The organism is Janthinobacterium agaricidamnosum (assembly GCF_003667705.1).
In the GTDB taxonomy this organism is placed as follows: Bacteria; Pseudomonadota; Gammaproteobacteria; order Burkholderiales; family Burkholderiaceae_D; genus Janthinobacterium.
On record NZ_CP033019.1, the window covers coordinates 5211919 to 5324485 of the forward strand.

At 63.5% G+C, this 112567-nt stretch carries 105 protein-coding genes, 1 tRNA gene and 2 pseudogenes (2 of these 108 running past the window's edge); 54 read left to right on the plus strand and 54 right to left on the minus strand.

The genetic code is table 11. The features are described from left to right. The 8 genes from hutI to D9M09_RS23570 form a co-directional block, all read right to left on the minus strand. Positions 1-1153, minus strand: partial view of an imidazolonepropionase gene (gene hutI, locus D9M09_RS23535; RefSeq protein ID WP_121670517.1) — the 5' portion only. Its footprint begins 74 nt before the window's first position; 1153 of the gene's 1227 nt are visible here — the first part of the coding sequence; it begins with the start codon at positions 1151-1153; its stop codon lies beyond the left edge, outside the window. Positions 1154-1165: 12 nt separating this feature from the next. Then, positions 1166-1741 carry a HutD/Ves family protein gene (locus D9M09_RS23540; protein WP_121670518.1) on the minus strand — a complete coding sequence of 192 codons (576 nt, stop codon included), beginning with the start codon at positions 1739-1741 and terminating at the stop codon, positions 1166-1168. Next, positions 1741-3129 (minus strand): formimidoylglutamate deiminase, encoded by a 1389-nt coding sequence (locus D9M09_RS23545; protein WP_121670519.1) that lies wholly within the window; start codon positions 3127-3129, stop codon positions 1741-1743. Before D9M09_RS23545 ends, D9M09_RS23540 begins: the two co-directional genes overlap by 1 nt. Continuing rightward, entirely contained in the window at positions 3114-3917 is an 804-nt protein-coding gene (gene hutG / locus D9M09_RS23550) for an N-formylglutamate deformylase (RefSeq protein ID WP_121670520.1), read from the minus strand. Before hutG ends, D9M09_RS23545 begins: the two co-directional genes overlap by 16 nt. 20 nt (positions 3918-3937) lie before the next feature. Then, positions 3938-5497 (minus strand): histidine ammonia-lyase, encoded by a 1560-nt coding sequence (gene hutH / locus D9M09_RS23555; RefSeq protein ID WP_121670521.1) that lies wholly within the window; start codon positions 5495-5497, stop codon positions 3938-3940. A gap of 19 nt (positions 5498-5516) precedes the next feature. Continuing rightward, positions 5517-7220 carry a urocanate hydratase gene (hutU, locus tag D9M09_RS23560; RefSeq protein WP_121670522.1) on the minus strand — a complete coding sequence of 568 codons (1704 nt, stop codon included), beginning with the start codon at positions 7218-7220 and terminating at the stop codon, positions 5517-5519. Positions 7221-7347: 127 nt separating this feature from the next. Then, on the minus strand, positions 7348-9021 hold the full coding sequence (locus D9M09_RS23565) for an amidohydrolase (protein ID WP_121671214.1): 1674 nt from the start codon (positions 9019-9021) through the stop codon (positions 7348-7350). A 73-nt stretch (positions 9022-9094) separates the two neighbouring features. Continuing rightward, positions 9095-9709 (minus strand): GNAT family N-acetyltransferase, encoded by a 615-nt coding sequence (locus tag D9M09_RS23570; protein ID WP_070291005.1) that lies wholly within the window; start codon positions 9707-9709, stop codon positions 9095-9097. Between the two features lie 125 nt (positions 9710-9834). Between D9M09_RS23570 and D9M09_RS23575 the strand changes: the two genes are divergently transcribed. From D9M09_RS23575 to D9M09_RS23585, 5 genes are read left to right on the plus strand one after another with little or no spacing between them, the layout of a single operon-like run. Next, on the plus strand, positions 9835-10902 hold the full coding sequence (locus D9M09_RS23575) for a hypothetical protein (protein WP_121670523.1): 1068 nt from the start codon (positions 9835-9837) through the stop codon (positions 10900-10902). Next, complete coding sequence (locus D9M09_RS29235; protein WP_139143095.1) at positions 10820-11356, plus strand: hypothetical protein; 537 nt, start codon at positions 10820-10822, stop codon at positions 11354-11356. The genes D9M09_RS23575 and D9M09_RS29235 overlap by 83 nt, the downstream gene beginning before the upstream one ends. A 13-nt stretch (positions 11357-11369) precedes the next feature. Further along, positions 11370-11867 carry a hypothetical protein gene (locus D9M09_RS29240; protein WP_139143094.1) on the plus strand — a complete coding sequence of 166 codons (498 nt, stop codon included), beginning with the start codon at positions 11370-11372 and terminating at the stop codon, positions 11865-11867. Continuing rightward, on the plus strand, positions 11842-12366 hold the full coding sequence (locus tag D9M09_RS23580) for a hypothetical protein (protein WP_121670524.1): 525 nt from the start codon (positions 11842-11844) through the stop codon (positions 12364-12366). The genes D9M09_RS29240 and D9M09_RS23580 overlap by 26 nt, the downstream gene beginning before the upstream one ends. A 13-nt stretch (positions 12367-12379) precedes the next feature. Then, positions 12380-12883: a hypothetical protein gene (locus D9M09_RS23585; protein WP_121670525.1), complete on the plus strand. Its 504-nt coding sequence runs from the start codon at positions 12380-12382 to the stop codon at positions 12881-12883. Between the two features lie 42 nt (positions 12884-12925). Here D9M09_RS23585 and D9M09_RS23590 read toward each other — a convergent pair whose 3' ends face one another. The 3 genes from D9M09_RS23590 to ada all read right to left on the minus strand — a co-directional run bounded on the left by D9M09_RS23590 (position 12926) and on the right by ada (position 16418). After that, positions 12926-14602 carry a mechanosensitive ion channel family protein gene (locus tag D9M09_RS23590; protein ID WP_121670526.1) on the minus strand — a complete coding sequence of 559 codons (1677 nt, stop codon included), beginning with the start codon at positions 14600-14602 and terminating at the stop codon, positions 12926-12928. 74 nt (positions 14603-14676) lie between these two features. Further along, entirely contained in the window at positions 14677-15366 is a 690-nt protein-coding gene (locus D9M09_RS23595) for a 2OG-Fe(II) oxygenase (RefSeq protein ID WP_121670527.1), read from the minus strand. After that, positions 15363-16418, minus strand: coding sequence for a bifunctional DNA-binding transcriptional regulator/O6-methylguanine-DNA methyltransferase Ada (gene ada / locus D9M09_RS23600; RefSeq protein ID WP_070290999.1), 1056 nt, complete (start codon positions 16416-16418; stop codon positions 15363-15365). Before ada ends, D9M09_RS23595 begins: the two co-directional genes overlap by 4 nt. A gap of 181 nt (positions 16419-16599) precedes the next feature. Between ada and hutC the strand changes: the two genes are divergently transcribed. The 9 genes and pseudogenes from hutC to D9M09_RS30110 form a co-directional block, all read left to right on the plus strand. Beyond that, positions 16600-17319, plus strand: coding sequence for a histidine utilization repressor (gene hutC, locus D9M09_RS23605; RefSeq protein ID WP_070224202.1), 720 nt, complete (start codon positions 16600-16602; stop codon positions 17317-17319). A 451-nt stretch (positions 17320-17770) separates the two neighbouring features. Next, positions 17771-21094 carry a PAS domain-containing hybrid sensor histidine kinase/response regulator gene (locus tag D9M09_RS23610; protein ID WP_121671215.1) on the plus strand — a complete coding sequence of 1108 codons (3324 nt, stop codon included), beginning with the start codon at positions 17771-17773 and terminating at the stop codon, positions 21092-21094. A gap of 73 nt (positions 21095-21167) precedes the next feature. Continuing rightward, entirely contained in the window at positions 21168-21626 is a 459-nt protein-coding gene (locus tag D9M09_RS23615) for a response regulator (RefSeq protein ID WP_070224201.1), read from the plus strand. Between the two features lie 314 nt (positions 21627-21940). Beyond that, positions 21941-22267 carry a thioredoxin TrxA gene (gene trxA / locus D9M09_RS23620; protein WP_070224200.1) on the plus strand — a complete coding sequence of 109 codons (327 nt, stop codon included), beginning with the start codon at positions 21941-21943 and terminating at the stop codon, positions 22265-22267. Between the two features lie 155 nt (positions 22268-22422). Continuing rightward, positions 22423-23685 (plus strand): transcription termination factor Rho, encoded by a 1263-nt coding sequence (gene rho / locus D9M09_RS23625; RefSeq protein ID WP_034746249.1) that lies wholly within the window; start codon positions 22423-22425, stop codon positions 23683-23685. Positions 23686-23991: 306 nt separating this feature from the next. Next, positions 23992-24261, plus strand: coding sequence for a type B 50S ribosomal protein L31 (locus D9M09_RS23630; RefSeq protein ID WP_034746247.1), 270 nt, complete (start codon positions 23992-23994; stop codon positions 24259-24261). 152 nt (positions 24262-24413) lie between these two features. Continuing rightward, positions 24414-26138, plus strand: coding sequence for an ArnT family glycosyltransferase (locus D9M09_RS23635; protein ID WP_070311644.1), 1725 nt, complete (start codon positions 24414-24416; stop codon positions 26136-26138). A 198-nt stretch (positions 26139-26336) separates the two neighbouring features. Beyond that, positions 26337-27146 (plus strand): annotated as a pseudogene (locus D9M09_RS23640) (choice-of-anchor A family protein); the annotation flags it as partial. A 51-nt stretch (positions 27147-27197) separates the two neighbouring features. Next, positions 27198-27317, plus strand: a pseudogene (locus tag D9M09_RS30110) (PEP-CTERM sorting domain-containing protein); the annotation flags it as partial. A 74-nt stretch (positions 27318-27391) separates the two neighbouring features. Here the strand turns inward: D9M09_RS30110 and D9M09_RS23645 are convergent. Continuing rightward, positions 27392-29071, minus strand: a complete 1680-nt coding sequence (locus D9M09_RS23645; RefSeq protein WP_121670529.1) for an AMP-binding protein — start codon at positions 29069-29071, stop codon at positions 27392-27394. 133 nt (positions 29072-29204) lie between these two features. Here D9M09_RS23645 and D9M09_RS23650 point away from each other — a divergent pair, with 133 nt between their 5' ends. Both D9M09_RS23650 and D9M09_RS23655 read left to right on the plus strand, forming a co-directional pair. Continuing rightward, positions 29205-31568, plus strand: a complete 2364-nt coding sequence (locus D9M09_RS23650) for a DNA polymerase II (RefSeq protein ID WP_121670530.1) — start codon at positions 29205-29207, stop codon at positions 31566-31568. Positions 31569-31831: 263 nt separating this feature from the next. Next, entirely contained in the window at positions 31832-33148 is a 1317-nt protein-coding gene (locus D9M09_RS23655) for an enoyl ACP reductase FabMG family protein (protein ID WP_070290994.1), read from the plus strand. 67 nt (positions 33149-33215) lie between these two features. Here D9M09_RS23655 and D9M09_RS23660 read toward each other — a convergent pair whose 3' ends face one another. Next, complete coding sequence (locus tag D9M09_RS23660) at positions 33216-33980, minus strand: SDR family oxidoreductase (protein ID WP_121670531.1); 765 nt, start codon at positions 33978-33980, stop codon at positions 33216-33218. Between the two features lie 174 nt (positions 33981-34154). Here D9M09_RS23660 and D9M09_RS23665 point away from each other — a divergent pair. Next, a tRNA-Leu gene (locus D9M09_RS23665) sits at positions 34155-34241 on the plus strand. Between the two features lie 160 nt (positions 34242-34401). Here the strand turns inward: D9M09_RS23665 and D9M09_RS23670 are convergent. Beyond that, on the minus strand, positions 34402-34980 hold the full coding sequence (locus D9M09_RS23670; RefSeq protein ID WP_121670532.1) for an NnrU family protein: 579 nt from the start codon (positions 34978-34980) through the stop codon (positions 34402-34404). Positions 34981-35049: 69 nt separating this feature from the next. Continuing rightward, entirely contained in the window at positions 35050-35442 is a 393-nt protein-coding gene (locus D9M09_RS23675; RefSeq protein ID WP_070290944.1) for an Imm10 family immunity protein, read from the minus strand. A 147-nt stretch (positions 35443-35589) separates the two neighbouring features. On the opposite strand from D9M09_RS23675, the gene D9M09_RS23680 reads away from it, so the two are divergent. The 3 genes from D9M09_RS23680 to D9M09_RS23690 all read left to right on the plus strand — a co-directional run bounded on the left by D9M09_RS23680 (position 35590) and on the right by D9M09_RS23690 (position 37325). Continuing rightward, a complete protein-coding gene (locus tag D9M09_RS23680) occupies positions 35590-36006 on the plus strand; it encodes a GNAT family N-acetyltransferase (protein ID WP_070220730.1) in 417 nt (138 codons plus the stop codon). 7 nt (positions 36007-36013) lie between these two features. Beyond that, positions 36014-36760 carry a M56 family metallopeptidase gene (locus tag D9M09_RS23685; protein WP_121670533.1) on the plus strand — a complete coding sequence of 249 codons (747 nt, stop codon included), beginning with the start codon at positions 36014-36016 and terminating at the stop codon, positions 36758-36760. A 64-nt stretch (positions 36761-36824) separates the two neighbouring features. Then, the gene (locus tag D9M09_RS23690) at positions 36825-37325 is read left to right on the plus strand and encodes a hypothetical protein (RefSeq protein WP_070290942.1); all 501 of its coding nucleotides are present in this window, start codon (positions 36825-36827) and stop codon (positions 37323-37325) included. 6 nt (positions 37326-37331) lie between these two features. On the opposite strand, the gene D9M09_RS23695 is transcribed toward D9M09_RS23690, so the two are convergent. Continuing rightward, on the minus strand, positions 37332-38147 hold the full coding sequence (locus tag D9M09_RS23695) for a class I SAM-dependent methyltransferase (RefSeq protein ID WP_205602296.1): 816 nt from the start codon (positions 38145-38147) through the stop codon (positions 37332-37334). A gap of 411 nt (positions 38148-38558) precedes the next feature. Here D9M09_RS23695 and D9M09_RS23700 point away from each other — a divergent pair, with 411 nt between their 5' ends. Together D9M09_RS23700 and D9M09_RS23705 are read left to right on the plus strand one after the other, a co-directional pair. Beyond that, positions 38559-39395 carry a universal stress protein gene (locus D9M09_RS23700; RefSeq protein WP_121670534.1) on the plus strand — a complete coding sequence of 279 codons (837 nt, stop codon included), beginning with the start codon at positions 38559-38561 and terminating at the stop codon, positions 39393-39395. A gap of 69 nt (positions 39396-39464) precedes the next feature. Next, on the plus strand, positions 39465-40334 hold the full coding sequence (locus D9M09_RS23705) for a hypothetical protein (protein WP_121670535.1): 870 nt from the start codon (positions 39465-39467) through the stop codon (positions 40332-40334). A 51-nt stretch (positions 40335-40385) separates the two neighbouring features. On the opposite strand, the gene D9M09_RS23710 is transcribed toward D9M09_RS23705, so the two are convergent. The 4 genes from D9M09_RS23710 to D9M09_RS23725 form a co-directional block, all read right to left on the minus strand. After that, positions 40386-42704, minus strand: a complete 2319-nt coding sequence (locus D9M09_RS23710) for an NADP-dependent malic enzyme (RefSeq protein WP_070220307.1) — start codon at positions 42702-42704, stop codon at positions 40386-40388. A gap of 198 nt (positions 42705-42902) precedes the next feature. Continuing rightward, entirely contained in the window at positions 42903-43265 is a 363-nt protein-coding gene (locus D9M09_RS23715) for a hypothetical protein (protein ID WP_205602297.1), read from the minus strand. Then, positions 43249-43842, minus strand: a complete 594-nt coding sequence (locus D9M09_RS23720) for an SMI1/KNR4 family protein (protein WP_121670536.1) — start codon at positions 43840-43842, stop codon at positions 43249-43251. Before D9M09_RS23720 ends, D9M09_RS23715 begins: the two co-directional genes overlap by 17 nt. 44 nt (positions 43843-43886) lie before the next feature. Further along, on the minus strand, positions 43887-45089 hold the full coding sequence (locus D9M09_RS23725; RefSeq protein WP_121670537.1) for an MFS transporter: 1203 nt from the start codon (positions 45087-45089) through the stop codon (positions 43887-43889). A 122-nt stretch (positions 45090-45211) separates the two neighbouring features. On the opposite strand from D9M09_RS23725, the gene D9M09_RS23730 reads away from it, so the two are divergent. Beyond that, on the plus strand, positions 45212-45733 hold the full coding sequence (locus D9M09_RS23730; RefSeq protein ID WP_070220311.1) for a MarR family winged helix-turn-helix transcriptional regulator: 522 nt from the start codon (positions 45212-45214) through the stop codon (positions 45731-45733). Here D9M09_RS23730 and D9M09_RS23735 read toward each other — a convergent pair. After that, a complete protein-coding gene (locus tag D9M09_RS23735) occupies positions 45730-46338 on the minus strand; it encodes a hypothetical protein (RefSeq protein WP_121670538.1) in 609 nt (202 codons plus the stop codon). The two genes, D9M09_RS23730 and D9M09_RS23735, sit on opposite strands and share 4 nt — an antisense overlap. Positions 46339-46427: 89 nt before the next feature. Between D9M09_RS23735 and thiL the strand changes: the two genes are divergently transcribed. After that, positions 46428-47408, plus strand: a complete 981-nt coding sequence (thiL, locus tag D9M09_RS23740) for a thiamine-phosphate kinase (protein ID WP_121670539.1) — start codon at positions 46428-46430, stop codon at positions 47406-47408. A gap of 1 nt (position 47409) precedes the next feature. Here thiL and D9M09_RS23745 read toward each other — a convergent pair whose 3' ends face one another. Genes D9M09_RS23745 through D9M09_RS23755 form a run of 3 tightly spaced genes read right to left on the minus strand, consistent with a single transcriptional unit; the run spans position 47410 to position 52631 of the window. Next, positions 47410-49986, minus strand: coding sequence for an EAL domain-containing protein (locus D9M09_RS23745; protein WP_070290933.1), 2577 nt, complete (start codon positions 49984-49986; stop codon positions 47410-47412). Next, positions 49983-52013: an ATP-binding protein gene (locus tag D9M09_RS23750; protein WP_070220315.1), complete on the minus strand. Its 2031-nt coding sequence runs from the start codon at positions 52011-52013 to the stop codon at positions 49983-49985. The genes D9M09_RS23745 and D9M09_RS23750 overlap by 4 nt, the downstream gene beginning before the upstream one ends. Continuing rightward, positions 52014-52631, minus strand: a complete 618-nt coding sequence (locus D9M09_RS23755) for a YfiR family protein (RefSeq protein ID WP_162995783.1) — start codon at positions 52629-52631, stop codon at positions 52014-52016. Positions 52632-52854: 223 nt separating this feature from the next. Between D9M09_RS23755 and D9M09_RS23760 the strand changes: the two genes are divergently transcribed. Next, positions 52855-53337 (plus strand): CinA family protein, encoded by a 483-nt coding sequence (locus D9M09_RS23760; protein ID WP_121670541.1) that lies wholly within the window; start codon positions 52855-52857, stop codon positions 53335-53337. On the opposite strand, the gene D9M09_RS23765 is transcribed toward D9M09_RS23760, so the two are convergent. Further along, positions 53327-55099: a GGDEF domain-containing protein gene (locus D9M09_RS23765; RefSeq protein WP_240453457.1), complete on the minus strand. Its 1773-nt coding sequence runs from the start codon at positions 55097-55099 to the stop codon at positions 53327-53329. The two genes, D9M09_RS23760 and D9M09_RS23765, sit on opposite strands and share 11 nt — an antisense overlap. Positions 55100-55311: 212 nt before the next feature. Here D9M09_RS23765 and D9M09_RS23770 point away from each other — a divergent pair, with 212 nt between their 5' ends. The 3 genes from D9M09_RS23770 (at position 55312) to D9M09_RS23780 (ending at position 59286) form a co-directional block, all read left to right on the plus strand. Further along, entirely contained in the window at positions 55312-56040 is a 729-nt protein-coding gene (locus D9M09_RS23770; protein WP_101482913.1) for a hypothetical protein, read from the plus strand. Next, positions 56041-56394, plus strand: a complete 354-nt coding sequence (locus tag D9M09_RS23775; RefSeq protein WP_070220322.1) for a hypothetical protein — start codon at positions 56041-56043, stop codon at positions 56392-56394. It abuts the gene before it with no gap. A gap of 78 nt (positions 56395-56472) precedes the next feature. Then, positions 56473-59286, plus strand: a complete 2814-nt coding sequence (locus D9M09_RS23780; protein ID WP_070290931.1) for a M16 family metallopeptidase — start codon at positions 56473-56475, stop codon at positions 59284-59286. A gap of 2 nt (positions 59287-59288) precedes the next feature. Here the strand turns inward: D9M09_RS23780 and D9M09_RS23785 are convergent, their stop codons facing one another. Then, on the minus strand, positions 59289-59690 hold the full coding sequence (locus D9M09_RS23785) for a DUF2809 domain-containing protein (RefSeq protein ID WP_070290930.1): 402 nt from the start codon (positions 59688-59690) through the stop codon (positions 59289-59291). A gap of 89 nt (positions 59691-59779) precedes the next feature. Continuing rightward, positions 59780-60685 (minus strand): LysR family transcriptional regulator, encoded by a 906-nt coding sequence (locus tag D9M09_RS23790; protein ID WP_121670542.1) that lies wholly within the window; start codon positions 60683-60685, stop codon positions 59780-59782. 99 nt (positions 60686-60784) lie between these two features. Between D9M09_RS23790 and D9M09_RS23795 the strand changes: the two genes are divergently transcribed. Further along, positions 60785-62080, plus strand: coding sequence for an SGNH/GDSL hydrolase family protein (locus D9M09_RS23795; protein ID WP_121670543.1), 1296 nt, complete (start codon positions 60785-60787; stop codon positions 62078-62080). Here the strand turns inward: D9M09_RS23795 and cysK are convergent. Next, entirely contained in the window at positions 62041-62973 is a 933-nt protein-coding gene (gene cysK, locus D9M09_RS23800) for a cysteine synthase A (RefSeq protein WP_121670544.1), read from the minus strand. The genes D9M09_RS23795 and cysK overlap by 40 nt on opposite strands. 85 nt (positions 62974-63058) lie before the next feature. After that, positions 63059-63523: an FKBP-type peptidyl-prolyl cis-trans isomerase gene (locus D9M09_RS23805; protein ID WP_034780576.1), complete on the minus strand. Its 465-nt coding sequence runs from the start codon at positions 63521-63523 to the stop codon at positions 63059-63061. 112 nt (positions 63524-63635) lie between these two features. Here D9M09_RS23805 and thpR point away from each other — a divergent pair, with 112 nt between their 5' ends. Continuing rightward, positions 63636-64136, plus strand: a complete 501-nt coding sequence (gene thpR / locus D9M09_RS23810; RefSeq protein WP_121670545.1) for an RNA 2',3'-cyclic phosphodiesterase — start codon at positions 63636-63638, stop codon at positions 64134-64136. Between the two features lie 10 nt (positions 64137-64146). On the opposite strand, the gene tcdA is transcribed toward thpR, so the two are convergent. After that, positions 64147-65001: a tRNA cyclic N6-threonylcarbamoyladenosine(37) synthase TcdA gene (gene tcdA / locus D9M09_RS23815; protein ID WP_240453458.1), complete on the minus strand. Its 855-nt coding sequence runs from the start codon at positions 64999-65001 to the stop codon at positions 64147-64149. Positions 65002-65114: 113 nt separating this feature from the next. Between tcdA and pdxH the strand changes: the two genes are divergently transcribed. Both pdxH and D9M09_RS23825 read left to right on the plus strand, forming a co-directional pair. After that, a complete protein-coding gene (gene pdxH, locus D9M09_RS23820) occupies positions 65115-66323 on the plus strand; it encodes a pyridoxamine 5'-phosphate oxidase (RefSeq protein ID WP_121670547.1) in 1209 nt (402 codons plus the stop codon). A 127-nt stretch (positions 66324-66450) separates the two neighbouring features. Further along, the gene (locus D9M09_RS23825; RefSeq protein ID WP_121670548.1) at positions 66451-67686 is read left to right on the plus strand and encodes an SAM-dependent methyltransferase; all 1236 of its coding nucleotides are present in this window, start codon (positions 66451-66453) and stop codon (positions 67684-67686) included. Between the two features lie 22 nt (positions 67687-67708). Here D9M09_RS23825 and msrA read toward each other — a convergent pair whose 3' ends face one another. Then, positions 67709-68242, minus strand: a complete 534-nt coding sequence (gene msrA, locus D9M09_RS23830; protein WP_070290922.1) for a peptide-methionine (S)-S-oxide reductase MsrA — start codon at positions 68240-68242, stop codon at positions 67709-67711. Between the two features lie 177 nt (positions 68243-68419). Between msrA and D9M09_RS23835 the strand changes: the two genes are divergently transcribed. After that, positions 68420-68926, plus strand: coding sequence for a flavin reductase family protein (locus D9M09_RS23835; RefSeq protein WP_070290921.1), 507 nt, complete (start codon positions 68420-68422; stop codon positions 68924-68926). A gap of 39 nt (positions 68927-68965) precedes the next feature. Here the strand turns inward: D9M09_RS23835 and D9M09_RS23840 are convergent, their stop codons facing one another. From D9M09_RS23840 to D9M09_RS23890, 11 genes are all read right to left on the minus strand, one after another. Next, positions 68966-69652 (minus strand): OmpW/AlkL family protein, encoded by a 687-nt coding sequence (locus D9M09_RS23840; protein ID WP_070290920.1) that lies wholly within the window; start codon positions 69650-69652, stop codon positions 68966-68968. A 98-nt stretch (positions 69653-69750) separates the two neighbouring features. Continuing rightward, entirely contained in the window at positions 69751-71142 is a 1392-nt protein-coding gene (locus tag D9M09_RS23845) for an SGNH/GDSL hydrolase family protein (protein ID WP_070290919.1), read from the minus strand. 241 nt (positions 71143-71383) lie between these two features. Beyond that, positions 71384-72403, minus strand: a complete 1020-nt coding sequence (locus tag D9M09_RS23850; protein WP_070290918.1) for an L-threonylcarbamoyladenylate synthase — start codon at positions 72401-72403, stop codon at positions 71384-71386. Next, positions 72400-73596, minus strand: a complete 1197-nt coding sequence (locus tag D9M09_RS23855) for a 5-(carboxyamino)imidazole ribonucleotide synthase (RefSeq protein WP_121670549.1) — start codon at positions 73594-73596, stop codon at positions 72400-72402. Before D9M09_RS23855 ends, D9M09_RS23850 begins: the two co-directional genes overlap by 4 nt. A gap of 15 nt (positions 73597-73611) precedes the next feature. Next, positions 73612-74109, minus strand: coding sequence for a 5-(carboxyamino)imidazole ribonucleotide mutase (purE, locus tag D9M09_RS23860; protein ID WP_121670550.1), 498 nt, complete (start codon positions 74107-74109; stop codon positions 73612-73614). A 1-nt stretch (position 74110) separates the two neighbouring features. Then, on the minus strand, positions 74111-75004 hold the full coding sequence (locus tag D9M09_RS23865) for a phosphoribosylaminoimidazolesuccinocarboxamide synthase (RefSeq protein WP_070220356.1): 894 nt from the start codon (positions 75002-75004) through the stop codon (positions 74111-74113). 106 nt (positions 75005-75110) lie between these two features. Next, positions 75111-76175: a class II fructose-bisphosphate aldolase gene (fba, locus tag D9M09_RS23870; RefSeq protein WP_010401625.1), complete on the minus strand. Its 1065-nt coding sequence runs from the start codon at positions 76173-76175 to the stop codon at positions 75111-75113. 82 nt (positions 76176-76257) lie between these two features. Further along, a complete protein-coding gene (pyk, locus tag D9M09_RS23875) occupies positions 76258-77706 on the minus strand; it encodes a pyruvate kinase (RefSeq protein WP_070220360.1) in 1449 nt (482 codons plus the stop codon). Between the two features lie 113 nt (positions 77707-77819). Beyond that, positions 77820-79031, minus strand: a complete 1212-nt coding sequence (locus D9M09_RS23880; protein ID WP_070290916.1) for a phosphoglycerate kinase — start codon at positions 79029-79031, stop codon at positions 77820-77822. A gap of 77 nt (positions 79032-79108) precedes the next feature. Then, positions 79109-79459, minus strand: coding sequence for an AzlD domain-containing protein (locus D9M09_RS23885; protein ID WP_070220364.1), 351 nt, complete (start codon positions 79457-79459; stop codon positions 79109-79111). Further along, positions 79452-80198, minus strand: a complete 747-nt coding sequence (locus D9M09_RS23890; protein ID WP_162995784.1) for an AzlC family ABC transporter permease — start codon at positions 80196-80198, stop codon at positions 79452-79454. Before D9M09_RS23890 ends, D9M09_RS23885 begins: the two co-directional genes overlap by 8 nt. A 258-nt stretch (positions 80199-80456) precedes the next feature. On the opposite strand from D9M09_RS23890, the gene D9M09_RS23895 reads away from it, so the two are divergent. The 4 genes from D9M09_RS23895 to D9M09_RS23910 are packed head-to-tail and all read left to right on the plus strand — an operon-like array spanning position 80457 to position 82755. Then, positions 80457-80651 carry a zinc-finger domain-containing protein gene (locus D9M09_RS23895; RefSeq protein ID WP_070220739.1) on the plus strand — a complete coding sequence of 65 codons (195 nt, stop codon included), beginning with the start codon at positions 80457-80459 and terminating at the stop codon, positions 80649-80651. Positions 80652-80709: 58 nt separating this feature from the next. Next, positions 80710-81135: a YybH family protein gene (locus D9M09_RS23900; protein ID WP_070311672.1), complete on the plus strand. Its 426-nt coding sequence runs from the start codon at positions 80710-80712 to the stop codon at positions 81133-81135. Next, the gene (locus tag D9M09_RS23905) at positions 81135-82172 is read left to right on the plus strand and encodes a YheT family hydrolase (RefSeq protein ID WP_121670551.1); all 1038 of its coding nucleotides are present in this window, start codon (positions 81135-81137) and stop codon (positions 82170-82172) included. Before D9M09_RS23900 ends, D9M09_RS23905 begins: the two co-directional genes overlap by 1 nt. Next, complete coding sequence (locus D9M09_RS23910; RefSeq protein ID WP_070290913.1) at positions 82165-82755, plus strand: DUF2946 family protein; 591 nt, start codon at positions 82165-82167, stop codon at positions 82753-82755. Before D9M09_RS23905 ends, D9M09_RS23910 begins: the two co-directional genes overlap by 8 nt. A gap of 3 nt (positions 82756-82758) precedes the next feature. On the opposite strand, the gene D9M09_RS23915 is transcribed toward D9M09_RS23910, so the two are convergent. Beyond that, a complete protein-coding gene (locus D9M09_RS23915; protein WP_070220741.1) occupies positions 82759-84348 on the minus strand; it encodes a M48 family metalloprotease in 1590 nt (529 codons plus the stop codon). A 185-nt stretch (positions 84349-84533) separates the two neighbouring features. Here D9M09_RS23915 and moaC point away from each other — a divergent pair, with 185 nt between their 5' ends. Next, on the plus strand, positions 84534-85040 hold the full coding sequence (moaC, locus tag D9M09_RS23920; protein WP_070220374.1) for a cyclic pyranopterin monophosphate synthase MoaC: 507 nt from the start codon (positions 84534-84536) through the stop codon (positions 85038-85040). Here moaC and D9M09_RS23925 read toward each other — a convergent pair whose 3' ends face one another. Beyond that, positions 85041-85421 carry a DUF6713 family protein gene (locus D9M09_RS23925; protein WP_121670552.1) on the minus strand — a complete coding sequence of 127 codons (381 nt, stop codon included), beginning with the start codon at positions 85419-85421 and terminating at the stop codon, positions 85041-85043. 163 nt (positions 85422-85584) lie between these two features. On the opposite strand from D9M09_RS23925, the gene D9M09_RS23930 reads away from it, so the two are divergent. Further along, positions 85585-86307, plus strand: a complete 723-nt coding sequence (locus D9M09_RS23930) for a flagellar brake protein (RefSeq protein ID WP_070311676.1) — start codon at positions 85585-85587, stop codon at positions 86305-86307. A 21-nt stretch (positions 86308-86328) separates the two neighbouring features. On the opposite strand, the gene D9M09_RS23935 is transcribed toward D9M09_RS23930, so the two are convergent. The 7 genes from D9M09_RS23935 to recA all read right to left on the minus strand — a co-directional run bounded on the left by D9M09_RS23935 (position 86329) and on the right by recA (position 93469). Beyond that, positions 86329-86793, minus strand: a complete 465-nt coding sequence (locus D9M09_RS23935) for a pilin (protein ID WP_070220381.1) — start codon at positions 86791-86793, stop codon at positions 86329-86331. 216 nt (positions 86794-87009) lie between these two features. Further along, positions 87010-87891 carry a succinate--CoA ligase subunit alpha gene (gene sucD / locus D9M09_RS23940; RefSeq protein WP_034746085.1) on the minus strand — a complete coding sequence of 294 codons (882 nt, stop codon included), beginning with the start codon at positions 87889-87891 and terminating at the stop codon, positions 87010-87012. A 13-nt stretch (positions 87892-87904) separates the two neighbouring features. Beyond that, entirely contained in the window at positions 87905-89074 is a 1170-nt protein-coding gene (gene sucC / locus D9M09_RS23945; protein ID WP_070220383.1) for an ADP-forming succinate--CoA ligase subunit beta, read from the minus strand. 75 nt (positions 89075-89149) lie between these two features. Then, positions 89150-89710, minus strand: a complete 561-nt coding sequence (locus D9M09_RS23950; RefSeq protein WP_070220385.1) for a DUF2889 domain-containing protein — start codon at positions 89708-89710, stop codon at positions 89150-89152. 278 nt (positions 89711-89988) lie between these two features. Next, positions 89989-91527 carry a class I SAM-dependent methyltransferase gene (locus D9M09_RS23955; RefSeq protein WP_121670553.1) on the minus strand — a complete coding sequence of 513 codons (1539 nt, stop codon included), beginning with the start codon at positions 91525-91527 and terminating at the stop codon, positions 89989-89991. A 155-nt stretch (positions 91528-91682) separates the two neighbouring features. Next, positions 91683-92138 carry a recombination regulator RecX gene (recX, locus tag D9M09_RS23960; protein ID WP_034788658.1) on the minus strand — a complete coding sequence of 152 codons (456 nt, stop codon included), beginning with the start codon at positions 92136-92138 and terminating at the stop codon, positions 91683-91685. Positions 92139-92365: 227 nt separating this feature from the next. Beyond that, positions 92366-93469: a recombinase RecA gene (gene recA, locus D9M09_RS23965; RefSeq protein WP_070220389.1), complete on the minus strand. Its 1104-nt coding sequence runs from the start codon at positions 93467-93469 to the stop codon at positions 92366-92368. A 254-nt stretch (positions 93470-93723) separates the two neighbouring features. Between recA and D9M09_RS23970 the strand changes: the two genes are divergently transcribed. The 5 genes from D9M09_RS23970 to D9M09_RS23990 all read left to right on the plus strand — a co-directional run bounded on the left by D9M09_RS23970 (position 93724) and on the right by D9M09_RS23990 (position 99681). Then, a complete protein-coding gene (locus tag D9M09_RS23970; RefSeq protein WP_070220391.1) occupies positions 93724-94458 on the plus strand; it encodes a response regulator in 735 nt (244 codons plus the stop codon). Beyond that, positions 94455-95993 carry a sensor histidine kinase gene (locus D9M09_RS23975; protein WP_070220393.1) on the plus strand — a complete coding sequence of 513 codons (1539 nt, stop codon included), beginning with the start codon at positions 94455-94457 and terminating at the stop codon, positions 95991-95993. Before D9M09_RS23970 ends, D9M09_RS23975 begins: the two co-directional genes overlap by 4 nt. Beyond that, on the plus strand, positions 95986-96300 hold the full coding sequence (locus tag D9M09_RS23980; RefSeq protein ID WP_121670554.1) for a DUF4212 domain-containing protein: 315 nt from the start codon (positions 95986-95988) through the stop codon (positions 96298-96300). The genes D9M09_RS23975 and D9M09_RS23980 overlap by 8 nt, the downstream gene beginning before the upstream one ends. After that, a complete protein-coding gene (locus D9M09_RS23985) occupies positions 96297-98345 on the plus strand; it encodes a sodium:solute symporter family protein (protein ID WP_121670555.1) in 2049 nt (682 codons plus the stop codon). Before D9M09_RS23980 ends, D9M09_RS23985 begins: the two co-directional genes overlap by 4 nt. Positions 98346-98454: 109 nt before the next feature. Continuing rightward, complete coding sequence (locus D9M09_RS23990; protein WP_070290904.1) at positions 98455-99681, plus strand: 6-phosphofructokinase; 1227 nt, start codon at positions 98455-98457, stop codon at positions 99679-99681. A 123-nt stretch (positions 99682-99804) separates the two neighbouring features. Here D9M09_RS23990 and D9M09_RS23995 read toward each other — a convergent pair whose 3' ends face one another. After that, entirely contained in the window at positions 99805-100662 is an 858-nt protein-coding gene (locus D9M09_RS23995) for an IclR family transcriptional regulator (protein WP_121670556.1), read from the minus strand. Positions 100663-100825: 163 nt separating this feature from the next. On the opposite strand from D9M09_RS23995, the gene D9M09_RS24000 reads away from it, so the two are divergent. The 4 genes from D9M09_RS24000 (at position 100826) to D9M09_RS24015 (ending at position 105609) form a co-directional block, all read left to right on the plus strand. Next, a complete protein-coding gene (locus D9M09_RS24000) occupies positions 100826-102442 on the plus strand; it encodes a GMC family oxidoreductase (protein ID WP_121670557.1) in 1617 nt (538 codons plus the stop codon). A gap of 118 nt (positions 102443-102560) precedes the next feature. Next, positions 102561-103892 (plus strand): MFS transporter, encoded by a 1332-nt coding sequence (locus tag D9M09_RS24005; protein ID WP_121670558.1) that lies wholly within the window; start codon positions 102561-102563, stop codon positions 103890-103892. 335 nt (positions 103893-104227) lie between these two features. Next, complete coding sequence (locus tag D9M09_RS24010) at positions 104228-105046, plus strand: peptidoglycan-binding protein (RefSeq protein WP_070290901.1); 819 nt, start codon at positions 104228-104230, stop codon at positions 105044-105046. Positions 105047-105087: 41 nt separating this feature from the next. Next, positions 105088-105609, plus strand: coding sequence for a CHAP domain-containing protein (locus D9M09_RS24015; RefSeq protein WP_139143080.1), 522 nt, complete (start codon positions 105088-105090; stop codon positions 105607-105609). A gap of 114 nt (positions 105610-105723) precedes the next feature. Here D9M09_RS24015 and purM read toward each other — a convergent pair whose 3' ends face one another. Beyond that, entirely contained in the window at positions 105724-106767 is a 1044-nt protein-coding gene (purM, locus tag D9M09_RS24020) for a phosphoribosylformylglycinamidine cyclo-ligase (protein WP_070220403.1), read from the minus strand. Between the two features lie 188 nt (positions 106768-106955). Here purM and D9M09_RS24025 point away from each other — a divergent pair, with 188 nt between their 5' ends. The 6 genes from D9M09_RS24025 to panB all read left to right on the plus strand — a co-directional run bounded on the left by D9M09_RS24025 (position 106956) and on the right by panB (position 112277). Beyond that, a complete protein-coding gene (locus D9M09_RS24025) occupies positions 106956-108038 on the plus strand; it encodes an AI-2E family transporter (protein WP_121670559.1) in 1083 nt (360 codons plus the stop codon). A gap of 76 nt (positions 108039-108114) precedes the next feature. After that, positions 108115-108783 (plus strand): DnaA regulatory inactivator Hda, encoded by a 669-nt coding sequence (gene hda / locus D9M09_RS24030; protein ID WP_058048421.1) that lies wholly within the window; start codon positions 108115-108117, stop codon positions 108781-108783. Continuing rightward, positions 108783-109454, plus strand: coding sequence for an HAD family hydrolase (locus D9M09_RS24035; protein ID WP_070291061.1), 672 nt, complete (start codon positions 108783-108785; stop codon positions 109452-109454). Before hda ends, D9M09_RS24035 begins: the two co-directional genes overlap by 1 nt. Continuing rightward, positions 109447-110817 carry a polynucleotide adenylyltransferase PcnB gene (pcnB, locus tag D9M09_RS24040; protein ID WP_070311685.1) on the plus strand — a complete coding sequence of 457 codons (1371 nt, stop codon included), beginning with the start codon at positions 109447-109449 and terminating at the stop codon, positions 110815-110817. The genes D9M09_RS24035 and pcnB overlap by 8 nt, the downstream gene beginning before the upstream one ends. Continuing rightward, complete coding sequence (gene folK / locus D9M09_RS24045; RefSeq protein ID WP_070311686.1) at positions 110817-111293, plus strand: 2-amino-4-hydroxy-6-hydroxymethyldihydropteridine diphosphokinase; 477 nt, start codon at positions 110817-110819, stop codon at positions 111291-111293. Before pcnB ends, folK begins: the two co-directional genes overlap by 1 nt. A 108-nt stretch (positions 111294-111401) precedes the next feature. Continuing rightward, positions 111402-112277: a 3-methyl-2-oxobutanoate hydroxymethyltransferase gene (panB, locus tag D9M09_RS24050; protein ID WP_175445216.1), complete on the plus strand. Its 876-nt coding sequence runs from the start codon at positions 111402-111404 to the stop codon at positions 112275-112277. Positions 112278-112283: 6 nt separating this feature from the next. On the opposite strand, the gene D9M09_RS24055 is transcribed toward panB, so the two are convergent. Beyond that, positions 112284-112567 carry the 3' portion of a helix-turn-helix transcriptional regulator gene (locus tag D9M09_RS24055; RefSeq protein WP_070311687.1) on the minus strand. The gene runs 49 nt beyond the window's last position, so only the last 284 of its 333 coding nucleotides appear in the window; the start codon falls outside the window, past its right edge; it ends in the stop codon at positions 112284-112286.

Sequence of the window (112567 nt, forward strand, 5' to 3'; positions counted from 1 at the left end):
GTGCATACGCCAGGTCGGCCGGGCGCGCGATGCGCCACAGGGCGAAATCGGCGCGCTTGCCCACTGCCAGGCTGCCCGTTTCCTGCTGCAAGCCCAGCGCGCGCGCCGCATGGCACGTAACACCGGCCAGCGCTTCCTGCGGCGTCAAGCGCCACAAGGTGCACGCCATGTTCATCGCCAGCAGCAATGACGTCATCGGCGACGTGCCCGGATTGCAATCGGTGGACACGGCCATCGGCACGCCGGCCGCGCGCAAATCTGAGATGGGAGGTTGCTGTACTTCGCGCAAAAAATAATAGGCGCCCGGCAGCAGCACGGCCACCGTGCCATGCCGCGCCATGGCGGCGATGCCCTCGTCCGACAGGAATTCCAGGTGGTCGGCCGACAGGCCGCCGTAGCGGGCCACCAGCGCCGCCCCGCCCAAATCCGACAGCTGCTCCGCATGCAGTTTGACGGGCAGGCCCAGCGCCTGCGCCGCCTCGAACACCGTTTCGGTTTGCGCCGGCGTAAAGCCGATGCGCTCGCAAAAGGCGTCGACGGCGTCAACCAGTCCATCGCCGGCCAGCCGGGGCAGCATCTGCGCGCACAGCAGCTCGATATACGCATCGGCCTGTCCCGCGTATTCGGGCGGCAGCGCGTGCGCGCCAAGAAACGTGGTGCGCACGGATACGGGCAGCTGTTCGCCTATCCTGCGCGCCACGCGCAGCATCTTCGCCTCGCTGTCCGCATCGAGGCCGTAGCCGGACTTGATCTCCAGCGTGGTCATGCCTTCGGCCAGCAGCGCCAGCACGCGGGGCAGGCTTTGCCGCAGCAATTCATCGTCGCTGGCCGCGCGCGTGGCGCGCACGGTGGACATGATGCCGCCGCCGGCGCGGCTGATGTCTTCATAGCTGGCGCCATTCAGGCGCGCCTCGAATTCGTCGCTGCGGTTGCCCGCGTGGACGATGTGCGTATGGCAGTCGATCAGGCCGGGCGTCAGCCAGCAGCCCTGGCCGTCGTGCAGCACCGCGCCGCTGGCCGGCAGCTCGTCGCCGGGACCGAACCAGGCGATGCGGCCATCCTTGACGGCGATGGCCGCGTCGAGCAGTTCGCCATAGCCATGTTCCATGGTGGCCAGGTGGACGTTGTGGATGACCATATCCCAGTCTTGCATCGCTTTTCTCTCCTAGATGAACAGGTCGACGCGGAACACGGCCGTGCGCTGCAAGGCGTCGAGCCGCCAGTCCGGCGCGTCGTCGGCGTCCAGCAGCAGCGCGTCATGGCGGGCCAGCGCGAACTGCTGCTCGCCACCGCGCGCCAGCACGTGGCCTTCGCCGACGACAAACAGCAGGGTCGCCGCGCTGCGCCGCGCCAGCTTGCCCGGCGCCGTGATTTTTTCCAGCTGATGGCGGCAGCGGTCGCGCCGCGTCATCACATTGAAATCCGTCGTCGGCCCCTTGACCTGCGCAACCACGGCCGCTTCGCCGGGAAACCACAGCATCGGTTGTGCCGCATTCAAGGTTACCTTGCGCGTACCGTCGAGCGTCAGCTGCACGCTGTCGCCATCGACCAGCATCAGGCTGCGGTCAATGCCGGGAAAGCTGGAAAACGGCCCGCTGGCCGTGATCGTCGCCAGGCTGATACGCCAGTCAAAATCGTCGAAACCGGCGTCCGGCGGAGAAATGGCGATTTCCGTCGTGCTGCCGCCGCCGTTTTTCCACGGCGCGGCGCGCAAGTATTCCTGTGGGATGAAGGTCGCCATCAGAGCGCCCTCAGTTGCACCAGGGCGCGCTTGTAGGCGGTGGCGATCGCGTCCTGCGCCACGTGGCGCCCATCGCGCACCTGCCACTGGCCGCCGCACAGCACGTCGCGCACCAGCTTGTCGTTGCCGCAGAAGATAAAACTGCCCAGCACGTCGGCGATGTCCACGCCGCACAGGTTCACATGCGCGTCGTCGAGCACAAGCACATCGGCGCGGCAACCCGGCGCCAAAGCACCGAGCTTGCGTCCGGCCGCCTGCGCGCCGCCCCGCAAGGCTGCCTGCCACAGATAGTCGCCCACATGCCGCTGCTCCGGCGTGGCGGCCACATTGCGCTGCTGGCGCTGCAAGCGCTGGCCGTATTCGAGCCAGCGCAATTCTTCCACGGGCGACTGCGACACGTGGCTGTCGCTGCCGACGCCGAAACGCCCGCCAGCGGCGATGAATTCGGCCAGCGGGAACAGGCCATCGCCCAGGTTCGCTTCCGTCGTCGGGCACAGGCCCGCGACCGCGCCGCTGGCGGCCATCCGCGCCACCTCGTCGGGCTGCACATGCGTGGCATGCACGAGGCACCAGCGCGCATCGACGTCGACCTGGTCGTACAAATACTGCACCGGGCGCCGGCCGCTGTAGTCGAGGCACTGGCGCACCTCGCCCTGCTGCTCGGCGATGTGGATATGGATAGGGCGATCCACGGGCAGCGCTTGCGCCACTTCGCGGATCTGCGCCACACCGGCCGCGCGCAGCGAATGCGGTGCAAAGCCCACTTCCACCTGCCCGCCGCGCTGCGGCGCCAGCGCCTCGATGATGCTCAAGACATCGTCCGCACCGGTGCGGAAGCGCGCCTGCTCGGGTTTGAGGGGCTGCTCGCCGAAGCCCGCATGGCTGTACAGCACGGGCAGCATGGTCATGCCGATGCCGCTGACGCGCGCCGCCGCCAGCACCCGTTCTGCCGTTTCGGCGGGACGCGCATACAGGGCGCCAGCCGCATCGCGCTGCAGGTAGTGGAATTCGCAGACGGACGTGTAGCCATGGCGCAGGCATTCGGCAAACAGCTGCGCGGCGATGGCTTCCATCTGTTCCGGCGTGATGCGGCGCGCGAAGCGGTACATCAGCTCGCGCCAGGTCCAGAAGCTGTCCGCTACATGATTAACCTCGTCACCCGCAACCTCCGTCATGCCGCCCAGCGCGCGCTGGAAGGCATGCGAATGCAGGTTGACCATGCCGGGCAAGACATACTCGGCCACTTCCGCGCCGGGCGGCACTGTGGCGCCCTCCGTCACCGCCGTCAAGTCGCCGGCCGCATCCCATTCCAGCAGCACGTCGCGGCGCCAGCCTTGCGGCAGCAGCGCGTGGCGCGCGAACAGACAGGTACTCAATGCGCCACCCATGCCACGGCCGCTTCCATCATCTGGCGCAGCAGCGGCTGCACCCGGGCCGCCAGGTCGGGCCGGTAGCCGAAAGGCGCCGCCTCGTCCATGCCAGGTTCATTCATGTACAGGCACTGGCACATCTCCAGCTGGATCGCATGCACGCGGCTGGCCGGCTGGCCGTAATGGCGCGTGATATGCCCGCCTTTGAAGCGGCCATTCAAGGCCACGGTAAATGCATCCTGCGCGCGCGCGATATCGACCACGGCGGACGTCAGGCCCGCATCGCAGCTGGTGCCATCGGCCGTGCCGAAGTTCAGGTCGGGCAGCTTGCCGTCGAAGAAGCGCGGCACATGCGAGGCGATGGAATGGGCATCCCACAGCACCACGGCGCCATGCACGCGCAGCAGGCGGTCCAGTTCCGCGCGCAGCTGCGCATGATACGGCGCCCAGTAGCGCTGCAACCGGCGCTGCACGTCGGCCGCATCGGGCTCCTTGCCGGCCAGGTACAGCGGCTCGCGGTGGAAGGTATCGTTGGGCAGCAAGCCCGTCGTATCCTGCCCCGGATACAGATTCGTGTCTTCCTGCGGGCGGTTCAAGTCGATGGCGTAGCGCGACCAGCGCGCCGACAGCACGGACGCGTCCATCTCCTGCAAAAAGCCGTACAGCTCGCGCAAATGCCAGTCCGTGTCGGCCTTGATCAGGGCCTGCGGCGTCATGCGCGCGGCGATATAGTCCGGTATGTCGGTGCCCACGTGGGGCATCGACACGAGCAGCGGGATGCTGCCTTCGTTGAAACGGAAATCCATGCCTGTCTCCTTGCGCCCGCTCAAGCGTACAGCGGGGCGAACAAATTCTTGCAGGTGCTGCTCAATTCGCCCTGCAGCACCATCTGCTTGGCCGCCTCGATGTCGGGCGCAAAGAAGCGGTCGGCGTCGAAGAACGGCACCTTCTGGCGCAGCTGGTGGTGCACGTGTTCCAGGTGCGGCGAGGTTTTCAGCGGACGGTGGAAATCGATGCCCTGCGCGGCGGCCAGCAGCTCGATGCCGACGATGACGGCCGTGTTGTGCGCCATGTCGTCCAGGCGGCGCCCGGCGAACGTGGCCATGCTCACGTGGTCTTCCTGGTTCGCGGACGTGGGCAGGCTGTCGACGCTGGCTGGATGGGCGAGCGACTTGTTTTCCGACGCCAGCGCGGCCGCCGTCACGTGGGCGATCATGAAGCCGGAATTGACGCCCGGGTCGCGCACGAGAAACGGTGGCAGGCCGGACAACGTGGCGTCGATCAGCAGCGCGATGCGGCGCTCGGCCAGCGCGCCGATTTCGGCGATCGCCAGCGCCAGGGTGTCGGCGGCAAAGGCCACCGGCTCGGCATGGAAGTTCCCGCCCGAGACGATTTCCGCCTGCCCGTTGGGGCCATCCTGGAAGATCAGCGGATTGTCCGTGACGGCATTGGCTTCGATCAGCAGGGTACGGCCCACGTTGCCGATCAGATCGAGGCAAGCGCCCATGACTTGCGGCTGGCAGCGCAGGCTGTACGGGTCCTGCACGCGCTCGTCGCCTTCCAGGTGCGAAGCGCGGATCGCGCTGTTGGCTACCAGCTGGCGGTACATCTGCGCGGCCAGTATCTGCCCCGGCTGTCCCCGCACGGCGTGCACGCGCGCGTCGAACGGCGCATCGCTGCCCTTGGCCGCATCGAGCGACAGCGCGCCCGTGACCATGGCCGCTTCCAGCAGGCGCTCGGCCATGAACAGGCCATGCAGCGCCAGCGCGTTCGACACTTGCGTGCCGTTGATCAGGGCCAGGCCTTCTTTCGCCGCCAGCACGACGGGCGCGATGCCCGCCTGCGCCAAGGCATCGGGCGCCGCCATCAATTCGCCGTTGACGCGCACCTCGCCCACGCCCAGCATGGCCAGGGTCATGTGCGACAGCGGTGCCAGGTCGCCCGAGGCACCGACGGAGCCCTTGGCGGGAATGGCCGGCATGATGCCCGCGTTGTACAGAGCGATCAAGGTATCGACGATCAGCGGGCGCACGCCGGAAAAGCCGCGCGCCAGGCTGCCGATCTTCATCAGCATGATCAGGCGCACGACGGCGTCCGACAGCAGCTCTCCCGTGCCGACGGAGTGCGACAGGATCAGGTTGCGCTGCAATTGCTCGAGCTTTTCATCGGGGATGCGCGTCTTGGCGAGCAGGCCGAAGCCCGTGTTGATGCCGTAGGCCGCATCGCCCTTGGCGACGATGGCTTGCACGGCGGCCGCCGATGCCTCGATGACGGGATAGGCCTCGGCGGCGAGGATCAGTTTGGCGGGCGCGGCCCAGACGGCGCGCAGGTCGCCCAGGGTCATCGCGCCCGGTTTCAGGGTCCAACTTTTTGCATGCTGTGTCATAGTCATTCGCATCAAGGTCTCAAGGAAGCATTGGAAGAATCAGGCCGTTGCGCTTGGCGCAGGCGGCCGCGGTTTCATAACCGGCATCGGCATGGCGCATGACGCCCGAGCCGCTGTCGTTGACCAGCACCCGGGCCAGGCGTTTCGCCGCGCTGTCCGTGCCGTCGGCCACGATGACCATGCCCGCATGCTGAGAATACCCCATTCCCACGCCGCCGCCATGGTGCAGCGAGACCCAGGTGGCGCCGCCGGCCGTGTTCAGCATGGCGTTCAGCAGCGGCCAGTCGGAGACGGCGTCCGTGCCGTCCTTCATGCTTTCCGTCTCGCGGTTCGGGCTGGCGACGGAACCCGTGTCCAGGTGGTCGCGGCCGATGACGATGGGCGCTTTCAGTTCGCCCGTGCGCACCATCTCGTTGAAGGCCAGGCCGGCGATGTGGCGCTCGCCCAGTCCCAGCCAGCAGATGCGCGCCGGCAGGCCCTGGAAGGCGATGCGCTCGCGCGCCATGTCCAGCCAGTGGTGCACCTGCTTGTGGTGCGGGAACAGCTCCTTGATCTTCGCATCCGTTTTATAGATGTCTTCCGGGTCGCCCGACAGGGCCACCCAGCGGAACGGGCCACGTCCTTCGCAGAACTGCGGGCGGATATACGCGGGCACGAAACCGGGGAAGTCGAAGGCGTTCTGCACGCCCTGATCAAACGCCACCTGGCGGATGTTGTTGCCGTAATCGACAGTGTGCACGCCCATGGCGTGGAAATCGAGCATGGCCTGCACGTGGGCGGCGCAGGAATCGGCAGCGGCCACCGTCAGGCGCGCGTGGCGCTGCGGGTCCTGCTGCGCCGCCTTCCAGTCCGACACGCTCCAGCCGCGCGGCAGGTAGCCGTTGACCAGGTCGTGCGCGGACGTCTGGTCCGTCACCAGGTCCGGCACCAGGCCGCCCGCCTTGGCGCGGCGCACCAATTCCGGCAGCACTTCGGCCGCGTTGCCCAGGAGGCCAATCGAAATGGCTTCCTTGCGTTCGGTGTGATATTTCACTAGCGCCAAAGCTTCGTCCAGGCTCGCCGCCTGCTTGTCCAGGTAGCGCGTGCGCAGGCGGAAGTCGATGCTGCTTTGCTGGCATTCGATATTGAGCGAGACGGCGCCCGCCATGGTGGCGGCCAGCGGCTGCGCGCCGCCCATGCCGCCCAGGCCCGCCGTCAAGATCCAGCGCCCGCCCCAGTCGCCGCCGAAATGCTGGCGGCCCGCCTCGGCGAAGGTTTCATACGTGCCCTGCACGATGCCCTGCGTGCCGATGTAAATCCAGCTGCCGGCCGTCATCTGGCCGTACATGAACAGGCCTTGCCGATCGAGTTCGTTGAAGTGTTCCCAATTGGCCCATTTCGGCACCAGGTTGGAATTGGCGATCAGCACGCGCGGCGCGTCCGCGTGGGTCTGGAACACGCCCACCGGCTTGCCGGACTGGATCAGGAGGGTCTGGTCGTCTTCCAGTTCACGCAGCGAGGCGAGGATCTGGTCGAAACAGGCCCAGTTGCGGGCGGCGCGGCCGATGCCGCCGTAGACGACCAGGTGCTGCGGATTTTCCGCCACTTCCGGGTCCAGGTTGTTTTGCAACATGCGGTAGGCCGCCTCGGCCTGCCAACTCTTGCAAGCCATGACCGTGCCGCGCGGCGCGCGGATGGTACGGCTGGCATCAAAGCGTGGATCGGTGTCCATTGTGCTGTTCATGCTGTCTCCTCGTAGGGTGCGAGCGGGCGTATTTAGACCGCTCTGGTACTCCCAGCATAGGTTGTCTATACAACCAAGTCAACAGGTTTTCTTTTGGGGTCAGACCCGGCGGGTCAGACCCCGGCCCTCATTTTTTCTCGAACACGCGCTTGCCCGCCACCCACGTCTGCAGCACCTGCGTCTTGCCGATGGCCTTGGGCTCGACGGTGAACAGGTCCTGGTCGATGACGACGAAATCCGCCCATTTTCCCGCTTCCAGGGTGCCGATGACCTTTTCCTGGTGCGCCGCCCAGGCCGCGTCCAGGGTGAAGCAGCGCAGCGCTTGCGTCACCGTCATCGCCTGCTGCGGATACCAGCCGCCGGCCGGGAACCCCTCGCTGTTTTGCCGCGTGACGGCCGCGTGGATGCCCTCGAACGGGTTCGGCGACTCGATGGGGAAGTCCGAACCGCAGGCAATGCGCGAACCCTGCTTGAGGAAGGTGCGCCACGCATATGCGCCCTTGATGCGTTCGTGGCCGACGCGCTGCTCAGCCATGTTCTGGTCGGACGTCGCGTGCGTGGGCTGCATCGACGGCACGATGCCCAGCGCCTTGAAACGGGGGATGTCGGACAACTGCACCACCTGCGCGTGCTCCATGCGGTGGCGCAGGCCCGCGCTATGGTATTGCGCGATCAAGGCTTCATAGGCGTCGAGGATTTGATGGTTGCCCGCGTCGCCGATGGCGTGCACGTTCACCTGGTAGCCGGCGCGCATGGCTTTTTCCATTTTCGCGCGCATGGCGGCGTCCTTGTAGAACAGCAGGCCGCGGGTGGAAGGATCGTCGCTGTACGGCGCCAGCAGGGCCGCGCCGCGGCTGCCCAGGGCGCCGTCGGACAGCAGTTTGACGGCGCGCAAGGCGTACATGTCGCGCGCATAGCCTTTTAATGGGCCGCTTTTCGACAGCGCGTCAAAATCTTCCGTGGTATCGGCAATCATGCCGTAGACGCGCACCGTCAGCTTGCCGTGGTCCGCGTAGTCGCGGAACAGCCGGTCCTGCATCTGGCCGATGCCCGCATCGTGTACGCTGGTCAGGCCCGCCTGCGACAGCTGCGACAGCGCGCCATCGAGGGCGGCGCGGTTTTCCACGTCGCCCGGCTTGGGCAGCACGGCATCCATCAAGTCCATGGCGCTGTCGACCAGCACGCCGGTGGCGTTGCCGTCCGCATCGCGGACTATCTTGCCGCCGGCCGGGTCTTGCGTGGCGCGCGTGATGCCGGCCAGCGCCAGCGCGCGGCTGTTGGCCCAGCCCGCGTGGCCATCGACCCGGCGCAGCCACACTGGCCGCGCGCTTTCCACCGCATCGAGTTCCGCGGCCGTGGGAAAGCGGCCCAGCTTCCAGATTTCCTGGTTCCAGCCGCTGCCGACGACCCAGCTGCGCTCGGGATGCGCGCGGGCGAAGTCGCCCACGGCCTGCACGGCGGCCGGCAGCGACGACGAACCGTACAACATCACGCCGCTGGCGATCGTCCCCAGGCCGAACACGTGGCCGTGCGCGTCGATCAGGCCGGGGAGCACAGTCTTGCCCTGCACGTCGATGTGCAGGGCGCCCTTGGCCGCCTTGCGTTTCACCTGCGCGGCGCTGCCGACGGCGAGCAGCTTGCCCGCGTCGTCAAATGCCAGCGCCGTGAAGCGCACCACCTTGCCATGCGCGTCGAGCGTGTAGCCGTTCGCATTGTCGATGACGGTATCGGCATGGGCCTGGCCCAAGGTGCCCAGGCAGGCAAGAACGAGCAGGGTACGGCGCAGTGGCAGGGTCGGCATTTCCATCTCCAGGTCTTTTAATTTAAGTAAATGAGTGAAAAGACGAGTGTATAGAAATTGGCAAAATGGTCAATCAGGCAGCAGTGGGTTGCCGCAGCATCAGCCAGTAATCGCAGCCCGTGACGGCTTCCGCATAACGCCCTGCCACCACGAAGCCCATTCGGGCATAAAACGGCAGGCTGCGTTCATTGTAGGTCTCCAGGAAGCACGCGGCGCCGGCCGCATCGACGGCCGCCAGGCCCGGCGCCAGCACGGACGCGCCCAGTCCCCGCCCCTGTGCGTCCGGGGCGATGCCGGCGATCGACAGATACCACGCGTCCTGCAGACCATGCGGCGCCAGCGCGTGCTCCATGTTCCCGACGATGGCCGTGAAATGCGCGTAGCCCTGCTCTCCCAGCAGCACGCGCAAGGCTGCTTCGCGCTGCGCGTAGGCGGCCTGACGCTCGGCTGCCGGCGCATCCGTCGTCCAGATGGCGGCGCCATTGCCTACCGCATCGGCCAGGTCGACGCGCCCCGCCTGCTCGCCCTCGGTCAGCGCCAGCGCAAAATACGCTTCCAGCATGGCCAGCCGTGCCGTTTCGTCGTCGCCGCAGGCCACCGTGACCGCGCGGTAAAACGGGTCGCCGATCAGGGCGGCGGCCAGGCTGCGGGCGGCTTGCGATGCTTCAGTATGGGGTGCGCTGGACATGGTTCTCTTTCTGTTCGTTGTATCTTGCGACGCCCGGCATCTTAACGCAAGCGCCCAAGCCTTGCGCCCAGTCAATACCTCCCCGCCGCCGCTGGCCTACGCTGGCGTTTTATCGCGGAGGTTCCATGGCCAGGCACCATGTCATCAGCACCACCGCGTGCGACGTGTTCTTCAAGCTCGTGGCCCATCAAAAGAAAAGCCTGGGCGCGCGCTTCGACAGCATGATCGTCACCTTCAGCGCCGACGGCCAGCCCGTGCTGGGCGCCACCCTGCGCAACGCGACAAGCGGCTGCGAACTGCACCGCCTGGCCGGCCAGCCCGACGAATGCTGGTGCTGCGGCTACGACGAACAGCTGGAATTCGTCTCGCAAAACAAGGTGCCGCTGGCCCACGCCGACTACCGGCTCACCTTGAGCAATGGCGAAACGTGGACGGGCACGACGGATGCGAAGGGACGCACGGGGCGCATCGCCAGCAAGCGGGAAGAGCAAATAACGATGGTGGAGTTTTTCCCACAAGAAGACAGCCTTCCCTGCTGCTCCGCTGCACCTGCCCCTGTGGCGCCAACGGCGATCATACTTGAGCTACAAGACGTAAAAACAACCGACAAGGATATCGATACATCAGTAAAACAGGTAAAAATCGATAGCATTGCTCGCCCGCTTACCCAGGGTGAAATAGACATGGCATGGATGATTTTCGAGGATGCCGTCGACTATAGCAAAGTCAAAATTCACAAGAGGCCTTATCTATGGCTGTTCCAACCAAAAAACACTGCCATGACACCCAATGGGGAAATGTACTTTCATGAGTCGAGATTTCTGGACGATTTTTCCAATGCAGATAATACCGAGCGTCATTGGTTCATTCATGAAATGGTCCATGTTTGGCAATATCAACTGAAATATCCGGTGGCAATGCGTGGAGCATTCAGAATAGGACTGGACTACAAGTACGTTTTGTCGTCCCAAAAAAAATTAGCCGACTACAACATGGAGGCACAAGGAGACTTGTTAGCCGACTACTACGCATTGAAATACTTAAAGGATTCCTCCGCAATGCGCCAGGAGCAATATGCTAATGACCAAGCAGTTTATGAAGAGGTACTCAATGATTTTTTCATCAATAGAAAAAGTGAAAAGAATTTACCTGGCGGGTATATCGAGCGTACTCCTCTCGTCGACATACCTTGATGCGGGTGCAACATCACGCATCGCCGATGCTGAAATCAATTCAGTGAATGGCACGCCCTGCTTCACAATCTCACAAACGGAAGAGAAACGTAACGGTCAGCCACTCTTGGGGGCACTCAGTATTTCAGACCTGTCAGTAAAACCGGCTACCAAAGTATGGAGCTATGTGATGACCGGAGGAAGAAAAATTCCGCTTTCATCAAAAATCTGCCTTCTCTATGGCGATATTCCACAGGGCGTAAATGGCACGCCTGCCCCTGAACTGCAAACCGGGCGGGTTTACAGCGTCTTCTTGAATGGGCGTCCAGATGATCCTTCCGACCCGACCTATGGCTACAGAGGGAAATTCTGTATCGTTGCCACGCCCGCTGGTGAACGAAAAATCATCGCCATTGGCAGCGACACGCCCGCGTGGAAACAGGATAGTTGCCCGGAGCATTCGCTCATCAGATAGTGCGAGGATCGCCATGCCATATTGTCACACACTGTTATTTCTACTTGCCGCACTGGCGGCTATCGATGCCTCGGCGTGGTCGCGCATCGCTGATGCCCACATTCACTCTGTCAACGGCATGCCGTGCTTTTCCATTACAAAAAAAGAAGAGGCACGCAATGGCACACCAATGCTCGGGGCATTGATCGTTTCCGATCTGTCCGTTCAACCCGTCAAGAAGGTATGGTCTTTCTCTGCACCTCCAGATTGGCCTATTCCAATCCATGCAGATTCGTGCATTCGTTATGGAGATTTGCCCCCTACTGCTACAGGAATTAAACCAAAAATTCTTATTCCAGGACATTTCTATAGCGTATTTCTGAATGGCCGCCCTAAAGATCCGTCCGATCCAACCTATGGTTACCAAGGAAAATTCTGCGTGAGAACTACGGCTGCTGGCGGCCAGCAAATCATTCCCGTCAACAGCGACATGCAGGCCTGGATCGATGAAGTCTGCCCAACGCCCCGCTAGCATCAATCCAACGCTGTTCATACTGCTCGCGCTCTCAAGTATGAACGGCTACGCGCGCTCACGCATGGCCGATGCCGAAGTTACCTCGGTCAATGGCGTGCCCTGCTTTAGCATTTCCAAACAGGAAGAGAGGCGCAACGGCCAGCCCTTCCTCGGCGCCTTGAGCGTGTCCGACGTGACGGTCAAGCCAACGACGGAAATATGGGGGTTTCTCATGACGGACGATAAGAAAATTCCGCTGTCTTCAACAAATTGCATTCCCTACGGGAATATTCCGGCTCATGCCGACGCTGCGCCCGCGCCTGAATTGAAGACCGGCAGAGTGTACGAGGTATTTCTGAATGGCAGGCCAGCCGATCCTGCCGATCCTACCTATGGATATGTGGCAAAGTTCTGTCTCATACAGCAGGTCTCTGCCAAGCCACGCCTCGTCGTCATCAAAAGCGATACACAGGCCTGGATGGATGATACGTTCCCAGCCAGAAATTCTTCCCGATAACGCAAGGCATGCCATGAATCACCGCCACCTTATTCTTTGTCTGCTGGCGACCTTGACGAGCATCAATGCCTCGGCGTGGTCGCGCATGGGCACTGCCGCCGTCATGACGGAGGCTGGCCTTCCCTGCTTCAAAATTGCCAGCGAAGAGGAACGCTCAAGGGGGCCAGTCAGCCTGAAGATGCTGACGATCAGCACGCCTGGGCCGAATGGCTGGAAAGATGTATGGACGGTCATGTTTCCGAATGCCTCGTTTGGCGATCCCAGCTATCGTCTGCCAAACAAGGGATGCGTGCGCTATGGCAAGGCTCCCGAGGGGGCCGAGAGCAGCGCTGCCGCGCCGCTGGTGGCGGGAAAAGTGTATGGCGTATCCTTCCTGGGAAGGCCGCCATCCGCGTCCGATCCCACTTCGCGCTACTCGGCAGATTTCTGCCTGCTCGCGGCACCCGCCGGGGGATTCCAGGTGATTCAGCTGACAAATGGCAAGAATACCTGCGCTCCCGAGGAAAAACCAAGATAGCGCGTGCCATTGCATCCGTCACGCACAGACCACGCCTCGCGTTCAAGACTTGGGCGGAACCACCTCAATCGATTCCTCCCCCCGCTTCGCCGGCGCCCTGAACCATTCACCGGGCGGCACCACGTGCGACTCTTTCGGGTCGTCGATGTAGTGCGGCGAGGTGATCTGCACGTCGAATTCGTTGAAGACGTCGATGATGTTCTGGTGCAAGCGGTTCAGCACTTCGGCGCGTTGGCGGGGGACTTCGGCACTGGCGTAGGCGACGAGGCGGTATTGCACATAGTAATCCTGCAAGGCCAGCTGCATCACGTACGGTTTCGGCGTGGTCGACAGTTCCGTCGTGCGCGACGCTGCCAGTTCCAGCATGGCGTGCACTTGCCGCCACGGCGTGGCGTAGCCGATGGTGACGGTGGAGTCGAGCACGAAGCCGCCGCCGGGCTGGGCGCGCGAATAATTCTTGGTCGTTTGCGACATCACCCAGGCGTTCGGCAAGGCCACCTCCTCGCCCAGGCCCGTGCGCAGGCGCGTCTCGAACATGCCCAACTCGACCACCGTGCCCTCGCAGTCACCCACGCGCACATATTCGCCCTTGCGCAGGGCGCGCGTGTACATCAGGATCAGGCCGCTGGCGCCCTGGCCCACGATGCTCGACGCGCCGATCGACACCATCAAGCCCACCAGCACGGACAGCCCCTGGAAAGCGGCCGTGTGCGAACCGGGCAAATACGGATACGCCATGGCCAGCGCGAACAGCCAGATCACCACGCTGGCGATGCGGCGCGTGGGCAGGGCCGTGTCCTTGTCGAGCCAGCCGATCTGCAATTCGCCGCTTTCCACGCGCTTGAACAGCGAAGCGGCCGTGGCGGCGATCAGGCGCGCGATGGCGAAGATCACGCAGACCAGCACCAGCCCCGGCAAGGCGCCGATAATGGCGTGGAAGACGTCGGCCGCCACGTCGAACAGGTAGCCGCTCAGACTTTCGCCCCAGGAGCGCGTGTAAGGCAGGCGGCCCAGCACGAAGGCGGCCCACAGATACGTGGCCATCAGACGCAAGCCCCACAGCACGGCGCTGAGCAACTGATACGCGAAGGCGATGTAGTGTTCGGCGTCGAGCACGCGCACATTTTTCAGGCGCACGTCGCGCAGGCGCGAAGCGAGCAGGATGCCGCTGCGGCGCTTGGCCCAGCGGTACAGACGCGTCAAGCCCATCCACACCAGCCAGAACACGAGCGTGGCGGCCGCGCACACGGCGGCGGCGATCGCCAGGTAGCGCCAGCTGCCCTGTTCGCGATAGTCAAACACGGCCTTGCTCAGCTCCTCGGCCGCCGTTTTCGCCACGCTTTCCGTCGTGTCGCCGGCCAGCAAGTTGACGTCGCCAGGCACGACGACGAACAGCTGCACGCCGTCGAGCAGCACTTGCGTGCCTTCTGGAATCATGCGCGTGCTCGCCTGCAAGGGACCGTTTTTCGCCAGCACGCTTTCCAGGCGGCGCTGCGCGCCGATGGCCCGTTCATCGGGCGGATAGCCGGCCAGCGCGGCGCGGAAGACGAATACCTTGCGGTTGGCAAACATCAATGGCGCCGTCTTGACGGCGGCGGCCTGTGACGGCGCGATGGCGGTCGCGGCTTCCGCAACGAGCGAGGATGCGCCCTCGTCCGCGTGGGCTGCGGGCAGCAGGAAGATGGTCAACAGGCACAACAGGCGGAGCAACGCGGACATGGCAACAGTGAAAAGTGACAGGGAGTAGCCATCATGCCATGTAATTGCGGAAACTCAAGCGCCGCACCTAGCGTTCAGCTCGCATCATGAAAAATGATGCCCAGGGTGTGGCGCATGCCCGAGCGCAGGCGCGACACGCCATGGCGCATGTTGACGCGGTAACTGCCGCGCGCGCCGTTGACGGGGCGTCGCGCCACGGGAAAGATGACGGCGTCGCCCTGCGCCAGCGGCACCACTTCGGCACGCGACTGCATGCGCGGGCGCTGCTCCGTCAGCACGAATTCGCCGCCCGTGAAATCGTCCTGCGGGCGCGACAGCAGCACGGCCAGCTGCAGCGGAAACACGTGCTCGCCATACAGGTCCTGGTGCAGGCAGTTGTAATCGCCTTCGCGGTAGCGCAGCAGCAAGGGCGTGGGCCGCGTCTGCCCCGCCGCATGGCAGCGCGCGAGAAAATCGGCGTGGCTGGAGGGAAAGCGCGTCTCCAGGCCCATGCTGGCCTGCCAGCGGTTGGCAATCGCCGCCAGCGGCCCGTACAACTGTTCGCGCAAGGCGGCCACCACGTCGGGCAGCGGATGCGCCCAATACTGGTACTCGCCCTGTCCAAAGCCATGGCGCTGCATCACCACACGGCTGCGAAAGCGCGACGCATCGTCATACTGCGCCGCCAGCGCCGCGCACTGTGCGGGATTGAGCAAGCCCGGCACGACGGCATAGCCATGCGCATTCAGCTCATCCTCGATCTGCCGCCAATCGAGCGCCCTCACCGTTCGCCCTCGCGTTCCAGCAGCGCCTGCTTGCGTTCCACGCCCCAGCGGTAGCCGGACAAGGCGCCATCGTTGCGCACCACCCTGTGGCAGGGGATGGCGACGGCCAGGGCATTGGCGGCGCAGGCGCCCGCCACGGCGCGCGCACCTTTCGGCGCGCCGATGCGGCTGGCCAGCTCGGCATAGCTGACCGTGCTGCCGGCGGGAATTTCGCGCAAGGCTTGCCACACGCGCTGCTGGAACACGGTGCCGCGCACGTCGAGCGGCAAGTCCAGGCCGATCGCCGGCGCCTCGACCAGGCCCACCACCTGCGCCACCGTCTGTTCATAGTCAGGCTCGGCGCCGCGCAGCTCGGCTTGCGGAAAGCGGTCCTGCAAGTCGCGCAGCAGCATTTCCGGGTCGTCGTCGATCAGAATCGCGCAGATGCCCTTGTCCGTGCTGGCCACGAGGATGGCGCCCAGCGAGCAGGCGCCGATGGCAAAGCGGATCACGGCCCCGCTGCCGCCGGCGCGGAATGCGCCCGGCGTCATGCCCAGCAAGCCCGGCGTGGCGGCATACAGGCGGCCGCTGGAATTGAAGCCGGCCGCATATAACGTTTCCGTGACGTTCGCCGCCCCCTGCAAGCCGGCCTTGAGGCGCTCGCCGCGCCGCGCCGCCGCGTAGGCTTTCGGCGTGATGCCCGTGTGCGCCTTGAAGACGCGGTGGAAGTGAAAGCGGCTCATGCCGGCCGCCTGCGCCAGCGCGTCCAGGTCGGGCAGCTCGTCGCTGGCATCGATCAAACGGCAGATGTCGGCCACGATGGCCGCCTGGCGCTGGGCCAGGGGCGGCAAGTTCGGCTTGCAGCGCAGGCAGGGGCGAAAGCCGGCCGCCTCCGCCTGCTCGCACGTGGCGTGAAAAGCCACGTTGCGGCGCAGGGCGGGACGCGCCGCGCAGGAAGGGCGGCAATACACGCCCGTCGTGCGCACCGAGTAATAAAAGACGCCGTCGGCATCGGGCGCGCGCCGCTGCAGGGCGTCCCAGCGTTCATCGTCAGTCAGGTAAGCGTGTTCCATGGCGAACTCCGTGCAAATCAATAATAAGTCACCAGCATAGCCAGCACCCGCGCGCGCCACACTCCGGCGCTTGCTTTTGAATTCAAAAAAAGGCTGGCGGCAGGCATCGTGCTCGGTGCTAAAATCGGCCATCGCGCCTCCAGCCGGCGGCGCGCCCTGCCCGCGCCTCGGAGAAACCGCATTGGACGATCATACTACCCAGGAAAATACGCCCATTTTCCAGCGCATCAAGGATTTTCTGCTGGCCGGCATCGCCGCCGGACGCTGGAAGGAAGGCGACGTGATTCCCTCCGAGCAAGCCCTCGTGAAACAATTCGGCGTCTCGCGCATGACGGTCAACCGCGCCGTGCGCGAACTGACCAGCGAACAGGTGCTGACGCGGCGCCAGGGTTCCGGCACCTATGTGGCGCAGCAAAAATACCAGGCGACCTTGTTGGAAATCAAGAGTATCGCCGATGAAGTGCGGGCGCGCGGACATATCCACCGCAGCAGCCTGCAATTGCTGGAACGTACGAAAGCCTCGGATTTGCTGGCCAAGCAATTCGGCCTGCCGCCGGAACACCCGCTGTTCCACTCGCTGATCGTGCATTTTGAAAACGGCGTGCCGATCCAGGTGGAAGACCGCTGGGTCAACCCCGAGTGCGCACCAGACTACATGACGCAGGATTTTTCCAGCATCACGCCGAACGAATACCTGATGGCCGCCGCGCCCCTGCAAGGCGCCACCTACAGCATCGAAGCGCTGTCGGCACCGCGCGACATCGCGGAAATGCTGGCCATCGACACGAAACAGGCGTGCCTGGTCCTGCGCCGCCAGACGCGCTCGGGCGGCAAGATCGCCTCGATCGCCACCATGTGGCATCCCGGGCACCGATATCAGTTTGCCGGCAGTTTCACCTGAGAACACCTGAAAAAACCTACTGCGCGTCGCGCTTTGCGGCCTGTGATGCTCACCGTGCTCAAGCACGGTTGCGCTTCTCGGCCACAAATCGCTGCCGCTCGCTACGGTTTTATCAGGTGTTCTACAGATCGCTGATTCCGTAGCACGATTTCGCGCCGACTTTCTCTCAGATTCTCACCAAATCGCGAAAAAAACAGCCATTCCGGGGCAAAAAAAATCCCGTTTTGGCTGTTTCAGAACTTAAATACCCCGAGCAAATATTCGATGCTATAGTTGCCGCCAGAAAGCGCCGCAGGCGTTTATTTGAGCGCGCATCATGCACTGTCAGCCCAGTTCCATCATGCCCCAGAAAGGGATGCATTTGTCGTATTGCAGCCACACGAGTTTCAGCGCATCACGCCGACGGCGCCCTGCGCTGCGTCGTCTCGCTCATACGATGCTGGCGGCAGGCATGACGCTTTCCTTGCCGGTGCAGGCGGCGGTACACGGCATGGCGCCAACACTGCTATGGCCTTACGCTGCCGCCAGCGCCACCGCCCTGGCGGGAGTGGCTTGCTGGCAAGCCTGGCGGCTGCGGCAACAGTTGCGCCGCCTGCTGCTGCCCGCGCATGCCCTGGCCGAACAGGACGCCGGGCAAGCCTTGCGCGGCGCGGCCATGGCTGGCTGGACCTGGCGGCGACAGGCCGACCGGCTGCAGTTCGCGCCCCAGTACCAGGACGTGCTGGGCGACAAAAGCGCCAGGCTCGACCATGCACTGGACGAGTGGCTGGCCGAAGTGCACCGCGACGACCGCGCGCGCCTGAGCCTGGCCTTTCGCCAGCATCTGGATGGCCAGGCGCCCGGCACCTTCAATTGCGAATTCCGCTTGCGCCACAGCGACGGCCACTGGCGCTGGCTGCTGGCGCGCGGCGCCGTGCTGACACGCGCCTCGGATGGCGCCGCCACGCAGGCCAGCGGCATCGTCTGCGATATCAGCGAACGCAAACAGGATGAGCAATCGCGCATGCGCTCGATGCTGGAAGCGGCACCCGAAGCCATGCTGGTGGCCGACGTCGAAGGCAAGGTGCACTACGCCAACCAGATCGGCGCGCGCTGCTTCGGCTATCCGCTGGCCGAATTGACGGGCATGTCGTTGGAGCAATTGGTACCGGAAAGCACGGCCAGCAACTCCGTGGGCGACCCGCAAGCGCGGCACAGCCTGCCGGGCCGGGTGATGATGGCGCGCCGCCGCGACGGCACGCACTTCCCGGCCAAGGTCAGCCTGTCGCCGCTGCGCATGGCCGGGCAAGTATTTTCCATCGTCTCGCTGCGCGACATGACGCAGCGGCAACGCGCCGAGGAAGCGCTGCACGCCAGTTCCGAACGCTACCGCCTGATCGTGCAGACGGCCGCCGAAGGCATCTGGATGACGGATGCGGACGGCAAGACCACCTTCGTCAACCCGAAGATGGCGCACATGCTCGGCTACACGGTGCAGGAAATGCTGGGCCGTCCCCTGCTCGACTTCATGGACCGCGACAGCCAGCTGCTGATGCAGCGCCGCCTGGCCAGCCACGGCAGTGCCGCCAGCCAGCCGGACCAAGTCGATTTCCGCTTCTTCCGCAAGGATCAGTCGAGCCTGTGGGGCTTGCTGTCGAGCACCAGCATCCAGTCGGACAACGGCGAGCCGGGCGGCACCCTGGCGATGATCACCGACATCACGGAGCGGCGCCAGGCGTCGATCGCCCTGTCGAACTCGAGCCAGCGCATGGCGTCCGTGTTCGGCGCCGTGACGAACGGGCTGGTGGTGCAGGACAGCCACGGCCACATACTGGAAAGCAATGCCGCTGCCGAGCGCATGCTGGCGGCCAGTCCAGCCGGCAACAGCCTGTGGCAAGCGATCCACGAAGACGGTTCTCCCTTCGACCAGCGCAGCCATCCCGTGCACATCACCCTGTCGACGGGTGTCGCCATGCGCGACGTGCTGATGGGCGTGCAACAGCCCGACGGCAGCCTGTCGTGGCTGTCCGTAAATACCGAGGCCATCCGCGATGAATACGGCAAGGTGGGCATGGTGGTGGCCAGCCTGACGGACATCACGTATCACAAGCGCAGCGAGAGCGCCTTGCGCGAACTCAATGAACATCTGGAAGAGCGCGTGGCGCAGCGCACGGAGCAGCTGGACCAGGCCAAGCAGGTGGCCGAAGAAGCGAGCCTGGCGAAGGGGCAATTCCTGGCCAACATGAGCCATGAAATCCGCACGCCGATGAATGGCGTGATCGGTATGGCCTATCTGGCCCTGAAAACGGACCTGGAACCGCGCCAGCGCGATTACCTGGAAAAAATCCGTTTTGCCGGCGAACATCTGCTGGGCATCATCGACGACATTCTCGACATTTCGAAAATCGAGGCGGGCAAGCTGGAAATCGAGCGCGTCAACTTCAGTTTCGACCACGTCGTGCAAACGCTGATGACGGTAGTGGCGCCGCGCGCCGCCGGCAAGAACCTGGAGTTGCTGTTTGAAATCGACCCGCAATTGCCGGCCGTGCTCGTGGGCGACCCGCTGCGCCTGGGACAAGTGCTGATCAACTACGCCAATAACGCCATCAAGTTCAGCGAACAGGGCAGCATCACCGTGAAGGTGCGCAAGGTGGTGGCGGACGCCAGGCACTGCCTGGTGCGCTTCGAAGTATGCGACCACGGCATCGGCCTGTCGCAGGATGAAATGAGCAAGCTGTTCCAGTCCTTCCAGCAGGCCGACACGTCCACCACGCGCGAATATGGCGGCACGGGCCTGGGCCTGGCCATCTGCAAGCAGCTGGCGCAGCTGATGGGCGGCGACGTGGGCGTCGACAGCCGTCCCGGCGCCGGCAGCACCTTCTGGTTCACGGCCAACCTGGGCATTTCCGACCAGGCGGCGCCCGCCATGCTCGACAGCATGGTGCAGACGGCGGCGGCCATGCGCGCCAGCGCCGACGCGGCCCTGGTGATGCGCACGCTCAAGCATGCGCGCATCCTGCTGGTGGAAGACAACACGTTTAATCAGCAGGTGGCACTGGAATTGCTGGAAGAAGCGGGCGCCTCCGTCTGTCTGGCCAACAATGGCGAGGAAGCGCTCGACCTGCTGCGCCAGACCCAGTTCGACTGCGTGCTGATGGACGTGCAGATGCCGCTGATGGATGGCTTGCAGGCGACGCGCCACATCCGCGCCGACCCGCAGCTGGCACACCTGCGCGTGCTGGCCATGACGGCCACGGCCACCAGCGAAGACCGCGTGCGCTGCCTGGACGCGGGCATGGACGATTTCATTTCCAAGCCCATCCAGCCGGCCATGATGTACCAGACCATCGCCAGCTGGCTGCCGGCGCGCGACACGCCGCCGCCACCGGCACGCAGCCGCGCCGCACCCGCCTTCAAGACGACGCTGGCGGGCGACCCGCAGGTGATCGACCTGTCGATCCTGGCCAAGCTGCTCGGTTATAACCCGGAAAAGGTGCGCAAATTCGCCTTCAAGTTCCTGCAGACGACGCAGGACGGCTTTGGCGACATCGATGCGGCCCTGGCGCGCGGCGACGTGCACCAGGTGCGGGAACTGGGACACCGCATCAAGTCGTCGGCGCGCACCGTGGGCGCCCTGGGACTGGCCGAACTGTGCCACAACCTGGAAACCCTGGCGCCGGGCGAAGCGGCCGACGAGGCAGAACGGGCCCGGCACATCGTCGCGCGCCTGTGGCCCCTGCTGGAACAGATTACCGAACAAATCATGAATAACACCAGCTTTGCCAATGACGATTAGCTACCGCCAAATTCCGTTAAGGCAAGGTATCGGCATCGACAGCGATGCAGCATATCAATAGGAAGACAGGACGATGACTACTGTATCAAACCAAGCAAGCCGTGAACACAGCGAAGCAGGCCTGGCGCCATTGCGCGTATTGCTGCTGGACGACGACGTTTTCATGCTCGACGTGCTCAGCGACATGCTCGAGCAGATGGGCCCGTTCGACATCCGCTGCGAGTCGCACAGCGAACAGGCGCTGGCCACTCTGAAGCAGCACCAGCCCGACCTGCTGATCTGCGACCTGTCCATGCCCGACATCGACGGCATCGAATTTTTGCGCATGGCGGCTGAAAACGGTTTTCGCGGCGGCGTAGTCCTGCTGTCGGGACTGCATTCGGCCGTGCGCCTGGCGGCCGAACGCCTGGCCATGGCCAACGGCCTGCATATATTAGGCACCTTCCGCAAGCCGATGGAAAGCGCGGAATTGCAGCTCATGGTGAACTTGCAACTGCAGCACACGGCGCGTCAGGCCGGCGCGCAAGCCTGAGCGCGCAGCCAGGCCGGGAGGCGGGACACGGCGCCGCAAGCCAGCAGGCATGCGGCTTTGCCGCCCTGGCGGCACGCGCTGGAGCGATATGCTGGCGATATGCCTCAAGTTTTTCTGCAATAATCGCCACGCTTTGAAAAAATGGGTTATTATTTCAGCCATCCCCGCCTGCATACCTCTGGTCGCACCTTCCAAGAACATTGAATTTGTGCCCATTGCCCCCATCTTCTCACTGCATTCCAGGAAGCATGGATGGCGAACCAGCGTATGGTGAATTCCAGGCATTATTGATCCCACCCTCATTTGAGGAAAATATGAGCGAAAATATCAAACACATTAGCGATGCATCTTTTGAAGCAGACGTCCTGAAATCCGAGTTGCCAGTACTGGTCGACTTCTGGGCAGAATGGTGCGGTCCCTGCAAGGCCATCGCCCCGATCCTGGAAGAAGTGGCCAAGGAATACGCCGGCCGCATCGTGATCGCCAAGATGGACGTGGACGCCAACCAGGCGGTACCTGCCAAGTTCGGCATCCGCGGCATCCCGACCCTGATCCTGTTCAAGGATGGTGCTGCAGCTGCTCAAAAAGTGGGCGCCATGGCCAAGGGCCAGTTGACCGCTTTCGTCGACAGCAACATTTAATGTATGATGGGCAGCGCTGCGCCCGCAGCGCCGCCTGACTGGATAGACCGGGAAGCGGCTTTGCCTCATTCGTGCACAGCCTTCCCCAATAATTAATCAACGCCACGCAGTCCCCTCCCCTACCTTTACATCCCGTCTCGGGACACTCAACACATATGCATTTATCCGAACTAAAGGCCCTACACGTATCCGCCCTGCTTGAGATGGCGATCGGTCTTGACATTGACAACGCAGCCCGCTTGCGCAAACAGGAGCTGATGTTCGCTATCCTGAAAAAACGCGCCAAGTCCGGCGAACAGATTTTTGGCGACGGCGCCCTGGAAGTGCTGCCTGACGGCTTCGGCTTCCTGCGCTCGCCTGACGCCAGCTACATGGCGTCCACCGACGATATTTACATCTCCCCTTCGCAAATCCGCCGCTTCAATCTGCACACCGGCGATTCGATCGAAGGCGAGGTACGGACCCCGAAAGATGGCGAACGCTATTTCGCACTGGTCAAAGTCGACAAGGTCAACGGCGAATCGCCGGAGATGTCGAAACACCGCATCCTGTTTGAAAACCTGACGCCGCTGCACCCGAACGAGCCGCTGCGCCTGGAACGTGAAATGAATGGCCAGGAAAACATCACCGGCCGCATCATCGACCTGATCGCCCCGATCGGCAAAGGCCAGCGCGGCTTGCTGGTGGCGTCGCCGAAATCCGGCAAATCCGTGATCCTGCAGCACATCGCCCATGCGATCACGGCCAACCACCCGGACATCACGCTGATCGTGCTGCTGATCGACGAACGTCCGGAAGAAGTGACCGAAATGCAACGCTCGGTACGCGGCGAAGTCGTCGCCTCGACCTTCGACGAGCCGGCCACGCGCCACGTGCAAGTGGCCGAGATGGTGCTGGAAAAAGCCAAGCGCCTGGTCGAAATGAAAAAAGACGTGGTCATCCTGCTCGACTCGATCACCCGCCTGGCGCGCGCCTACAACACCGTCATCCCTGCCTCGGGCAAGGTCCTGACCGGTGGTGTCGACGCGAACGCGCTGCAACGCCCAAAACGCTTCTTCGGCGCCGCGCGCAATATCGAAGAAGGCGGCTCGCTGACCATCATCGCCACGGCGCTGATCGAAACGGGTTCGCGCATGGATGACGTGATCTTTGAAGAATTCAAGGGTACCGGCAACATGGAAGTGCATCTGGAACGCCGTTTGGCCGAAAAACGCGTCTACCCGGCAATCAACCTGAACAAATCGGGTACCCGCCGCGAAGAACTGCTGATCAAGCCGAACGAGCTGCAAAAAATCTGGATCCTGCGTAAGTTGCTGTACTCGATGGACGAGATCGAGGCGATGGAGTTCATTCTCGACAAGATGAAGGCGACCAAAAACAACGCCGAATTCTTCGACATGATGCGCCGGGGCGGCTAAATTCCCCTGCCGTGTATCGTAGGTCGGATTAGGCCCGCAGGGCTGCAATCCGACAACATTGTTGGCGAAGACGGTGCTGGTGTCGGATTACGCGCTAGCGCGCTAATCCGACCTACGCTGCGCCCGGCGTAAGCACACGCGATCATGCAAAGCCGCTCATTGAGCGGCTTTTTTATTGCCTGCGCCCCGAAAGCGCTATATAATCGACGGTTGCATTATTTTAAACCTGGCAAGTGATCGGCAATCGGGTCAAGAAGCAGGACGACCGACGAAGTGCTGTTTGGCTACCAAACTAGAGAGAAGACCATGAAAGTCGATACCCATCCAGAATACCGCGAAGTTGTTTTCCACGATCTGTCGTGCGATTTCAAATTCGTTACCCGCTCGACCATCCAAACCCGCGAAAAAATCACCCACGACGGTAAAGAATACCCGCTGGTGAAGATCGAGGTTTCGGCTGAATCGCACCCATTCTTCACGGGCAAGCACAAAATCGTCGATACCGCCGGTCGCGTCGAGAAGTTCCGTCAGAAGTTCGGTTCGGTTGGTTCGAAAACCGCAGTCGCAGCAGGCTGATTTTTGCCGCTTTGCGGCAAAACAGGGCAGCTCCGGCTGCCAGAGAAAAGGCAGCCACGGCTGCCTTTTTTGTCTTTGGCCGCTTTACTTTATACTCGCGCATACCCGACGCCATTCGTCGCGTCTTGCCACTATTCTGATACCGATTATCGATGAAGCCAGTCCGCCTTCCCGCCGCTGCCACACTCGCGCTGCCACGATGGGCCTTGTTTGCGCTCGGCCTGCTGTACATCCTGCCTGGCCTGATCGGCCGCGAACCGTGGAAGAACGATGATGCCGCCAGTTTCGGCATCATGTGGACCATGGCGCATGGCGGCCTGAACGACTGGCTGTGGCCCAACATCGCCGGCCTGTCGCTGCTCGATGAAGGGCCGCTGGCCTTCTGGCTGGGCGCCATCTTCATCAAGCTGTTCGGCTGGATCGACGGCGACGTCTTTGGCGCGCGCATGTCGACCATCGGCATCTTCGTCGTCAGCACCCTGTCCGTCTGGTACACCGCCTTCAACCTGGGCCGGCGCAACGACGCCCAGCCGCTGCGCCTGGCCTTCGGCGGCCAACCCGAGCCGGACGATTTCGGCCGCACCCTGGCCGATGCCGCCGTGCTCATCTACCTGGGCTGCCTGGGCCTGCTGCAGCACAGCCACGACATCACGGCCGAAGCGCTGTACGTGTCCCTGATGGCCTATTTGCTGTACCGCGCCGTGCGCTACGTGGAAGGCCCGTCCGTGCGCAATGCGGCCCTGCTGGGCCTGGCGCTGGGCGGCCTGACCCTCGCGCGCGGCTGGATCACGCCGGCGGCGCTGAGCATCGCCTTGCTGCTGTGCACCGTCTTCCTGCGCCTGCCGCTGCTGCGCAGCGTGCGCCACCTGGCGCTGGCCATCCTGATCGGCATCGCGCTGACCCTGGTCTGGCTGCTGCCGGGCGAACTGCTGCAGCCATACGGCCATTCGCCGCTACAAGCGTGGATGGAATGGAATTGCCGCCAGTTCAGCGCCCCCAGCCTGAAGAGCCTGCAATACTTCTGGCGTGTCGGCATCTGGTTCTTCTGGCCCGCCTGGCCGTTCGCCGCCTGGGCCGTGTATGCCTGGCGCCGCCAGCACCACGTGCTGCACATCGTCGTGCCGCTGACCTTTGTCGCCATGCTGGCCATCCTGGGCCTGTGCCATCCCGATCCCGACCCGAGCCAGCTGCTGCCGCTGCTGCCGCCGCTGGCCGTAATGGCCGCGTTCGGCTTGCTGACCATGAAACGGGGCGCCATCAACGCCATCGACTGGTTCTCCGTGATGGTGCTGACCATCTGCGCCCTCGCGCTGTGGCTGTTCTGGTTCGCCATCCTGACGGGCTGGCCGCCGAAACTGTCGCATAACGCCCTGAAACTCATGCCAGGCTTCAAGCCCGAGCTGGACTTGCTGGCCTTCTTCGTCGCCGCCTGCGCCAGCGCGGGCTGGGTGGCGCTGGTGCACTGGCGCATCTCGCGCCAGCCAGCCGTGCTGTGGCGCGCCGTGGTGCTGTCGTCCGGCGGCCTGATCCTGATCTGGGTGCTGATCATGACCCTGTTCCTGCCGCCGCTGAACTACAGCAAGAGCTACGCCAGCGTCGCGCACCAAATTTCCGTCCACCTGCCGCCGGGCACTACTTGCATCAACAGCAATGTCGGCGCCGCCCAGCGCGCCTCGTTCGCCTACTACGGCCACCTGCCATTTGCCAATGTGGGCCAACAGCATTGCGACGTGTTCTTGTTGCAAGACAGCATTAAAGTTCCGGATAACAAGGAAAAGCTGCCGGAACACCACGGTGCGGACTGGATCAAGCTGTGGGAAGGACGCCGCCCCACGGATGACGTGGAACGCTTCCGCCTGTACCAGCGCGTCAGATAAACAGCAAAAAACCGGGCCAGCCCCGGTTTTTTTATGTCCGCCAGACAATTGCTGACTATAGGAAAAGTGTTGCCTTAAAATATAGTTAATTACCTAAATTGAACTAACATTGTTTTTTATATTATAATAGCCGGCTGCGCGATGGCGGTGTGTTGCTTTCCCGCCCGAATCGTCCCCTAATTGACTATGAGATTGTCCATGAAATTATTTGCTACCCGTACCTTGCCGCTCATCAGCGCCGCCCTGTTCGCCTTCTCCTTCAGCGCTTCGGCACAAGCCACCGTGGTCGACCTCGGCGTCGCCAATGGCTACTCGGCCTTTATCTTTGGCAACATCGGCAACAGCGGCGCCAGCGGTTTTACCAGCGTCGGCGGCAGCATTGCCGCTGGCGGCAATATCTATCTGGACAACTACAATGTCGGCACGAATAAAAAGCCAGGCAGCGCCGTCAATTCGGTCGTTGCTGGCGGCAACCTGAACACGGGCTGGGGCACGCTCAGCGGTTCGGCCGTGTACGGCGTCAGCAACCCCAACGCCACCCTGACGGCGCCACAGTGGTTTCCAAAAGACAACATCAGCAAAGGCAATGCCTCCACCCTGGACTTCGCGGGCGCCAAGCAGCAACTGACGACCCTGTCGGGCGACGTGGCCAAGCTGCAATCGAACGGCACCGTGATCTCGCAGTACGGCAACATGACCTTGGTCGGCAATGTCAACGCCGACGTGAATATTTTCAACATCGATGCGTCGAACCTGCATAACCTGACGCTGGACCTGTCCTCGCTGAAAAGCACGGCCAGCATCATCATCAACGGCACGGCCACCGACATCACCATGAGCGGCGGCTTTGACAATTTCGCCAGTTTCGCCAACCGCACGCTGTTCAACTTCGCCAACGCCACCACCACCAACCTGCAGAACGTCGGCATCAACGGCAGCATCCTGGCGCCGCACAGCGCGTTCTCGGGTTCGGGCGACATGAACGGCACCCTGATCGCCAATTCGGTCAGCTCGATCAATTATGGCCACGTCGCGATGAACGGTTCCGGCTTCAACACGGTCAACGTGTCGGCCGTACCTGAGCCAGGCACCTACGCCATGCTGCTGGCCGGCCTGGGCTTGCTGGCCTTCATGCGCCGCCGCACGCCAGCGCGCGCACCGCAAGCCGCGATGGCCTAAGCTTTACGCCGCATCAATAAAAAACACCGGGCCGCGCGAGCGTCCCGGTGTTTTTTATTGTGCTGGCGAAAAACTTAATCCGCGCTCAGCCCCAGATCCGTCGCCACCTGCTGGCGCAATACATATTTCTGGATCTTGCCCGTCACCGTCATGGGAAATTCCTCGACGAAGCGCACGTAGCGGGGAATCTTGTAATAGGCGATCTGCCCGTCGCAAAAGGCGCGGATATCCTCGCTGGTGGCCTGCGTGCCCGGGCGCAGGATGATGCAGGCGCACAGTTCTTCACCATACTTGGCGTCCGGCACGCCCACGCATTGCACGTCGAGCACGCTCGGGTGGCGGTACAGGAATTCCTCGACTTCGCGCGGGTAGATGTTTTCGCCGCCGCGTATCACCATGTCCTTCGAGCGGCCGACGATGCTGCAAAAGCCGTTGGCATCGATCACGGCCAGGTCGCCCGTGTGCATCCAGCGCGCCGCGTCGATGGCCTCCGCTGTTTTTTCCGGGTCGCCCCAGTAGCCCTGCATCACGGAATAGCCGCGCGTGAGCAATTCGCCCTTTTCGCCGCGCGGCACGATGCGGCCTTCCGCATCGATGATTTTCACTTCCAGGTGCGGGTGGACGCGGCCGATGGACGAGACGCGCATCTCGCGCGGGTCTTCGATCGACGTCTGGAAGCTGACGGGCGACGTTTCCGTCATGCCATACGCAATCGTGATTTCCGCCATGTGCATCAATTCGATGACCCTCGTCATGACTTCCATCGGGCATGGCGAGCCGGCCATGATGCCGGTGCGCAAGTTCGACAGATCGTATTGTTTAAAGTCAGGATGGTCGAGGATGGCGATGAACATGGTGGGCACGCCATGCAAGCCCGTGCAGCGCTCGGCCTGCACCGTTTCCAGCACGGCTTTCGGATCGAAGCCTTCGCCGGGAAATACCATGGCCGCGCCGTGCGTGACGCAGGCCAGGTTGCCCAGCACCATGCCGAAGCAGTGGTACAGGGGCACGGGGATGCACAAGCGGTCCCGTTCCGTCAGGCGCATGGCTTCGCCGATGAAGAAACCGTTGTTCAGGATATTGTGGTGCGTCAGGGTGGCGCCCTTCGGCGCGCCCGTGGTGCCGGACGTGAACTGAATGTTGACGGCGTCGTCAAACTGCAAGCCAGCACTCACTTCGGCCAGCTGCGCCAGGTCGGCGTCCGTGATGCCGTCCATCACCGCGTCGAAGTTGTGCATGCCCGGCGTGGCGGCCGCGCCCAGGCGGATGACGTGGCGCAATTGCGGCAGGCGCGGCGACTGCAGGGCGCCGGCGCGCGAACGGGCGATTTCCGGCACCACGTCTTGCACGATGGCCAGATAATCGCTGGACTTGAAGCTGGGAGACAGGATCAGCGCGCTGCATTGCACCTTGTCGAGCACGTATTCAAGTTCGGAGCGGCGGTAGGCGGGGTTGATGTTGACCATGATCAAGCCGGCTTTCGCCGTGGCAAACTGCGTCAGCACCCATTCGGCGCAATTCTGCGACCAGATGCCGACCCGGTCGCCCGGCTGCAAGCCCAGTTTCAGCAGGCCGGCAGCCAGCTTGTGCACGCGCTGCTGGAATTCCAGATACGTCCAGCGCACGTTCTGGTGCGCCACGATCAGGGCATCGTGCTGGCCGTAGCGCGCGGCTATGCCGTCCAGGTAGGCGCCTATCGTTTCGCCGATCAACGGCGTCTCGTGGGCGCCGTGTACATAACTCATTGCTTGCATGCTGTCTCCGGGGTGGGTGGCGCGGCGCGCTCTTGTTATCGTCTTCGATGCAGAAAATTATAGCCGCAACCGCCCCCGCCCTGCGTCAGCTTGCTGTAATGTGCAGCCCAGCACACCAGACACTCACGGCACCATGACAGGCAACACCCAGCACACGCCCGAACAGGGCTTCATTCTGACCCGCCACTGGCGCGACACACGCGATGGCACAGAGGTCGATTTCTGGCTGGCAACGGACGCCGGGCCCCGCCACGTGCGCCTGCCCGTGCAGACGGCCGTCGCCTTTATCCCCATGGAGCAGCAGGAGCAAGCGCAACAGCTGCTGCGCGGCGAGCGCCATGCCGAGCTGCGTCCCCTGTCGCTGTGCGATTTTCACCACCGTCCCGTGCTGGGCCTGTACTGCAGGCAATACCGGCATTTGCTGAAGCTGGAAAAGCAGCTGCGCGCGCACGGCATCGACGTGTACGAAGCGGACATCCGCCCGCCCGAGCGCTACCTGATGGAGCGTTTCATCACGGCGCCGGTCAGCGTCAAAGCGGAAACAGGGCAGGACGTGCAGCTGAAACCGGCGCCCGGCTACCGGCCAAGCTTGAAACTGGCCTCGCTCGACATCGAGACGACGGCCCATGGCGAGCTGTATTCGCTGGCCCTGGAAGGCTGCGGCCAGCGCCAGGTCTACATGCTGGGGCCGCAAAACGGCGGCGATGAGCTACTCGACTTCGACCTCGAATACTGCGACAGCCGCGCACAGATCCTCGAGCGCCTGAACACGTGGATGGAGCGGCACGATCCGGACGCCATCATCGGCTGGAACCTGGTGCAGTTCGACTTGCGCGTGTTGCGCGAACACGCCGAGCGCTACCAGGTACCGTTGAAACTGGGACGCGGCGGCGCCGTGATGGAATGGCGCGAGCATGGCGGCAAGCAAGAGCATTACTTTGCCGCCGCCGCGGGACGCCTGATCATCGACGGCATCGAAGCCTTGCGCTCGGCGACGTGGAACTTTTCCTCGTTCAGCCTGGAAAACGTGGCGCAGACCTTGCTGGGTGAAGGCAAGTCCATCGACAATCCCTATCAGCGCATGGCCGAGATCGACCGGCGTTTCCGCGAAGACAAGCCCGCGCTGGCCCGCTACAACCTCAAGGATTGCGAGCTGGTCACGCGCATCTTCGCCAAGACCGAGTTGCTGACCTTCCTGCTGGAACGGGCCAGCGTGACGGGCCTGGCGGCCGACCGCAGCGGCGGCTCCGTGGCCGCCTTCGAGCACCTGTACTTGCCGCTGATGCACCGGCAGGGTTACGTGGCGCCCAACCTGGGCGATATCTCCGGCGAAAACAGCCCCGGCGGCTTCGTCATGGATTCGCAGTCGGGCCTGTACGACTCCGTACTGGTGCTCGACTATAAAAGCCTGTACCCGTCCATCATCCGCACTTTCCTGATCGACCCCGTGGGCCTGGTGGTGGGCACCAGCGGCGACGAGGCCGATACCGTGCCCGGCTACCGGGGCGCGCAGTTTTCACGCGTAAAACATTGCCTGCCCGCCATCGTGAAACAGGTGTGGCAAGGGCGCGAGACGGCCAAGCGCGAGCGCAACGCGCCGCTGTCGCAAGCGTTAAAGATCATCATGAACGCGTTCTACGGCGTGCTGGGCTCGAGCGGCTGCCGCTTCTTCGATCCGCGCCTGGCCTCGTCGATCACCCTGCGCGGCCACGACATCATGCACCGCACGCGCGAGCTGATCACCGAACAGGGTTATCAGGTGATCTATGGCGACACGGATTCCACGTTTGTGTGGCTCAAAACAGCGCATACGGATGAAGAGGCAGGCAAGATCGGCCGCGCCCTGGTGGCGCATGTGAACGCCTGGTGGGACGCCCATCTGCGCGAGGAATTCGGCCTGGAAAATGCGCTGGAACTGGAATTCGAGACGCATTACCGGCGTTTCCTGATGCCCACCATCCGCGGCTCGGAAGAAGGCAGCAAGAAGCGCTACGCGGGCCTCGTGGGCAAGCCCGACGGCAGCGAACAGATGGTCTACAAGGGCCTGGAAACGGTGCGCAGCGACTGGACGCCGCTGGCGCAGCAATTCCAGCAAGCCTTGTACCTGCGCATCTTCCAGCGCGCCGCCTACCAGGACTATGTGCGCGACTACGTGGCACGCACCGTGCGCGGCGAATTCGATGCTTTATTGGTCTACCGCAAGCGATTGCGCCGCCCGCTCGACGATTACCAGCGCAACGTGCCGCCCCATGTGCGCGCGGCGCGCACGGCCGACGCCTACAACCTGGCGCAGGGACGGCCATTGCAATATCAGAACGGCGGCTGGATCAGCTATGTCATCACGATGGCGGGGCCGGAACCGCTGGAAACGCAGCGCTCGCCCATCGACTACCAGCATTACCTGACGCGCCAGCTGCAGCCGGTGGCGGACGCCATCTTGCCCTTCCTGGGCGACGATTTTTCGCGCCTGGTCTCGGGACAACAGGATTTGTTTTAGATCAATTTTACTGACCTGCGCGGCCAAGCTGAGGTAATATCGGCGCCTGCCGGGCCAGTCCGCGGGCGCTGTGCGCCGGGGCAGCGTAAAATACGCCTTGGCGAAAGAATAAGAGCTGCATGAAGAAGAAGATGCCATTCCAGACGAGAATCATTCGCAAGAAGATTTTCCCCGCTGAAATGGCGCATAATTTCACACTATGTTGAACCAGCGGGCAGCAGCAACAGCCATCTGCCCTGCTAATTTTTGAATGAATTGACACCATGACCGAGATCACGTCCCTGAGAGACATCCCGCAAAAAAATATCTTCCGCAAGGGCGACACCTTTGTGCTGTTCGGCGAGCTGTTCGGCCGCGGCTATGTGAATGGCTTGCTGGACGAAGCGCGCAAGGCGGGCATGAATATCGTCGGCATGACGGTCGGCCGCCGCGATGAAAACATGGCGCTGCGCCCGCTGAACGCGGAAGAGCTGGCCGAGGCCGAAGCCAACCTGGGCGGCCGCATCATCAATGTGCCGCTGATGGCCGGTTTCGACCTCGACGCGCCCGCCGGCGAACCGACGCCGACGGCCCTGCTGGCCGACATGACCCTGAAAAGCTGGCAGGAAGACAAGCTGGACTGGGCGCAGATCGAACGCTGCCGCGAAGCCGGCATCGCCCGCTTCAGCGCTTCCGTGGCGAAAGCCATGGCCGAACTGGACAGCCTGATTCCTGACGGCAGCAATGTGTATTTCGCTCACACCATGGCGGGCGGCATTCCAAAGGTCAAGGTCTTCCTGGCAATCGCCAACCGCATCTACAAAGGCCGCGGCGAGCGCTTCATGTCTTCGCGCGCCCTGCTCGACAGCGACCTGGGTAAATTGATCCTGATGAACTTCGACGAAGTCACGGCCAACACCCTGCAGCACCTGATCGACGGCAGCGCCGCCATCCGCGCCCGCATCGAGCAAACGGGCGGCCAGGTGCGCTACAGCGCCTACGGCTACCACGGCACCGAGATCTTGATCGACGGCAAATACCAGTGGCAAACCTACAGCAACTACACGCAAGGCCTGGCCAAGATGCGCCTGGAAAACGTGGCCAAGGCCGCGTGGGAAAAAGGCATCAAGGCGACCGTCTTCAATTGCCCGGAAATCCGCACGAATTCGTCCGACATTTTCGTCGGCGTGGAACTGTCCCTGTTCCCCCTGCTCGACGCACTGAAAAAAGAAGGCGGCGCAGCCTGGGCCGAAGAGCAATGGAAAATCTGCCAGGGCTTGCTGGAAGACGGCGTGTCGCTGCAAGACTTGCTCGACCGTATCGCCGCCTACAATGGCGACGCCACGAGCGTGCAGTTCCGCAACTTCGCCGCCTGGCCGATGGACAACACCCCTGAGCTGGCCGACGTCATGATCGGTACCTCGGACGACATCACCAAGCTGCACAAGGACCGCAAGGAACTGATCACCGACCACCTGAGCTCGCTGGTGCTGGAAGGCACGGGCCCGCTGATGTTCCACACCATGTCGGAACCGCCAGCGCCCGTCGTCTGGCTCAACCACGACATCATCGCGCGCCAGCTGAACTCGGTTCACAACTGAGCTTGATGTAGCGCACACCACCGACGGCCCGGCTCATCCCCGGGCCGTCGGCGTTTCTGCGCGTGCTTTATGCGCGCACGATGGACACGCCGCCATCGGCCAGCAGCGCCGTGCCGGTGGTGAAGCTCGAGGCATCGGACGCCAGGTACAGCGCCGAGCGGGCGATCTCGTCCGGCGTAGCCAGACGTTTTAACGCATGCAAGCCCGCCACGAAGGCCAGCGCTTCGGACGTATTCGCCACTGCGCGCCCCATGGGCGTATCGGTGCCGCCCGGCAGCAGGGCATTCACGCGGATACCCGCCGTGCCATACTCGGCCGCCGGGGCCTTGGTCAAGCCGATCACGCCCGCCTTGCTGGCCGCATACGCGGCCATGCCGGACATGCCCAGCGTATGGCCGACAAAGGTCGAGGTAAAAATCAGCGAGCCGCCGCCGCGCGCCGCCATGGCGGGCAGCTGATATTTGGCGGCCAGGAAGGCGCTGGTGAGATTGGTGTCGACCGCCGCCCGCCAGTCTTCCAGGGCAACTTCCTGCGTGGGCCCCATGGGTCCCAGGGTGCCCGCATTATTGAAGGCGATATCGAGGCCGCCAAAGCGTTGCAGCGCCAGCGCCACGGCCGCTTGCGCGCATGCCGCGTCGGCCACATCACCGGCACAGGCCACGGCTTGCGCGCCGCCGTCAGACAGTTGCGCCACCAGCGCATCGAGTTCCTTCCGCCGCCGCGCCACCAGCACCAGCCGCGCCCCCTCGCGCGCGAACAGGCGCGCCGCCGCATGGCCGATGCCCGAGCTGGCGCCCGTGATGATGGCGACCTTATTTTCCAGTTGTAGCATTTGCTTCCCCTTCATGTGGTTGAAAGGGAAAAGATAGGCCGGCAAGCCGGGCGCGGCACTCCGCTTCTTGCGCTGGAATCGGCATCGTCACAGATTCTGCAGGCTTGGGCAAAACACACGCCAAGCATAAAACTTGCCAGATTGTGACAAATCAGTGATAATGCGTCTCGCGTTGCCGGGATGGCGGAATAGGTAGACGCACGGGACTCAAAATCCCGCGCTGGAAACAGCGTGCCGGTTCGATTCCGGCTCCCGGCACCACAGAACACTTTAGTTGCACCTGATCAAACCCGCCCATCGACAGATGCTGCGGGTTTTTTTATGGCGTTTATGTAAACGCCCTGGCCGCGCCCGGTTTGTCGCTCAGCTCGTCGCAGGCCACGGCACACGCAAGCCGATCCCCCTCGCTTGCTCGATCCCCTTATCCAAACGGCCGCACGCCAAACAGCACGCCGTGCAGCCAGAACGCCAGCAGCAGCCACAGCGCACAGCCCGCGGCTATGGCGATCAGGGTGCCTTGGACGGTGCCGCCCTGGTAGGCGACGCCGGCCGCGCGGTCGCGCTGCACGGCGGAAACCAGATCCACCGACGACCAGGCGAGGAAGCCGCCGAACAGCAGCACGTCGGCCACGTTGCCGTTGGCCAGCAGATGCGCGACGGCCCAGAGTTGCGTGCCGAGCAGCATGGGGTGGTGCACCAGGGTCTTGATGCGGTTGCGCGGCACATTGGCCGCCGCCAGCAAAATCAGCGAAAACAGCATCAGCAGACCGCTGGCATGGCGCAAGCCCATGGGCGGCGTCCACAGCACATGCGGCTGCTGGCGCGCCAGGGCATAGCCCCAGATGATCAGGCCCAGGCCGGCAAACGCCACGAGCGAGTACAGCCCCTTCCAGCGCTTTTCGCCGAGGCGAGCCAGCTGGGCGCTGCGCCAGCCGTCGGCGACGATGCGCACCGAGTGCAAGCCCAGGAACAGCAGCAAACCGAGTATCAGCACCGTCATCTTATTCTCCCCCAGTCAATGCCCGCTATCGAGCATAGACGACACCATGGCCAATGCCGTCCGCGCAGATCAACGTTCTTCGCGATAGTAATCGCAGCCCTCGAACGTGGTGCGCAGCGCCTGCTGCAGCTGGGCGTAGCGCTCGGGCGTCAAGTTGAAACGCACGTCGATCTGGCCGTCGTCATCCATCTGCATGGCGGCCTCGGCATCCATCTGCACGGACAGGCGGTTCGGATGCAGGATCACGGCGTGCATGTGGCCATACCACGCAAATTCCTGGCCGCCATATTCAATATACGGTTCGTCCATGCCCGTAGCGACGTCCTGCTCGTCGTATTCATCGGCGCGCTGCAGCATCAAGTAGACGGGCTCGCCTTTGCCCGCTGGCGCGGCCAGGGTGGTGATCAGGGCGTCGTCTTCATGGATGACGGACAACTCGGTGGCGGTAAATCCTGCGGACATGGCATGCTTTCAACAAATAAATGAATGACGCCACCATAGCGCAAAAGCGCCGCGCACGACATAGGGCGCGGCGAATAAAGCGTGCCGCCGCCGGCCGCGCTCGCCGCCTATAATGGCCATTCCATCCATATTGCACAGGAGACCGTCTTGACTGCCGCATCGCCCTACACCACCCGCCTGGCCATTCCCTCCATCGCCACCTATCAGCAGCTGCGCGTCGCCGCCGGGCTGAGCGCGAAAACCGCGGAGGCGGCGGCCAAGGGCTTGCCGAATTCCCTTTTTGCCGTGCAAGTGCTGCATGGCGACGAGGTCGTCGGCATGGGCAGGGTCATCGGCGATGGCGGCTGTTTTTACCAGGTCGTCGATATCGCCGTGCTGCCGGCCCACCAGGGCAAGGGCTTGGGCAAGCTGATCATGCGCGAAATCCGCCAGTTCATCGACAGCGACGTGCCGGAAAGCGCGTACGTCAGCCTGATCGCCGATGGCCAGGCGCAAGACCTGTATGCGCAGTTCGGTTTCAAGCATACGGCGCCCGCCTCCGTCGGCATGGCGCTGAAACGTTAGGCGCCCGATGCCGGTCTGGCTGCTGTGCTGCATGGTGCTGGCGCTGCTGTTGAGCGCTGCCGCCTGGCGCGCCGAGCGCGCGCGGCAACGGCGCGGGCGCACGACACGCTGGCTGTGGCTGGCGGCCATCGCCGCGTCCGCCATCGTGCCCCTGGCGTGGCTGCCCGGCGTGCTGGCGGCCATGCCGTCGGAGCAGGCGCAGCTGAAACTGGGCTGGTTTGCCTTATCGAGCGGCATGCTGTTGATGCTGGCGCTGCGCAGCATCTGGCTGCTGTCGCACCAGCGCCGCTGGCAGAAAACATCGCTGCTGGGCACGCCAGTGTACTTGAGCGGCGGCATCGGCCCCTGCGTGGCGGGGCTGCTGCGGCCGCGCATCGTGATGCCCGTCTGGCTGCAACTGATTCCTCCCCAACAACAAGCGCTGCTGCTGGCGCATGCACAATGCCGGCTGGCCACGCGCGATCCGCAGTTGCTGGCCCTGGCCTACGGCTTGATCGTGATCATGCCGTGGAATGTGCCCCTGTGGTGGCAGCTGCACCGGCTGCGCTTTGCCATCGAGGTCGATTGCGATGCGCGCATGCTGGCACGCGGCCACGCGCTGCACGACTATGCCTTCGTCCTGCGCCGGCACGGCCAGTATTATTCGGGCTTGACGGGCGCCTCGCCCATCGTGCTGAACGATCCGCTGGCGCTGCGCCGGCGGCGTCATCTGATGGCCAGATTTACCCGGGACCGGGCGGCGAACTTGCTATAGTAGCGGCAACGCCGCGCGGCATGCCCGCGATCCCGGCTTCCCCCTTAGAAATCAGAGAGATACCATGCTTTACCTGCTTGCCATCGTGATCGTCATCGCCCTGCTGTACTACGTCTTCAGCGGCCGCACGCCCGTCAAACCGCTGCACAAGCCGCTCGTGTCCGTGCGCCAGTACGTGCCGGCGATCCCTGCGGGCGCACCGGCGCACCACTGGAGCGACGAGGGGCGCTTTGCGTCGGAAGTGGAAAACGAAGCGATGTACCAACCCGCCATCGCCAAGCTGGCCGGCGAACACGGCCCCGGCAACGCGGAAGAAAAATGCCTGGCCCTGCTCGTCTGCGACGATGCCAATCCGTTCCAGGACAAGGCCATCGCCGTCTTCATCGACGGCCTGCTGGTGGGCTACCTGTCGCACAACGACGCCCTGCGCCTGCGCCGCAACCTGGGCCGCATGGATCTGGTGGGCCAGCTGACCTCGTGCGACGCCGTCATCCGCGGCGGCGGCCTGTGGAACGGCAAGCGCCTGTCGTACGCCGTCTGGCTGGACTTGCAGCCGTACAACTAATGATCGCTATAGCGCGCGCGCCAGCCTGACGGCCCGCGTGGCAATAAAGCTGGGCAGGAATTTTTCAATTTCAAAGCGCGGGTGGGGATGCATTTCCTCGTGGTAACCGGCCAGCACGAAGCCCGCCGCCAGCTGGCCGCCGATCTGGCTGTCCAGGCCGTGGCCGAAGACCAGCGCCTCGCCCTTTTCCATGCGCGCCGCCAGCGCATCGGCATCCATATCCTCCACATCCGAATACGGCAGCACGAAACGTGGCCGTATCAAGCCCTGCTGTGCCCATTGCGGATCGCGGTCGCCGATGAAGACGGCCGGGTTAAAGAAACTGCTCAGCAGCACGCCGCCATCGGCCAGCACGCGCGCGCATTCGCGCCACACGGGGGCGATATCGGGCACGTACTGGTTCGACACGGGGTGGATGATGACATCGAAGCTGGCGTCGGCAAAGCAGGCCAGATCGCGCATATCGCCCTGGACGGTGGCCAGTTGCAAGCCGTCGCGTTCGGCCACCATGCGGTCTTGCGCCAGTTGCTGTTCAGACAGATCGAAGACGGTGACGTGCGCGCCGGCGGCAGCCAGCACGGGCGCCTGCTGCCCGCCGGCACCGGCCAGGCACAGGATGCGCTTGCCACGCACCTCGCCCAGCCAGCCGGCCGGCAAGGGACCGGGCGTCAGATGGATTTGCCACTGCCCGGCACGGGCCGCGGCGACGGTGGCGCTGTCGACGGGCTGCGACCACGGGCTGTTCCGTGCAGCCTGCGCATCCCAGGCTTGCTGATTGTGCTGCAAGAAGTTGTTACCGTTATTACCTAAAGGCATCGTCATCCTTTCAGAAAAACAGGACGCGAATGTAGCATGACTCCAGGCAAGGCGCCACACTGCGCGTGCTGGCCGAAAAGAATACGAGAAGGCCTGGAAGCCCGAGAAGTGAACTCCCGCCACGGCCAGCGTTGTTGCGTCACACAAAGAAGTGCCGGACAGATGGCGCCGGCGCCGATGCAGACCACTGGAAGGGCAAGGAGTTCAATGCCATTATCGCCGGCAGGAAGCCAGGCATTTTGATGCACATCAAACACCTCGCAATTTTCTGCCGATGGACTTGCAGATGGCCATCGCCCGTGTTTTTTTGACCCACGTCAAGCCCCGCATAAGAAAACTGCCGTCCAGCACGGCAATGCTGGACTTGCCCGTGTTGCCGTTCTAGCCTTGTTGCCACCCTGACTAGCGAATGACACCATGGCTTACAAATCCATCCTCGTCCACGCCGACCTGTCGCGCCATGCGCCGCAGCGCATCGCCATCGCGGCGCGGCTGGCGCACACGCACCAGGCGCACCTGATCGGCGCCGCCATGACGGGCGTGTCGCGCTTTACCCTGGAAAACAACCGCGGCATGCGCGGCGGCGCCGTGGCGGCGCAGATCAATGCCCTGCACGGGCAGGCGGAGCAGGCGCTGGACCAGTTTGAAACGCTGGCGCGCCAGGCCGGCGCCGTTTCGCTCGAGCGGCGCCTGATCGAAGACGACGAGGATGGCGGCCTGGCCGTCAGCGCCCGCTACAGCGACTTGACGGTGCTCAGCCAGCACGACGCCAGCGAAGCGCTGCCCGGCACCATGAGCGACCTGGTGCCCTACGTCATGCTGAACGCGGCCCGTCCCGTGCTGATCGTGCCGCGCAGCGGTCAATTCGCGCAAGTGGACAACACCGTGGTGGTGGCCTGGGATGGCAGCATGGAAGCGACGCGCGCCATCGGCCACGCCCTGCCCCTGCTGCGCGCGGCGCGCCTGGTGGTGCTGGCCCTGCTGCACCCGCCGGCCGGCCACGCACAGCCGGCCCGCCATCCGGGCGCCGACATCGCCGCCTACCTGAGCCGCCATGGCGTGCCCGTCGAGGTGCGCCCCGCCGTCACCACGGGCGACGTCGGCGCGGCGCTGCTGGCCATGACGGCCGAAGTGCATGCGGACCTGCTGGTCATGGGCGGCTACGGCCACGCCCGCTTCCGCGAAATCCTGCTGGGCGGCGTGACGGAAACGGTGCTGCGCCAGATGACCTTGCCCGTGCTGATGGCGCACTGAGATCCTGCGCGCCACGTTCTGTTGCACAATGGCTATACTTGCCTGATTTTCCATATCAAGGCAATGTAGATGAAGCAACAAATGATCAATTGGGGCAGCAACCTGGCGCCGTTCGGCAGCGAACTGCTGTGGACCGCCCTGCCATCGATGCTGCTGTATGGCATGCTCGGCTTTGTGCTGGCGCTCGGCATCTGCTACCAGCTGGCCAGAAAATGCCTGCTCGTGCGCCGTCCGCGCGCCTGGCATGTGGCCGCCAAGCTCAGCTATGTGTTGATCCTGCTCGCGCTGCCGCTCCTCGGCGGCGGGTTTGGCGCCGTGCACAGCGCACACCGCATGGTCAACCAGGCCCTCGAGCGCGACCTGCAGCCGGTGGTCGAAGCGCAGATGCCGGCGCTGCGCGTCTACCTGGAGCAGCAGGTCAAGCTGATCGCCCCGGGCCAGCCCATCAGCGTGCGCAGCCTGCTCGAACCCTACGTGCAAGGCATGTATTACCAGCCCACGTCCAGCAGCTACTGGGAACGCAGCAAGGCGCGCTGGATCAATGAATTCATCCTGCGCCGCGGCAGCGTGCTGCTGACGCAAGTGCTGCAGGAACAGCTGATCGCCAGGGTCGGCCTGCTCGGCGAAGCGCTCAAGGGCGCCAACTTCCGTGGCCAGGCGACGGGCGAGCTGGCCGCGCTGGGCACCGACCTGGCCGTGCGCCTGACCACCGACGTGGCGCGCCAGGCCGACTTCAGCAAACTCGACAAGTCAGTGCCGATGATTTTCGTCGACGCCATCAAGCGCCAGGCCGGCGCGTATTTCAACTCGCTCAAGATCACGCTGGCCCTGTTCGCGCTGGTCGCGCTGCTGCTGGTATGGGGCGAGATCATGCTGTACCGCCACTATTACCTGCGCCGCCAGCCGGCCGCCACGGCCCTGCCCGTCCCACCGACGTAAAAAAGCCGCCCCTCCTTGCGGATGGGGCGGCTTTTCATGTGCAGCTAACGCTTAGACCTTACGCTGGGCCACTGCGTCGACCACGCACAAGGCCGTCATGTTGACGATGCGGCGCACGGTGGCCGATGGCGTCAGAATGTGCACGGGCTTGGCGCAGCCGAGCAGGATCGGACCCACGGCGATGCCGTTGCCGGCCGCCGTCTTCACCAGGTTGTAGGCGATGTTGGCCGATTCGATGTTCGGCATGACGAGCAGGTTGGCGTCGTTCTTCAGTGCCGAATTCGGCATGATTTTTTGACGCAGCTTGCTGTCGAGGGCCGTATCGCCGTGCATTTCGCCGTCGATTTCCAGGTCCGGCGCACGTTCCTTGACGATGGCCAGGGCGGCGCGCATCTTTTGCGCCGAGGCGCTGTCGCTGGAACCGAAGTTCGAGTGCGACAGCAGGGCCGCGCGCGGCGACAGGCCGAAACGGGTCATCTCTTCGGCGGCCATGATGGTGATCTCGGCCAGCTGCTCGGCGTCCGGGTTTTCATTGACGTGCGTGTCGACCATCACCAGCTGGCGTTCCGGCATGATCAAGACGTTCATGGCGGCGTAGACATTGCTGCCGGCGCGCTTGCCCAGCACCTGGTCGATGTATTTCAGGTGCAGCTGGGTGGTGCCGAAGGTGCCGCAGATCATGCCGTCGGCGTCGCCCTTGTGGATCATCATCGAACCGATCAGGGTGTGGCGGCGGCGCATTTCCAGCTTCGCGTATTCCTCGGTGACGCCCTTGCGGCTGGTCATCGCGTAGTACGTGTTCCAGTAATCGCGATAGCGCTCGTCGAAGTCCGGGTTGATGACGTCGAAATCGACGCCTTGCTTGAGGCGCAGGCCGAACTTCTGGATGCGCGCTTCGAGCACGGGCGGACGGCCCACCAGGATGGGACGCGCCAGTTTTTCATCGACCACCACTTGCACGGCGCGCAGCACGCGCTCTTCTTCGCCTTCGGCGTAGACGATGCGCTTGAGTTCGGCCGGCGTGGATTTGGCCATCAGGAACAGCGGCTTCATGAAGGTGCCGCTGCGGTAGACGAATTGCTGCAGGCTGTCCGCGTACGCCTGCAAGTCCTTGATCGGACGCGTGGCGACGCCGGAATCCTCGGCCGCCTTGGCCACGGCCGGCGCGATCTTGATCAGCAAACGCGGATCGAACGGCATCGGGATCAGGTATTCAGGGCCGAACGACAGGTTGCTGATGCCGTAGGTGGTGGCGACGATGTCCGACTGCTCGGCGTGCGCCAGGTCGGCGATCGCGTGCACGACGGCGATTTCCATTTCGCGCGTGATCGTCGTGGCGCCGCAATCGAGGGCGCCGCGGAAGATGTAGGGGAAGCACAGCACGTTGTTGACCTGGTTCGGATAGTCCGAACGGCCCGTGGCGATGATGGCGTCGCTGCGCACGGCCTTGACTTCTTCCGGCAGGATTTCCGGATTCGGGTTGGCCAGCGCAAGGATCAGCGGGTTCGGCGCCATCTTGCGCACCATGTCCTGTTTCAGCACGCCGGCGGCGGAAACGCCGAGGAAGATGTCGGCGTCCGGGATGACTTCGCCCAGGGTGCGCAGCGGCGTGTCTTGCGCGAAGCGTTCCTTGTCCGGATCCATCAGTTCCGCGCGGCCCTTGTAGACGACGCCGGCCAGATCGGTGACGTAGATGTTTTTCAGGGGGAAGCCCAGGTCGACGATCAGGTCCAGGCAGGCCAATGCCGCCGCGCCCGCGCCCGAGACCACCAGCTTGCAGTCCTCGATCTTCTTGCCGACGGCTTTCAGGCCGTTCAGGATGGCCGCGCCGACGATGATGGCGGTGCCGTGCTGGTCATCATGGAAGACGGGAATCTTCATGCGGTCGCGCAGCTGGCGCTCGATGTAGAAGCACTCGGGCGCCTTGATGTCTTCCAGGTTCACGCCGCCGAAGGTCGGTTCCAGCGACGCGATGATGTCGACCAGTTTATCGGGATCCGATTCGTTGATTTCGATGTCGAAGACGTCGATGCCGGCGAATTTCTTGAACAGCACGCCCTTGCCTTCCATCACCGGCTTGGCGGCCAGCGGGCCGATATTGCCCAGTCCCAGCACGGCCGTGCCGTTGGTGATGACGGCCACCAGGTTGCCGCGCGCCGTGTATTTATAGGCATTCGCCGGATCGATGACGATTTCTTCGCACGGTGCCGCCACGCCTGGCGAGTAGGCCAGTGCCAGGTCGCGCTGGTTGGTCAGTTGTTTGGTCGGCGTCACGCTGATTTTGCCGGGGCGCGGGCACTCGTGATACTCGAGTGCGGCCAAGCGCAATTGTTGACGCAATTCTTCTTTTTTATCAGATGACGAATCCATGCTGTGCTGCCTTCCTGTTTGGTCGATCGGGTGTTCCGGATTTTATCAGACCGATTCTTTCAATTAGCTAGGTATTTTCCGCTAGCCACAGTCTGATATCACGAAAACGCATAACCTAGCATTGTAAGGCCGTCCGGCGGCACAAACGTCCTCAACAGGAAAAACTATCAAATTTTATATTTCAATTAGTTTTTGTGATCAGTCGCCGGGAGCACGCCACAGCGGCAGCGCGGCGACGGCGCGCTCGAGATCGTCCATGTCGTCGCCGCCCAGGCTGGTGTCGAATGGGGCGGACAGGATGCGGCGCATCAGCGCCAGGCGCGTCGTCGCTTGCTCTTCGTCGATGAAGCGCGTCGTCTCCGCACAATACTGCGCGCGGCGCAGCACATCGGCGCCGTCATCGTCGCCGTCGGGATAATAATGGCGGCCGATGTGATGCAGCGACTGCAGCAGAAATTCGATCTCGCGCAGGATGCGCAGCGCATCCTCGCCGGACAGCACGATGCGGCGGTTGGCAGGCAGCAGGGACGGCGGCGTGGCCCGGTTATTCGAAATTGTCATCGATCAGGAAGCCGTAGCCGTCATCGATCAGCATTTGCAGATACGCGTCGAAGCTGTCGGCGATGACCTGGTAGTTGTCGGGATCGTGCAGGAAGCGCACGACCTGCCCCACCTTGCCCGACGCCGTGGGCGTGAAATCGACATACAGGCGCGAGGAGCCGCCATTGTTCATGCAATGCGAAAAACACAGGCGCTGGCCCTGTTGGATGCCCGCGTCGATGCGGGTATCGACGATGCCGGGGTCGTCGTCCAGGTAATGGCCGTAGATATCGGCGATGCTGCGCTGGTTCGCTTGCCTGTCTTCCAGGATCTGTTCGACGGAACTCAGGTAATACGGGTACTCGAACACGTCCGAGCCCAGCATGTACACCAGCACCATGCCGCCGGGATACTCCTGGTAATAGGTGCCGTTGTACTGGCCCAGCAGGCGCAGCAGGCTGTCCGGGCACAGCGGATAGGCCTGGCGCAAGCTGGCCAGTTGCGCCGCGCTGGCGCCGCTGGCCAGCGCCAGCTCCGCCAGCGGTTCCGGCGGCATGGCCTGGCGCAAGCCGGTTAAATAGTGGTCGACGATATCCATGCGTGGCGGGCTCCTGAATTGACGGGTCGGCGCAATATAGCAGTTCAGGATACGCGTCCGGCGCACGGCTGGGCCAGCCGCGCTCCCGGCGCGAAGCGCACGGCGATCAGCAGCAACAGCACCACGCCGCCCGCCATCACCATCCACGCCTGGGCCAGGCTGGACGAATGCTGGCGGATCAGGCCGGCGATGAAGGGCATGCTGCTGGCGATGATGTAGCCGCCGCCCTGCACAAAACCGAGCAACGCACCGGCGCCCGCCGGGTCACGCACGTGGTCCATGCTGACGATCAGCGACAGGGGGAACAGCGCGCCGATGCCGCAACCGAGCAGGATTACGGCGGGAATGGCCAGCTGCGCGGGCGCCACGATCAGGCAAGCCAGGCCGGCCAGCACGGCCAGCAAGACCGACAATAACAGGATGCGGCGGTCGGGGAAGCGGTGGATGATGCTGGAAATCACCAGTCCCGCCAGCACTTCCACCAGGGTCAGCCCACCGAGCAGCAAGCCGCTGTCGGCCGCGCTCCAGCCCAGTTCCGTATAAAACGGCGGCAGCCAGGCCAGCACCAGCGTGTACGCCCCCGTGCCGATGCCAAAGAACACCATCAGCAGCCAGGCGCGGCGGCTGCCCACGGGCAGGCTGGCGCCCGCGCCGCCGGTCACCTCCACGCGCGAGGCGGCGGCGCGGCGCCACAGCAGCGCGGCGGCCACGGCGGGCAGCGCCCACAGGGCCAGCAGCGCTTGCCAGCCCCAGCTTTGCGCCAAGGGCGAAGCGGAGGCGGCGGCGATGGCCGCGCCGCCCATGATGCCCGTCGTATAAAAACCCATCAGCTGGCCCGCCCGTTCGGGGAAATGGCGCTTGATGAAAGCCGGCAGCAGCGCCTGCACCAGCGCGATGCCCAGGCCGCCCAAGGCCGCCGTGGCGATCAGCCCGCCGCTGCCGTGCAAGGGCCAGCGCAAGGCGCAGGCGGCTGCGATGATGGCGATGCCGAGGCTGATGCCGCGCGCCACGCCCAAGCGGCGCTGCAGCTGGGCGCCCGCCAGCGCGCACACGCCCATGGCGAACACGGGCACGGTGGTCAGCAAGCCCGCGTCGGCATTGCTAAGGCCCGTGCTGGCCTGGATGCTGTCGAGCAAGGGGCCGATGGCGGCCAGGATGGGGCGCAAATTCAGGCCCAGCAGGATGATGGCGGCCACCAGCAGGGCGGACGAGGGCAGCGGAGAAGAGACGGGGCGTTCAACAGGCATGGCAGAGTAGTCCTTGCCTCGCAGGGAGGCACATGGTTTAATGCGTGACATAATCACTTGATGAAAAGTATCTTAGCATAAAGATAGAAATCTATCTTGATGTCGAGATAAATGCCTACGCCATGACGGATACCCCGCAAGAACACACGCGCGCGCAATTTGCCGCCGCACAATGGCAGCGCGAACTGCCGCAGATGGATACGCGCGCCATGCAGCTGGTGGGACAGCTGGGCACGGTGGCGCAGCTGATGGCGCGCGACTGGCTCAATCCCCTGTTCGCCGAACACGGCTTGCAGCCGGGCGAATTCGACGTGCTGGCGACATTGCGCCGCTCGGGCGCGCCCTACAGCCTGACGCCGACGGCCCTGTACGAGGCGGCCATGCTGTCCTCGGGCGGCATGACCAACCGCATCGACCGGCTGGAAGCGGCCGGCCTGATTGAACGCCAGAAGCACCCGACGGACCGGCGCGGCGTGCTGGTGGCCCTCACGCCCCAGGGACTGGCCTTGATTGAAAAGCTGGTGCTGCTGCACGTGGAGAACGAGCGCGCCATGCTGTCGGCCTTGAGCGCGGACGAGCAGCGCCAGCTCGACCAGTTGCTGGCCAAGCTGCTGCAAGGCATGGCACAGGCGAAGAAGGGCTAAGCAGCGAGCAGCTGCGCCAGCTCGCGCAGCGCCGCATTGCCGCGCCGGGCCAGGCGCCGCAGGTCGGCGGGATCGCGGCTGTCGTACAGGGCCTGGACATGGCCCACGCTGGCCGCGCGCAAGTCGATATCGCTGTCGCGGTCCGCAAGCTGGGCGTCGGCCACGTGCCCCTCGACCAGGGTCAGATAATAATGGCGGGGCTTGCCGCGCAAATTGGCGGCAAACTGCAGCACCAGGCCGCTGTCGAACAGCAGGGCGCCGCTGCGGCCGCCCTGTTCCAGCAGCACGCGAAACGCGGGCAAGGGCTGCCGCGCCGCGCGCAGGAAACCGGCCAGGTGCACCTGGTAACCGAGGTCCAGGCCATTCGCGCCCAGCTGGCCGCGCTGCAGATACGCCTTGAACGACGCCTGCACGGGCCGCTTGCCCCTGCGGAACAGGCGCTCATCCTCGTACAGGCACAGCTGACCACCGTCGCAGATGGCGTCGAAGCCGCGCGCCACCAGCTCCTGCGCCTCGAAGGTGGCCAGGCCAACGGCTTGCGGGTCGCGCAGCCAGCCGTGGTCGAGCCAGGATTGCAGTAAGTCGTGAATATCGGAAAGGGGCATGGCAAGTTGCTCGGCAGTGACAAAGGCCTGTATTGTAGGCCAGCCTATAATAGCCGGGCCACACCATCACTCAACGAACAGACCACGCCATGGCCCCACACGACGCGCTTTCCGAATTCGACCTGATCAAACACTATTTCGTGCGCCAGCGCCCCGGCCGCGCCACCCTGGGCATCGGCGACGATTGCGCGCTGATGACGCCAGCGGCCGGCAAGCAGATCGCCATCTCGTCGGACATGCTGGTCGAGGACCGGCACTTCTTTGCCGGCGCCGACGCCCGCATGCTCGGCCACAAAAGCCTGGCCGTGAACCTGTCCGACCTGGCCGCCATGGGCGCGCGCCCCGTGGCATTTACCTTGGCCCTGGCCCTGCCGCAAGCGGAACGCGCCTGGCTGGCCGGCTTTGCCGAAGGCCTGTTCGCGCTGGCCGACGCCTTTGATTGCGAACTCATCGGCGGCGACACCACCAAGGGTCCCTTAAATATCTGCATCACCGTGTTTGGCGAACTGGCGCCGGGCCAGGCCCTGCGCCGCAGCGCGGCCGTGGCGGGCGACGACATCTGGGTCAGCGGCACCCTGGGCGACGCGCGCCTGGCACTGGCCGGCTACCGCATGGAACAGGAATTATCGCCAGCGGACCTGGCCACTGCAGGCGCGCGCATGCACACACCGACGCCGCGCGTGACGCTCGGTTGCGCGCTGGCCGAAGCGGGCCTCGCGCATGCCGCCATCGACATTTCGGACGGCCTGGTCGGCGACCTCGGTCACATCTTGAAAGCGTCGCGCGTGGGCGCCACCCTGGACGTCGACGCCCTGCCGGCCGGCCCCGTGCTGGCGCGGCAGGATGCGCAACTGCGCCGCCGCTACACGGCCGCCGGCGGCGACGATTATGAACTGTGCTTCACGGCGCCCGCATCGTCGCGCGACGCCATCGCCGCACTGGCGATCAGCTGCGGCACGCCCGCCACGCGCGTGGGCCGCATCGAGACGCATGCAGGCTTGCGGCTGGTGGATGCGGCCGGACAGCCGCTGGATTTACAACTGAGCTCGTTCGACCACTTCAGCGACTGAGCTAGCGTACCGCCACGCGCGCCAGCCCCGGCTGGTTCACCATCCAGTAGTGCTGGAAGGCCAGGCGGATGTTGTCGCGCAGCTGGGTGTCGTCCCACGGCTTCGTGTAAAAACGGTAGATGGCGCCCCGGTTGATCGAGTCGAGCACCGCTTCCAGGCCCGTGTAGCCGGACAGGATGATGCGGATGGTTTCCGGGTACAGCTCTTTTACTTTGCTGAGGAATTCCGTGCCGCTCATGCTCGGCATGCGCTGGTCGCAGACGATCACGTGCACCCGGTGCAGGGCCAGCATTTCAAACCCTTCGGCCGGCGTGCTGGCCGTGAGGATCTGGTAGCCTTCGGGACGGAACAGGCGGTGCAGCGACGACAGCACGTTGACGTCGTCGTCGACGATGAGCAGGGTTTGCGCCGGCTGGGCGGCCGGGTCGTGGCCGGGCGGCAGGCCGGCGCCCGCGGCGATCATCTGCCCCAGTTCCAGTGCCGGCAGGGCGCGGCTGAAATAAAAGCCCTGGATTTCGTCGCAGCGGTTGCGCCGCAGGTATTCGAGCTGCGGGCGCGATTCCACGCCCTCGGCCACCACGCTCAGTTTCAGGCTGTGCGCCATGCTGACGATGGCCAGCGCGATGGCCGCGTCGTTCGGGTTGCTGGTGATGTTGCGCACGAAGGCGATGTCGATTTTCAGCTTGTCGATGGGGAAGCGCTGCAGATACGCGAGGCTCGAGTAACCGGTGCCGAAATCGTCGATGGCCACCTTCACGCCGATCTTCTTCAATTTTCCCAGCACGACGATGGTGCGCTCGGCGTTCGACATCAGCGCCGTTTCCGTCAGTTCCAGTTCCAGCAGCTCGGGCGCCACGTTGTGCCGTGTCAGCGCGCGCGTCACTTCGCCTTCCAGGTCGCCTTCGGCAAACTGGCGGCTCGACACGTTCACGGCCACGTGCACGGGGCCCACTTCGCTGTCGCGCCACTCGGCGATCTGGCGGCAGGCGGCCTGGATCACCCAGGCGCCCACGCGCACGATCAGGCCCGTGTCTTCCAGCACGGGCACGAATTCGGCCGGCGCCACCAGGCCGTAGCCGGGGCGGCGCCAGCGCAGCAGCGCTTCCACGCCGCTGATGCGGCCCGTGCGCAAATCCACCTTCGGCTGGTAATACAGGATGAATTGCTCGTGTTCGAGCGCATGGCGCAGCGCCAGTTCCAGGTCCAGGCGCGCCAGCACCTGCACGTTCATGCCGGCCGTGAAAAAGCGGTAGCCGTCGCGGCCCGCCTGCTTGGCGCCGCCCATGGCCGTATTCGCGTACTTGATCAGCGTTTCCGGGTCGGTGGCGTCGTCCGGATACATGGCGATGCCGATGCTGGCCGTCAGGGTGGCCGCGTGGCCGCGCAAGTCGAACGGCGCGCGCAGGGCTTCGCGCACCTGGTTGGCCACGGCCACGGCTTCCTGCTGGTTACGGCTCATGGTCAGTATCAGCGCGAATTCGTCGTTGCCCAGGCGCCCCACCGTGTCGCGCAGGCGCACGCATTCGACCAGGCGGTTGCTGAACTGGCGCAGCAGTTCGTCGCCCAGCGCCGCGCCCAGGGTGTCGTTGATGCTTTTGAAGCGGTCCAGCGCGATGAACAGCACCACGATGCGCCAGCTTTTTTCCTGCGCCAGTTCGACGGCCTGGGCCAGGGTCTGGTAGAACAGGCTGCGGTTCGGCAGGCCCGTCAAGCCGTCGTAATGGGCCAGGTGTTTCAGGCGCTCCTGCGCCTGGCGCCGCTCGCTGATGTCGCGCGCCACGGCGATCAGCAGCAGGCCGCCCGCAGCCTGCCCGCCCATCACGGGCGCCTGCGCATACCAGTGCCAGCCCAGCTCCACGGGTATCAGGCTCAGGTCGCGCCGCACCAGTTCGCATTCCGTCACTTCCGTGGCCAGGTGGGCCGGGCCGCCCGGCAGCGCGGCCAGCGGCGGGGCCGGCGGCGACGGCAGCAGGCTGCCGGGCGCCAGCGCCAGCAGTTCGGCGCGCGCATAGCCGAGCAGGCGGCACGCGCCGTCGTTGACGTCGACCAGGGTCATGCCCAGCACGTCGACGAGGAAGATGGCGTCCGTGGTGGCGTCCATGGCGCCGCGAAAGCGCTGCAGTTCGGCCGTGCGCTGGCTCACCGTGCGTTCGAGCAAGGTGTTGTAGTGGCGCGCGGCGCGGTGCAGCAGCCGCACTTCAAGCATGTTGCGGATGCGCGTGAGCACTTCGAGCGCGTCGAAGGGCTTGCTGATGAAGTCGCGCGCGCCCGCTTCCAGCGCCGCCAGTTTGGCGTCCGGGTCGGCGGCGATCACCAGCACGGGCAGATAGCCTTCCCGCTCCAGCGGACGCAAGGCATCCATCACCTCATAGCCGCTCATGCCGGGCATCACCAGGTCGAGGATGATCAGGTCGAACTGGTGCCGCTGGTGCAGGCCGGCCACGGCGCGCGCGTCGAGGGTGCTGCTGATGGCCGTGTAGCCGCCGCTTTGCAGCAAATGCTCGAGCAGGCGCAAATTGACGTCCTGGTCGTCGACGATGAGAATTTTCGCCGCATAGATATCGGCCTGGCTGATCATGGCGCGCCTGTTCCCTTCTGCCGGCGCTGCTGCGCCACATAGGCCAGGGTGCTGTTGATCGCCTCGGTAAATTCATCGAGGTTGATCGGCTTGGTCAGGTAGCGGTAAAAGCCCAGCGCCATGCTGCGCTCGACGTCGCCCGGCATGGCGTTGGCCGTCAGGGCGATGACGGGAATGTGCGCCGTGCGGGGGTCGGCGCGCAGCAGCTTCAGCGCTTCCGTGCCGTTCACGTGCGGCAGATTGATGTCCATCAGGATCAGCTGCGGCAGGTGCGTGCGCGCCATTTCCACGCCCAGGCGGCCATCCGTGGCCGTCAGCAGCTGCAATTGCGGGCAGTAGCGGACGATTTCCTCGACCAGGGTCAGGTTGGCGGGATTGTCTTCCACGTACAGCAAGGTCACGGGGGCGCTGTGATCGAGCAGCGCCCCGGCCAGGTCGGGCCGCGGCAAGGCCAGCAGGTCGGGTGCGGGCAAGGCGTCGACCACGCGCAGCTCGATCCAGAAGGTGCTGCCCTCGCCGGGCGCGCTGCTCACGCCGATGCTGCCATCCATCAGCTCCACCAGGCGCTTGGTGACCACCAGGCCGATGCCGCTGCCTTCTTCCGTGCCGCCCTCCTGCCCCAGCCGGTTGAAGGGCTGGAACAGCAGCGCCACCTGTTCGCCGTCCAGGCCCACGCCCGTATCGCGCACGCTGATGCGCACCCGTCCGTCCGCCTGCGGCGCGCAATCGATGGCCACCTGTCCCTGCTCGCGGTTGTACTTGAGCGCATTCGACAGCAGGTTCAACAGAATCTGCTTGAGGCGCGTGCGGTCGGCCAGCACGTTCAGGGGGCAAGCGTCGGGAAAGGTCATGCCGATGCCGCGCTGGCTGGCCAGCGGCGCGATCATGTCGCGGCACTCCTGCAAGATGGCGTCCAGGCCCACCGGTTCGAGCGACAGGCTGACGGTGCCCGATTCCACCTTCGCCAGGTCGAGGATTTCATTGATCAAGGTCAGCAGGTGGCGCCCCGATTTCAGGATATGCCCGGCGAACTCCTTCTTTTGCTCCAGGGTCGACGGCAGGCGGTCGGAACTGAGGATTTGCGCGAAGCCCAGGATGGCGTTGAGCGGCGTGCGCAATTCATGGCTCATCGACGACAAAAACGCCGACTTGGCATAGTTGGCGCTGCGCGCCTCTTCCATCGCCATGGCCAGTTCGCCATTCGTCATTTCCAGCTGCATCGTGCGCTCGTGCACGCGTACTTCCAGCTCCTGATTCAGGCGCATGACTTCCTGCTGCGCCTGGGTGCGCTGCTCGCCCTCGCGCGCCAGCTCGCCGTTCGAGCGCTCCAGCGCCTGCGTGCGCAGCTCGATCTCGGCCAGCATCTTGTTGAAGGAATCGACCAGCTGCGCCACCTCGTCGACGCTGAGCTTGCGCGCGCGGCGCGAGTAGTCGCCCGTCTCGATCACTTCGCGCGCCACGTCGGCGATGTCGAGGATGGGCTGCGTGATGACGAAATCGAGGCGGCGCAGCAGCAGCAAGGCCACCAGCAGCGCCAGCACCGTCACGCCCAGCGCGATGGCCAGGTAATCGGCCGTGCGGCCTGCCAGTTCGTAATCGGCGCGCAGATACACGGTGCCCAGCAGCTCGCCATTGTCGACGATGGGCTTGAACAATTCGACGGATTTGCCCGCGATGCTGACGCCTTCCTTGCCCGCCTTCGCCGGCAGCTCGCCCAAGCGTTCATTCGCGCGGTAGCTGGCAAACAGGCTGCCGTCGGCCTTGTACAGGGCGCCGGCCGTCACGCGCGGGCGGATGCGCATCAGATTGAGGTTTTCCAGCGCCAGGCGCTCGTCGTCGAAGGCCAGCGCGGCCGAACTCATGTGCCCGAGCAGTTCGGCCTGGGTACTGATGTCGGCCACCAGATTGCGGTGGTAGGCGCGCAAGTCGTAGGCGACGATGGTGCCCAGCGAAATGACGAGCGCCACCAGGGTGGTCAGCAAGACCACCGACATCAGCTTGTGGCGGATGGAACGCAGTCGTATCATCTAGGCGCCTCCCGTCTGCACGCGGTAGGCGGCCAGCAGCATGCGTGCGCTGATGCGGATATGCGCCTGCGCCACGGGTTTCAGCGCCACGTCGAAGCGCACCTTGTCTTCGGCCATCACAAAATTGATCATGCTGCCCATCGCGTAGACCTCATCCGAATCGGACACCGTCAGCAACGCCAGGCCACGGCTGGCGGCCAGCATTTCCTGCAGCGCCATTTTATCCAGCGCGCCCAGGTACAGCACGTGCAGCCCGGCCAGCGCGTCGCCGCGGCGCACTTTTTTCACCTGCACGGCGCGGCCGTTGACGCTGTGCCCGGCCACGCTCTGTTCGAGCTGCTCGGCCAGCGCATCGGCGCCCGCCACGCCGATCACCAGCGGGGAGTCGGGCCGGGCAAAGCTGCCGTCGGGCCACTCGACATAGCCGGCAAACTTGTACAGATATCCGGCCTTGACCTGGCGTTCCAGCTCCCCCGGCACCTGCGCCCGCGCATCGGCGCATAGCACGCCCAGGAGCAGCATTAGCCAGCCCCAGCGCAGGGAGCGGCGAGCAGCGCCGCGCACAGGGCGGCGCAGGGGGCCAGGATGACGCCACCAGGTCCAGTTCAGAATTGCCATGACAACCGAGTAAAGATAATGCATATGAAGGCGCGGCACCATGCCGCCTGCCTGTTCGAGCGATGCGCACCAGGGTGGCGCAGCGACAGAGCGCCTGCCGGCCCGAAGTGGTAGCAAATGTATAAAAGAGTGTACGCATTTTCGCTGTGACCGGGGAAAGTTTCTTTTACTGTCGGCCATGCTACAGTCTTGCCACCATTTTCACCGCACACAGGAGCCATCCATGAGCAAGGAACTCGTCCCCCTCTCCACCGCCGTCGGCCTGGCCTTGCAGGCGAAAGGCCTGCTGCTGGCCACGGCCGAATCGTGCACGGGCGGCGGCGTGGCGCAGGCCGTCACCGATATCTCGGGCTCGAGCGCCTGGTTCGAACGGGGCTTCGTCACCTATTCCAACGGGGCCAAGACCGGCATGCTGGACGTGCCCGCCGAACTGATCGCCGCACACGGCGCCGTCAGCGAGGAAGTGGCGGCCGCCATGGCGCAAGGCACCCTGGCCCACAGCGAAGCCCAGGTGGCCGTCTCGACCACGGGCATCGCCGGCCCCACGGGCGGCGTGCCGGGCAAGCCCGTCGGCACCGTCTGCTTCGGCTGGGCCATGGACGGGCGCGTGCAGACGCAGCGGCTGGTGTTCGCGGGCGACCGGCAAGCCGTGCGCGAGCAGGCGGTGGCGCACGCCTTGCGGGAACTGCTGCGTTTTATTCAGTAGCGCCGGCGATGCAGGCGCGGTCGCGGCCCGCCTGCTTGGCCGCGTACAGGGCGCTGTCGGCGCGCATCAGCAATTCATGGCGGCCGGCGCCGTGGCGCGGATATTCGGCAATACCGGCCGAAAAGGTGCAGCCCGTCAAGCTGTGCGGCGCCTGCTGGATCAGCAGCTGGCGGTAGCGCGCGGCGATATCGTCGATCTTGTGCGCGGCGATGAGGCTGTCGGCTTCGCGCAACAGCAGGCAGAATTCCTCGCCGCCATAGCGGCACACCATGTCGCTGCCGCGCAGCTGGCCTTCCACCAGGCGCGCGAACTGGATCAGCACTTCGTCGCCAAAATTATGCCCGTAAGTGTCGTTGACGCGCTTGAAAAAATCCAGGTCGATGATGGCGATGGCCACGGGCGCATCCGCATCGGCCTCGTGCAGGATGGCATTGAGGCAGGTTTCAAAATGGCGGCGGTTGTACAAGCCCGTCAGGTGGTCGCGCATGGCCTGTTCCTTCAGGCTGTCCTGCAGGGAATTGACGTGCAGGATCTGGTGCGCCAGTTCACGGTTCAGGTGCTCGAGCTTGACGTTTTCCGATTCGCGCGCCGCCTGCAGCTCCAGCGCCTTGTCGCGCTCGGCCTTCAGGCTGTGCATTTCCTTTTCCAGATTGCGCATCAGGCTGCGCGAGGCGCGCGCCGACTTGCTGCTGGCCTCGTACACGGCCTGGAATTGCTGCAGGAAACCGTACGCGGTTTGCCATTCGCCCAGCTGGGCATTGATGTCGGCCAGGCCGCGCAGGATCTGTTGCTGGTGAAACGGATTGCGCGTCCAGCTCAGCAGGCTGTGCGCCTGCGTCAGCGAGGCCAGCGCCTGCGCCGTCTGGCCCGCGTGCAAGTCCAGCTTGCCGCGCACCAGCCACGCATGCATCTGCTCCTCCAGGTCCTGGCCCCGGCGCGCATAGTCTTCGGCCCGCAGCAGCAATTGCAAGGCCTTCTCGGGCTGGCGCAGCAGGATGGCGGCATGGGCGGCGATGCAGAACAGGAAGGCGCGCACGGCCAGGTCTTCTTCCGGCCACTCGTAAAACGGCTCGACCAGCGCCAGCGCCTCGGCCGGCTTGCCGGTGGCTAATAAACACATGGCCAGGTTGGCCGAAACGATGGTTTGCTGGTATTTGAGCTTTTGCGTGCCGATGATGTCGAGCGCCTCGACCAGCAGGGGAATGGCGTCTTCATCGTTGCCCAGGTCATGCTGCGAGGACGCCAGGTTCGACAGGCTGTTGACCCGGTGCGCGGGGCTGCCGAAACGCTCGGCGATGTCGAGCGCCAGCAGGAAATTGCGCGGGCCGTCCTGCGTATCGCCACGGTTCAGGGCATCGACGCCCAGGCGCGCGTACAGCATGAACTTGTGCAGCGAGTCGGGGATCTGCGCGGCCTGGCTGCGCGCCTGCAGGAAGTGCTGCTCGGCATCGGCAAAGTCGCCGCGCCGGCTCGCATACGCGCCCTGCAGGGCGGCCACTTCCATGCCCCCTTCCAGGTCGCAGGTCTGCTTGAAATAGTCGCGCAGACGCTCGCACGACGGCTCCGTTTCGCCCGCATAATAGGACAGCCAGCAATGATTGAGTTCCGCATATGCGCCGCCGCGCGCATACTGTTGTCGTTGCGCCGCCGCCAGCGCCATCTGCGCCAGCCGGCGTGCCTGGCGGCGGTTGCCGATCAGACAGGACAGGGCTTGCTGATTCAAACGGTCAATGTCGGCTTTATCGAGACTGGAGATCGGCACTGCGTCCTCGTTCACACTCTGGGGTGCATTTTTCACACAAAACTTGCTTTGTATCAATGGTATCCTGATTAACATCATAACCAGATTCGCGCGCGCGCATGGCATCTTTGCAAAGGATTGTGGTAAAAATGCCAGTCGTGGCCTGGCCGGGCGCCATCGCCGCTGTCACGGATCTTTGATTGTCACTGACGCAACAACTTGGAGTAGTCGCAATGCAAAACACGGTACATTTCATCCTGCAGGGCAAGGGCGGCATCGGCAAGACCCTCGTCTCGACCCTGCTGGCCCAGTGGATAGGCGGCAAGGACGACACGCCGCTGCGCTGCTACGACACCGATCAGGAAAACGCCACGTTCTCGCGCTACAAGGCGATGAACGTCAAGCATGTGCCCGTGATGACGGATGCGCGCAACATCGATCCGAAACGCTTCGACGCGCTGATGATCGATATCCTCGACACGGACGGCAACTGCGTGGTCGACAATGGCGCGAACACGTTTTCGCCGCTGATGGGCTACCTGCTGGAAAACGACTGTTTTTCGCTGCTGGAAGAATCGGGCCGCAAGGTGTACATCCACACCATCGTCGGCGGCGGCGACACCCTGCACGACACGGCTACGGGTTTTGTCGCGACGGCCCAAGCGACGAAGGTGCCGCTGGTGCTGTGGCAAAACGAACACTTCGGCCTGCTGCAATCGGCGTCCGGCAAGCAATTCGTCGAATCGCAGTCGTATGCCGACAACCGCGCGCGCGTAAAAGGCAGCATCACTTTGAGCCAGCGCAACCCCGACACCTTCGGCGCGGACGTCAAGAAAATGAACACGGCGCGCCTGACGATGCAGGAAGTGCTGCAGAACGACAAGTTCAACATCATGGAAAAGCAGCGCATCAAGGTCGTCTACCGCGACATCTTCGAACAGCTCGACAAGGTGCAGTGGTAGATGGACCGGCACACTCTGCGCAGCCACGTGTTCGACAAGACGGGCATCAAGGTCGACGTCGACGACCCGATATTCGCCCTCGTGGCGCTGAACGAAGCCGTGCTGGCGGACACCGTCGAGCGCCAGCTGGCCCTGCTGGACGCCGCCACGCAGGCGCTGGCGGCGCAGGCGCGCGCCACGGGCGGCTTGCCGCCCGAACCGGCCGCAGCCATGCCGCAGCCCATGCAGCAAGCGCCCGGGCCTGTCCCCCTTTTTACGCCGCGCGAATGGCGTTTGCTGGGCGCGGCGGCCATCGTCTCGCTCGCCTGCGCGCTGCTGGTGCTGGGCGGCGCGGCCCTGCTGTATCAACCGTAGCACCGACCGTAGCACCATCGCGCTGGGCCAGCCACGAGCGGGCCGCAGCGTCTTCCCCACCCTAGCCTGGAAGCATGCATGAAACCGATCAAATTGCTGGCCATTCCCGCCCTGATGCTGTCGCTGTACGGCGCCCCGCTCACGCTCGCCCACGCCGCCGGCGCCGCTGCCGCGACGGCAGCCACGGCCGTGCCCAATGTCGCCTACGAAAAATACACCTTGCCGAACGGCCTCGACGTGATCCTCGTGGAAGACCATAAATTGCCCGTCACGGCCGTCAACATCTGGTACCACGTGGGACCGGCGAATGAAGCGCCGGGCCTGACGGGCTTTGCCCATCTGTTCGAGCACATGATGTTTGCCGCCACCAAGCACGTGCCGCGCGGCATGGCCGACCAGTTGCTCGAAGGCGCGGGCGCCACCGATTCGAACGGCAGCACGGATTTTGACCGCACCAATTATTTCGACACGGTGCCGTCGAACCAGCTGGAACTGGCCCTGTGGGCCCATTCCGACCGCATGGGCTATCTGCTCGACGTCCTCGACCAGACGGCGCTGACGAACCAGCAGGACGTGGTGCGCAACGAGCGCCGCCAGAGCGTGGAAAACGCGCCCTACGGCATCGTGCAGGAAGCCCTGTACCACCAGCTGTTCCCGAAGAGCCACCCGTATTACGCCAGCGTCATCGGTTCGCACGCGGACATCCAGAACGCGAAACTGGCCGACATCAAGGAATTCTTCACCAAATACTATGGTCCCAACAATGCCAGCCTGGTGATCGCGGGCGACATCGACAAGGCCAAGACCAAGGAACTGGTCAATAAATACTTCGGCAGCTTCAAGAGCGGCCCCGCCGTGGCCAAGCCCGACGTCGTGACGCCGCCCATCACGCAGGAGCGCCGCATCGTGGTGCAGGACCGGGTCGAGCTGCCGCGCGTCTTCATGGCCTGGCTGACGCCGTCCGCCTATGCCAAGGACGATGCGGAACTGTCGATGGCCGCGCAGATACTGGCCGGCGGCAAGTCCAGCCGTTTATATAAATCGCTGGTGTACGACAAGCAGATCGCGCAGGACGTGGGCGCCAACCAGAGCTCGAACGCCCTCACCTCCGTGTTCACCCTCGACGTGACGGCGCGCCCCGGCCACCAGCCCGAGGAAATCGAGCAAGCCATGCAGGCGGAGCTGGAGCAATTGCGCGCCCAGGGGCCCAGCGAGAAGGAAATCGAACGGGCCCGCAACAGCATCGAAACAGCCATGCTGAGCCAGGTGGAAAAAGTGGGTGGCAATGCCAACATGATGAACCAGTACAACCAGTACCTGGGCGACCCCGGCTACCTGGGCAAGGATATCGAGCGCTACCGCCAGGTGACGGCGGCCGGCGTGCAGCGCGCCGTCGACACCTACCTGAAAAACCAGGCGCGCGTGGTCGTGTATGGAGTACCGGGCAAGCCGGACCTGGGTCCGGAAGTGGCGACGCCGGCGCCGGGCAAGGTCAAGCCGGCGCCAGGCACGGCCATCAACGCGGACGAGCCATGGCGCAACGCGGTGCCGAAGGCCGGTCCCGCGCCGAAGATCGTGCTGCCGCAAGCGACCTCCTTCACCCTGAGCAATGGCTTGACCGTGATCCACAACTACAACCCGGCCGTGCCGCTCGTGTCCAGCCAGCTGGTCATCAAGAGCGGTTCGGGCGCCAATCCGCTGGCGCAGCCGGGCTTGTCGGGCTTTACGGCGCAATTGCTGCAGGAAGGGACCAGTACGCGCAGCGCGCCGCAGATAGCCGATGACGTGGCGCAACTCGGTGCTTTTCTGGGCACGGGTTCCGGCGCTGATGCCTCGTTCGCCCAGCTGACGTCGCTGAAAACCACCTTCCCGCAAGCGCTCGACGTGCTGGCCGACGTGGTCCAGCACCCGCAATTCCCGCAAGAAGAGGTGGAACGCCAGCGCGCCAGCCGCATCGGCGAACTGGCGCAGCAGCGCGAAAACGCGGCGGCCGTGGCGGCCCGCGTGGAAGCGGCCGCCCTGTACGGTCCGCAGCATCCGTACGGCACCATCCAGCTGGGCACGGAAGCGGCCCTGAAAGCCACCAGCCGCGCCGACCTGCAGGCGTTCTGGCAGCAGCATTACGTGCCCAACAATGCGGCGCTGATCGTCTCGGGCGACATCGATGCGGCGCAATTGAAGGCACTGGCCGAAGCCAAGTTCGGCGGCTGGAAGGCGGGTACGGTGGCGCCGTCCGTGACGGCGGCGCCGGCCACGACGAAAGCCAGGCTGATCCTCGTCGACAAGCCGGGCGCGCCGCAGACGGCCGTGCGCCTGTCGACCATCGCCGTGGCCCGCGCGACACCCGACTATGCGCCGCTGCAAGTGATGAACGCGGCGCTGGGCGGCTTGTTTACGAGTCGGCTAAGCAATAACCTGCGCGAAGAGAAGGGCTACACGTATGGCGTGCGCTCGCAATTCCAGTACCGCAGCCAGCCGGGACCGTTCTCGATCGCGGCCGGCGTGCGCACCGACGTGACGGGCGCGGCCGTGTCGGAAACCTTCAAGGAAATCCGCGCCATGATGGCCAAACCCTTGACGGCCAAGGAATTGTCGAATGCGCGCAATTCGCAGGTGCTGTCCCTGCCGGGCCAGTTCGAGACGAATGCCAGCATCAGCGCCAGCATGGCCAACACGTATATCTACGGCCTGGGCCTCGACTATTACGCGACCTTGCCGCAGCGCTTTGCGGGTGTGACGGACAAGCAGGTGCAGCAGGTGGCCAAAAAATACCTGCAGCCGGAAAAGCTGATCGTCATCGGCGTGGGCGACCGGGCGAAGATCGCGCCGCAGTTGAGCAAGCTGAAACTGGCGCCCGTGGAACTGCGCGATGCGGAGGGTAACGTCAAATAAGACTAGCGGCGCTTGAACAGCGCCAGCTTGTCGATGAACGCCGCCACGGCCACCCCGGCCGTGTAGGCGATCAAATCACCCCAGCCGAAGGTGGAACCGAGCACCAGGTGCCCCAGCGGATGCGCGCGCAGCGCGACGAGCCAGGGCATCTGGACCAGCTGGCCGAATTCCACGGCAAAGCAGATCAGCAGCGCAGTCAGCGCCAGCTGCCACGTGCGCATGCGCGTGGCGAAGATACCCAGCGCAAAGACGATCATCATGGCCCACAGGGCGTCGCCCGGATACTTGCCGAGCGCGGCGGGGAGGAATTGGGGATAGGCGCGCGAGGCCAGGCCCAGCGCGATGACAGCCACGGTTGCGCCCACCTGCAGCAGGCGGCGGCGTTCAGGTTTTACCAGGAACATATTTCCATTCAAAGGCACAATACGGGCCGAACCATTGCGGCCCGTCCGATATTGTACTGCGCGGCCGTGTCCGCCTGCAGCCTATCGCATCAAGCCAGGTCGACATGCTGCGCCAGAAAGTCGAGAAAAACGCGCACGCGCAGCGGCACGTGCCCGCCCTGCCCCACGAAGACGGCATGCACGTCTTCGCTGTCGCCGGGGTTGAACGCTTCCAGCACGGCCTGCAATCGGCCCGCCGCGATATCGGCGCGCACCTGGAACGCCGCTAGGCGCGCCAGTCCCAGTCCCGCCAGCGCCAGTTGCCGCAAGGCTTCGCCATCGCTGGCCTGCGCATTGCCAACGACGGGCACGACGATGTCGCCCTCGGGCAGGCGCAGCGGCCAGCCCGAGCGGGCGCGCGCGTAATTGGCGTCGAGCAGATTGTGCGACGCCAGCTCGGCCGGCGCCCGCGGCGTGCCGCGCCGCGCCAGATAGGCGGGCGATGCCACGATCGCCATGCGCGTCTGGCCCAGCTTGCGCGCCAGCAGGCTGGAGCTTTTCAGGGGACCGGCCCGCACGGCCACGTCCGTGCGCTGCTCGAGGATATCGACCACGGTATCGGTCAGCACGATGTCGAGCGTCACCTCGGGATAGCGCTCGAGAAAAAGCGGCGCCAGCGGCAGCAGAAAATGCTGGCCGAACGGCACGTTCGCATTCACCCTGATCTTGCCGCGCGGCACATCCTGCACGCCCGCGCAGCGCTCGGCCTCGTCCAGCGCCGCCAGCACCTGCCTGCCCCGTTCATACAGGCCGCAGCCTTCGGCCGTCAGCTGCAGCTGACGCGTGGAGCGGTTCAGCAGGCGCGCGCCCAGGCGCTCTTCCAGCCGAGACACGAGCTTGCTGACGGCCGACGGCGTCATGCCGCAGGCGCGCGCGGCGGCGGAAAAGCCGCCCAGCTCGACCACGCGCACAAACACCTCCAGCTCGCCGGAACGGTTCACTTCCAGTCTGGCCATTGTGAATTCAACTCATAAATGTTCTTCGATGGGATAGTCTAGTACATAAATGGCTTTGCTTTCATCATGCGCACATTCCCCTTGATAAAGCGAGCCGCCATGCAACGATTTCCCACCCTCCCCGCCGCCCTGCTGAGCCTGGCATTCAGCGCCAGCCCTGCCCAGGCCGCCAACGCCGATACCAGCTGGCTGGCCAGCTGGACGGCCAGCCCACAAGCCGTGTGGGGCAGCGACTTTGTGCTTCCCGCCAACGTGCCCGCCGTGCTGCATGGACAGACCGTGCGCCAGGTGGCGCGCCTCAGCGTGGGCGGCCCGCGCGTGCGCATCGTGCTGTCGAATGCCTACGGCAAGGTGCCGCTGCGCATCGGCGCGGCCACCGTGGCCCTGGCCGCTTCCGGTTCGGCCATCGAAGCGGGCAGCCTGCGCACGCTGACGTTTTCCGGCCAGCCGGCGGCCACCATGGCGCCGGGCGCGCCGCTCGTCAGCGACCCCATCGACCTGTCCGTGCCGGACCTGGCGCGCCTGACGGTGAGCGTGCACCTGCCGCAGCCCAGCGCGACTGCCACGTTTCACTGGGATGGCCGCGAGACGGCGTGGATTGCGCCGCAGGACCAGACGCGCTCCCTCCGCATCGATGACGCACCCGGCGTGCAGACCACCACGGCGCGCCTTTTACTGAGTGCCATCGAGGTGGAGGCGGCGCCGGGGGCGCAAGCGGTGGCCATCCTCGGCGACTCGATCACCGATGGCGCCAGCGCCAGCCTGGGGATCGATGCGCGCTGGCCCGATTTCCTGGCCGAACGCCTGGCGCCGCACGGCGTGGCCGTGATCAATGCGGGCATTTCCGGTGGACGGCTGTTGTCCGACGGCATGGGAGAGAACGCCCTGGCCCGCTTCGAGCGCGACGTGCTGGCGCAGCCCGGTGTGCGCACGGTCGTCGTCTTGTTGGGGATCAATGACATCAGCTGGCCCGGCACGGCGTTCGCGCCTCGGGCACAAAGACCGACACTGGAAGAATTAAGCAGCGGCTACGCGCAGCTGGTGGCCCAGGCGCGCAGCCGCGGCGTGCGCGTCATCGGCGCCACTGTGACGCCGTTCGAAGGCGCCCTGCCCGGCACGCCCTTGAGCGACTATTATCAAAAAGAAAAAGATGCGCTGCGCCAGCAATTGAACGCGTGGATACGCACCAGCGGCCTGTTTGACGCCGTGCTCGACTTCGACGCACTGGCGCGCGATCCCGCCCATCCGCTGCGCCTGCTGCCCGCCTACGACTCGGGCGACCATCTGCACCCGGGCGATGCGGGCAACCGGGCGCTGGCGGAAGGGATAGACCTGCCGCTGCTGCTTAATAAAAATCAATCGCCGAGTCCAGCGTACAAGGCCGTGCTCAGGTAGCGTTCGCCGAACGACGGGATGATGGTGACGATGGTCTTGCCCGCGTTTTCCGGGCGGCGCGCCACTTGCAGGGCGGCCCACAGGGCGGCGCCCGACGAGATGCCGACCAGCAAGCCTTCATCGCTGGCGGCCAGGCGCGCCGTGGCGAAGGCGTCGTCGTTCTTGACGCAAATGATTTCGTCGTAGATGGCCGTGTTCAGTATCTGCGGCACGAAACCGGCGCCGATGCCCTGGATCGGATGCGGCCCCTTGGTACCCTTCGACAGCATCGGCGACGCTTCCGGTTCCACGGCGATCACTTGCAGGCCGGGCTTGCGCTCCTTCAACACTTCACCGATGCCGGTAATCGTGCCGCCCGTGCCTACGCCGGCGACGACGATGTCGACTTGCCCCTCCGTGTCGCGCCAGATTTCCTCGGCCGTCGTGGCGCGGTGGATGGCGGGGTTGGCGGGATTATTAAATTGCTGCAACATCAGATAGCGCGGGTCGGCCGCCACCATTTCCTCGGCCTTGCGGATGGCGCCCAGCATGCCTTCGCTGCCGGGCGTGAGCACCAGCTCGGCGCCGTAGGCGCGCAGCAGGATGCGCCGTTCGCGGCTCATGGTATCGGGCATGACGAGGGTACAGCGGTAGCCGCGCGCGGCGCAGACCATGGCCAGCGCAATGCCCGTGTTGCCGCTGGTGGGCTCGACGATGACGGTATCGGGATGGATCTTGCCTGCGGCTTCCGCGGCGACGATCATGGACAGGCCGATGCGGTCCTTGACGCTGTGCGCGGGATTGTAGAATTCGAGTTTGGCCAGGATGGTGGCCACACTGCCGGCGGCGATGCGGTTGATGCGCACCAGGGGGGTGTTGCCGATCAGTTCAGTGACGTCGTTGGCGATGTTCATGGGAGTCTCCACAGCAATTACAGAAGAATCCAGTCTACCGCGTTTTGGCGGCAGCGCGAGCATGCGCCGCCGCCAAACTGAACAATTACTTAACGTCCAGCAGTTCCACGTCGAAGATCAGTGCCGAGTTCGGCGGAATGTCGCCATTGCCGGCACCGCGCGGGCCGTAAGCCAGTTCGCCTGGAATGATCAGGGTGCGCTTGCCGCCCACTTTCATGCCGGCCACGCCCTGGTCCCAGCCCTTGATGACCATGCCCTTGCCCAGCGGGAAGTCGAACGGGCCACGGCCCACGGAGCTGTCGAACTTCTTGCCGCGCGAATCTTTCGCCAGGGGACGATACAGCCAGCCCGTGTAGTGCACGGTGACGTTGCTGCCGGCGGACGCTTCCTTGCCCGTGCCGACCTTGTTGTCGATCAGAATCAATTTATCGGCGACAGGGCCAGGGCTCAGCGAGACGGCCGAGGCGGGAACAGGCGCCGGCGCCTGTGCCTGCGCCAGCGACGCGGCGACGGAGCAGATCAGGGCAAACAAAACGGAGCTACGCGTCATGATATATTCTTTCAGTAAGTTTCGGTGAGATCTCTGCCAATGCGAGTGGGCAGGGAACGCCAATCATAGCAAACCGCCGCAACGATAGGAAAAACTTGTCGCCCGATACCCATTGCCCCGCCTGTTTTACGCGCTGTGGCCCGACGCGGCCACGCGCGCGGCGCTGGTCGCCTGGCAGGCGCGCCTGCAAGGCAAACCCGTGCGCGCGGACAAGTTGCACCTGACCCTGGCCTTCCTGGGCCAACGCCCGGCCAGCGACCTGCCGGCCCTGCTGGCTATCCTGGCACAATTGCCGGAGCGTCCCATGCCCTTGCTGTTCGACCACGCCAGCCACTTTACCAAGCTGGCGCTGGCCTGGGCCGCCCTGGCGCAGCCCTCGCCGGCCCTGCTGGACTTGCGCGCGGCCTGCATGCGCGCGCTGGCGCAACAGGGGTTGGCGCCCCGCTTCGAGCACGACCGTTTTACGCCGCACGTGACCCTGGCGCGCCAGGCGCCGCCGCCGGCAAGCCAGGACTTCGCGCCCATCGCCTGGCAGGCGGACGAACTGGTGCTGGTGGAATCGCTGAAAAGCAGCGGCGACTACCGCATCGTGGCCAGCCGCAAACTGACTTAAGCGGCGTGGCTTAGGCGGCGTCCGGCACCGCCACTGGCTCGGCGGCCAGTTTGTCCTGGCGCAAGCTTTTCAGCGCATGGGCGGCCGCCACCATGCCGAAGCTGGCCGTCACCACCACGCTGGAGCCGAAGCCGGCACAGTTCAGGCCCGTGACGCCGGCGGGCGTGCCGTCGATGGCGCACGCTTCCGCGCTCTCGGGCGTGCTCAACGGCTCCATGGAAAACACGGCGTCGATATTGAATTTGTTTTTCACGCCACGAGGGAAACCATATTCGGTGCGCAACAGTTTTCGTACGCGCTTGAGCAGCGGTTCCTGCTCCGTCTTCGACAAATCGCGCACGGCGATCAGGGTAGGGTCCGTCTGCCCGCCCGCGCTGCCGATGGTCAGCATCGGTACATTGCGCGCACGGCAATACGCGATCACGGCCGCTTTCGCCTTGGCATTGTCGATGGCGTCGACCAGGTAGTCGAAATCGCGCCCGCCCAGCAACTGCTCCAGGTTATCGGGGGTAATGAAATCCTCGATCTGCGTGACCTGGCAAAACGGGTTGATCAGTTCGATGCGTTCGGCCAGGGCCGTGATCTTGGCCTTGCCGATGGTGTCGCTCATGGCCTGGATCTGGCGGTTGATGTTCGATTCGGCAACATTATCGAGGTCGATCAGGGTCAGGCGGCCGACGGCGCTGCGCGCCAGCGCTTCGACGATCCAGGAACCGACGCCGCCCACGCCGATCACACACACGTGGGCCGCGCGAAAACGTTCCAGCGCGGGGGCGCCGTACAGGCGGGCTATGCCGCCGAAACGCCGTTCAAAATCGATCTCGGTCAAGTCCATGGAAATTAGTTCATTGGTGGAGGTATGCATGGCGCCATTTTAACGGACACTGCGCTGGCGGATATTCTAAAATAGCCGAATTGACACAGCGACAAGCTCCGTTTGTCGCCGCGCCCCCACACCGTTCACCACGAGAACTCGCCATGACCGCTCCCCTGTTCGACTCCGTTCCCGGCTTTGACCAGCCCATCGCCGTGCTCAAGCATTGCCACGACAAGATCCGCAAGCAACTGACGACCCTGCAAAACCTGCTGGCCCACCTGGTGCAGCATGGCAACACGGCGGACGCGCAGCAGGCGGCCAAGGCGGTGTTGCAATATTTCAATAAAGCCGCCCATCTGCACCATGACGATGAAGAGCAGGACCTGATGCCCATGCTGCAGGCCACGGCCACGGGCGACGATGCGGCCCTGCTGGTGACCCTGGTGCCGGAAATCCTGGCCGACCACCAGCGCATGGACCAGGCCTGGCTGACCCTGCGCCCGGAACTGGACGCCATCGCGGCCGGCACGGGCGTGCAACTGTCCGCCCATGGCGTGCGCGACTATGTGGCCGCCTACCAGGCCCACATGAGCAAGGAAGAGGGCCAGCTGGCACCGATGGCCAAGCGCCTGTTCAGCGCGCAACAGATGGAGCAGCTGGGCACAGCCATGCAGCGCCGCCGCGGCATCGCTCCCGAGGCGCCCGCAACGGCAGCCCAGCCGGACGCGGCCGCCGTGCTGGCGGCCATGCGCACCGATTACGTGCAATCGAGCCTGAGCGAGACGGATGTGCTGGCCGATCCCATCGCCCAGTTCCAGAAATGGTTTGCCGAGGCCGTCAAAGCCCAGGTGCTGGAGCCGAACGCCATGAGCTTGTCCACCGTCAGTCCCGACGGCAAGCCCAGCTCGCGCATCGTGCTGATCAAGCAGTTCGACGAGCGCGGCTTTACCTGGTACACGAATTACCAGAGCGACAAGGGCCAGCAGCTCGAACACAACCCGCACGCCGCCCTGCTGTTCTTCTGGGGCGAGCTGGAGCGGCAAGTGCGCATCGAGGGCACGGTGGTGAAAACCACGGCCGCCGAGAGCGACGAGTATTTCAATGTGCGCCCCGTGCAAAGCCGCTTGTCGGCAATTGCCTCGCAGCAAAGCGCCCCCATCGCCGACCGTGCCGCGCTGGAAAGCAATTACGAGGCCGTGGTGGCCGCCGTCGGCGACGCGCCACCGCCGCGCCCGGCCCACTGGGGCGGCTACCGTTTGCAACCGGAACGCATCGAATTCTGGCAGGGGCGCCGTTCGCGCTTCCACGACCGCATCGTGTTTACACGCGGTGCTGACGGGCAATGGAGCATGCAACGCTTGCAACCATAAGCAGGACAGTCAAGGCGGCGCAAAGCAAGCTGGTCAATATCGGTGTAGGCTATGAGGGTAGAAGTTACTAAATGACATTGTTTCTCAATTTGCGGCCGCAACAGCGGCCGCTTCATTGGAGGCTATTTTGTTTGTACAAAACCAACTCAAGTCCTGGATTGCCGGTATCCGCAGCAAGACTGCCTTGCCGCTGCGCATAGAATTGTGGAACGGCCAGCATGTCGACCTGTCCAGCGAAACGCCCACAGTCACCATCCGCCTGCCGACCGTCGCCTCGGCCCGCTATCTGCTGAACCCCTCGCTGGCCAACCTGGGCTCGGCCTATGTGGAAGGCAATATCGAAGTCAAGGGCACGGCCCAGGACATGATTGCCATCTGCAATGCCCTGGCCCGCAACACCTTGAAACCGGAAGGCAAGCTGGCCCGCATCGTGCGCAGCTTTACGCACGACAAGAGCAAGGATGCCGAAGCCATCCGCTACCACTATGACGTGTCGAATGCCTTCTACGAGCAATTCCTCGACCCCGCCCTCGTGTATTCCTGCGCCTATTTCGAACACGGCGATGAAACGCTGGCGCAGGCGCAAGTCAAGAAGATCGACCATATCCTGAAGAAAATCCAGCTGCAGCCGGGCCAGACCCTGCTCGACATCGGCTGCGGCTGGGGCGCGCTCGTCATGCGTGCCGCCCAACAATATGGCGCCCGCTGCGTGGGCGTGACCCTGTCGGAAAACCAGTACGCGCTGGCGCGCGAGCGCGTGGCGGCGGCCGGCCTGGCCCACCTGATCGACATCCGCCTGCAAGACTACCGCGACGTGACGGGCCAGTTCGACCGCATCACCAGCGTGGGCATGTTCGAGCACGTGGGTTTGAAACATTTGCCCGATTATTTTTCCATCATCAACAAGCTGCTGGCGCCGGACGGCATGGCGATGAACCACGGCATCACCTCGACCGACCCGGAGAATGGCGAAACGCCGTATGGCGGCGGCGAATTCATCGAAAAATATGTGTTTCCGCACGGCGAACTGGCCCATATCGGCAATGTCCTGAAAACCATGCAGCAAGGGGGGCTGGAAGTGCTGGACGTGGAAAACCTGCGGCGCCACTATGCGCGCACCTGCGCCCTGTGGACGGAAAATTTCGAAGCCCATGCCGAGCAGATCCGTCCGTTGGCGGGCGAGCGGCGCTTCCGCATCTGGCACGTCTACCTGGCCGGCTGCGCCTATGCCTTTGAGCAAGATTTGATCAGCCTGTACCAGATCGTCTGCGTGAAGGCGGGCCGGCGCTCCGCCACCCTGCCCTGGTCGCGCAACTACATGTATGCGCAGGACGCCAGGCCGGCGCCCCTGCTGGCGACCTGATCCTGATGCCCACGCGGGGCGCTTACTTCAGGCGCTCGGCGTACATGGCGCGGAATTTTTCCACCTTGGGCACGACAACGAGGGCGCAATAGCCCTGCAAGGGATGCTGCTCGACATAATTCTGGTGGTAATCCTCGGCCGGATAAAAGACCGATGCCGGCGCCAGCTGCGTGACGATCGGTGCATCCCACACGCCGGCCATCTCGGCCAGCACCTTGCGCGCCACGCTTTCCTGCTCCGCCGACTGATAATGGATAACGGAGCGAAATTGCGTGCCGACATCATTGCCCTGCCGGTTCAGGGTGGTAGGATCGTGCAAGGTAAAAAAGATTTCCAGCAAATCGTGGTAAGGGATGACGGCGGGATCGAATTCCAGCCGTACCACTTCCGCGTGGCCCGTCTCGCCCGTGCACACCTGATCATATGTGGGGTTGGGCACCGTGCCGCCCGTGTAGCCGGACTCGACGCGCGTCACGCCGCGCACTTCCCCATACACGGCAGCGAGGCACCAGAAACAGCCACCGCCGAATACCGCCACTTCCGTCTGTTGGTTCATGATGTCCTCCCGCAACGCCTGTGCGACGTATCATTTCATTACTGTAACGCAAAGCGCCATGGCCTGCAGTGCCGCTTGAAACGGCGCGTGATGCACCGCACATAAGGGGCATGCCGGCCACGATTGCGCTGGCGTGGCCGATTTTTGGCATAATGTCAGCAAATAGACAGGTCACCCATGAACACACGCTCTCCCCGCGCGCCAGCGCAAGAATTCGATACGGCACATTTTCGGCAGGCATTGTCACAGTTTGCCACCGGCGTGACGGTCATCACGACGCGCCTGGCCGACGGCAGTTTCCGCGGTCTGACGGCCAGTTCCTTCAATTCCGTCTCGCTGTCGCCGCCCCTGGTGCTGTGGAGTCTGGGCACGGTGGCGAACAGCATGCCGATTTTCAGCGGCAACTCGCATTACGTCATCAATGTGCTGGGCGCCGAGCAGGCGGAACTGGCGCAGCGCTTTGCACGGCGCACGCCGAATCCCTTCGATGACGTGGAATACGAACTGTCGCGCACGGGCCAGCCCATCCTGAAAGGCGCGTCGGCCTGGTTCGAATGCCACAACCGCAGCCGCTATCCAGAAGGCGACCACGTCATTTTCGTGGGCGAAGTAGAACAATGCGCGTTTGCCGCGCAGCCGCCCTTGATCTTCCACAATGGTAAGTTCAATACACCGCCAGCCTGAGCGGGACAAAAAAAAATCCGCCGAGGCGGATTTTTTGTTTTACAGGGTAAATTTATACCCGATGCTGACACTCACGGCGAGCGGATCGAGCTTGATGTCCTGCGTCTGCCCCGTCGAGAATTTCGCCTTGGTTTTCAGGAAGGTCTTGACCACGGCCACGTCGGCAAACCAGCGCTCGTTGAAGGACAGGGTGCTGCCGACCACCAGGCTGCCTGCCAGCTTGTTGTCCATGCGGTAAGTGACGGGCGCTCCACCCGGATCCAGCAAGGCCGTCATCTGGCCCGAGCCTTTTTCCTTCTGGAAATATGCATACGTCAAGCCCGCGCCCACGTAAGGACGGATCATCGCATTGGGCTGGAAGAAACGGTACTGGATGAAGGCCGTCGGCGGCAAGGCTTCCGCCGTCCCCAGCTTGCCCGTGCCCTTGATGGCACCATCGCCCATCAGGTCATGCTTGTACGGCACGCCCAGGATCATTTCAGCGGAAATATTGTCCGTGATCATGTAGGCAAAGGTCAGGATGGGCTTGGTATCCGCCTTGACGTCGGCCTTCGTGCCCGGCAGTGCCGGCGCAGAAATGTCGCCACTATCGACGTGGGGCGTGATTTTGTTGAGGCCGACCTTGGCCATCCAGGTGCCTGCGCTTTGCGCAGAAGCGCCCGTCGCCATGGCCATCGCGGCGGCGGCGGCCAGCACGCGTACAGCGGTATTCAAACGATTTTTCATCTTGTCTCCTGATCATTATGTGCGGATAGCCGGGCTATCCAGTCTTGTCGCTGCCGGCGCCAGCCCCGTCCCCGGGACGCGGCTGGCGCGGCGATTCCTTACAGCCAGCCCCGCACGACCATGTCCTTGGCCACATAACGGGCCAGCAACAGGTTGTTGAACGGCGTAGGGTGCACATCGTCGGCATACGCGTAGTGGCTGACGTCGCCCGCTTTCAGGTTCGAGCCATTGCACACCAGCGAGCTACCCAGGATATTGCCAGGTGCGCTCAGGTCGCACGCCGTCTCGCTGACATTGGTCAAGCCATACGGGCCAGGGTTGACGCCCTGGTCATGGCTGACGGCAAACACGTCGACCAGCAAGACTTTCGCATTGCCGCTCAGGCCACCGCTCAGTTCGCCATTGAAGGCGCTGACCATGGCATTGATGAGCGTCTTGGTATTGGCATCCTTGCTCAAGCCCGATGGCGTACCGGCCACGTCCGGCAAGTTGTTGACGATGACATAGTTGGCGCCCTTGGCGATGATCTGATCCTTGACCAGCGCCACCAGTTCAGTACCCGCTTGTTTCATGGCGGCAATCAGCAACGGCCCCTGGGCCGCCGCATAATCGGCGCCGGCCTTGGCGCCGGCAGCATTGCCGGTGACCGTCGCATCGGCTTGCGCCTTGGTGACCAGCGGACCATACACTTCCAGCGCGCCTACCGCCGTATTGCCGGCAATCACGGCCGCTTGCACCGCGGCACCGACGATGGTCGCCGAGGTGGCGCCAGGCGCCGCGCTGGCCGTCTTGATGGCGGCGCCGATGGAGGCGGCCGCCGTGGCGGGATTGGGCGCGCCGGCGGCCAGGGCCATGGTTAAATTGGTGGCAAAAGCCTTGGCGCCCGCATCGGCGCCCGCCGTCTTGCCGGCCGCCGTCGCACCGGCCTGCAATGCGCCGAGCTGGAACAGCACGTCATTGCCGCCCGCCATCACGAAAACGGCTTCCGTGCCGCTGAACTTGCCCCCGGAAGCAGCCAGGTGGTTCGCGATCTGCGTCACCACGGGCACGGTCAGGGCACCGAGCTCGCTGCCCGTCAACTTGTTGTTCGGACCGACGGGGTTGGTCACGCGCGAACCGCCCATGGCGTAGCCGTAGCAGCCCGGATGCTTGACGCGTGGAACAGACAAGCCTTTTGCCGCATTGCCTTCCAGGCCAGTCTCGGCGGCGCATGGGGCGGCCAGGCCGAATTGCGCGGCCAGGTGCTCGGTCCAGTTCTTGCCTGTCAGTTCAGGATTGATCTTGGTATTGTCGCCATTGATGGTGAACTTGCCGCCACCTTTCGCCAGCACTGTGCCCACGGCATACGAACCGACATCGGACAGGCTGTCGCCGAACGACACCTGCGCCGTGTACTTGACTTTCAAGGTTTGATCACCGCCACTGGCGCCGCCGCAACCTGCAAGGACAGCCGCAGCCAGCACGGCCAGCGCAAATTTTGTTTGATGCATTTTGTCTCCTCGGTCTTTTTTATGGTTTCTAAACGAACGGGCGTGCTATTCGTTACCCAACTAATATGCCATCGTTCCAGAGGCTTGTATAGAAAATATGCTTTAAAAATCAACGAAATAACAACACCGCCTGCGCCCTGTGATGGCCGGGCGATCTGCTGAATTATGGAGGATTTACTATGTTTCGTGGCAAGCATTGCTATTGCGCTGCATCAAGAAAAAGCCCCTTGCGGGGCTTTTTTCAGACGGACAGGAATTGCTGCAAGATACCACTTGAGCCGAATGCGGCACGCCGCAAACGGTCGTTGACGCCGAGCCACGCGGGGCCCGTCGGTGGCGCTTCGACGAGGATCAGCTCGGCGCCGACCTGGTCCATCGTGCGCAGCGAGGCATACAGCGCATGTGCGTAGTTTTCCGGGCTGGCGGCCAGGCGCACGCTGGCGCTGGCCGGCGGCAGATCCGAGTAGTGGATCAGCGCCACGCGGCGCCCGTCATTGAGCAGGCGGTTCAAGGTGGCGCGCACGTCGTCGCTGTGCTGCATCGCAACAGGCGTGTGTGGCGCATAGTGCGATTCCAGGGTGCCCGAGGCACGCGGTGCGGCCGCGTCGGCCACGGCCGGTGCGCGGCCAATGACGGCGGCGATCTGCTCGCTGCTGATATGGCCGGGACGCAACAACACGGGACCGTGCGTGGCCAGGCGCGACAGGTCGACGATGGTCGACTCGATGCCCACGTCGCTCTGCCCGCCGTCGAGCACCAGGCCCAGCAAGCCGCTGTCGAGCTCCGCCGTGAATTCATCGCGCACGTGCTGCGCCGTGGTGGGGCTGACGTTGCCGAACTTGTTCGCCGACGGCGCCGCCAGGCCGCCGTTGCCGCCCTTGAAAGTGCGTAGCAGTTCGATAGCCACCGGATGCGAGGGGCAGCGCAAGCCCACCGTATCCTGGCCGCCGGAAACGGCATCGGGGATATGCGCGGCGCGCTTGACGATCAGGGTCAGCGGGCCGGGCCAGAAGGCCGCCACCAGCTGTTCCGCCTCGACTGGAATATCATCGGACCAGTGCGCCAGGTCGGCGCCCGGCGCCACGTGCACGATCACGGGATGGTCCGAGGGACGGCCCTTGGCTTCATAGATGCGCGCCACGGCGGCCGGGTTTTCCGCATCGGCGCCCAGGCCGTACACGGTTTCCGTCGGGAAAGCGACGAGGCCGCCCGCTTCCAGCACGGCGGCCGCCGCCGCCAGGTCGTGTGCGGGCACGCTCACGGCGCGATTCCCAGGATCAGGCACGCATCGCGCAGGCGCTGCTGCGCCTCTTGCAAGGTGGCGGCGATGAAGGTCAGGTGACCCATCTTGCGGCCACGGCGCGGATCGTCCTTGCCGTACAGGTGCAGACACGCGCCCGGCAAGGCCAGGATGCGGTCCCAGGCCGGCTCGCTGGCGACATCGCTGCCGTCGGCAAACCAGGCGTCGCCGAGGAGGTTGAGCATCACGGCCGGCGAATGCTGGCGCACCTCGCCCAGCGGCAGGCGCGCCATGGCCCGCACCTGCTGCGCGAACTGGCTGGTGACGCAGGCATCCATCGTGTAGTGGCCGCTGTTATGCGGGCGCGGCGCCATTTCGTTGACCACAAGGCTGCCATCTTCCAGCACGAAAAATTCGATGCACAGCACGCCGACATAGCCGAGTTCGGCAACCATGGCCTGCGCCGCCCGCTGCGCCCTGGCGGCGCAGTCGTCCGACACGTTCGGGCCCGGCACCGTGGTGGTAAACAGCACGCCGTCGCGGTGCACGTTTTCGGCGATCGGATACACGACCGATGCGCCGTCCACGCCGCGCGCCGTCAGCACGGACACTTCATAGGCCAGCGGCAGCATCTTTTCCAACAGGCAAGTTACCTCGCCCATTTCCGCAAACGCGGCGCGCACCTCGTCGCGCGTGCGCACGCGGAACTGGCCCTTGCCGTCATAGCCCATGCGCACGGTTTTCAAAATGCCCGGCAGCAAGTCGTCGGCGATGCCGTCGATGTCCAGCTGCGTGGCGATCACCGTATGCGGCGCCGGCAGCACGCCCGATTTCGGGGCGCAGGCGACAAAGAAACGTTTTTCCGCGATGCGGTCTTGCGCCACCGACACGCCGTGGGCGTTGGGCGCCACAAACACGCGTTCGGCCAGGCGCGACAGGCTGTCGGCCGGCACGTTCTCGAATTCCGTGGTGACGGCCAGACACTGCGCGGCCAGGGCGTCGAGTCCGGCCGCATCGCTGTAGCCGGCATTGACCAGGCGCTGCGCCACCTGCCCCGCAGGGCAGGCGTCCGATGGTTCCAGCACGGCCACTTGGTAGCCCATGCTCTGGGCGGCCTGGGCAAACATGCGGCCGAGCTGGCCGCCGCCCATCACGCCCAGCCATGCCGGTGGGTTGGCGGCGGGCAGCAATGGGGAAGTCGATTTACTATTCATTATTTTTCAAGCACATTATTCAGGCAAGACCATGGCCTTGGCGGCGGCCGTTTGCGTGGCACGGAAGGCTTCCAGCTGCTCGGCCAGAGCGTCGTCGTTGGCGGCAAGCATCGCCACGGCCGTCAGCGCCGCATTCGCCGCGCCCGCTTCGCCGATGGCGAAGGTGGCCACGGGCACGCCCTTGGGCATTTGCAGGATCGACAGCATGGAATCTTCGCCGCGCAAATACTTCGACGGCACGGGCACGCCCAGCACGGGCACGATGGTCATCGCCGCCACCATGCCAGGCAGGTGGGCGGCGCCGCCGGCGCCGGCGATGATGGCGCGCAAGCCGCGCGCGCGTGCGCCTTTCGCATACGCATACATCTCGTCGGGCATGCGGTGCGCGGAAATGACTTGCGCTTCGTACGGCACGCCAAACTGTTTCAGGATGGCGACCGCGTTCTGCATCACGTCCCAGTCCGAAGACGAACCCATGATGACGCCGACCAGCGGCTTATTCTGCTCGCTCATCTCAGGCCTTCAGCTTCTCGCCCGTCAGGCGTTCGATGGCTTCAAAGTACTTGGCCTGGGTTTTTTCAATGACGTCGGCCGGCAGCGCCGGCGCCGGTGCGGTCTTGCCCCAGGTCAGTGTTTCCAGGTAGTCGCGCACGAATTGCTTGTCGAACGACGGCGGCGAAATGCCAGGCTGATACGAGTCCGCTGGCCAGAAGCGCGAGGAGTCGGCCGTCAGCACTTCATCCATCAGATGCATGACGCCGTTGTCGTCCAGGCCGAATTCGAACTTGGTGTCGGCGATGATGATGCCGCGCGTGGCCGCGTACTCGGCGGCCGTCTTGTACAGGGCAATGGCGACGTCGCGCATCTTGGCGGCCAGTTCCGCGCCGATGCGCTCTTCCATTTCCGCAAAGCTGATGTTTTCGTCATGCTCGCCCAGTTCGGCCTTGGCCGCCGGGGTGAAGATCGGTTCCGGCAGCTTTTCCGCCTGTTGCAGGCCGGCTGGCAGCTTGATGCCGCAGATGCTGCCCGTGTCCTGGTAATCTTTCCAGCCCGAACCAATGATGTAGCCGCGCACGACTGCCTCGACCATGATGGGCTTCAGGCGCTTGGCCACGACGGCGCGGCCCTTGACTTGCTCCACTTCCTCGGGCGCCACCACGGACTCCGGCGCCACGCCGGTCAGGTGGTTCGGCACGATATGGCCCAGTTTCTCGAACCAGAAATCGCTCATCTGATTGAGGACCTTGCCCTTGCCGGGGATAGGCTCATTCATGACGACATCGAAGGCCGACAGGCGGTCCGTGGTGACGATCAGAATCTTGTCGTCGCCAACGGCGTAATTGTCGCGGACCTTGCCGTGGCCCAGCAATGGCAGGGAATGGATGGAAGTCTGATAGAGGCTGTTCATAGCGGGGGAATAGTTGGATGAAACGAAACCGGCTGGCAGGGAAGGCGCCCGCCGGTCGAGAAAATCGGGCACGGAGCATTGCTTCCGGCCCGTTCCAGACAGAATTTTACTTCACAATTTGCGACAGCTCGCCGGCCTTGTAGCGCTCGGCCATTTTTTCCATCGTGATGACCTTGATTTTCGACGCCTGGCCTTCGCAGCCGAAAGCCTGCATGCGCGCGCGCACGATTTGCTCGGCGGCGGTGCGGGCTGGCTTCAGGAAGTCGCGCGGGTCGAATTTCGACGGGTTTTCGAACAGATACTTGCGGATCGCGGCCGTCATCGCCAGGCGGATATCGGTGTCGATGTTGATCTTGCGCACGCCGTGACGGATGCCTTCCTGGATTTCTTCGACTGGCACGCCGTAGGTTTCCTTCATGTCGCCGCCAAATTCGCGGATGATGGCCAGCAATTCCTGCGGCACCGACGAGGAACCGTGCATCACCAGGTGGGTGTTCGGGATGCGCGCGTGGATCTCCTTGATGCGGTCGATGGCCAGGATGTCGCCCGTCGGCTTGCGCGTGAATTTGTAGGCGCCGTGCGAGGTGCCGATGGCGATCGCCAGGGCGTCGCACTGGGTGCGCTGCACGAAATCGGCCGCTTGCGCCACATCCGTCAGCAGTTGCTCGCGCGTCATGGTGCCGTCGGCGCCGTGGCCGTCTTCCTTGTCGCCTTTCATGGTTTCCAGCGAACCGAGCACGCCCAGTTCCGCTTCCACCGTCACGCCGATGGCGTGCGAGAATTTCACCACTTCACGCGACACTTCCACGTTGTATTCGTACGACGCGACCGACTTGCCGTCCGCTTCCAGCGAACCGTCCATCATCACGGAAGTAAAACCCGAGCGGATGGCGGCCATGCAGACGGCCGGCGACTGGCCGTGATCCTGGTGCATGACGACGGGGATGTGCGGATACGCTTCGACGGCGGCGTCGATCAGGTGGCGCAGGAACGCTTCACCGGCGTACTTGCGCGCGCCGGCGGACGCCTGCATGATCACCGGGCTGTTGAGCGCATCGGCGGCAGCCATGATGGCTTGCACTTGTTCCAGGTTGTTGACGTTGAAAGCAGGAATGCCATAGCCGTTTTCGGCGGCATGGTCCAGCAGTTGACGCATGGATACGAGAGACATGGTAATACTCCAGATAACAATAGAAACCGTTGCGGCGCTTCGCGGTGGTCAATAACCGCGCCGGCGCCTGAATTCTTGGGCCTTATTCAAATTCGCCGACTGTCACAATCTTTAATGCATTCGTACCGCCCACCTGGCCCATCGGCTCGCCCCAGGTGACGACGATCATGTCACCTTTTTTGACGATGCCCTGCGCCACCAGCAGCTCTTCCGCCTGCTTAAGCACTTGCGCGCTGGGAGCGTTCTGCATCAGATGATACGCCCGAACATTGCGGTACAGCGCGGCTTTGCGCAATGTCGTGACGCTCGGCGTGAGCGCATAGATCGGCGTATCGATACTGTGGCGGCTCATCCACAAGGCGGTGGAACCCGATTCCGTCAGCGCCACGATGGCTTTCACGCGCAGGTGGTGGGCCGTAAACAGCGCGCCGTAGGCGATCGACTGGTCGATGCGGGTAAACGTGACGTTGAGGAAGTCGGCATCGAGCTTGTTGTATTCGGACTGCTCCGCTTCGACGCAGATGGCGGCCATCATTTCCACCGTCTCGATCGGGTACTTGCCCGAGGCCGTTTCGGCCGACGTCATGACGGCATCCGTGCCGTCGAGCACGGCATTGGCCACGTCGGACACTTCGGCGCGCGTGGGCACGGCGTTGACGATCATCGATTCCATCATCTGCGTGGCCGTGATGGCTAATTTATTCGACGCGCGCGCCATCTTGATCATGCGCTTCTGCAAGGCCGGCACGGCCGCGTTGCCCACCTCGACGGCCAAATCGCCGCGCGCCACCATGATGCCGTCGGAGGCATCGAGGATTTCCTGCAGCGCGGGAATGGCTTCCGCCCGCTCGATCTTGGCGATCATCATCGGCTTGTGGTGGTACGGTTCGCCGGCGATATTGGCCAGCTGGCGCGCCATTTCCATGTCGGTCGCGCATTTCGGGAAGGAAATGGCGAGATAGTCGGCCTGGAAACTCATGGCCGTCTTGATATCTTCCATATCCTTGGCCGTCAGCGCGGGCGCGGACAGGCCGCCGCCCTGGCGGTTGATGCCCTTGTTATTCGACAACTCACCGCCGATCTTGACGGTGGTGTGGATTTCGCTGCCGTGGATGCGCTCGACGATCAGCACGATGAGGCCATCATTCAGCAGCAGCACGTCGCCCTTGTGCAAGTCGCGTGGCAAGGCCTTGTAGTCGAGGCCGACCCGTTCCTGGTTGCCCAGCTCGCCGTTTTCTCCCCACTTGGCGTCGAGGATGAAGCGCTCGCCCGCTTCGAGCTGAATGCGCGTGTTTTCAAACTTGCCGACGCGAATCTTCGGCCCTTGCATATCGGCCATGATGGCCACTTCGCGGCCACACTCGGCCGCCGCCAGGCGCACCAGCGCGGCGCGGTCGATATGGTCCTGCGCCTTGCCGTGGGAAAAATTCAAGCGCACCACGTCGACGCCCGCACGTATCATTTTGACCAGGATATCGAAGTCGGTGGAGGCGGGGCCGATTGTTGCTACGATTTTTGTACCACGTGGCATAGGAATCCTTGTGCGCGAGCGAAGGTGAGCAAGGCCGGTTTGAGACAGCCGCCGGCAAGGTAAAAGCGCAGCGGTCAGGCTGCGCTTGGTACTGAACTGCTGAACGCTCCGTCTTAGCCGGCGCGTTGCATCAGGATTTCCACTGCCGGTAGTGTCTTGCCTTCAAGGAACTCCAGGAAAGCGCCGCCGCCCGTCGAGATATAGCTGATTTTATCCGTAATATCGTATTTGGCAATCGCCGCCAGAGTGTCGCCACCGCCGGCGATCGAAAATGCTTTCGACTCGGCAATCGCCAGGGCCAGGGTCTTGGTGCCGTTGCCGAACTGGTCGAATTCGAACACGCCCACGGGGCCGTTCCACACGATGGTGCCGGCGGCGGCGATCTGCTGCGCCAGCAGGGCTGCCGTTTTCGGGCCGATATCGAGGATCATGTCGTCATCCGCCACGTCGGCCACGTCCTTGACGGTGGCGGCGGCCGTCGGCGCAAACTCCTTGGCGCACACGACGTCGACGGGAATCGGCACTTGCGCGCCCCGTTTGGCCATGATGTCGATGATAGCTTTCGCTTCGTCGACGAGTTCCGCTTCCACCAGCGACTTGCCGACGTTCAAGCCAACGGCTTTCATGAAGGTATTGGCGATGCCGCCGCCGACGATCAGGTTATCGACCTTGTCGGACAGGGCTTTCAAAATGGTCAGCTTGCTCGATACTTTCGAACCGGCAACGATGGCCAGCAGCGGGCGGGCGGGCGCGTGCAGCGCTTTGCCCAGCGCATCGAGTTCGGCGGCCAGCAGCGGGCCGGCGCAGGCGACAGGGGCGAACTTGGCGATGCCGTGCGTGGACGCTTCGGCGCGGTGGGCCGTGCCGAACGCGTCATTGACGTAGATATCGCACAATTTCGCCATTTTTTGCGCCAGCTCATCGCTGTTTTTCTTTTCGCCCTTGTTGACGCGCACGTTTTCCAGCAGGACGACCTGGCCGGCAGCCAGGGATTCCAGGCCGGCGCCGTCGACCCAGTTTTGTTTCAATGCAACTTCCTGGCCCAGCAGCTCGGACAAGCGGGCCGCCACGGGCGCCAGGCTGTCGGCCGGCTTGAACTCGCCTTCCGTGGGACGGCCCAGGTGCGACGTCACCATGACGGCGGCGCCAGCGTCGAGGGCGGCACGGATGGCCGGCACCGAAGCGCGGATGCGCGTATCTTCGGTGATCTTACCACTGTCATCTTGCGGAACGTTCAGGTCGGCGCGGATGAATACGCGCTTGCCTTGCAGTGCATTTTGGGCGATCAAATCTTGCAGACGGATGAAGTTGAGAACAGCTGACATGGCGATCCAAATGACGAGTGGAAGGAAGTGCGCTATTTTACCGCAATGACCAGACCAAATCGCCGATTTGTCCTGCTTTACTGAAAAACATGCAACAGTCGCAAGCCCGTGAAAACCAGCATGCCGAACACGATGGTTTGCAGCATATTGCGGCGAATCACGAAAAAGAGCGTGGCGGCAATACCCGACAAGAGTTTCAGATTCGACAAGTCAAAGTGCACTTGCGGCCCTTCCATCAGCATGTCGGGCGCGATGATGGCGGCCAGCGCGCAGGCCGGCGCATAGCGCAGCATCTCGCCCACGCGGCGCGGAATGGTAATATGGTGGCCGATCAGCCAGAAGGTGCTGCGCGTGGCGGCAGTCGCCACCACCAGCACGGCGATGGCGATCCACACGTCTGCTCTGCCCAAGGCTATGCCGTCAAACATGGCGTTTTGTCCATTTTTCTGTCAATTCTTCCACGGCCATGGCGCTGACCATGCCCACCACCACAGCCACAAGCAAGCCCAGCTTATACGGCAGGCTGAACGCCAGCACGGCCACCGTGCCCGCCACCAGCACGCCGCACAGGGCGGCGCGGCTCAGAATCAGCGGCACCGTCACGCACAGGATCGCCAGCGTGCCCGCAAAACCCAGCCCCCATTCGGCCGGCACGACGGCGCCCAGCACGATGCCGATGAAGGAACCGATTTGCCAGGCCAGCCAGTTGGGGTAGATCAAGCCTTTCAGGAAAGGCAGCTTGGCCGGGTCCGGCGTTTCGTGCGGGTAACGCTGCAGGAACAGGCCCACGGTGATGTCGCCGGCCACATAGCCGAGCGCAAAGCGCTGGCGCCACGGCAGATGGGCGAAATGCGGGGCCAGCAGCACGGAAAAGATGACAAAACGCAAATTAACGACGAGGGCCGTGGCGAAGATCACCCACACGGGCGCTTGCGCGGCCAGCAGGGGCAAGGATGCGAGCTGGGCCGAGCCGGCAAAGACAAACAGGGTCATGGCCCCCGCCTGCGCGACAGTCAGGCCGCTTTTCACCATGGCCACGCCCACCACCATGCCCCAGGCGGCGATGCCCAGCAGGGTGGGCGCCCCCAGGTTCAGGCCGGCGCGCCAGGCATCTTTCAGCACGGCATGATCGCTGCTGGCCGGGACGGCGTTCACGCGGGTGTTCATGCGAGCCCCCGGCAGGCTGAGTGTGGTAACTGCACAACAATGGTGCAAGACGACAAGGGCGGCAACGGTGATACCGGCAAGGCAAATCCAGTCAGTGTGGCGCTGCAGCCGCCATATTTCCGCGAAAACCCGCGCCGCAGCCGAAGATGATCAAGCCGCCATTTTAGCCATGATTTTTGCTGTCTGCCTGAATCCGTTAAAATCGTACTTTTGGCAGCAGCCGACTTCCATCCATACAGCCTCACGGAGCATGACAAGATGACAAAAACCACCCAGCCAGCGGTCGAACTCGACGGTAAAGACTTGCCAGCCCACTGCCCTAACCCGGCCATGCCGCTGTGGTCATCGCATCCGCGCGTGTTTCTGGAATTCAACAAAGACGGTATCGCCAAGTGCCCGTACTGCGGCACGGCCTACACCCTGAAGGAAGGCGCCAGCGCCGGCCATCATTAAACTGCCCAGCGGCGCGCCCCCAGCGCGCCGTTTTTATGTGCACCAGCCCGGAGTCGTCATGAAACGTCTGAAAGAACTCAATGGCAGCGCCGCGGAAGTCGAAGCGGCGTTCTACGATGCCTTGCACCGCGCCGACCTCGAAGCGCTGATGGCGCTATGGGCCGACGATGAAGAAATCGTCTGCATCCACCCGGGCGGCGCGCGCCTGATCGGCCATGCCGCCATCCGCGCCTCGTGGGAAACCATCCTGGCCGGCGGCGGCCTGCACATCGTGCCGGCGCAGCTGCATGAAACGCACAATCTGATGAGTTCGGTGCACACGGTCATCGAAGGCGTGACCCAGGAAGAAGGCGGCCCGGCGCATCTGCTGGCGACGAATGTGTACGTGAAAACGCCGCGCGGCTGGCGCATCGTGCTGCACCACGCGTCCATCGCCCCGGGCGGCGCGCCGGCCGACGTTGCAGGGACGCAAATCCTGCACTGATGTCCTTGCCTCTTATTGACAACGCCCCCTACACCGCCCCGCTCTGGCTGCCTGGCGGCCACGCGCAGACGATTTATCCTGCCGTGTGCATCGCCAAGCCGGCCGTGGCCTTCCGCCGTGAACGCTGGCAAGCGCCCGATGGCGACTTCGTCGACGTCGACCTGGTCGACGGCCAGCCGGGCCAGCCCTTCGTGCTGCTGTTCCACGGCCTGGAAGGCTCGTCGAACAGCCATTACGCGCGCGCCCTGATGGCTGAGGTCGCCGCGCGCGGCTGGTCGGGCGCCGTGCCGCACTTTCGCGGCTGCTCGGGCGAAGCGAACCTGGCGCCCCGCTTCTACCATTCGGGCGATGCGCAGGAAGTGGACTGGATCGTGCAGCGCATGCGCCCGCGCGCGACCGGCAAGTTTTACGCGGCCGGCGTCTCGCTGGGCGGCAATGCCCTGCTGTGCTGGCTGGGACAGTCGCAGCACCAGGCCGATTTCATCGATGCGGCGGCCGCCGTGTCGGCCCCGCTGGACCTGGAGCAAGGGGGCAAGGCCTTGTCGTCCGGCGCCAACCGGCTCTACACGCGCATGTTCCTGAACACGCTCAAACCGAAATGCCTGGCCAAGCTGGAGCAATTCCCCGGCCTGTTCGCGCGCGACGCCATGCTGGCCGCGCGCGACTTGCATGCCTTCGACAATGTCGTCACGGCGCCCCTGCACGGCTACCGCGACGCCGACGATTACTGGCACCGCGCCAGCGCCAAGCACGTCTTGCAGGACATCACCGTGCCGACCCTGGTACTGAATGCGCAGAATGATCCCTTCCTGCCCGGGCGCTTCCTGCCGCGCAGCGCCGCGCCGACGGTCACGCTCGAGTATCCGCGCCACGGCGGCCACGTCGGCTTTGCGGCAGGCAAGTTGCCGGGTAGCACACGCTGGCTGCCGCAGCGCCTGCTCCATTTTTTTGAGGGCGGCAACATGGCGCCGCCGGCCCCGCAAACCTGTCACGCTGGCAGTTCGCAAACGCACACGGAAAACGCTACACATGGATGAACTCGTCAAACAGGCCCTGGCCAAATGGCCGAACGTACCGCACTGCTACGGCTGGCTGGGCCTGGACGCGCGCGGCCACTGGCGCATGCGCGACCAGCATGCGCAACAGCGACAACTGCCTGGCGACAAGATCGCCCACGAGGCCCTACTGGGATTTATCAACCGCAATTACGGCCATGACGAACGCGGCTGCTGGTTCTTCCAGAACGGCCCGCAGCGCGTGTATGTAAATCTGGAAGCGACACCCTACATTGCCCGCAGCGACCCGCGGCACGGTTTTGTCTTGCAGACGGGCGCGCCGCTGGAGCAGATCGAGCAGGTGTATTGGTGCGACAACGGCGTCTTGATCTTGCGCCAGGGCGAGGTCGTGGCGCAGGTCGATGACCGCGACATGGCGCAAGTGCTGGACGCCCTGCACGTCGATGGCCAGGTGGCCAGCGACGAGGCCTTGCTGGCGTGGCTGGAAGAGCGCCGGGGCAAGCTGACCCTATTGCATGACGGCAAGGAGATCGCCGTGCAGCCGCTGCGCTACGACGCCGTGCCGCAAACCTTCGACTTCCAGCCGATGCCGCAAGCCGAATAAGGCTTATCCCTTCTGGTCCTTGATCTGTTCGCGGCGCTTTTCCTGCAATTCGCGCTCGCGCGCATCAATCACGGCCTGGTCATAAAAGGTCGCGTCCGTCGATTTGCGGGCGATCGTCAGCTGGTCCAGCGCGGCCATGGTGGCGCCCTGCAGCACGTACGATTCGGCCAGCGCCATATGCTGCAAGGTCATCTTGCCCTGATCCGCATAGGCTTTCGCCAGTAAATCGTACAGTTCCGGCTCTTCCTTGTAGAGCTGCACCTGCTCGCGCAGGTACAAGGTGGCTTGCTCCAGCTTGCCGGCAGCCATCAGCGCTTCCGCATATTGGTGGGCAATGCCGCGCGAGAGGGGAAACTGCTGGCGCGCCGCATCGGCCGCCTTCAAAGCCTGTTGCGCCACTTCCTTCTTTTGCGCCGGCATCAGCAGCACTTCCAGCCCCATCGCCGCCAGCAGCGAATTGGGGCCCTGCGTGCCGCCCGACGTCAGCACATTCGGCCCGGCCGGCTGGTGCAGGGCGGCATTGGCCGCATCGAGTTCCTTTTGCGCCTCCGCCGGCTTGCCCTGCTTGACGGCGACAAAGGACAAGCCGTAATGGGCGGCCGTCACCTGGAAGCGGCTTTGCTGTTCCAGCTGCGTCTTGAAGACGGCCTTGGCGTTCAGCAAGCCTTGCACGCTTTCATCCTGCAGCACGCGGGCGCGCGCGCGGGCCAGGTGGAAACTCAGGCTGTCCGCACGCTGCTTGTACGGCTGCTCGCGGATGCGCGCCTGGATGTCGGCGATGCGTTCCGTCGTCAGCGGGTGGGTCTGCAGATAGGCGGGCATCAGGTCGCTGTACGAACGGCTGGCCGCCTGCATGCGGCCGAAAAAGGCCACCATGCCGGTGGTGTCGAAACCGGCTTCGCCCATGATCTGGAAACCGATGCGGTCCGCCTCGCGTTCGGCGTCGCGGCCGAAATTGAGCTGGCGCTGGATGGCCAGGCCCTGGCCGGCGGCAAACACGCCCATGGCCACGTCGCCGCCCGCACGCGACGCGAGCGCCGCCAGCAGCATGGCGGCCAGAGGCATCAGGGCATCCTGGCGCTGCTGGCCCAGCATGCGCGCGATATGGCGCTGCGCCACGTGACCGATCTCGTGCGACAGCACGGACGCCAGTTCCGCCTCCGTTTGCGCCGCCAGCACCAGGGCCGAGTGCACACCGATGAAACCGCCCGGCAAGGCAAACGCGTTCAACTGGGGGTCGCGCACGGCAAAGAAGAAATAGTCGTAATTCGTTTCGCCGCGCACGCTGGGGCGCGCCGCCACGAGGGCGTTGCCGAAGGTATTCAGGTATTCGAGCAAAGGCGCGTCATCGAGATAGTCGCGGTCGCCGCGGATGCCGCGCATGATTTCCTCGCCGATCTTGCGCTCCATCGCCGGCGACAGGTCTTCGCGCGAGGTATCGCCCAGGTTCGGCAGGTTCGGCGCCGGCGGCACGGCCAGGGGCGTCCAGCCGCTTCCCGGCTTGGCCGCCGCGCCGGCAGATGGCGCCGCTGGCGCGGACGTATAGGTTTGCGCCAGCGCACAGGGCGCCGCCAGCGACAATGCAGCCAGCACGGATGCGCGCCGCAAGCGGCGCAGCCATGCCGCAGCGGCGTTTTCAACGAGGATCGGAAGGGGAGTTTTTGAATTCACGGGTGCTATCATACCTTGTTAGCGGCGCCCATTCCCACGCGCCATGCCAGTGGCATGGGGCCGTGATTCGGCCTGCCGCGCCCCCGTTCCTCACCTATTTTGACGCCATGACAACAGCAGACAAGCAAGCCCCCGCCGGGGAACTGACCCATTTCGACGCTACGGGCCAAGCCCATATGGTCGACGTGGGCAGCAAGGAAGACACGCGCCGCAGCGCCGTGGCCGCCGGCACCATCCGCATGCAGCCGGCCACCCTGGCCTTGATCATTTCCGGCAACGCCAAGAAAGGCGACGTGCTGGGCATCGCCCGCATCGCCGCCATCATGGGCGCCAAGCGCACCAGCGACCTGATTCCCCTGTGCCACCCGCTGGCCCTCACGCGCGTCACCGTCGATTTCGACGTGGATGAAGCGGCCAACAGCGTGCATTGCCGCGCCCAGGTCGACACCACGGGCAAGACGGGCGTGGAAATGGAAGCGCTCACTTCCGTGCAGATCGGCTTGCTGACGATCTATGACATGTGCAAGGCCGTCGACCGGGGCATGGTCATGACCAACGTGCGCGTGCTGGAAAAGCATGGCGGCAAGTCGGGCGATTGGCACGCGGAAGTGTAACTATGCCGCCTGGCGCGCCAGCCGGCCCCGGATGCGGCGCAAGTCGCACAGCAGCCAGACGGCGCAGCCCAGGCACAACGCGATGATGGCCATGGACAGGGGCAAGTGGAATTGTTCCAGTCCTGCCAGCGCAAAGCCGGTATGGATCAGGCACGTTCCCACGCCCAGCGCGGCGCAGGCACAAGCATACAGAGGCGCTCGCGGGGTGGCCAGCAGCACGTGCCGGTAACCGGCCAGCACCACGGCAATCGCCACCAGGTTAAACACGAGAAAACCCTGCACGCCGCCCGGCACGTGAAACATCTCCCACTCTTTCCAGTAGGCAGCGTCGATTTGATGCAGGATCAGGAACAACATGGTCCAGAAGTAGCTGCGTGGCATAAGATTTACATTCGTCAATATTGACGCAATTGTAAAGCCTGCACCGCGCACCGGCACGTGCCCATGGTATTTTTCGATGCGAAAGTGAATTTCATTGATAGGAATGCTTTTTCATCAAGAAATCATGCATACTGCGAGTCGACCATATCCAGATGAGCATCGCATGACAAGCAACAAGCCCGCCGCGGAAAGCAAGCTCCAGGACTTCGAATTCGAGGCCATGAATCTGCAGGTGGGGGGACGCATCCAGTTCATCACGCACCGCACCATCAAACCGATCCAGCATTTCTCGACCGTGATCGGCTATGTGAAAGACGAATACCTGATCGTCAAGATTCCCATGGAAAACGGCGCCTCCATCGTGCTCAACGAAGGCGACAAGCTGACCATCCGCGTGTTTTCCGGCGTCACCGTCTGTTCGTTTGCGTGCAGCGTGCTGCGCCTCTTCGGCCGTCCGCTCAACTATGTGCACCTGAGCTTTCCCGACGCCATCCAGGGCACCAGCCTGCGCACGGCCATGCGCGTCAAGGTGGAGATTCCCGCGCAGCTGAGCTACCGCGACGTGGCGGCCGTGCCCGTGTTCATCGTCAACCTCAGCGTCTCGGGCGCGCTGATCGAGGCACCCAGCATGCTCACGCCCGATGAAGAAGGCGTCGCACTGAGCTTTACCCTGCTGGTGCAGCCGAACAAGCATCAGATGCGCGTCAACACGCGCGCCCGCATCCAGAACGTCAGCGTGGGCAAGCCGTCCAATGGCCACGCCGCCGGAGTGTCCGAAATCTATACGTATGGCGTGCAATTCATCGACCTGGAACCGACCCACTACACGCTGCTGCAAAACCTCACCTATGAAGCGCTGATCGCGGACCGGCAAAAAATCGTCTGACACGGGCGCGGCAGGTGCCGCTTACTGCGTCGCCACCACCTTGGGAATATTCGTGCGGGTAATCGCTTCCTTGGCTGCCGCATTCGTCACGGTGGTGCTGTTAAACCAGCTCAGGCTGCTGGTGCCGAGCTGCAACTCCATGTTCACCTTCTGACCGCCCAAGCCGCTGCCCAGGTCGCCCGCCAGGGTCAGCTCGATATTGCCCTTGTCGACCTTGGCGCCGGCCACTTCGCGCGTCGGGCTGAACACGGGGATGGCGCTGGGCACGGCCTCGGTGGGGGTGCTGCAGGCGGCCGCCTCGCCGCCATTTTCCTGCACGCACAGGGCCACGGCCGTCTTCAGGGGCGCGGCCGCGGCCAGCACGTTGCTGACCTTGGCCCGCATCGTATAGTCGCCGTACTGGGGAATGGCCACGGCCGCCAGGATGCTGGCGATGGCCACCACGATCATCAGTTCTATCAGGGTAAATCCGCTTTGCGCGCGCATCGCATCCTCCCGGAGTGCAGTTGGTCACGCCGTGCATGGTGCAAGCGCCGTGCCAGCGGCGCCCCGGGGCGGCGTTGGCAGACATGGAAAGAAAAGCGACGCATTTGGGCGGATTCGGACCAGCGCCGTCGCCCCAGGGCGGGAATCGGCCTGTCTTGCGGACAAAAAAAAAGGAGCCGAAGCTCCTTTTTTTATACTGCATGAATCAGGCTGAAATTACAGCATGGCTTTCAGCAGACGCGCCATTTCCGACGGGTTTTTGGTCACGGTGATGCCGCAAGCTTCCATGATTTCCAGCTTGGCTTGCGCCGTATCGGCACCGCCCGAGATCAGCGCGCCGGCGTGGCCCATGCGCTTGCCTGGAGGAGCCGTTACGCCAGCGATGAAGCCGACGACCGGTTTTTTCATGTTGTCTTTGATCCAATAAGCCGCGTTGGCTTCGTCCGGACCGCCGATTTCGCCGATCATGATGACCGCGTCGGTATCTGGATCATCATTGAACATCTTCATGATGTCGATGTGCTTCAGACCGTTGATCGGGTCGCCGCCGATGCCGACTGCCGACGATTGGCCCAGGCCCAGTGCGGTCAGCTGACCCACTGCTTCATAGGTCAGGGTGCCCGAACGGGAAACCACGCCGATACGGCCCTTCTTGTGGATGTGACCTGGCATGATGCCGATCTTGATTTCGTCTGGCGTGATCAGGCCTGGGCAGTTAGGGCCCAGCAGCAAGGTTTTGCTGTTGGCTTTAGCCATGCGGTCTTTCAGGGCCATCATGTCGCGGACAGGAATGCCTTCGGTGATGCAAATGGCCAGATCCATTTCAGCTTCGACAGCTTCCCATATTGCCGCGGCCGCGCCTGCTGGCGGCACGTAGATCACGGAAACGTTGGCGCCGGTTTCTTTTTTCGCTTCGGTAACGTTAGCGAAAATAGGAATGCCTTCGAAATCTTCGCCGGCTTTCTTCGGGTTCACGCCTGCCACGAAGGCAGCTTTGCCGTTCGCGTAGTCGCGGCAACCGCGGGTGTGGAACTGGCCGGTCTTGCCGGTGATCCCTTGGGTAACGACTTTGGTATCTTTATTGATCAGAATGGACATGTTGATTCCTTAATTAAGCTTGACCGGCAGCAGCGGCAACGACGCTCTTGGCTGCATCTTCCATGGTGTCGGCTGCGATGATAGGCAGACCGGAATCGGCCAGCATCTTTTTGCCCAGGTCTTCGTTGGTGCCCTTCATGCGCACGACCAGCGGTACGTTCAGCGAAACGGCTTTCACTGCGGCGATGACGCCTTCAGCGATCACGTCGCAACGCATGATGCCGCCGAAAATGTTCACCAGGATGGCTTTCAGGCCTGGGTTTTTCAGCATGATCTTGAACGCTTCGGTCACTTTTTCTGCCGTGGCGCCGCCGCCGACGTCCAGGAAGTTGGCTGGCTCGCCGCCGAACAGTTTAATCGTGTCCATGGTGGCCATGGCCAGGCCGGCGCCATTCACCAGGCAACCGATGTTGCCGTCGAGCGAAATGTAAGCCAGGTCGAATTTCGACGCTTCGATTTCAGCTGGATCTTCTTCGTCCAGGTCGCGCAGGGCGACGATTTCCGGATGACGGAACAGGGCGTTCGGGTCAAAGTTGAACTTGGCGTCCAGGGCGATGACCTTGCCGCTGCCGGTGACGATCAGCGGGTTGATTTCGGCCAGCGAGCAGTCGGTTTCCCAGTAGGCTTTGTACAGGCCTTGCAGGTTGGCGCGCGCGTCGGCGATGGAACCGGCAGGCACGCCGATCTTGGCGGCGATGTCGTCTGCCTGGGCATCGGTCAGGCCAACGCCCGGATCGATGGTGACGTGGTGGATCTTCTCAGGGTGGCTCTCGGCCACTTCTTCGATGTCCATGCCGCCTTCGGACGATGCCATCAGGACGATTTTCTGGGTAACGCGGTCGGTGACCAGCGAAACGTACAGTTCCTGCTTGATGTCGGCGCCTTCTTCCACCAGCAGGCGGTTGACTTTCTGGCCTTCGGCGCTGGTCTGGTGCGTGATCAGCTGCATGCCCATGATCTGGTCAGCGTATTCCTTGACCTGTTCCATCGATTTTGCCACTTTCACGCCGCCGCCCTTGCCGCGGCCACCTGCGTGGATCTGCGCCTTGACAACCCATACCGGGCCGCCCAGGGTTTCCGCAGCCTTGACGGCTTCTTCGACGGACATGCACGGAATACCGCGTGGTACCGTCACTCCGTGCTGCCGGAGGATTTCTTTGGCTTGATACTCATGGATTTTCATGCTGGCTTCCCTTCTGATACTGATGTGTAAAAATACGGTTAGTGGTGCAAAAAAACAGGAAATACAGCGCCGGGGTCACGCTTTGGCTACCCAGCGCGGGTAATACTGTGCAACCGCCCCGCCATCGGTGCGCAGGGCGTGGCATTTGTCGAGTTGAAACGGCTTTTCATGCGATAAGTCAGCATTCGCACCGTCACGGGTCGACCAGACATCGCCGGCAAATGCCTGAACCGTCGCAGTCGGCAAGACTTGCGCCAGTTCGGTCAAATGGGTACAGCCGGCGATTCCCGCCAGGCGCTGTTTCAAGTCGCGGCGGAAATTCTTCAATAAATTCAATCCGATCAGCGCCCTGTAAGCGGGGCCGATGGTATCGCAAAAACCGGGATAGGGCACGGCATCGGAGGCAGCTTCGGCCTCGACAATGGTCAGTGCGCGATCGACGGTAATGCGTAAATGGAGGTCATGCAGAGGGGCGCCGGCGGGACGGGGGCCGGAGGCCAGGGTCGCGTCATAGCTTTTGATATCGGTGATATGGGCGTCAATATCCCACAGGCCGTCGTCGCGCATATACGCTTGGACGTCGATAACGCGGGAGTGCCGTAGGGCGCGCCGGGATACGGGAGTTGACAGGGGCATAAGACCGATGCCGCTTGCGCGGCCATAATTAGTAAGCAGCCATGTGCCTAAAGCACTCTGTTCGCAGCTTCTACGAACAGCAACCGCACCTGCGGCGCCGCAAAAACCCTAAAAGTGTAGCACACAGGGCGCTAGTTGCGCCGCAACATAATTTTTTATTGCTTGTGCCGCCCGCCGCAAATCATTAACGAAAATCGCAAAATCAATGACGATCATTCGCAATTCAAATAACTTGGCAGCAGGCTTGCCGGCACCGGCAGGCTGGCCGGCACCGTGCCTCAGTCAGTCACACCCAGTGCGCGTAAAACAGGCAAGATGCGCGCGGAAAAATACTGTGCCTGCGCCAACAATTCGGCCAGGTTTTCCTCTTCCGTCAACAAGGGCTGCCCATCCTTCGTCATCAACTGCTTCAGGCGCAGCAGCACGGGCCACGTCGTGCGCACCCAGTCTTGCGGCGTTGGACAACCTTGCAGTTTCGCCCACAGGAAGAGCTGTTGTAAATGCGATACAACCACACCGCCGCCCGTCAGGGGGCTGGCGAGGATGTGCAAATCGCTTCTTGCCAGCGCCTGCTCCAGCAAGTGTGCATTCAGGCGTGCCGTCTGCGGCCGCGCCGCGGCGATGCCGGCCTCGTCCTGGACGGCAGCCACGCTGCCCTTGCTGGCCAGTACCAGCATAATCTGCAGCAAGGCGGCCAGACTGGCTTCGCTGCCAGCCAGTTGCTGCTCCAGTTCGCCTATCGTGTACACGCGATGGTCAGCCATGGCGTCCAGCACGGGCGCATAGACGCGCTCGTCCATATCGGCGTCGCCCAGCACGCCATGCACGCTCAACACCACTTCGTCGCGGGGCACGGCCAGCATCACGCGCACGGCCCGCAAGGCACTGGCCTGGGCGAACGGCGTCAGCCTGCGTGCGCCCTTGACCCAGTAATCCCTGCGGAATTGCTCGTTGACGAGGAAGGAGCGCGTCGTCTCGCGAAAAATAGGATCGGGTATCTCGGCCAGGAACTGCTGGTGCTCAGCCGTCATGTTCAGCATGTCGACCAGAGCGGTATAGTTGGCGGACGCGGCGAACTCGAGCTTGGCCTCGCCCAGCATGGCCGCGACGCTGGAAAAGGCCATAGGCTGCCAATCGGCATTGAAATACTCATGGGCAAGATAATGTCCATCCATCGCCTTGAGTTTTTCGAAGCGGTCCGCCAGTTGCGGGTTGGCGTCCAGGTAGCGCGGTTGCGTGGCGATCATCCTGTCGACGAAATCGATGGCGCCAGCGACTCTGGCCAGCACGCCCTGGCCCGGGGCGCTCATGACGCGGCTATGTTCGGCCAGCAAGTCGCGCATCGGCATCATTGCGGCCCAGCCTGGCTGCGTGTTGTAGCTGATGAAGACGACACCGCCCACCCTCAGCTTGCGCCGCAGGAAGTCGACGATGAGCGCGCGATTTTCCGCCGAAACCCAGCTCCAGATCCCGTGCAGGCAGATAAAGTCAAAATCGGGCAAGTCGTCGCGGCAACAAAACTGCGCGAACGATTCATCCGTGAACTGCGCGCCAGCGTCGGCCGCGTTGGCCAGCTCCTGCGCAAAGGCGGCCTGGGACGGATTGAAATCATTGCCATGCCAGCGCGTGGCGGACGCCGCCGCATGGATGTTGGCGCTGATGCCCTGGCCAAAGCCCAGCTCGCAAGCCGTGCCGCTGGCCGGCAAGGCCAGGCCGGCGGCCAGCAAGGGCAGGCGCAGGCGCAGAGGGTTCAATTCTTCGTAATAGCCATAGGTATAGGCGATTTCGGCCACATAGCCGGCATTCCAGTTGCTCATCTTGCATCCTGTCACGATCAGTGGTGCTGCGCGCATCGCACAGCGTTCGAGCGCCAGCATACCCGATCGCGCAGCGTGACCATACTGGAATCAGACGATGTTTGAAAGCGCAGTTCTTGGCGTCACGGCGTGGCGGCCGGGCAGCCCTGGATGAGCTATTCCTCGTCGGGATCCAGCCCCTTCAAGGCCACCTGCACGGCGCGCTGCGAAAAACCGCGCTGCATCAAAAAACGCATCTGCTTGTTGCGCTGCTCGGCATCCTGCGCCACCTGACCAAACTTGCGGCGCCACACCTCGCAGGCGCGCGCCACTTCCCCTTCGGCCAGGCCCGCCTTGAGTTCCTGCAACGCTTCGCCCCCGATGCCATGGCTTTGCAGTTCCGCCATGATGCGGCTGTTGCCGAAACGGGCCGAGCGGCGGTGGATCAGCGACTCGGAAAAGCGCTCCTGCGACAGCCAGTTGGCTTGTTCCAGGCTGTCGAGCAAGGCTTCCACGTCGTCGCCTTCCTGCGCATGGCGCTGCAGCTTGCGCCGCAATTCCATGCGGCTGTGTTCGCGCATCGACAGAAAGCGTAGCGCCCTGCCCTTCAGGCTTAGTTGTACTGCGGCCATACACCCACCTTGTCTTTCATTCCACAATCACATCACCCAAACACAATCGCCGCCCGGCGCAACAGCGCGGGACGGCGATCATGGTCACACCTTGCAACAAGCCATGCGTAGGTCGGATTAGGCCCCTTGGGCCGTAATCCGACAACATTGTTGACGTCTGATCCGACAACATTGTTGATGTCTGTGGTGTTGTCGGATTACGCGCGGCTTTGCCGCGCTAATCCGACCTACTCTGCCTTGGTTTCCGCAGCCTTGGCAGCCTTGTCGGCGGCCTTATCCGCTTTTTCCGGCTTTTCAGCGGCCAGCGGCGGCAGTTCGCGCACGCCCAGCGAAGCGCGGACCTTGTTTTCAATTTCGCGGGCCAGCGCCGGACGCTCTTGCAGGAAGGCACGGGCGTTGTCCTTGCCCTGGCCGATGCGTTCGCCGTTGTAGCTGTACCACGAACCGGATTTTTCCACGATCTTGGCATCCGAACCCAGGTCCAGGATTTCGCCTTCGCGCGAGGTGCCGGCGCCGTACAGAATGTCGAAGTGCGCTTCCTTGAACGGCGGCGCGATCTTGTTCTTGACGACCTTGACCTTGGTTTCGTTGCCGATCACTTCATCGCCGGACTTGATCGAGCCGGTGCGGCGGATGTCCAGGCGCACGGAAGCGTAGAATTTCAGCGCATTGCCGCCCGTGGTCGTTTCCGGGCTGCCGAACATCACGCCGATCTTCATGCGGATCTGGTTGATGAAGATGACCAGGGTATTCGTGCGGTTGATGGAGCCGGTCAGCTTGCGCAGCGCTTGCGACATCAGGCGCGCCTGCAAACCTGGCAGGGAATCGCCCATGTCGCCTTCGATCTCGGCGCGTGGCGTCAGTGCGGCCACGGAGTCGATGACGACGAGGTCAACGCTGCCCGAACGCACGAGGGCGTCGCAGATTTCCAGTGCCTGCTCGCCCGTGTCCGGTTGCGAGATCAGCAATTCATGCAGGTTCACGCCCAGCTTTTGCGCGTAACCGACGTCGAGCGCGTGCTCGGCATCGATAAAGGCGCAGGTGCCGCCCAGTTTTTGCATTTCGGCGATGGTTTGCAGGGTCAGCGTGGTTTTACCCGACGATTCCGGACCGTAGATTTCCACCACGCGGCCGCGCGGCAAGCCGCCCACGCCCAGCGCGATATCGAGGCCGAGCGAACCGGTCGACACGACTTGCACTTCTTCGATCGGTGCGCTGGCATCCATGCGCATGACCGAACCTTTGCCAAACTGCTTCTCGATCTGCGCCAGTGCGGCGGCGAGCGCCTTGGCTTTTTCCGATGCGGGTACTACAGCTTTTTTATCGTCCATATGTTCTTTCAGCCGTTCTACAGTTGCGGATTCACGTGACGCATCTACGTGAACCGTGCAGCCTGCGATAGCGCCAGTGGGTTAAATTCTTTACACAGACAGTACTGTATAAAAAAACAGTGATCAATGCAAGCGGAACGTGGATTTGTTTTGAAACAGATCAATACAAGCCTGGTTTTTCACAAAAACTCGCCACCTTGCGGGAAATGAAACACAATACAAGCTTCTATGCCGCAAGCCGAGGAAGTCTCACCATGCGTATTTTACTTGCCGAAGATGACAGCGTACTGGCCGATGGCCTGACCCGTTCGCTGCGCCAGTCGGGCTATGCCATCGACTGCGTCAAAAATGGGCAGGAAGCCGATACGGCCCTGTCCACCCAGGAATTCGACTTGCTGATCCTCGACCTGGGCCTGCCGAAGATGTCGGGCCTGGAAGTGCTGCGCCGCCTGCGCGCGCGCGCCTCGCTGCTGCCCGTGCTGATCCTGACGGCCGCCGATTCCATCGAGCAACGCGTGAATGGCCTCGACCTCGGTGCCGATGATTATATGGCCAAGCCGTTCGCCCTGTCGGAACTGGAGGCAAGAGTGCGCGCCCTGACGCGCCGCGGCGCCGGCGGCGGCGCCACCATCATCAAGCACGGTCCCCTCAGCTACGACCAGGTGGGGCGCAGCGCCTACATCAACGACCAGATGCTCGACCTGTCGGCGCGCGAACTGGGCTTGCTGGAAATCCTGCTGGGCCGCACCGGCCGCCTCGTCTCGAAAGAGCAGCTGGTCGACCACCTGTGCGAATGGGGCGAGGAAGTGTCGAACAACGCCATCGAAGTGTATGTGCACCGCCTGCGCAAGAAGATCGAGGTGGGCGGCGTGCGCATCGCCACCGTGCGCGGCCTCGGCTATTGCCTGGAAAAATACTCGGAAGCGGCGCGCCTGAACGCCGAAGCGGGCGAGTCGGCAGCCCCGGCCAGCGGGTCCGCCAGCAAGTGAAGGCACGCGAGGCGCCAGCGGACGAGCCGGGCGACGACGACTGGTTCGAGCCGCCCACAACGGAGCAGGACGACACCATCGAGCATTCGCTGTTCGGCGAAATCCTCGACTGGATGCTGGCGCCCCTGCTGCTGCTGTGGCCGATGAGCATCGCCATCACCTATCTGGTGGCCAAGGGCATCGCCAATCAGCCGTTCGACCATGCGCTGGAAGACAGCGTCACCGTGCTGACGCAACAGGTCAAGCAGGCCGACGGCGCGCCGCTGCGCCGCGTGCCGGACAAGAACAGCAATAACAAGGGCCGCGACTTCCTGCGCGGCGACGACGTCGATACCCTGTATTACCTGGTGGTGGGTCCGCGCGGCGAATACCTCGACGGCGACCGCGACTTGCCGCCGCCGCAGGACCCCGACAAATACCGCAGCGGCATGGTGCTGTTTCGCAACGACACCATCCACGGTACGCCCGTGCGCGTGGCGTTCAGCTATCTCGATATTCCCGCCGGCAACGACGATGAACCGCACCGCGCGCTGGTGCAAGTGGCCGAGACGCTGGAAAAGCGCGCCCAGCTGGCCAATGAAATCATCAAGGGCGTGATTTTGCCGCAGTTCATCATCCTGCCCGTGATCCTGGCCCTGGTCTGGTTCGCCCTGGCGCGCGGGCTGTCGCCGCTGGCGCAATTGCAGGAACGCATACGCGCCCGGCCGCCCGACGATTTATCTCCCATCGAATCGGGCCAGGTGCCCGAGGAAATCACGCCGCTGGTCGGTTCGCTCAACGAGATGCTGGCGCGCCTGTCGCTGTCGATCGACATGCAGAAACGCTTCATCGCCGATGCGGCGCACCAGATGAAGACGCCGCTGGCCGGCATGCGCATGCAATCGGAGCTGGCACTGCGCCAGACCGACCACGACGAGATTCACCGCTCGCTGCTGCAGCTGGCGAAAAGTTCGGAAGCGGCCACGCGCCTGGTCAACCAGCTGCTGGCCCTGGCACGCGCGGAAAACCAGCCGCAGGCGGGCACGGCGTTCGAGCCGATCGAACTGAGCGAACTGGCGCGCGGCGTGGTGCAGGACTGGGTGCAAGCCTCGTTTGCCCAGCATATCGACCTGGGCTTCGAACAGCCCGCCTATTCGATCATGATTTCCGGCAATGCCATGATGCTGCGCGAGCTGCTGAGCAATCTGATCGACAATGCCCTGCGCTACACGCCAGCTGGCGGCAGCGTCACGGTGCGCGTGCGCAGCACCCTGGAACTGGCCATCCTGGAAGTGGAAGATACGGGGCCCGGCATTGCGCCGGCAGAGCGGGCCCACGTGTTCGAACGTTTTTACCGCATTCTTGGCAGCAATGTCGACGGCAGCGGCCTGGGGCTGGCCATCGTGCGCGAGATTGCGCAGCAGCATGGTGCCGAAGTCGATATTTTTAACAATCCGCGCGCCACTTCGCCCAAGTTGCCAGGCACCCTGCTGCGCCTGAGCATCGCCCTGCTGTTGCCGGAAGCGCCAGAAGAGGATGACATCACGTATGGATAAGCCCAGCCTTCCCGCAGCGCCACTGCAGCCCGCGCGCGCGCCCGGCCCCGAACTGCAGGCGCGCCGCGACGTGCACTGGCGCAAGACGCGGCGCCTGACGGCCATCCTGCTGCTGGTCTGGCTGCTGACAGGCTTCCTGACCGTGTTCTATGCGCGCGAGCTCTTGCACCTGAACCTGTTCGGCTGGCCCCTGCCCTTCTACATGGCGGCCCAGGGCGCCTCGCTCGTCTACCTGTCCATCATCGCCTTGTATGCCTGGCGCATGCGGCGCCTGGACCGGGCTTTCCATGCCGAGGAGCACGCATGAGCGGCCAGCGCAGCTTCTTTGCGCGCCTGTGCCGCTACTACCTGCTGTTTACCGCCGGTTTCGCCGCTTTCCTGCTGGCCCTGTCGGTGCTGGAACAGGAAGGCATGCCGCGCGCGTGGATCGGCTACCTGTTCATGCTCGTCACCATCACCCTGTACGCCACCATCGGCGTCATCAGCCGCACCTCGAACGTCACCGAATACTATGTGGCGGGGCGCCGGGTGCCGGCCATGTTCAACGGCATGGCCACGGCCGCCGACTGGATTTCGGCCGCCAGCTTCATCAGCCTGGCGGGCGGCCTGTACCTGAACGGCTTCGACGGCCTGGCCTTCATCATGGGCTGGACGGGCGGCTATTGCCTGGTGGCGCTATTGATCGCCCCCTACCTGCGCAAGTTCAGCCAATACACGATTCCCGATTTCCTCGCCGCGCGCTACGGCAGCGGCACCGACAAACGGGGCGCCAGCGTGCGCGTGGTGGCCGTGGCCGCCACCATCATCGTGTCGTTCACGTATGTCGTGGCGCAGATCTACGCCGTCGGCCTGATCGCCTCGCGCTTCACGGGCGTGGATTTTTCCGTCGGCATCTTCCTGGGCCTGGCCAGCATCCTCGTCTGCTCCTTTCTGGGCGGCATGCGCGCCATCACCTGGACGCAGGTGGCGCAGTACATCATCATCCTCGTCGCCTTTCTGATTCCCGCCATGTGGCTGTCGGTCAAGCATGCGGACAATCCCGTGCCGCAGATCGCCTATGGCAAGGTGCTGCCGCAACTAAGCGCGCGCGAACACGTGCTGGAAACGGACCCGAAAGAAAACGAAGTGCGGGCCATCTTCCGCCAGCGCGCGCAAAGCTACCAGGCGCGCATCGACGGCTTGCCCGGCTCCTGGGAGCAAGGCCGCCTGGCGGCCCAGCGCCAGCTCGACAGTTTGCGCCAGCGCAATACCTCGCTGTTCGACATCCGCAACGCGGAGCGCTACCTGATCGCCTATCCGAAGAGCCCCGACGAGGCACGCGTGCTGTGGCAGGCGATGCAGGCGCAAAACCAGAAACGCGCCGAGCCGATCATTCCGCACGCGCAGCCGTTTCCCGCCGCCGACCGCGAGCAATCCGATATCAAGCGCAACAATTTCCTGGCCCTCGTGTTTTGCATGATGCTGGGCACGGCCGCCCTGCCCCACATCCTCATGCGATCGTACACCACGCCGTCCGTGCACGAAACGCGCGTCTCCGTGTTCTGGACCCTGTTCTTCATCCTGTTGATCTATCTCACGATTCCCGCGCTGGCCGTGCTGGTCAAGTACGATATTTACTCGGCACTGGTCGGCACGCAATACGCGAACCTGCCCACCTGGGTATCGTACTGGGCCAACGTGGACAAGCTCAGTCCCCTGATCAGCATCGTCGACGTCAACCGTGACGGCATCGTGCAACTGGCGGAAATTTCCATCGACGCCGACGTGCTGGTGCTGGCCACGCCCGAGATCGCCGGCCTGCCCTACGTGATTTCCGGCCTGGTGGCGGCCGGCGGCCTGGCCGCCGCCCTGTCGACGGCCGATGGCTTGCTGCTGGCCATTTCCAACGCCCTGTCGCACGACGTCTATTACAAGGTGGTCGATCCCAGCGCCTCGACGCAAAAGCGCGTGACGATTTCCAAACTGCTGCTGCTGGCCGTGGCCTTCATCGCCGCCTATGCGGCCTCGCAAAAGCCGGCCGACATTTTGTCGCTGGTGGGCGTGGCCTTCTCCCTGGCCGCCTCGACCCTGTTCCCGCCGCTGGTGCTCGGTGTCTTCTGGCAACGCGCCAATTACCAGGGCGCGCTGGCCGGCATGCTGACGGGCTTTGGCGTCTGCCTGTACTACATGCTGCATACGAGCACCATGCTGGGCGGCAATGCCAGCGGACAATGGTTCCATATCGCACCGATTTCCGCCGGCATCTTCGGCGTGCCGGCCGGCCTGGCCGCCGCCGTGCTGGTCAGCTGGCTGACGCCGGCGCCGGGACGGCGCAGCAGGGGACTGGTCGAGCACATCCGGGCGCCGGAATGAATAGGCAGGCCGGCCCGCCAGATCAATTCCCCTTGCGGCATAGGGAAAAGACAGCGCCCCGCTAAAAAAGGAGTAGGCTGGAGGGCCGTTTTACTTACGAGGAGATCCCATGCCGTCTGGAAAAATTCTTGTTGCCCAGGGAGGCGGCCCCACCGCCGTCATCAACCAGTCGCTGGTGGGCGTGGTGCTCGAATCGCGGCGTTTTCAGCACGTCACGCGCGTGTATGGCGCCCTGCATGGCGTGCGCGGCATCATCAATGAAGAGTTCGTCGATCTGACGCAGGAAACCAGCCACAACCTGGAACTGGTGGCGGCCACACCGTCCTCGGCGCTCGGTTCCACGCGCGACAAGCCCGACATCGCCTACTGCCAGCAAATCTTCGAAGTGCTGCGCGCGCACGAAATCGAACACTTCTTTTACATCGGCGGCAACGACTCGTCCGACACGGTGCGCATCGTCAGCGAGGAAGCGCACAAGGCCGGCTATCCGCTGCGCTGCATCCACATCCCGAAAACCATCGACAACGACCTGGTGGGCAGCGACCACACGCCCGGCTTTCCCTCGGCCGCGCGCTTCGTCGCGCAAGCGTTCGCCGGTGCCAACCTCGACAACGCGGCCTTGCCCGGCGTGTACGTGGGCGTGGTGATGGGCCGCCATGCGGGCTTTCTGACGGCCGCCTCGGCGCTGGGCAAGAAGTTCCCCGACGATGGCCCGCACCTGATCTACCTGCCCGAGCGCGTCTTCGTGCTGGAGCAATTCCTTGCCGACGTGAAGGCCACCTATGAAAAGTATGGCCGTTGCGTGATCGCCGTGTCGGAAGGCATCCACGATGCATCGGGCGAGCCGATCGCCAGCCTGCTGGCCAGGCAGGTGGGCAATGAGGTGGAACGCGATGCGCACGGCAATGTGCAATTGTCGGGCACGGGCGCGCTGGCCGACCTGCTGTGCGACGAAATCAAGGCCAAGCTCGGCATCAAGCGCGTGCGCGGCGATACCTTCGGCTATCTGCAACGCTCCTTCATCGGCTGCGTTTCCGACGTCGACCAGCGCGAAGCCCGCGAAGTGGGCGAGAAGGCCGTGCAGTTCGCCATGTGGGGCGACCGCGACGGCTCCGTCGCCATCAAGCGCACGGGCTTTTATTCCGTCGACTACGAACTGCTGCCGCTGACCGAGGTCGCGGGCAAGACGCGCACCATGGAAGACGAGTTCATCAGCGCCAGCGGCACGGACGTGACCGATGCTTTCCGCCTGTATCTGCGTCCGCTGCTGGGCTCGGGCATGCCCGATGCGTTCCGCCTGCGGGCGGCCAAGGTGGCGAAGGTCCTGAAACCTTAAACACCTGACCAAACCTACTGCGCGTCGCGCGTCGCGGCCTGCGATGCTCACTGCCTCGGCGGCCCCGTGCCCAGCACAGCTGCGCGTCTCGGTCACGACTCACATCCGCTCGCTACGGTTTTGTTAGGTGTTGTGAACCGTTTCTGCCAGCAGCAGCGGCCGCAGCTTGACGGCCGCTTCTTTTAACTGCGGCACGTGCTGCATCAACTGCTCCACGGACTTTCTCGCCACGGGCGCGTGGCAGGCGACGGCCGCCACGATGCGCCCGTCGGCCGCGCAGATGGGCACGGCCACGGCCACCATGCCGTGCACGAATTCCTCGTCGTCGATGCCGATGCCCAGCCGCGCGATGCGCACGATCTCGCGCTCGAGCAGCACGGGATCCGTGATGCTTTTCGGCGTGCGCGCCTCCAGGGTCAGCATGGCCAGCAATTCGCGCCGCTCCAGCAAACTCATGTACGCCAAGAACAGCTTGCCGCTGGCCGTGCAATGCATGGGCGCGCGCGTGCCCAGCACCAGGTGCAGGCGCAGCGGTTCCTGCGTTTCCACGCGGTCCACGTAGACGACGGCATTGCCCTCGGGAATGGCCAGATTGCACGTCTCGCCCGTGGCCGCCACCAGGCTGCCCAGGATGCTGCGGCTCACGCGGATCAGGGCATTGTTGCGCAAGGTCGCCAGCGCCAGGTTGGTCGAAGCGGCACCCGGTACATAGCCACGCCCCACGGGCGTGCGCAGCACATAGCCATGTTGCTCCAGGGTATCGAGCAGGCGCATCATGCTGGCCTTGGGCACCTGCATGCGCGCCGCCAGCTGCGACAGGGTCAGGGGCTGGCTGGCGCTGGCCAGGTGCTCGATCAGGCGCAGCACGCGCAAGCCGCGCGCCTCGTCGCCATGGCTGGCCGCCGCGCCGGCCCCAACCGCTCCACCCGCCGGGCTATCTTCTTCGGCCTCGGCCTGCCGTTTTTGAAACGCATCATGCATGTTCTGTTTCACCTCTCGCGTATGCGGCGGTTTCCGCTTGTCCCGGTGCTGCACGTCTTTTATAAATGGAACCAGACGTTCCAAAAATAATCAATAAAGACCAGTGTATCGCAAAAAACGCCCGCCGAGGCAAGCTGATACCGCAACGCAGGAGACAAGCACCATGTTGCAAACACACTACGATTACATCGTTGTCGGCGCCGGTTCCGCCGGCTGCGTGCTGGCCAACCGCCTGTCGCACGACAGCAACAACCGGGTATTGCTGCTGGAAGCTGGCGGCAAGGACAACAATCCCTGGATACACGTGCCGGTCGGCTATTTCAAGACCATGCACGACCCGAAGCTGGACTGGTGCTACCGTACGGAAGCGGACGCCGGCATCGCCGGGCGCCAGTTGCAATGGCCACGCGGCAAGGTCCTGGGCGGCTCCAGCTCGCTCAACGGCTTGCTGTACGTGCGCGGACAGAAAGAGGATTACGACCGCTGGGCCGAACTGGGCAACGCAGGCTGGAGCTATGCCGAGGTGCTGCCCTATTTTAAAAAATCGGAAGACCAGGAACGCGGCGCCAGCGACTACCACGGCGTGGGCGGCCCGTTAAAGGTGTCGGACCTGCGGCTGCGCCGCCCCATCGCCGAGCACTTCATCGCCGGCGCCACGGAAAGCGGCATCCCCTTCAATGCCGATTACAACGGCGCCACGCAGGAAGGCGTCGGCTACTTCCAGCAGACGGCCAGCAAGGGCTTGCGCTGGAGCACGGCCAAAGCCTTTTTGCGGCCTGCCCGCAAGCGCGCCAATCTGCGCGTGGAAGTGCGCGCGCAAATCACGCGCGTGCTGTTCGAGGGCAAGCGCGCCGTCGGCATCGAGTTCCGGCAGGATGGCCAGCTGCGCCAGGCGCGCGCCAGCGGCGAAGTGATTTTATGCGCGGGCGCCATCGGCTCGCCGCAAATCCTGCAATGCTCGGGCGTCGGGCCACGCACGCTGCTCGAGCAAGTGGGCGTGCCGCTCGTGCACGACTTGCCCGGCGTGGGACAGAACCTGCAAGACCATCTGCAAATCCGCCTCGTCTTCAAGACGCGGCTGAAAACCCTGAACGATGAAGTCAACAGCCTGTGGGGCAAGCTGTGGGTGGGCATGCAATATGTGTTTTCCCGCTCCGGCCCCCTCACTCTGGCAGCCAGCCAGGTGACGGTATTTACCCGCTCCTCGCCCGAAGTGGAGCGGCCCGACATTCAGTTCCACATGCAGCCGCTGAGCGCCGACAAGCCGGGCGAAGGCGCCCATCCGTTTTCCGCGTTTACGTCGTCCGTGTGCCAGCTGCGTCCGCACAGCCGCGGCCACGTGTCGATCAAGTCCGCCGATCCCCTCGCCTATCCGGGCATCTACCCGAACTACCTGTCCGACCCGCGCGACCAGCGGACGGCGATTGCCGCCCTGCGCGTGGCCCGAAAAATCGCCGCCGCGCCGTCGCTGGCGCCGCACATCATTTCAGAGTTCGTGCCCGGCCCGCAGTTCGAGACGGATGCGCAGCTGCTGGACGCGGCACGGCGTTTCAGCCAGTCGATCTATCACCCGAGCGGCACCTGCAAGATGGGCCACGACGCCATGGCCGTCGTCGACGAGCGCCTGCGCGTGCACGGCATGCAGAATTTGCGCGTGGTCGATGCGTCGATCATGCCGGAAATCGTCTCGGGCAATACGAACGCGCCCACCATCATGATCGCCGAAAAAGCGGCCGACATGATCCTGGCGGACGCCGTGCGGCTGCCGCAGGCGGCCTGACCCACCCATTCCATTCCCGGCAAGGAGGATGTCAGCGGCGGGCAGGCGGCCCCGCCTCCAATGACCCGGCGACAAGCCAGGCATCAAACACATAATCGATATCGATTGGAGACTAGATATGGACAACAATCCCAGCAATCCGAAAAAAGCCCAAGAGCTGCGGAAAGTCGTGATGGCCAGCGTGATCGGCGCCACCATCGAATGGTACGACTTCTTTTTATACGGCGTCGTGGCCGGCATCGTATTCAGCAAACTGTATTTCCCGGGCGGCGATCCGCTCGTCTCGACCATGCTGGCCTACGGCACCTTCGCCGTGGGCTTTCTGTCCCGTCCCATCGGCGGCGTGATCTTCGGCCACTTCGGCGACAAGATCGGCCGCAAGAGCATGCTGGTCATGACCCTGATGATCATGGGCATCTCCACTTTCCTGATCGGCGTGCTGCCCACCTATGACTACATCGGCTACTGGGCGCCGGGCCTGCTGCTGTTCCTGCGCGTGCTGCAAGGCATCGGCCTCGGCGGCGAATGGGGCGGCGCCGTGCTGATGGCGTACGAATATGCGCCCCCAAAAGAGCGCGGCTTCTACGCCAGCCTGCCGCAGATCGGCCTGGCCATCGGCCTGTGCCTCGCCTCCGGCGTGGTGGCCATCCTGTCGTACAGCTTGAGCGACGCGCAATTCCTGTCCTGGGGCTGGCGCGTCGCCTTCATCCTGTCGGCCGCCCTCGTCTTCATCGGCATGTGGATACGCCTGAACGTGATGGAAACGCCCGAGTTCCAGGCCGTCAAGGAAAAGAACGCGGAGACGCAGATTCCATTTTTCGACCTGCTGAAGCGCTATCCGGGCAATGTATTAAAAGGCATGGGCGCGCGCTATATCGACGGCGTGTTCTTCAATATCTTCGGCGTGTTTTCCATCACCTATCTGACCAACACCATCAAGATAGACCGCACGGAAGCGCTGATGGGCGTGATGGCGTCGGCCGTCGTGATGTGCTTCTGCATCCCCTTCTTCGGCCGCCTGTCGGACCGCATCGGCCGCAGCAAGGTGTTTTTCTGGGGCTCCCTGATCACGGGCGTGTCGGCCATCCCCGCCTTCTGGATCATGCTGCACCACGCCGGCAATCCGCTGCTGCTGTGGTGTTCCGTGATCATCCCGCTGGGCGTGCTGTATTCGGCCGTGTACGGCCCGGAGGCGGCCCTCTTCTGCGACCTGTTCGACGCCAGGGTGCGCTACACGGGCATCTCCTTCGTGTACCAGTTCTCCGGCATCTTCGCCAGCGGCCTGACGCCCATCATCGCCACCTACCTGCTCAAGACGGGCAATGGCGAGCCGTGGCACATCGTCGGCTACATCCTGTTCGCCTCCCTCGTCTCGGCCGTCAGCGTGGCCATGATCGGCAGGGGCGGCTCGCAGCCGGATGGCCGCATGAAGCCGGCGCACGCAAGGTAAGCTGGCAACAGGCGTAAAAAAGCAGGCTCTCGAAGAGGCCTGCTTTTCTGCATTGCCGTCTCAAAATAATCATGCACGCCACCACATTTACTGCAAGTCAATTCCCCATAACATATATTCACTCAAAAAACTTTCTTATTTTCACAGAAAGGATTTTTTATAAAAATAAGTCCATTTGACATTCATCAAACCACCAGCACCAGCAGGACCTACCATAACCTTCCGAATTTAATAACGCATGCCCCGGCAAAAAATAGACATTTCAGGCTCCCTGCCAATTAAAAATAATCATACGTAATTTTCTGGCGCAGAAAATAATTTAATAAGGAGAGATAATGAAAAAATGTCTATTGAAAATCAATAGCAGTGGCAGCGATGTTGTGGCCCTGCAATTGGCTCTGGCAGAACGGGGGTTCAATCCCGGTGCGCAAGATGGCATGTTCGGGCAAGCAACGGCCGCCGCCGTGGTCGCCTTCCAGGAAAGCGAAGGCTTGCTCATTGATGGCGAAGCTGGCCCCCGTACCTTGTCATTGCTTGACCTGTGCGACAACGATGACTTGCCTGACGTCAGGACACAAGTTTCGGTGCAAGTGGTGAGCCAGATGTTTCCCGATACGCGCATCGATAACATCAAGCGCTATCTGCCGCCTGTACTCGATGCATTGGGCAATCATGGCCTGGGAGACAAAATCATGGTATTGGCCGCGTTAGCCACAATCCGGGCAGAAACAGAGGCATTCCTGCCTGTCGATGAAGGCATTTCCAGATACAACACCTCTCCCTCTTCCAGACGGCCCTACGATTTGTATGACTATAAAAAGAGTCTGGGTAATCAGGGGCCTCCCGACGGGGACCGCTTTCATGGCCGTGGCTTCATCCAACTAACAGGTCGCGACAATTATGCGCGCTATGGAACGCGTTTGACACCATCACAAGATTTATTGAATGCCCCCGAGCGTGCGAATATGCCTGAATGTGCGGCCAATATTCTGGCGCTTTTTCTCTCGGATAAAAAAATAGAAATAAAACAAGCATTATTGCAACACAATTTTATTTTAGCCAGAAAGCAGGTTAATAACGGCAGCAATGGCCTGGAACGCTTTACGTCCGCATATTTAGTCGGAGAAAAACTTATCAATAACGGATTCCAATAACGAACAAGCGCTGGTATGCAATTTCACGAAAGGACGGGATCATGAACACAAGCATAGAAAAACTCATTTTTCTTGCGCGTAAAGAAAAAGGAGTGCGCGAAGGCCCCATCAATAACACCGGACAGCGGATCGAAGAGTTTCAGTCAGCGACTTGGATGATGCCGGGTGCCTGGCCTTGGTGTGCAGCCTTTACAGCCTGGCTCATGCGCGAATGGCTGCACGAAGAAAGCGTGCGTGACGCGTTGGGCATCGATTCCGTCAACGCTGCCGAAAAGTGGCGCTGCCGCGACGCCAGTGCATTTGGCTGGGAAAAGTGGGCGGCACAGAAAAACATCGAGCTATTACCAGAAACAGAAGCCGCCAGGGCCGGCGACTTCGTTGTCTACGACTTTTCACATATTGGCTTGGTCATCAAGGATCAACCTTCTCAAGCTGGTGCGATCATGACAATTGAAGGCAATACCAACGGCAAAGGTGAGCGCGACAGCAATAGCGGGGATGGCGTATGGGAAAAAACACGCGCGCGGTCGCTGACAAAATCGTACATCCGCCTGTTTGCGTAACGCGAGCAGCTGCATAAAAAAAAGCAGGCACACTGTCGAGTGCCTGCTTTTTTTCTGCCAGTGTGAGGCAAGGCATGAATGCCTTGCCTCATATGCCCTCAGCGCCAGTAACGCTCAGATCACGATGGTCTGATGCTCATCGCCTACGCGGGCGCGGATGGTGCCGATGCGCGAGACGGTTTCGCCGGCCGCTTGCAATTGCGCGATGGCGGCGTCGGCGTTTTCCTGCGCGACGATGACGGTCATGCCGATGCCGCAGTTGAAGACGCGGTGCATCTCGGCGTCAGCCACGCCGCCGTGCTGTTGCAGCCACGTGAACAGCGGCGGCATGGTCCATGCCTTCGAGTCCAGTTCGGCCACCAGGCCGGGCTGCAGCACGCGCGGGATGTTTTCCACCAGGCCGCCGCCGGTGATGTGCACCATGCCCTTCACTTCCATGGCATCCATCAGCGCCAGCAACGGCTTGACGTAGATGCGCGTCGGCTGCATCAGCACGTCAGCGAGTTTACGGCCGTGGAAGTCGCCTTCCAGATCCGGTTTTGCCACTTCAATAATCTTGCGCACCAGCGAGTAACCGTTCGAGTGCACGCCCGACGAGGCCAGGCCCAGCACCACGTCGCCCGGGGCGATCTTGGTGCCGTCGATGATTTTCGATTTTTCCACGGCGCCGACGGCAAAACCTGCCAGGTCGTATTCGCCGGCCGGGTACATGCTCGGCATTTCCGCCGTTTCGCCGCCGATCAGCGCGCAACCCGCCTGTTCGCAACCCTGGGCGATGCCCTTGATGACGTCGGTGGCGATGGCCACGTCCAGCTTGCCGCAGGCAAAATAATCGAGGAAGAACAGCGGTTCGGCGCCTTGCACGAGGATGTCGTTGACGCTCATGGCGACGAGGTCGATGCCGACCGTGTCATGGCGGTTCAGTTCGAACGCCAGGCGCAATTTCGTGCCCACGCCGTCGGTGCCCGAGACGAGCACCGGTTCCTTGTACTTCTTGCTGATTTCAAACATGGCGCCAAAACCGCCCAGGCCGCCCATCACGCCTTCGCGCAGGGTGCGCTTGGCAAACGGCTTGATTGCTTCGACTAAAGCGTCGCCTGCGTCGATATCGACGCCAGCGTCACGGTAGGAAAGGGAAACATTAGAAGTCTGGTTCATGGTGTGGTGGCAGCGGAGGCGGTAAAATAGAAGGCGGATACCCGCCGGCACGCGCGCGCAAGCATGTTTTTCAACATCGTGCGGCAGGGCGCCAGCGGGTGAATTCGGTCGATCAAGACGCTATTTTATCAAACTGCCCCGCCATTTCGTAATTAACTGCCTTTTTTTAACGCAACAGCACAAACTCCATGCCATTCGCCATCACCGCCGAACAGAAGCAAACAGCATTTTGGATCGCGGTCTGGCTGGCATTCTTGCTGCTGCTCGTCAGCCTGGGCCCCATCCTGACGCCCTTCCTGGCCGCCGCCATCCTCGCCTACGTGCTCAATCCCGGCGTGGACCGCTTGCAGCGCCTGCATTACCGGTGCTTTTACGTGCCCCGTCCGCTGGCCGTGCTGGTCGTCGTAGTGTTGTTTTTCCTCGCCATCACGGCGCTCGTGCTGATCGTCGTGCCCGTATTGCAAAAGGAAATCCCGCTGCTGCAGGCGCAGATTCCGCAATTCATCAGCAAGGCGAACGAGTTCCTGGCGCCGAAACTGCGCGACCTGGGCATCCGCGTGCGCCTGGACGGCACGGGCATCAAGCGCATGCTGAGCCAGCAGATGGCCACCAGCGGCGATGAAATCTGGAGCACCGTGCTGGCCTCGGCCCGCATCGGCGGCACGGCCGTGCTGGGCTGGCTGGCCACCGTGGTCTTGATTCCCGTGGTGCTGTTCTACCTGTTGCTGGACTGGCATCCGATGCTGGCGCGCATCGCCGGCGCCGTGCCGCGCCGTTGGGTGGGCCGTACGGTGGGCATGGCGCAGGAAGTCGACACCCTGCTGGCGCAATACTTGCGCGGCCAGTTGCTCGTCATGCTGGTGCTGGCGACCTATTACTCGGTGGCGCTGGCCATCGCCGGTTTTGAAGTCGCATTGCCTGTGGGCATCATCACGGGTTTGCTGGTGTTCATCCCCTACCTAGGCTTCGGCCTGGGCCTGATGCTGGCGCTGATCGCCGCCCTGCTGCAATTTGCCGACTGGAGCGGCGTCATCGCCGTGGCCGTCATCTATGGCTGCGGCCAGGTCATCGAAGGCTTTTTCCTCACGCCGCGCCTGGTGGGCGAGCGCATCGGCCTGAACCCGCTGGCCGTGATCTTCGCCTTATTGGCTTTCGGACAATTGTTCGGTTTCGTCGGCGTTTTGCTCGCTTTACCCGCTTCTGCCGTCCTGATGGTCGCTTTTAAGCATCTAAGACGCCACTACCTCTCCAGCAGCTTCTATAATACCTAGTAAAAGCGGATATCATATCAACCTAGCAATACCACGATGCACATGCAGTAATGAAAAACAGGACAAGGCGTACGCCATGAAACAACTGGTGCTCGATTTAGGCACAGACCAGGCGCACAGCCTCGATACCTTCGAGGTGGGACAGAATGCCGAAGTGGCGCAGCTGATGCGCCAGTTCGCCGCGCGCACGTCGCGCGAACATTTTGCCTACCTGTGGGGCGAACTGGCCGCCGGCAAGAGCCATCTGCTCAAGGCCCTGGCCAGCACCGAGCGCGCGCGCTACATTTCGCCATTCTCGATCGAGTCCGAATTCGTGTATTCGCCCGACGTGGATCTGTACCTGCTCGACGACTGCGAAAAGCTGTCGCCGCTGGCGCAGATCGACGCCTTTGCCCTGTTCAATGAAATCCGCGCCAACAAGGCCTTCATGGTGTGCAGCGGCGCCGTGCCGCCGGCCGTGCTGCCCGTGCGCGAAGATTTGCGCACGCGCATGGGCTGGGGCCTGATCTACCAGATCCACGGCTTGACGGACGATGAAAAAATCGCCGCCCTGACCCAGGCGGCCACCACCCGCGGCTTGACCTTGTCGCCCGGCGTGTTACCCTATCTGCTGTCCCATTTCCGGCGCGACATGCGTTCGCTGTCGACGATGCTGGACTCTCTCGACCTCTACTCCCTGGAAACCCAACGCCCGATCACCTTGCCATTGTTGCGCGAGTTGCTGCAGGCGGAAGCGAAAGAATGATGAATCTGGCCCTGTTTGACCTCGACCACACCCTGCTGCCCATCGACTCGGATCACGAGTGGGGCGAATTCCTGGTACGCATCGGTGCCGTGGACGCCGCCGAATTCACCCGCCGCAACGACGAATTTTTCGCGCAATACCAGGCCGGCACGCTCGATCCGGTGGAGTACCTGGAATTCTCGCTCGGCACCCTGGCGCAATTCCCGCGCGAACGCCTCGAAGCGCTGCACCGCCAATTCATGGCCGAAGTGGTCTTGCCGGCCATCCGCCCGGAAGTCGTGGCGCTGATCAAGCAACACCAGGACGCGGGCGACCTGCTGGCCATCGTCACGGCCACCAACCATTTCATCACCAAACCCATCGCCGATGCGCTCGGCGTCGAGCACCTGCTGGCCGCCATGCCCGAATATGACGACGCAGGCAATGTCACGGGCAAGCTGCTGGGCACGCCGACCCTGGGCGCGGGCAAGCTGACCCACACCCATGCCTGGCTGGAAAAGATGGGCAAGGAACTGGGGCAGTTCGAGCGCAGCTATTTTTACAGCGATTCGCACAACGATATTCCCTTGCTGTCGGTCGTGACCCACCCGGTCGCGACCAATCCCAACACCGCTTTGAGCGCACACGCATCCCTCCACGGCTGGCCATCACTCCACTTATTCAATGATTAAAAAATTCATCCGCAAGATCCTCGGCGTTAAAAAAGAGGCAGCGCGCGACACCACGGCACCCATCGTGCTCGGTCCTGCGCAACACGGAATCGACCCGAAACTGGTATCGTCGAATGCCATCCGCGTCACCAGCAGCCTGCAGGAAGCAGGCTTCGAGGCCTTTGTCGTCGGCGGCGCCGTGCGCGACCTGCTGTTGGGCGTCAAACCCAAAGACTTCGACATCGCCACCAACGCCACGCCGGAACAGGTCAAGCGCTTGTTCCGCCGCGCCTTCATCATCGGCAAGCGCTTCCAGATCGTGCACGTGATGTTCGGCCAGGATTTGCTGGAAGTGACGACCTTCCGCGGCGCCGGCGCCGATTCCGCGCCCAAGGATGAACATGGCCGCGTCCTGCGCGACAACACCTTCGGTTTGCAGCATGAAGACGCGCTGCGCCGCGACTTCACCATCAACGCCATGTACTACAACCCGGCCACGCAGGAGGTGCTCGATTACCACGGCGGCGTGGAAGACATCCGCGCCAAGACCTTGCGCATGATCGGCAAGCCGGAAGAGCGCTACCGCGAAGACCCCGTGCGCATGCTGCGCGTGGTGCGCTTCGCCGCCAAGCTGAAATTCACCATCGAGCCGCACACGGCCGCGCCGATTCCCGTCATGGCGCCGCTGATCAACAACGTGCCGGCGCCGCGCGTGTTCGATGAAATGCTCAAGCTCCTGATGAGCGGCCACGCGCTGGCCTGCCTGCAGCAGCTGCGCAAAGAAGGCTTGCATCACGGCCTGCTGCCGCTGCTCGACGTGGTGCTGGAACAGCCGCTGGGCGCGAAATTCGTCACCCTGGCGCTGGACGCCACGGACCAGCGCATCGCCGCCGGCAAGACCGTCTCGCCGGGCTTTTTGTTTGCCTCGCTGCTGTGGCACCAGGTGCTGGAAAAATGGACGGCCTACCGCGCCGCCGGCGAGTCGACGATTCCCGCGCTGCACCTGGCGGCCGACGACGTGCTCGATTCGCAGACGGAAAAACTGGCCTTGCAGCGCAAGATCGGTTCCGACATGCGCGACATCTGGTCGATGCAGCCTCGCTTCGAGCGCCGGGTCGGCAAGGCGCCGTACAAACTGCTCGAGCACCTGCGCTTCCGCGCCGGCTACGACTTCCTGCTGCTGCGCTGCGCCTCGGGCGAGATCGACGCGGACATCGGCGAATGGTGGACGGCCTTTTATGAAGGCGACGAGGAAACGCGCGAAGCGCTGCTCGTCAGCGCCAATGCCGCGCCGGGCGCCGTCAAGAAGAAGCGCCCGCCGCGCCGCAGCACGCGCAGCAAAACGGGCGGCGGCACCACCACCGGCAGCACCAGCGGCGAATAATGTCAGTGATCGCTTACATCGGCATCGGGGCCAACCTGGGCGACGCGCGCGCGAATGTGCAGGAGGCGATCGCGCGCCTGGCGCGCCTGCCCGGTGCATCCCTCGTGGACGCTTCGGCCAGCTACCGCACGGCGCCCATCGATTCCAGCGGCGACGACTACATCAACGCCGTGGCGCGCATCGCGACCACCCTGCCGGCGGAGGAACTGCTGCTGGCCCTGCACGCCATCGAGGCGGCGCACGGGCGCGAACGGCCCTACCGCAACGCCCCGCGCACCCTGGACCTGGACTTGCTGCTGTACGGCGATGCACAGATCGCCAGCGCCACCCTGACGGTACCGCATCCGCGCCTCACCGAGCGCGCCTTCGTGCTGGTGCCGCTGCTGGCCCTGGCGCCGGCCATCGCCGTGCCCGGCCTCGGCCCGGCGCAAGGCTACCTGGCGGGCGTGGCAGACCAGGCCATCAGCCAGCTCTGAGCGCCGCGCGGCATTGCTCTACAATGCCGCCCCTGCACGCCGCCCTATAAAGTACTACACTAGCGGCGTCGCAATAGCATCACCCCCCTTTCACTCTAGAGAATACCTATGTCCGCTTATTTGCAAGGAACAGATCTGGCCGCAAAAGACAAGGCCGCCACACCGGCGCCGGCGCCATCCAAGCCTGTCGCCAACAAGGCCGTGACCATCCATACCCTGGCCACGTTGCGCGCCGCCGGCGAAAAGATCTCCATGCTGACCTGCTATGACGCCAGCTTCGCGTCGCTGATGGACCGCTGCGGCGTGGAGATCCTGCTGATCGGCGATTCGCTCGGCATGGTCTGCAACGGCCTGAACTCCACCCTGCCCGTCACCGTGGCCGAACTGGCTTACCACACGGCTTCCGTCGCGCGCGGCAGCAAGTCGGCCATGATCCTGTCCGACCTGCCGTTCGGCGCATACGGCACGCCTGAAACGGCTTACGCCAACGCCGTCATCCTGATGCAGGCGGGCGCGCACATGATCAAGATCGAAGGCGGCGCCTGGCTGGCCGAGACCGTCCGTTTCCTCACCGAGCGCGGCATCCCCATCTGCGCCCACATCGGCCTGACGCCGCAATTCGTGCACCAGTTGGGCGGCTATAAGGTGCAGGGCAAGAGCACGGAAAGCGCCGCCGAGCTGAAAAACGACGCACTGGTGCTGCAAAACGCGGGCGCCGCCATCGTGCTGATGGAAGCCATGCCGTCGCAGCTGGGCAAGGAAGTGACCGACATGCTGACGATTCCCACCATCGGCATCGGCGCCGGCCCAGACTGCTCGGGCCAGGTCCTCGTCATGCACGACATGCTGGGCGTCTTCCCAGGCCGCAAGGCGCGCTTCGTGCGCAACTTCATGGAAGGCGCGGCCAGCATCGACGACGCCGTCACCGGCTATGTCAAAGCCGTCAAGGACGGCAGCTTCCCGGCGCTGGAACACTGCTTCTGATCTAGTCTATTGAGGTGATATCGCCCCGGCACTCGCCGGGGCGATTTTTTTTTCGCGCAGCGTTTCTGTCCGTACAAAGGCCACCTCCAGGCCAAAGAATTGCCCGATACGGTTCAGCGTCTGGATGGTCGGGTTGCCCTTGCCGCTCTCGATCTCCTTGATAACCTTCGTGCTCACGCCCCGATGCATCGCAAACTCTGCCTGCGTCATGCGCGAGATGGCGCGCATTTCCTTGACGGCATGCTGTAGCGTGACGGCTCCTGCTTCAATGGCTTCGTAAAGCACTGCCC

Excerpts from the sequence above, each read along its gene's own strand:
- D9M09_RS23540 (WP_121670518.1), bottom strand. The coding sequence starts at position 1,741 with ATGGCGACCTTCATCCCACAGGAATACTTGCGCGCCGCGCCGTGGAAA.
- D9M09_RS23545 (WP_121670519.1), bottom strand. The coding sequence starts at position 3,129 with ATGGGTGGCGCATTGAGTACCTGTCTGTTCGCGCGCCACGCGCTGCTG.
- hutG (WP_121670520.1), bottom strand. The coding sequence starts at position 3,917 with ATGGATTTCCGTTTCAACGAAGGCAGCATCCCGCTGCTCGTGTCGATG.
- hutH (WP_121670521.1), bottom strand. The coding sequence starts at position 5,497 with ATGACACAGCATGCAAAAAGTTGGACCCTGAAACCGGGCGCGATGACC.
- hutU (WP_121670522.1), bottom strand. The coding sequence starts at position 7,220 with ATGAACAGCACAATGGACACCGATCCACGCTTTGATGCCAGCCGTACC.
- D9M09_RS23565 (WP_121671214.1), bottom strand. The coding sequence starts at position 9,021 with ATGCCGACCCTGCCACTGCGCCGTACCCTGCTCGTTCTTGCCTGCCTG.
- D9M09_RS23570 (WP_070291005.1), bottom strand. The coding sequence starts at position 9,709 with ATGTCCAGCGCACCCCATACTGAAGCATCGCAAGCCGCCCGCAGCCTG.
- D9M09_RS23575 (WP_121670523.1), top strand. The coding sequence starts at position 9,835 with ATGGCCAGGCACCATGTCATCAGCACCACCGCGTGCGACGTGTTCTTC.
- D9M09_RS29235 (WP_139143095.1), top strand. The coding sequence starts at position 10,820 with ATGATTTTTTCATCAATAGAAAAAGTGAAAAGAATTTACCTGGCGGGT.
- D9M09_RS29240 (WP_139143094.1), top strand. The coding sequence starts at position 11,370 with ATGCCATATTGTCACACACTGTTATTTCTACTTGCCGCACTGGCGGCT.
- D9M09_RS23580 (WP_121670524.1), top strand. The coding sequence starts at position 11,842 with ATGAAGTCTGCCCAACGCCCCGCTAGCATCAATCCAACGCTGTTCATA.
- D9M09_RS23585 (WP_121670525.1), top strand. The coding sequence starts at position 12,380 with ATGAATCACCGCCACCTTATTCTTTGTCTGCTGGCGACCTTGACGAGC.
- D9M09_RS23590 (WP_121670526.1), bottom strand. The coding sequence starts at position 14,602 with ATGTCCGCGTTGCTCCGCCTGTTGTGCCTGTTGACCATCTTCCTGCTG.
- ada (WP_070290999.1), bottom strand. The coding sequence starts at position 16,418 with ATGGAACACGCTTACCTGACTGACGATGAACGCTGGGACGCCCTGCAG.
- D9M09_RS23610 (WP_121671215.1), top strand. The coding sequence starts at position 17,771 with ATGACGCTTTCCTTGCCGGTGCAGGCGGCGGTACACGGCATGGCGCCA.
- D9M09_RS23615 (WP_070224201.1), top strand. The coding sequence starts at position 21,168 with ATGACTACTGTATCAAACCAAGCAAGCCGTGAACACAGCGAAGCAGGC.
- trxA (WP_070224200.1), top strand. The coding sequence starts at position 21,941 with ATGAGCGAAAATATCAAACACATTAGCGATGCATCTTTTGAAGCAGAC.
- rho (WP_034746249.1), top strand. The coding sequence starts at position 22,423 with ATGCATTTATCCGAACTAAAGGCCCTACACGTATCCGCCCTGCTTGAG.
- D9M09_RS23630 (WP_034746247.1), top strand. The coding sequence starts at position 23,992 with ATGAAAGTCGATACCCATCCAGAATACCGCGAAGTTGTTTTCCACGAT.
- D9M09_RS23635 (WP_070311644.1), top strand. The coding sequence starts at position 24,414 with ATGAAGCCAGTCCGCCTTCCCGCCGCTGCCACACTCGCGCTGCCACGA.
- D9M09_RS23645 (WP_121670529.1), bottom strand. The coding sequence starts at position 29,071 with ATGCAAGCAATGAGTTATGTACACGGCGCCCACGAGACGCCGTTGATC.
- D9M09_RS23650 (WP_121670530.1), top strand. The coding sequence starts at position 29,205 with ATGACAGGCAACACCCAGCACACGCCCGAACAGGGCTTCATTCTGACC.
- D9M09_RS23655 (WP_070290994.1), top strand. The coding sequence starts at position 31,832 with ATGACCGAGATCACGTCCCTGAGAGACATCCCGCAAAAAAATATCTTC.
- D9M09_RS23660 (WP_121670531.1), bottom strand. The coding sequence starts at position 33,980 with ATGCTACAACTGGAAAATAAGGTCGCCATCATCACGGGCGCCAGCTCG.
- D9M09_RS23670 (WP_121670532.1), bottom strand. The coding sequence starts at position 34,980 with ATGACGGTGCTGATACTCGGTTTGCTGCTGTTCCTGGGCTTGCACTCG.
- D9M09_RS23675 (WP_070290944.1), bottom strand. The coding sequence starts at position 35,442 with ATGTCCGCAGGATTTACCGCCACCGAGTTGTCCGTCATCCATGAAGAC.
- D9M09_RS23685 (WP_121670533.1), top strand. The coding sequence starts at position 36,014 with ATGCCGGTCTGGCTGCTGTGCTGCATGGTGCTGGCGCTGCTGTTGAGC.
- D9M09_RS23690 (WP_070290942.1), top strand. The coding sequence starts at position 36,825 with ATGCTTTACCTGCTTGCCATCGTGATCGTCATCGCCCTGCTGTACTAC.
- D9M09_RS23695 (WP_205602296.1), bottom strand. The coding sequence starts at position 38,147 with ATGACGATGCCTTTAGGTAATAACGGTAACAACTTCTTGCAGCACAAT.
- D9M09_RS23700 (WP_121670534.1), top strand. The coding sequence starts at position 38,559 with ATGGCTTACAAATCCATCCTCGTCCACGCCGACCTGTCGCGCCATGCG.
- D9M09_RS23705 (WP_121670535.1), top strand. The coding sequence starts at position 39,465 with ATGAAGCAACAAATGATCAATTGGGGCAGCAACCTGGCGCCGTTCGGC.
- D9M09_RS23710 (WP_070220307.1), bottom strand. The coding sequence starts at position 42,704 with ATGGATTCGTCATCTGATAAAAAAGAAGAATTGCGTCAACAATTGCGC.
- D9M09_RS23715 (WP_205602297.1), bottom strand. The coding sequence starts at position 43,265 with ATGACAATTTCGAATAACCGGGCCACGCCGCCGTCCCTGCTGCCTGCC.
- D9M09_RS23720 (WP_121670536.1), bottom strand. The coding sequence starts at position 43,842 with ATGGATATCGTCGACCACTATTTAACCGGCTTGCGCCAGGCCATGCCG.
- D9M09_RS23725 (WP_121670537.1), bottom strand. The coding sequence starts at position 45,089 with ATGCCTGTTGAACGCCCCGTCTCTTCTCCGCTGCCCTCGTCCGCCCTG.
- D9M09_RS23730 (WP_070220311.1), top strand. The coding sequence starts at position 45,212 with ATGACGGATACCCCGCAAGAACACACGCGCGCGCAATTTGCCGCCGCA.
- D9M09_RS23735 (WP_121670538.1), bottom strand. The coding sequence starts at position 46,338 with ATGCCCCTTTCCGATATTCACGACTTACTGCAATCCTGGCTCGACCAC.
- thiL (WP_121670539.1), top strand. The coding sequence starts at position 46,428 with ATGGCCCCACACGACGCGCTTTCCGAATTCGACCTGATCAAACACTAT.
- D9M09_RS23745 (WP_070290933.1), bottom strand. The coding sequence starts at position 49,986 with ATGATCAGCCAGGCCGATATCTATGCGGCGAAAATTCTCATCGTCGAC.
- D9M09_RS23750 (WP_070220315.1), bottom strand. The coding sequence starts at position 52,013 with ATGATACGACTGCGTTCCATCCGCCACAAGCTGATGTCGGTGGTCTTG.
- D9M09_RS23755 (WP_162995783.1), bottom strand. The coding sequence starts at position 52,631 with ATGGCAATTCTGAACTGGACCTGGTGGCGTCATCCTGGCCCCCTGCGC.
- D9M09_RS23760 (WP_121670541.1), top strand. The coding sequence starts at position 52,855 with ATGAGCAAGGAACTCGTCCCCCTCTCCACCGCCGTCGGCCTGGCCTTG.
- D9M09_RS23770 (WP_101482913.1), top strand. The coding sequence starts at position 55,312 with ATGCAAAACACGGTACATTTCATCCTGCAGGGCAAGGGCGGCATCGGC.
- D9M09_RS23775 (WP_070220322.1), top strand. The coding sequence starts at position 56,041 with ATGGACCGGCACACTCTGCGCAGCCACGTGTTCGACAAGACGGGCATC.
- D9M09_RS23780 (WP_070290931.1), top strand. The coding sequence starts at position 56,473 with ATGAAACCGATCAAATTGCTGGCCATTCCCGCCCTGATGCTGTCGCTG.
- D9M09_RS23785 (WP_070290930.1), bottom strand. The coding sequence starts at position 59,690 with ATGTTCCTGGTAAAACCTGAACGCCGCCGCCTGCTGCAGGTGGGCGCA.
- D9M09_RS23790 (WP_121670542.1), bottom strand. The coding sequence starts at position 60,685 with ATGGCCAGACTGGAAGTGAACCGTTCCGGCGAGCTGGAGGTGTTTGTG.
- D9M09_RS23795 (WP_121670543.1), top strand. The coding sequence starts at position 60,785 with ATGCAACGATTTCCCACCCTCCCCGCCGCCCTGCTGAGCCTGGCATTC.
- cysK (WP_121670544.1), bottom strand. The coding sequence starts at position 62,973 with ATGAACATCGCCAACGACGTCACTGAACTGATCGGCAACACCCCCCTG.
- D9M09_RS23805 (WP_034780576.1), bottom strand. The coding sequence starts at position 63,523 with ATGACGCGTAGCTCCGTTTTGTTTGCCCTGATCTGCTCCGTCGCCGCG.
- tcdA (WP_240453458.1), bottom strand. The coding sequence starts at position 65,001 with ATGCATACCTCCACCAATGAACTAATTTCCATGGACTTGACCGAGATC.
- pdxH (WP_121670547.1), top strand. The coding sequence starts at position 65,115 with ATGACCGCTCCCCTGTTCGACTCCGTTCCCGGCTTTGACCAGCCCATC.
- msrA (WP_070290922.1), bottom strand. The coding sequence starts at position 68,242 with ATGAACCAACAGACGGAAGTGGCGGTATTCGGCGGTGGCTGTTTCTGG.
- D9M09_RS23835 (WP_070290921.1), top strand. The coding sequence starts at position 68,420 with ATGAACACACGCTCTCCCCGCGCGCCAGCGCAAGAATTCGATACGGCA.
- D9M09_RS23840 (WP_070290920.1), bottom strand. The coding sequence starts at position 69,652 with ATGAAAAATCGTTTGAATACCGCTGTACGCGTGCTGGCCGCCGCCGCC.
- D9M09_RS23845 (WP_070290919.1), bottom strand. The coding sequence starts at position 71,142 with ATGCATCAAACAAAATTTGCGCTGGCCGTGCTGGCTGCGGCTGTCCTT.
- D9M09_RS23855 (WP_121670549.1), bottom strand. The coding sequence starts at position 73,596 with ATGAATAGTAAATCGACTTCCCCATTGCTGCCCGCCGCCAACCCACCG.
- purE (WP_121670550.1), bottom strand. The coding sequence starts at position 74,109 with ATGAGCGAGCAGAATAAGCCGCTGGTCGGCGTCATCATGGGTTCGTCT.
- D9M09_RS23865 (WP_070220356.1), bottom strand. The coding sequence starts at position 75,004 with ATGAACAGCCTCTATCAGACTTCCATCCATTCCCTGCCATTGCTGGGC.
- fba (WP_010401625.1), bottom strand. The coding sequence starts at position 76,175 with ATGTCTCTCGTATCCATGCGTCAACTGCTGGACCATGCCGCCGAAAAC.
- pyk (WP_070220360.1), bottom strand. The coding sequence starts at position 77,706 with ATGCCACGTGGTACAAAAATCGTAGCAACAATCGGCCCCGCCTCCACC.
- D9M09_RS23880 (WP_070290916.1), bottom strand. The coding sequence starts at position 79,031 with ATGTCAGCTGTTCTCAACTTCATCCGTCTGCAAGATTTGATCGCCCAA.
- D9M09_RS23885 (WP_070220364.1), bottom strand. The coding sequence starts at position 79,459 with ATGTTTGACGGCATAGCCTTGGGCAGAGCAGACGTGTGGATCGCCATC.
- D9M09_RS23890 (WP_162995784.1), bottom strand. The coding sequence starts at position 80,198 with ATGAACACCCGCGTGAACGCCGTCCCGGCCAGCAGCGATCATGCCGTG.
- D9M09_RS23895 (WP_070220739.1), top strand. The coding sequence starts at position 80,457 with ATGACAAAAACCACCCAGCCAGCGGTCGAACTCGACGGTAAAGACTTG.
- D9M09_RS23900 (WP_070311672.1), top strand. The coding sequence starts at position 80,710 with ATGAAACGTCTGAAAGAACTCAATGGCAGCGCCGCGGAAGTCGAAGCG.
- D9M09_RS23905 (WP_121670551.1), top strand. The coding sequence starts at position 81,135 with ATGTCCTTGCCTCTTATTGACAACGCCCCCTACACCGCCCCGCTCTGG.
- D9M09_RS23910 (WP_070290913.1), top strand. The coding sequence starts at position 82,165 with ATGGATGAACTCGTCAAACAGGCCCTGGCCAAATGGCCGAACGTACCG.
- moaC (WP_070220374.1), top strand. The coding sequence starts at position 84,534 with ATGACAACAGCAGACAAGCAAGCCCCCGCCGGGGAACTGACCCATTTC.
- D9M09_RS23925 (WP_121670552.1), bottom strand. The coding sequence starts at position 85,421 with ATGCCACGCAGCTACTTCTGGACCATGTTGTTCCTGATCCTGCATCAA.
- D9M09_RS23930 (WP_070311676.1), top strand. The coding sequence starts at position 85,585 with ATGACAAGCAACAAGCCCGCCGCGGAAAGCAAGCTCCAGGACTTCGAA.
- D9M09_RS23935 (WP_070220381.1), bottom strand. The coding sequence starts at position 86,793 with ATGCGCGCGCAAAGCGGATTTACCCTGATAGAACTGATGATCGTGGTG.
- sucD (WP_034746085.1), bottom strand. The coding sequence starts at position 87,891 with ATGTCCATTCTGATCAATAAAGATACCAAAGTCGTTACCCAAGGGATC.
- sucC (WP_070220383.1), bottom strand. The coding sequence starts at position 89,074 with ATGAAAATCCATGAGTATCAAGCCAAAGAAATCCTCCGGCAGCACGGA.
- D9M09_RS23950 (WP_070220385.1), bottom strand. The coding sequence starts at position 89,710 with ATGCCCCTGTCAACTCCCGTATCCCGGCGCGCCCTACGGCACTCCCGC.
- D9M09_RS23955 (WP_121670553.1), bottom strand. The coding sequence starts at position 91,527 with ATGAGCAACTGGAATGCCGGCTATGTGGCCGAAATCGCCTATACCTAT.
- recX (WP_034788658.1), bottom strand. The coding sequence starts at position 92,138 with ATGGCCGCAGTACAACTAAGCCTGAAGGGCAGGGCGCTACGCTTTCTG.
- recA (WP_070220389.1), bottom strand. The coding sequence starts at position 93,469 with ATGGACGATAAAAAAGCTGTAGTACCCGCATCGGAAAAAGCCAAGGCG.
- D9M09_RS23970 (WP_070220391.1), top strand. The coding sequence starts at position 93,724 with ATGCGTATTTTACTTGCCGAAGATGACAGCGTACTGGCCGATGGCCTG.
- D9M09_RS23980 (WP_121670554.1), top strand. The coding sequence starts at position 95,986 with ATGGATAAGCCCAGCCTTCCCGCAGCGCCACTGCAGCCCGCGCGCGCG.
- D9M09_RS23985 (WP_121670555.1), top strand. The coding sequence starts at position 96,297 with ATGAGCGGCCAGCGCAGCTTCTTTGCGCGCCTGTGCCGCTACTACCTG.
- D9M09_RS23990 (WP_070290904.1), top strand. The coding sequence starts at position 98,455 with ATGCCGTCTGGAAAAATTCTTGTTGCCCAGGGAGGCGGCCCCACCGCC.
- D9M09_RS23995 (WP_121670556.1), bottom strand. The coding sequence starts at position 100,662 with ATGCATGATGCGTTTCAAAAACGGCAGGCCGAGGCCGAAGAAGATAGC.
- D9M09_RS24000 (WP_121670557.1), top strand. The coding sequence starts at position 100,826 with ATGTTGCAAACACACTACGATTACATCGTTGTCGGCGCCGGTTCCGCC.
- D9M09_RS24005 (WP_121670558.1), top strand. The coding sequence starts at position 102,561 with ATGGACAACAATCCCAGCAATCCGAAAAAAGCCCAAGAGCTGCGGAAA.
- D9M09_RS24010 (WP_070290901.1), top strand. The coding sequence starts at position 104,228 with ATGAAAAAATGTCTATTGAAAATCAATAGCAGTGGCAGCGATGTTGTG.
- D9M09_RS24015 (WP_139143080.1), top strand. The coding sequence starts at position 105,088 with ATGAACACAAGCATAGAAAAACTCATTTTTCTTGCGCGTAAAGAAAAA.
- purM (WP_070220403.1), bottom strand. The coding sequence starts at position 106,767 with ATGAACCAGACTTCTAATGTTTCCCTTTCCTACCGTGACGCTGGCGTC.
- D9M09_RS24025 (WP_121670559.1), top strand. The coding sequence starts at position 106,956 with ATGCCATTCGCCATCACCGCCGAACAGAAGCAAACAGCATTTTGGATC.
- hda (WP_058048421.1), top strand. The coding sequence starts at position 108,115 with ATGAAACAACTGGTGCTCGATTTAGGCACAGACCAGGCGCACAGCCTC.
- D9M09_RS24035 (WP_070291061.1), top strand. The coding sequence starts at position 108,783 with ATGAATCTGGCCCTGTTTGACCTCGACCACACCCTGCTGCCCATCGAC.
- pcnB (WP_070311685.1), top strand. The coding sequence starts at position 109,447 with ATGATTAAAAAATTCATCCGCAAGATCCTCGGCGTTAAAAAAGAGGCA.
- folK (WP_070311686.1), top strand. The coding sequence starts at position 110,817 with ATGTCAGTGATCGCTTACATCGGCATCGGGGCCAACCTGGGCGACGCG.
- panB (WP_175445216.1), top strand. The coding sequence starts at position 111,402 with ATGTCCGCTTATTTGCAAGGAACAGATCTGGCCGCAAAAGACAAGGCC.